Annotated in this window: 89 protein-coding genes, 1 pseudogene and 1 riboswitch (1 of these 91 cut by a window edge); of the genes and pseudogenes, 29 read left to right on the top strand and 61 right to left on the bottom strand. The window is 71.4% G+C overall.

What is annotated here, in order from left to right; genetic code table 11:
• The 3 genes from ACIHCL_RS08625 to ACIHCL_RS08615 all read right to left on the bottom strand — a co-directional run.
• Positions 1 to 701, bottom strand: partial view of a 3-isopropylmalate dehydrogenase gene (locus tag ACIHCL_RS08625; RefSeq protein ID WP_399858568.1) — the 5' portion only. Its footprint begins 343 nt before the window's first position; the window shows 701 of its 1,044 coding nt (coding positions 1-701); the start codon lies at positions 699 to 701; the stop codon falls past the left edge of the window.
• A 156-nt stretch (positions 702 to 857) separates the two neighbouring features.
• Positions 858 to 986 carry a hypothetical protein gene (locus ACIHCL_RS08620; RefSeq protein WP_399858566.1) on the bottom strand — a complete coding sequence of 43 codons (129 nt, stop codon included), beginning with the start codon at positions 984 to 986 and terminating at the stop codon, positions 858 to 860.
• A gap of 283 nt (positions 987 to 1,269) precedes the next feature.
• Positions 1,270 to 1,887 (bottom strand): GNAT family N-acetyltransferase, encoded by a 618-nt coding sequence (locus ACIHCL_RS08615; protein WP_399858564.1) that lies wholly within the window; start codon positions 1,885 to 1,887, stop codon positions 1,270 to 1,272.
• Positions 1,888 to 2,058: 171 nt separating this feature from the next.
• On the opposite strand from ACIHCL_RS08615, the gene ACIHCL_RS08610 reads away from it, so the two are divergent.
• Positions 2,059 to 2,769, top strand: a complete 711-nt coding sequence (locus ACIHCL_RS08610) for a nitroreductase family protein (RefSeq protein ID WP_399858562.1) — start codon at positions 2,059 to 2,061, stop codon at positions 2,767 to 2,769.
• 258 nt (positions 2,770 to 3,027) lie between these two features.
• Here the strand turns inward: ACIHCL_RS08610 and pruA are convergent, their stop codons facing one another.
• A complete protein-coding gene (gene pruA, locus ACIHCL_RS08605) occupies positions 3,028 to 4,659 on the bottom strand; it encodes an L-glutamate gamma-semialdehyde dehydrogenase (RefSeq protein WP_399858560.1) in 1,632 nt (543 codons plus the stop codon).
• A 50-nt stretch (positions 4,660 to 4,709) separates the two neighbouring features.
• Positions 4,710 to 5,636: a proline dehydrogenase family protein gene (locus ACIHCL_RS08600; protein ID WP_399858557.1), complete on the bottom strand. Its 927-nt coding sequence runs from the start codon at positions 5,634 to 5,636 to the stop codon at positions 4,710 to 4,712.
• Between the two features lie 179 nt (positions 5,637 to 5,815).
• Here ACIHCL_RS08600 and ACIHCL_RS08595 point away from each other — a divergent pair, with 179 nt between their 5' ends.
• The gene (locus tag ACIHCL_RS08595; RefSeq protein WP_399858556.1) at positions 5,816 to 6,958 is read left to right on the top strand and encodes a PucR family transcriptional regulator; all 1,143 of its coding nucleotides are present in this window, start codon (positions 5,816 to 5,818) and stop codon (positions 6,956 to 6,958) included.
• A gap of 483 nt (positions 6,959 to 7,441) precedes the next feature.
• On the opposite strand, the gene ACIHCL_RS08590 is transcribed toward ACIHCL_RS08595, so the two are convergent.
• The 9 genes from ACIHCL_RS08590 to ACIHCL_RS08550 all read right to left on the bottom strand — a co-directional run bounded on the left by ACIHCL_RS08590 (position 7,442) and on the right by ACIHCL_RS08550 (position 21,740).
• Complete coding sequence (locus ACIHCL_RS08590; protein WP_399858554.1) at positions 7,442 to 7,963, bottom strand: hypothetical protein; 522 nt, start codon at positions 7,961 to 7,963, stop codon at positions 7,442 to 7,444.
• Complete coding sequence (locus ACIHCL_RS08585; RefSeq protein WP_399858552.1) at positions 7,960 to 8,682, bottom strand: hypothetical protein; 723 nt, start codon at positions 8,680 to 8,682, stop codon at positions 7,960 to 7,962. The genes ACIHCL_RS08590 and ACIHCL_RS08585 overlap by 4 nt, the downstream gene beginning before the upstream one ends.
• Positions 8,683 to 8,765: 83 nt before the next feature.
• Positions 8,766 to 11,192, bottom strand: coding sequence for a Tox-REase-5 domain-containing protein (locus ACIHCL_RS08580; RefSeq protein WP_399858549.1), 2,427 nt, complete (start codon positions 11,190 to 11,192; stop codon positions 8,766 to 8,768).
• A gap of 610 nt (positions 11,193 to 11,802) precedes the next feature.
• Positions 11,803 to 13,395 carry a phosphoglycerate dehydrogenase gene (gene serA / locus ACIHCL_RS08575; protein ID WP_399858547.1) on the bottom strand — a complete coding sequence of 531 codons (1,593 nt, stop codon included), beginning with the start codon at positions 13,393 to 13,395 and terminating at the stop codon, positions 11,803 to 11,805.
• Positions 13,396 to 13,660: 265 nt separating this feature from the next.
• Positions 13,661 to 14,662 (bottom strand): ketol-acid reductoisomerase, encoded by a 1,002-nt coding sequence (ilvC, locus tag ACIHCL_RS08570; RefSeq protein WP_399858544.1) that lies wholly within the window; start codon positions 14,660 to 14,662, stop codon positions 13,661 to 13,663.
• A gap of 162 nt (positions 14,663 to 14,824) precedes the next feature.
• Positions 14,825 to 15,352 carry an acetolactate synthase small subunit gene (ilvN, locus tag ACIHCL_RS08565; protein ID WP_399858542.1) on the bottom strand — a complete coding sequence of 176 codons (528 nt, stop codon included), beginning with the start codon at positions 15,350 to 15,352 and terminating at the stop codon, positions 14,825 to 14,827.
• A 23-nt stretch (positions 15,353 to 15,375) separates the two neighbouring features.
• Complete coding sequence (locus ACIHCL_RS08560) at positions 15,376 to 17,232, bottom strand: acetolactate synthase large subunit (protein WP_399858540.1); 1,857 nt, start codon at positions 17,230 to 17,232, stop codon at positions 15,376 to 15,378.
• Between the two features lie 216 nt (positions 17,233 to 17,448).
• The gene (locus ACIHCL_RS08555) at positions 17,449 to 20,217 is read right to left on the bottom strand and encodes a putative bifunctional diguanylate cyclase/phosphodiesterase (RefSeq protein ID WP_399858971.1); all 2,769 of its coding nucleotides are present in this window, start codon (positions 20,215 to 20,217) and stop codon (positions 17,449 to 17,451) included.
• Between the two features lie 563 nt (positions 20,218 to 20,780).
• A complete protein-coding gene (locus ACIHCL_RS08550; RefSeq protein ID WP_399858538.1) occupies positions 20,781 to 21,740 on the bottom strand; it encodes a 2-hydroxyacid dehydrogenase in 960 nt (319 codons plus the stop codon).
• Between the two features lie 295 nt (positions 21,741 to 22,035).
• Here ACIHCL_RS08550 and ACIHCL_RS08545 point away from each other — a divergent pair, with 295 nt between their 5' ends.
• The 3 genes from ACIHCL_RS08545 to ACIHCL_RS08535 all read left to right on the top strand — a co-directional run bounded on the left by ACIHCL_RS08545 (position 22,036) and on the right by ACIHCL_RS08535 (position 25,008).
• The gene (locus ACIHCL_RS08545; protein ID WP_399858536.1) at positions 22,036 to 23,028 is read left to right on the top strand and encodes an aldo/keto reductase; all 993 of its coding nucleotides are present in this window, start codon (positions 22,036 to 22,038) and stop codon (positions 23,026 to 23,028) included.
• Positions 23,029 to 23,367: 339 nt separating this feature from the next.
• Entirely contained in the window at positions 23,368 to 24,555 is a 1,188-nt protein-coding gene (locus ACIHCL_RS08540) for a PQQ-dependent sugar dehydrogenase (RefSeq protein ID WP_399858533.1), read from the top strand.
• 21 nt (positions 24,556 to 24,576) lie between these two features.
• Entirely contained in the window at positions 24,577 to 25,008 is a 432-nt protein-coding gene (locus ACIHCL_RS08535) for a DUF6191 domain-containing protein (protein ID WP_399858531.1), read from the top strand.
• 242 nt (positions 25,009 to 25,250) lie between these two features.
• Here ACIHCL_RS08535 and ACIHCL_RS08530 read toward each other — a convergent pair whose 3' ends face one another.
• The 3 genes from ACIHCL_RS08530 to ACIHCL_RS08520 form a co-directional block, all read right to left on the bottom strand.
• Positions 25,251 to 28,511, bottom strand: coding sequence for an AAA family ATPase (locus ACIHCL_RS08530; protein ID WP_399858529.1), 3,261 nt, complete (start codon positions 28,509 to 28,511; stop codon positions 25,251 to 25,253).
• A 299-nt stretch (positions 28,512 to 28,810) separates the two neighbouring features.
• Positions 28,811 to 31,066 carry an MMPL family transporter gene (locus ACIHCL_RS08525; protein ID WP_399858526.1) on the bottom strand — a complete coding sequence of 752 codons (2,256 nt, stop codon included), beginning with the start codon at positions 31,064 to 31,066 and terminating at the stop codon, positions 28,811 to 28,813.
• 344 nt (positions 31,067 to 31,410) lie between these two features.
• On the bottom strand, positions 31,411 to 33,531 hold the full coding sequence (locus ACIHCL_RS08520) for a phosphocholine-specific phospholipase C (RefSeq protein ID WP_399858523.1): 2,121 nt from the start codon (positions 33,529 to 33,531) through the stop codon (positions 31,411 to 31,413).
• Between the two features lie 82 nt (positions 33,532 to 33,613).
• On the opposite strand from ACIHCL_RS08520, the gene ACIHCL_RS08515 reads away from it, so the two are divergent.
• Positions 33,614 to 33,814 (top strand): hypothetical protein, encoded by a 201-nt coding sequence (locus ACIHCL_RS08515; RefSeq protein WP_399858521.1) that lies wholly within the window; start codon positions 33,614 to 33,616, stop codon positions 33,812 to 33,814.
• 184 nt (positions 33,815 to 33,998) lie between these two features.
• On the opposite strand, the gene gatB is transcribed toward ACIHCL_RS08515, so the two are convergent.
• The 9 genes from gatB to ACIHCL_RS08470 all read right to left on the bottom strand — a co-directional run bounded on the left by gatB (position 33,999) and on the right by ACIHCL_RS08470 (position 45,041).
• Positions 33,999 to 35,507, bottom strand: a complete 1,509-nt coding sequence (gatB, locus tag ACIHCL_RS08510) for an Asp-tRNA(Asn)/Glu-tRNA(Gln) amidotransferase subunit GatB (protein ID WP_399858518.1) — start codon at positions 35,505 to 35,507, stop codon at positions 33,999 to 34,001.
• 16 nt (positions 35,508 to 35,523) lie between these two features.
• Complete coding sequence (locus ACIHCL_RS08505; RefSeq protein ID WP_399858515.1) at positions 35,524 to 35,763, bottom strand: hypothetical protein; 240 nt, start codon at positions 35,761 to 35,763, stop codon at positions 35,524 to 35,526.
• Positions 35,760 to 37,262 (bottom strand): Asp-tRNA(Asn)/Glu-tRNA(Gln) amidotransferase subunit GatA, encoded by a 1,503-nt coding sequence (gene gatA, locus ACIHCL_RS08500; protein WP_399858513.1) that lies wholly within the window; start codon positions 37,260 to 37,262, stop codon positions 35,760 to 35,762. Before gatA ends, ACIHCL_RS08505 begins: the two co-directional genes overlap by 4 nt.
• A 5-nt stretch (positions 37,263 to 37,267) precedes the next feature.
• Positions 37,268 to 37,564: an Asp-tRNA(Asn)/Glu-tRNA(Gln) amidotransferase subunit GatC gene (gene gatC, locus ACIHCL_RS08495; RefSeq protein ID WP_399858511.1), complete on the bottom strand. Its 297-nt coding sequence runs from the start codon at positions 37,562 to 37,564 to the stop codon at positions 37,268 to 37,270.
• 390 nt (positions 37,565 to 37,954) lie between these two features.
• Positions 37,955 to 40,117 (bottom strand): putative bifunctional diguanylate cyclase/phosphodiesterase, encoded by a 2,163-nt coding sequence (locus ACIHCL_RS08490; RefSeq protein ID WP_399858509.1) that lies wholly within the window; start codon positions 40,115 to 40,117, stop codon positions 37,955 to 37,957.
• 224 nt (positions 40,118 to 40,341) lie between these two features.
• Positions 40,342 to 42,534, bottom strand: a complete 2,193-nt coding sequence (ligA, locus tag ACIHCL_RS08485; protein WP_399858507.1) for an NAD-dependent DNA ligase LigA — start codon at positions 42,532 to 42,534, stop codon at positions 40,342 to 40,344.
• Between the two features lie 31 nt (positions 42,535 to 42,565).
• Positions 42,566 to 43,594: a methionine synthase gene (locus ACIHCL_RS08480; protein WP_399858505.1), complete on the bottom strand. Its 1,029-nt coding sequence runs from the start codon at positions 43,592 to 43,594 to the stop codon at positions 42,566 to 42,568.
• 88 nt (positions 43,595 to 43,682) lie between these two features.
• Complete coding sequence (locus ACIHCL_RS08475; RefSeq protein WP_399858502.1) at positions 43,683 to 44,372, bottom strand: SDR family oxidoreductase; 690 nt, start codon at positions 44,370 to 44,372, stop codon at positions 43,683 to 43,685.
• Positions 44,373 to 44,501: 129 nt separating this feature from the next.
• Entirely contained in the window at positions 44,502 to 45,041 is a 540-nt protein-coding gene (locus tag ACIHCL_RS08470) for a TIGR00730 family Rossman fold protein (protein WP_399858499.1), read from the bottom strand.
• A 192-nt stretch (positions 45,042 to 45,233) separates the two neighbouring features.
• Here ACIHCL_RS08470 and ACIHCL_RS08465 point away from each other — a divergent pair, with 192 nt between their 5' ends.
• A complete protein-coding gene (locus ACIHCL_RS08465; RefSeq protein ID WP_399858497.1) occupies positions 45,234 to 45,650 on the top strand; it encodes a DUF427 domain-containing protein in 417 nt (138 codons plus the stop codon).
• 207 nt (positions 45,651 to 45,857) lie between these two features.
• Complete coding sequence (locus ACIHCL_RS08460) at positions 45,858 to 46,661, top strand: alpha/beta fold hydrolase (protein ID WP_399858495.1); 804 nt, start codon at positions 45,858 to 45,860, stop codon at positions 46,659 to 46,661.
• Positions 46,662 to 46,740: 79 nt separating this feature from the next.
• Here ACIHCL_RS08460 and ACIHCL_RS08455 read toward each other — a convergent pair whose 3' ends face one another.
• The 3 genes from ACIHCL_RS08455 to ACIHCL_RS08445 all read right to left on the bottom strand — a co-directional run bounded on the left by ACIHCL_RS08455 (position 46,741) and on the right by ACIHCL_RS08445 (position 51,715).
• A complete protein-coding gene (locus ACIHCL_RS08455; RefSeq protein ID WP_399858493.1) occupies positions 46,741 to 47,475 on the bottom strand; it encodes a M48 family metallopeptidase in 735 nt (244 codons plus the stop codon).
• A 55-nt stretch (positions 47,476 to 47,530) separates the two neighbouring features.
• Positions 47,531 to 51,088, bottom strand: coding sequence for a type I restriction endonuclease subunit R (locus tag ACIHCL_RS08450; RefSeq protein ID WP_399858490.1), 3,558 nt, complete (start codon positions 51,086 to 51,088; stop codon positions 47,531 to 47,533).
• A 150-nt stretch (positions 51,089 to 51,238) separates the two neighbouring features.
• Positions 51,239 to 51,715, bottom strand: a complete 477-nt coding sequence (locus tag ACIHCL_RS08445) for an ATP-binding protein (RefSeq protein ID WP_399858488.1) — start codon at positions 51,713 to 51,715, stop codon at positions 51,239 to 51,241.
• A gap of 285 nt (positions 51,716 to 52,000) precedes the next feature.
• Here ACIHCL_RS08445 and ACIHCL_RS08440 point away from each other — a divergent pair, with 285 nt between their 5' ends.
• Complete coding sequence (locus tag ACIHCL_RS08440; protein WP_399858486.1) at positions 52,001 to 52,855, top strand: helix-turn-helix domain-containing protein; 855 nt, start codon at positions 52,001 to 52,003, stop codon at positions 52,853 to 52,855.
• A gap of 11 nt (positions 52,856 to 52,866) precedes the next feature.
• A complete protein-coding gene (locus tag ACIHCL_RS08435; RefSeq protein WP_399858484.1) occupies positions 52,867 to 53,070 on the top strand; it encodes a DUF397 domain-containing protein in 204 nt (67 codons plus the stop codon).
• Between the two features lie 3 nt (positions 53,071 to 53,073).
• Here ACIHCL_RS08435 and ACIHCL_RS08430 read toward each other — a convergent pair whose 3' ends face one another.
• The 5 genes and pseudogenes from ACIHCL_RS08430 to mnmA all read right to left on the bottom strand — a co-directional run bounded on the left by ACIHCL_RS08430 (position 53,074) and on the right by mnmA (position 60,339).
• Complete coding sequence (locus tag ACIHCL_RS08430; RefSeq protein ID WP_399858482.1) at positions 53,074 to 54,186, bottom strand: restriction endonuclease subunit S; 1,113 nt, start codon at positions 54,184 to 54,186, stop codon at positions 53,074 to 53,076.
• Positions 54,187 to 54,310: 124 nt separating this feature from the next.
• Positions 54,311 to 56,835, bottom strand: a pseudogene (locus ACIHCL_RS08425) (N-6 DNA methylase).
• Between the two features lie 118 nt (positions 56,836 to 56,953).
• Positions 56,954 to 57,835, bottom strand: coding sequence for an RloB family protein (locus tag ACIHCL_RS08420; RefSeq protein ID WP_399858480.1), 882 nt, complete (start codon positions 57,833 to 57,835; stop codon positions 56,954 to 56,956).
• Complete coding sequence (locus ACIHCL_RS08415; protein WP_399858477.1) at positions 57,832 to 59,100, bottom strand: ATP/GTP-binding protein; 1,269 nt, start codon at positions 59,098 to 59,100, stop codon at positions 57,832 to 57,834. The genes ACIHCL_RS08420 and ACIHCL_RS08415 overlap by 4 nt, the downstream gene beginning before the upstream one ends.
• A 111-nt stretch (positions 59,101 to 59,211) precedes the next feature.
• Positions 59,212 to 60,339, bottom strand: a complete 1,128-nt coding sequence (gene mnmA / locus ACIHCL_RS08410) for a tRNA 2-thiouridine(34) synthase MnmA (protein ID WP_399858475.1) — start codon at positions 60,337 to 60,339, stop codon at positions 59,212 to 59,214.
• A gap of 61 nt (positions 60,340 to 60,400) precedes the next feature.
• Here mnmA and ACIHCL_RS08405 point away from each other — a divergent pair, with 61 nt between their 5' ends.
• A complete protein-coding gene (locus tag ACIHCL_RS08405) occupies positions 60,401 to 61,090 on the top strand; it encodes an N-acetylmuramoyl-L-alanine amidase (protein WP_399858473.1) in 690 nt (229 codons plus the stop codon).
• Positions 61,091 to 61,287: 197 nt separating this feature from the next.
• Here the strand turns inward: ACIHCL_RS08405 and ACIHCL_RS08400 are convergent, their stop codons facing one another.
• The 11 genes from ACIHCL_RS08400 to ACIHCL_RS08350 form a co-directional block, all read right to left on the bottom strand.
• Positions 61,288 to 62,457, bottom strand: a complete 1,170-nt coding sequence (locus ACIHCL_RS08400) for a cysteine desulfurase family protein (protein WP_399858471.1) — start codon at positions 62,455 to 62,457, stop codon at positions 61,288 to 61,290.
• 359 nt (positions 62,458 to 62,816) lie between these two features.
• Positions 62,817 to 63,689, bottom strand: coding sequence for a thioesterase family protein (locus ACIHCL_RS08395; RefSeq protein WP_399858469.1), 873 nt, complete (start codon positions 63,687 to 63,689; stop codon positions 62,817 to 62,819).
• 85 nt (positions 63,690 to 63,774) lie between these two features.
• Complete coding sequence (locus ACIHCL_RS08390; RefSeq protein WP_399858467.1) at positions 63,775 to 64,446, bottom strand: trimeric intracellular cation channel family protein; 672 nt, start codon at positions 64,444 to 64,446, stop codon at positions 63,775 to 63,777.
• An 18-nt stretch (positions 64,447 to 64,464) separates the two neighbouring features.
• Positions 64,465 to 65,793 carry an ABC transporter ATP-binding protein gene (locus ACIHCL_RS08385; protein WP_399858968.1) on the bottom strand — a complete coding sequence of 443 codons (1,329 nt, stop codon included), beginning with the start codon at positions 65,791 to 65,793 and terminating at the stop codon, positions 64,465 to 64,467.
• A 35-nt stretch (positions 65,794 to 65,828) separates the two neighbouring features.
• A complete protein-coding gene (locus tag ACIHCL_RS08380) occupies positions 65,829 to 66,926 on the bottom strand; it encodes an ABC transporter ATP-binding protein (protein WP_399858464.1) in 1,098 nt (365 codons plus the stop codon).
• A complete protein-coding gene (locus tag ACIHCL_RS08375) occupies positions 66,923 to 67,924 on the bottom strand; it encodes an ABC transporter permease (RefSeq protein WP_399858461.1) in 1,002 nt (333 codons plus the stop codon). Before ACIHCL_RS08375 ends, ACIHCL_RS08380 begins: the two co-directional genes overlap by 4 nt.
• A gap of 170 nt (positions 67,925 to 68,094) precedes the next feature.
• A complete protein-coding gene (locus tag ACIHCL_RS08370) occupies positions 68,095 to 69,870 on the bottom strand; it encodes an ABC transporter substrate-binding protein (RefSeq protein WP_399858458.1) in 1,776 nt (591 codons plus the stop codon).
• 95 nt (positions 69,871 to 69,965) lie between these two features.
• Positions 69,966 to 70,970 carry an ABC transporter permease gene (locus ACIHCL_RS08365; protein WP_399858457.1) on the bottom strand — a complete coding sequence of 335 codons (1,005 nt, stop codon included), beginning with the start codon at positions 70,968 to 70,970 and terminating at the stop codon, positions 69,966 to 69,968.
• Between the two features lie 828 nt (positions 70,971 to 71,798).
• Positions 71,799 to 72,572, bottom strand: coding sequence for an enhanced serine sensitivity protein SseB C-terminal domain-containing protein (locus tag ACIHCL_RS08360; protein ID WP_399858455.1), 774 nt, complete (start codon positions 72,570 to 72,572; stop codon positions 71,799 to 71,801).
• A gap of 175 nt (positions 72,573 to 72,747) precedes the next feature.
• On the bottom strand, positions 72,748 to 73,518 hold the full coding sequence (locus ACIHCL_RS08355) for an enhanced serine sensitivity protein SseB (RefSeq protein ID WP_399858453.1): 771 nt from the start codon (positions 73,516 to 73,518) through the stop codon (positions 72,748 to 72,750).
• Positions 73,519 to 73,554: 36 nt separating this feature from the next.
• On the bottom strand, positions 73,555 to 74,262 hold the full coding sequence (locus ACIHCL_RS08350) for an AAA family ATPase (RefSeq protein WP_399858452.1): 708 nt from the start codon (positions 74,260 to 74,262) through the stop codon (positions 73,555 to 73,557).
• Between the two features lie 154 nt (positions 74,263 to 74,416).
• Positions 74,417 to 74,514, top strand: a riboswitch (glycine riboswitch).
• Positions 74,515 to 74,658: 144 nt separating this feature from the next.
• Between ACIHCL_RS08350 and gcvT the strand changes: the two genes are divergently transcribed.
• The 4 genes from gcvT to ACIHCL_RS08330 all read left to right on the top strand — a co-directional run bounded on the left by gcvT (position 74,659) and on the right by ACIHCL_RS08330 (position 79,188).
• Entirely contained in the window at positions 74,659 to 75,774 is a 1,116-nt protein-coding gene (gcvT, locus tag ACIHCL_RS08345; protein ID WP_399858450.1) for a glycine cleavage system aminomethyltransferase GcvT, read from the top strand.
• Positions 75,775 to 75,908: 134 nt separating this feature from the next.
• Entirely contained in the window at positions 75,909 to 76,286 is a 378-nt protein-coding gene (gene gcvH / locus ACIHCL_RS08340) for a glycine cleavage system protein GcvH (RefSeq protein WP_399858449.1), read from the top strand.
• Positions 76,287 to 76,305: 19 nt separating this feature from the next.
• Complete coding sequence (gene glyA / locus ACIHCL_RS08335; protein ID WP_399858447.1) at positions 76,306 to 77,565, top strand: serine hydroxymethyltransferase; 1,260 nt, start codon at positions 76,306 to 76,308, stop codon at positions 77,563 to 77,565.
• A 240-nt stretch (positions 77,566 to 77,805) separates the two neighbouring features.
• A complete protein-coding gene (locus ACIHCL_RS08330; RefSeq protein WP_399858444.1) occupies positions 77,806 to 79,188 on the top strand; it encodes an L-serine ammonia-lyase in 1,383 nt (460 codons plus the stop codon).
• A gap of 1,401 nt (positions 79,189 to 80,589) precedes the next feature.
• Here the strand turns inward: ACIHCL_RS08330 and ACIHCL_RS08325 are convergent.
• From ACIHCL_RS08325 to ACIHCL_RS08300, 6 genes are all read right to left on the bottom strand, one after another.
• Positions 80,590 to 81,981: a DUF6895 family protein gene (locus ACIHCL_RS08325; protein WP_399858442.1), complete on the bottom strand. Its 1,392-nt coding sequence runs from the start codon at positions 81,979 to 81,981 to the stop codon at positions 80,590 to 80,592.
• Entirely contained in the window at positions 81,978 to 82,808 is an 831-nt protein-coding gene (locus ACIHCL_RS08320) for an ABC transporter permease (RefSeq protein ID WP_399858439.1), read from the bottom strand. Before ACIHCL_RS08320 ends, ACIHCL_RS08325 begins: the two co-directional genes overlap by 4 nt.
• A complete protein-coding gene (locus ACIHCL_RS08315) occupies positions 82,805 to 83,887 on the bottom strand; it encodes an ABC transporter ATP-binding protein (RefSeq protein ID WP_399858436.1) in 1,083 nt (360 codons plus the stop codon). Before ACIHCL_RS08315 ends, ACIHCL_RS08320 begins: the two co-directional genes overlap by 4 nt.
• 314 nt (positions 83,888 to 84,201) lie before the next feature.
• Positions 84,202 to 85,536, bottom strand: a complete 1,335-nt coding sequence (locus ACIHCL_RS08310) for a lanthionine synthetase C family protein (RefSeq protein ID WP_399858434.1) — start codon at positions 85,534 to 85,536, stop codon at positions 84,202 to 84,204.
• A 308-nt stretch (positions 85,537 to 85,844) separates the two neighbouring features.
• Positions 85,845 to 89,627 (bottom strand): lantibiotic dehydratase, encoded by a 3,783-nt coding sequence (locus tag ACIHCL_RS08305; RefSeq protein WP_399858432.1) that lies wholly within the window; start codon positions 89,625 to 89,627, stop codon positions 85,845 to 85,847.
• A 92-nt stretch (positions 89,628 to 89,719) separates the two neighbouring features.
• The gene (locus ACIHCL_RS08300) at positions 89,720 to 89,890 is read right to left on the bottom strand and encodes a gallidermin/nisin family lantibiotic (protein ID WP_399858430.1); all 171 of its coding nucleotides are present in this window, start codon (positions 89,888 to 89,890) and stop codon (positions 89,720 to 89,722) included.
• Positions 89,891 to 90,235: 345 nt separating this feature from the next.
• On the opposite strand from ACIHCL_RS08300, the gene ACIHCL_RS08295 reads away from it, so the two are divergent.
• The 7 genes from ACIHCL_RS08295 to ACIHCL_RS08265 all read left to right on the top strand — a co-directional run bounded on the left by ACIHCL_RS08295 (position 90,236) and on the right by ACIHCL_RS08265 (position 95,623).
• Complete coding sequence (locus ACIHCL_RS08295) at positions 90,236 to 90,793, top strand: RNA polymerase sigma factor (RefSeq protein ID WP_399858427.1); 558 nt, start codon at positions 90,236 to 90,238, stop codon at positions 90,791 to 90,793.
• The gene (locus ACIHCL_RS08290) at positions 90,790 to 91,845 is read left to right on the top strand and encodes a hypothetical protein (RefSeq protein WP_399858424.1); all 1,056 of its coding nucleotides are present in this window, start codon (positions 90,790 to 90,792) and stop codon (positions 91,843 to 91,845) included. Before ACIHCL_RS08295 ends, ACIHCL_RS08290 begins: the two co-directional genes overlap by 4 nt.
• Positions 91,846 to 91,973: 128 nt before the next feature.
• Positions 91,974 to 92,612, top strand: a complete 639-nt coding sequence (locus ACIHCL_RS08285; protein ID WP_399858421.1) for a hypothetical protein — start codon at positions 91,974 to 91,976, stop codon at positions 92,610 to 92,612.
• Positions 92,609 to 93,406, top strand: a complete 798-nt coding sequence (locus tag ACIHCL_RS08280; protein ID WP_399858418.1) for a hypothetical protein — start codon at positions 92,609 to 92,611, stop codon at positions 93,404 to 93,406. The genes ACIHCL_RS08285 and ACIHCL_RS08280 overlap by 4 nt, the downstream gene beginning before the upstream one ends.
• The gene (locus ACIHCL_RS08275; RefSeq protein WP_399858416.1) at positions 93,403 to 94,311 is read left to right on the top strand and encodes an ATP-binding cassette domain-containing protein; all 909 of its coding nucleotides are present in this window, start codon (positions 93,403 to 93,405) and stop codon (positions 94,309 to 94,311) included. The genes ACIHCL_RS08280 and ACIHCL_RS08275 overlap by 4 nt, the downstream gene beginning before the upstream one ends.
• A 7-nt stretch (positions 94,312 to 94,318) precedes the next feature.
• Complete coding sequence (locus ACIHCL_RS08270) at positions 94,319 to 94,711, top strand: DUF2511 domain-containing protein (protein ID WP_399858413.1); 393 nt, start codon at positions 94,319 to 94,321, stop codon at positions 94,709 to 94,711.
• 108 nt (positions 94,712 to 94,819) lie between these two features.
• Entirely contained in the window at positions 94,820 to 95,623 is an 804-nt protein-coding gene (locus tag ACIHCL_RS08265) for a DNA-binding response regulator (protein ID WP_399858410.1), read from the top strand.
• A gap of 249 nt (positions 95,624 to 95,872) precedes the next feature.
• On the opposite strand, the gene ACIHCL_RS08260 is transcribed toward ACIHCL_RS08265, so the two are convergent.
• Positions 95,873 to 96,619 (bottom strand): ABC transporter ATP-binding protein, encoded by a 747-nt coding sequence (locus tag ACIHCL_RS08260; protein WP_399858407.1) that lies wholly within the window; start codon positions 96,617 to 96,619, stop codon positions 95,873 to 95,875.
• A 2-nt stretch (positions 96,620 to 96,621) separates the two neighbouring features.
• A complete protein-coding gene (locus tag ACIHCL_RS08255; protein ID WP_399858404.1) occupies positions 96,622 to 97,425 on the bottom strand; it encodes an ABC transporter permease in 804 nt (267 codons plus the stop codon).
• Positions 97,426 to 97,690: 265 nt separating this feature from the next.
• On the opposite strand from ACIHCL_RS08255, the gene ACIHCL_RS08250 reads away from it, so the two are divergent.
• The 3 genes from ACIHCL_RS08250 to ACIHCL_RS08240 all read left to right on the top strand — a co-directional run bounded on the left by ACIHCL_RS08250 (position 97,691) and on the right by ACIHCL_RS08240 (position 100,076).
• Entirely contained in the window at positions 97,691 to 98,002 is a 312-nt protein-coding gene (locus ACIHCL_RS08250) for a hypothetical protein (protein ID WP_399858402.1), read from the top strand.
• A 155-nt stretch (positions 98,003 to 98,157) separates the two neighbouring features.
• Positions 98,158 to 98,388: a hypothetical protein gene (locus tag ACIHCL_RS08245; protein ID WP_399858399.1), complete on the top strand. Its 231-nt coding sequence runs from the start codon at positions 98,158 to 98,160 to the stop codon at positions 98,386 to 98,388.
• Positions 98,389 to 99,098: 710 nt separating this feature from the next.
• The gene (locus ACIHCL_RS08240; RefSeq protein ID WP_399858965.1) at positions 99,099 to 100,076 is read left to right on the top strand and encodes a terpene synthase family protein; all 978 of its coding nucleotides are present in this window, start codon (positions 99,099 to 99,101) and stop codon (positions 100,074 to 100,076) included.
• A 335-nt stretch (positions 100,077 to 100,411) separates the two neighbouring features.
• Here the strand turns inward: ACIHCL_RS08240 and ACIHCL_RS08235 are convergent, their stop codons facing one another.
• Positions 100,412 to 100,612, bottom strand: a complete 201-nt coding sequence (locus ACIHCL_RS08235; RefSeq protein WP_399858397.1) for a hypothetical protein — start codon at positions 100,610 to 100,612, stop codon at positions 100,412 to 100,414.
• A gap of 113 nt (positions 100,613 to 100,725) precedes the next feature.
• Here ACIHCL_RS08235 and ACIHCL_RS08230 point away from each other — a divergent pair, with 113 nt between their 5' ends.
• Together ACIHCL_RS08230 and ACIHCL_RS08225 are read left to right on the top strand one after the other, a co-directional pair.
• Positions 100,726 to 101,097, top strand: coding sequence for a hypothetical protein (locus tag ACIHCL_RS08230; RefSeq protein WP_399858394.1), 372 nt, complete (start codon positions 100,726 to 100,728; stop codon positions 101,095 to 101,097).
• A gap of 6 nt (positions 101,098 to 101,103) precedes the next feature.
• Positions 101,104 to 102,594: a carboxylesterase/lipase family protein gene (locus ACIHCL_RS08225; protein ID WP_399858392.1), complete on the top strand. Its 1,491-nt coding sequence runs from the start codon at positions 101,104 to 101,106 to the stop codon at positions 102,592 to 102,594.
• Between the two features lie 166 nt (positions 102,595 to 102,760).
• Here ACIHCL_RS08225 and ACIHCL_RS08220 read toward each other — a convergent pair whose 3' ends face one another.
• The 7 genes from ACIHCL_RS08220 to ACIHCL_RS08190 form a co-directional block, all read right to left on the bottom strand.
• Positions 102,761 to 103,393, bottom strand: coding sequence for an ADP-ribosyltransferase (locus ACIHCL_RS08220; protein WP_399858962.1), 633 nt, complete (start codon positions 103,391 to 103,393; stop codon positions 102,761 to 102,763).
• Between the two features lie 441 nt (positions 103,394 to 103,834).
• Positions 103,835 to 105,025 carry a hypothetical protein gene (locus ACIHCL_RS08215; RefSeq protein ID WP_399858390.1) on the bottom strand — a complete coding sequence of 397 codons (1,191 nt, stop codon included), beginning with the start codon at positions 105,023 to 105,025 and terminating at the stop codon, positions 103,835 to 103,837.
• Positions 105,025 to 105,831: a polysaccharide deacetylase family protein gene (locus ACIHCL_RS08210; protein WP_399858387.1), complete on the bottom strand. Its 807-nt coding sequence runs from the start codon at positions 105,829 to 105,831 to the stop codon at positions 105,025 to 105,027. Before ACIHCL_RS08210 ends, ACIHCL_RS08215 begins: the two co-directional genes overlap by 1 nt.
• Positions 105,832 to 106,222: 391 nt before the next feature.
• A complete protein-coding gene (locus tag ACIHCL_RS08205) occupies positions 106,223 to 106,738 on the bottom strand; it encodes an ATP-binding protein (RefSeq protein ID WP_399858959.1) in 516 nt (171 codons plus the stop codon).
• Between the two features lie 249 nt (positions 106,739 to 106,987).
• Positions 106,988 to 107,755: an enoyl-CoA hydratase/isomerase family protein gene (locus ACIHCL_RS08200; RefSeq protein WP_399858385.1), complete on the bottom strand. Its 768-nt coding sequence runs from the start codon at positions 107,753 to 107,755 to the stop codon at positions 106,988 to 106,990.
• Positions 107,756 to 107,841: 86 nt separating this feature from the next.
• Complete coding sequence (locus ACIHCL_RS08195; protein ID WP_399858382.1) at positions 107,842 to 109,095, bottom strand: Ig-like domain-containing protein; 1,254 nt, start codon at positions 109,093 to 109,095, stop codon at positions 107,842 to 107,844.
• A 280-nt stretch (positions 109,096 to 109,375) separates the two neighbouring features.
• Positions 109,376 to 110,635: an Ig-like domain-containing protein gene (locus ACIHCL_RS08190; RefSeq protein ID WP_399858381.1), complete on the bottom strand. Its 1,260-nt coding sequence runs from the start codon at positions 110,633 to 110,635 to the stop codon at positions 109,376 to 109,378.
• Between the two features lie 464 nt (positions 110,636 to 111,099).
• Between ACIHCL_RS08190 and ACIHCL_RS08185 the strand changes: the two genes are divergently transcribed.
• Together ACIHCL_RS08185 and ACIHCL_RS08180 are read left to right on the top strand one after the other, a co-directional pair.
• Positions 111,100 to 113,052, top strand: coding sequence for an ABC transporter ATP-binding protein (locus tag ACIHCL_RS08185; RefSeq protein WP_399858379.1), 1,953 nt, complete (start codon positions 111,100 to 111,102; stop codon positions 113,050 to 113,052).
• Entirely contained in the window at positions 113,049 to 114,941 is a 1,893-nt protein-coding gene (locus ACIHCL_RS08180) for an ABC transporter ATP-binding protein (RefSeq protein WP_399858376.1), read from the top strand. The genes ACIHCL_RS08185 and ACIHCL_RS08180 overlap by 4 nt, the downstream gene beginning before the upstream one ends.
• Positions 114,942 to 115,343: the final 402 nt, after the last annotated feature.

Raw genomic sequence — 115,343 nt, 5'->3', positions numbered from 1 at the left:
ACGTCGAAGCGCTCCGGCTGGGTGACGAAGAAGATCGTCGCGGCGTCGACGTGCAGGTAGTCGGTGGTGACCTCGGGGTACTCGGTCGCGACCCGGTCGAAGATGTTCTTCCACATGTGGCCCGCGTACACCAGGACGTTGTTCTTGTGGACCAGCGTCAGCTTCTTGCGCGGGCGGGCGGCGGCCCGCGCGAAGGCGTCACGGACGACCCGCTCGACCCCGTATGCGGTGTTGACGCTGACCTCGGTGGCGACCTCGTGCTCCGTACCGGTGCGCAGCGAGCCGCCGTTGCCGGTGTACGGCCCCTCGGTGCCCTCGCGGACCACGACGAAGTCGATGTCCGGACGGCCCGCCAGCGGGGTCGCGGTGTTCGGGAAGAGCTTCGACGGGCGCAGGTTGACGAAGTGGTCGAAGGCGAACCGCAGCTTGAGCAGGAGTCCGCGCTCCAGGACGCCGGACGGCACGGAGGGGTCTCCGATCGCGCCGAGCAGGATGGCGTCGTGGGCCTTGAGGGCTCCGAGTTCCGCGTCCGGCAGGGTTTCGCCGGTACGGTGCCAGCGCCGGGCACCGAGGTCGTACTCCTTGGTCTCCAGCTTCACATCCTGCGGGAGAACGGCCCTGAGGACCTTGAGGCCCTGGGCCACGACCTCCTGGCCGATGCCGTCACCGGGGATCACTGCGAGATTGATGCTGCGAGACATGTCCGCACCCTACTGCTCGTCCCACCTCATGACACGGCATGTCCATCATGCGGACATCCGATGTCGGTCGACCGGTGCCGCCGACAGGACGGTCTCGACCGTGGGGGCGGCCGCGGGCGCGCCGGCCCGGCGCGTCGCCCCCGGAAGGGGCCGTGGTCAGTGGCCCGTGGAACCGCCGTTGTCCCTGCGGTCGAGGGCGCGCTGGAGTGCGGCGGCGGCGTTGCGCCGCTCCGACTCGGTCGGGCGGTGGGAGTGACGGACGCGGCGGGTGGTCGTCTGGACCATGATGGATCGACTCCTTGAGATCGCGCGGATTTCGAGATCGAAAAACCGTGAACGTGATGTCGAGATCGGGATTTCGAGGTGCCGGAAGGGGCGGGGAGTCGGCGCCACAGGGATTGCCTGCGCGAGGGCGCGCTCACGACCGCCGGTCGCTGGATCGAGCGAGACGTTCGGCTTCTACAAAAGTAGGGCAGCTCGGCCTGTCTGTCTCCACAATTACTCGGACTTCCTACTATCTGAGACGGAGAACACGTCCGCCGTCCTTTCCCGGATCACCGCAGCCGGGTCACAGCACATCGCCGTCCCGCCAGTCGAAGACCAGCGTCCCGGAGTCGGCGGACGCTTCCCCGGGGCCGGAGGGCAGGCCCGTGCCGACGGCGGACAGGTCCCCCGCGGGTGCGGGCAGGTTCCCGCCCGCCACGCCCCGGACATAGGCGCTGCCCTCCTCCTCCGGCAGCCGCTCGATTCCGCGCGGCCCCTGGACGGCGATCCGTCCCGGCCACATCCGCCAGCCGCGCCCGGCGTACAGCGCCACCCCCGCCTCCGAGGCGGACAGGGCCGCGAAGGCGTACGCCCCGTCCACGACCTGCTCCAGGGCGGCCATCACCCGCCCGCCGAGTCCCTCCCGGCGCCGGTCGGCCCGTACCGCCACGGCCTCCACGTAGCCGATCCGGTACGAGCGGCCCGCGAGGACCACCCGGCGCTGGACGACGCTGCCGTGCGCGAGGATCCCGCTGCCGTCCCGCACATAGGCGTGGATGCCGCCGAGGCCGTGGTCCCAGTCCTCGTCGCTGTATTCGCCCTCGAAGGCGGCGTAGAGGAAGGCCCGGATCTCGTCGAGGTCGGCCGGGGCGAGCTGATAGGTGTGCGCGGTGCGCAGGAGCGGGGCGGTCGGCTCGGTCATGCCGCCAGCGTGCCACGCCCGGAGCCTGCCGGGCACCCGGAAAACCACCGCCCAGGCGCCGTCCGGACACCCTCGGACGTCCGGACGGCGCGACCACCGACGAGCGGCACGCGCGCGATCTGTCCGACGACACCCTGGTCCGGACCATCGTCCGCCCGTCACACTGCCCGTATGTCCGACATCACAGCAACGCCCAGGCTCTGGGCACCCGTCCACGGCGAGGCCTACCGCCCCGTCCCCTACCGGCCCGAGCGGATGCCGGCCGACGAAGCCCTCGCCCATGCCGCCGAGTTGAGGCGGCGGATGGGCGAACGCAGGACCGTGCGCAGCTTCTCGCCGGACCCCGTCCCCGAGCAGGTCATCAAGGATGCGATCGCCTGCGCCGCCACCGCCCCGTCCGGCGCCCATCAGCAGCCGTGGACCTTCGTCCTGGTCAAGGACCCCGGGATTCGGCTCCGCATCCGCGAGGCCGCCGAGCACGAGGAACGGATCAGCTACGACGGCAGGCTCGGCGAGCAGTGGCTGGCGGCGCTGCGCCCGCTGGGTACGGACGCCGTCAAGGTCCATATGACGGATGCCCCGGCACTCGTCGTGGTGTTCCAGCAGCGGTACTGGCTGGGCGAGGACGGCACGCGGCGCAAGCACTACTACGTCGACGAGTCGGTCGGGATCGCGGTCGGGATGCTGCTGTCCGCGCTGCACCTGTCGGGCCTGGCCGCGCTGGTGCACACGCCGAGCCCGATGCGGTTCCTGGGAGAGGTGCTGGGCCGGCCGGAGAACGAGAAGGCGTTCGCGGTGATCCCGATCGGCTACCCGGCCGACGACTGCGAGGTGCCCGACCTGGTCCGCAAGTCGCTGGACCAGGTCCTCGTGGAGCTCTGATCCCGCGGTCCGCTGCTGTGGCCGCATCGCGCGGATCCGGCCGCGCGCGGTGACGTTCCCACGGATCCCTTCCCGCGGATCTCACCGCACGGATCCGGCCGCGCGGATCTCACCGCACGGATCCGGCCGCGCCAGGAGTTCCCACGGCTTCCAGCGGGTCCGCACCTCCCGCATGGAAACCGCCTCCCGGCCGGCAGGGGAACCGGTCGGGAGGCGGAGTTCGGGCGGGGTGCCGGTGGGGAGGCACCCGCGCGGGCGTCAGCCCTGGTGGGGGTAGGTGTACTCGGTCGGCGGGACCAGCGTCTCCTTGATGGCCCGGGTCAGGGTCCAGCGCTGGAGGTTCTGCGGGGCGCCCGCCTTGTCGTTGGTGCCCGAGGCACGGCCGCCGCCGAAGGGCTGCTGGCCGACGACGGCACCGGTCGACTTGTCGTTGATGTAGAAGTTGCCCGCGGCGTACCGCAGCTTCTCCATGGTGTACGCGGCCGCGGCGCGGTCGTTCGCGATGACGGAACCGGTCAGCCCGTAGTCGGAGACCGACTCCATCTGCTCCAGCATCGCGTCGTACTGGTCGTCCTCGTAGACGTACACGGCGAGGATCGGGCCGAAGTACTCGGTCGTGAAGACCTCGTTGGCCGGGTCGGTGCACTCGATGACGGTCGGGCGGACGAAGTAGCCCACCGAGTCGTCATAGGCGCCGCCCGCGACGATCGTGCAGGCCGGGTCGGCCACGGCGCGGTCGATGGCCGCCTTGTTCTTGGCGAACGAGCGCTCGTCGATGACGGCGCCGATGAAGTTCGACAGGTCGGTGACGTCTCCCATGGTGATGGAGTCGACCTCGGCGGCGAACTTCTCCTTGAAACCGGAGTTCCAGATGGAGGCCGGGATGTACGCCCGGGAGGAGGCCGAGCACTTCTGGCCCTGGAACTCGAAGGATCCGCGGGTCAGCGCGGTCTTCAGAACGGCGTGGTCGGCCGACGGGTGGGCGACGACGAAGTCCTTGCCGCCGGTCTCGCCGACCAGCCGCGGGTAGGTGCGGTAGTTGGCGATGTTGGTGCCGACCGTCTTCCACAGGTGCTGGAAGGTGGGGGTCGAGCCGGTGAAGTGGATACCGGCCAGGTCGCGGTGGTCGAGGGCCACCTCGGAGACGGCGATGCCGTCGCCCGTCACCAGGTTGATGACGCCCTTGGGCAGGCCCGCCTCCTCCAGGAGCTGCATCAGCAGCACGGCGGCGTGGGTCTGCGTCGGGGACGGCTTCCACACCACGACGTTGCCCATGAGGGCCGGGGCGGTGGGCAGGTTGCCCGCGATGGCCGTGAAGTTGAACGGCGTGATCGCGTAGACGAAGCCCTCCAGCGGGCGGTGGTCCATGCGGTTCCACACGCCCGGCGCGTTGGCCGGGGGCTGCTCGGCGATGATCTGCCGCGCGTAGTGCACGTTGAAGCGCCAGAAGTCGACCAGCTCACAGGGGGTGTCGATCTCGGCCTGCTGGACGGTCTTGGACTGGCCGAGCATCGTGGAGGCGGCCATCGTCGCGCGCCAGGGACCGGCCAGCAGGTCGGCGGCGCGCAGGAAGATCGCGGCCCGGTCGTCGAAGGACAGGGCGCGCCAGGCCGGGGCGGCGGCCAGCGCGGCGTCGACGGCGTCCCGGGCGTCCTGCTGCGTGGCGTTGGCGTACGTCCCGATGACGGCCTTGTGGTTGTGGGGCTGCACGACGTCGAAGCGCTCGCCGCCACCCATCCGCTTCTCGCCGCCGATCGTCATCGGGAGCTCGATCGGGTTCTCGGCGAGCTCCTTGAGCTTCGCCTCCAGGCGGACGCGCTCCGGGGAGCCCGGGGCGTAGGTGAGAACCGGCTCGTTGACCGGCGCGGGGACCTGAGTCACAGCGTCCATGGGTGCCTTGTCTCCTCGTGTCGGGGTGTATCAGGGGTCGGCCGGGCGGGTCAGCCCTTGGTGAGGACGGAGCGGCCGAAGAACAGCAGGTTCGCCGGCTTCTCCGCGAGACGGCGCATGAAGTAGCCGTACCAGTCGGTTCCGTACGCGGTGTAGACGCGCATGCGGTGGCCCTCGGCGGCGAGCCGGAGGTGTTCATCGCTGCGGATGCCGTACAGCATCTGGAACTCGTACTCGTCCAGTTTGCGCCCTGCCTTGCGGCCGAGCTCCTGAGCGATGGCGATCAGTCGCGGGTCGTGCGACCCGATCATCGGGTAACCCTCGCCCGCCATCAGGGTCTTCAGGATGCGGACGAACGCCTTGTCGATCTCGGCCTTGTCCTGGTACGCGACGGAGGCGGGTTCCTTGTACGCGCCCTTCACGAGGCGGACGCGGCTGCCCGCGGCGGCCAGGCGGCGGGCGTCCTCCTCGGTGCGGAACAGGTACGCCTGGATCACGCAGCCGGTCTGCGGGAAGTCCTTCCGCAGCTCCTCGTGGATGGCGAACATCGAGTCCAGGGTGGTGTGGTCCTCGGCGTCCAGGGTGACCGTGGTGCCGATCGCGGCGGCGGCCTCGACGACCGGGCGGACGTTGGCGAGCGCCAGCTCGTGGCCGCCCTGGAGGGACTGCCCGAACATGGACAGCTTGACGGACATCTCGGCGCGGCCGCCCAGCTCCAGCTCCTTGAGCCGGTCGATCAGCTCCAGGTAGGCGTCGCGGGCGGCGGCGGCCTGCTCCGGGGTGGTGATGTCCTCGCCCACCACGTCGAGGGTGACCTCAAGGCCCTTGTCGGCCGCGTCCTGGATGATCGGGACGACCTGGTCGACGGTCTCGCCGGCGATGAACCGGTCGACGACCTGCTTCGTGCCGGGCGCGGCCGAGACGAAACGGCGCATCTTGTCGCTGCGGGACGCAGCGAGGATCACAGGACCCAGCACGGGGCACCTCCACAGAAAGTACGAAGGGGGGTTGTACCGACACCGGGGGAACGCGGCGGTACAACACGGAGAACCACCGTGAAATCTAAGGATCTCCCCGGCCCCGGGCCATCGACAGCTGTCACGCATCCGTTGCCCAGATCTCAGACATATGTCTGAAAGGGTGCGAGAATGGCCGGGTGAAGCGCGATTACCAGGAGCTGGTCGATGAGATCTCCGGGCTGCTCGGTGCCCCCGCCACGCTGGAGAACCGCGACTTCGGCCTGGTCGCCTTCGGGGCCCACGACAGCGACGACGACACGGCGATGGACCCGGTCCGCACCCGCTCGATCCTGACCCGGCGCTCGACTCCCGCCGTCCGCGCCTGGTTCGAGGGCTTCGGCATCACCCGCGCCACCGGCCCGGTCCGCATCCCGCCCGCCCCGGAGGCCGGGGTGTTCCGCGCCCGCATCTGCCTGCCGGTACGCCATCGGGGGGTGGTGCTCGGATACGTGTGGCTGCTGGACGCGGCCCCCGGACCGACCGAGGAGCGGCTGGAGGCGGCGATGGAGGTGGCGGCCCGGATCGGGGTGCTGCTCTCCGAGGAGGCGCGGGCCGGCACGGACCTGTCGCGGGAGTTCGGCGCGGCCCTCACCGCCGGGGCGGACTGGCAGCGCGACATGGCGGTGGCCGCGCTGCGCGAATCCCTGGGCCGGGACGCGGAGGGGCCGCACACGGTGGTGTGCGTCTCCCCCTGGCCGGACGAGCCGCCGTCGGTGCGTACCGTGCCGTCGGCGGCGGCGCTCTCCTCGGTCGCGGCCCCCGGACCCGCCGGTCCCCCCTCGCTGGCCGCGCTGATCCGGCTGCGGTCCGCCGACGCCCTCGCTCCGGCCCGCACCGCCGCCGACCGGTTGTGCTCCACGGCCGGACGGGGCGCCACCGCGGGGATCGCGACGGCCCGCCGGGGGCTGGCGGACCTCGCGGCGGCCTGGCACGAGGCGTCGGCCGCGGCACGCGCGGCGGCGGCCGAGGCGCGGTTCGGCGTGGTCACCGAGTGGTCGGCCATCGGCCCGTACCGGATGCTGACCGCGCTCCCCGCCGAGTCGGCCGCCGACCCTGCGGTCCGCGCCCTGCTCGCCCCCGCCCACACGGACCTGGCCCGCACCGCCGAGGTGTTCCTCGACTGCGCGGGCCAGGCCTCGCGGACGGCCGCCGCGCTCGGCATCCACCGGCAGACGCTCTACTACCGGCTGTCCCGTGTCCACCAGCTCACCGGTCTCGACCTCAACGACGGCGAGGACCGCCTGCTGCTGCACATGGCGCTCAAGGGCGCCCGGCTCTGAGCCCGGCAGCGCCCCCGCTTCCCTTGCACGCCAGCCGCACGCGGCTGCACGGCCGGGGGTGATCGTGCACGCCTCGGACCTCGTGGCGGCACCGGCTGCGGTTCGAGCAGACCCGGCCCCGGCCGGCCTGTCCGAAGGGCGCGGCGGGGACGCCCCGGCGGCGCCGGGCCCGATGCCGCCGAGCGGTCCGGCGGACAGGGCCGCGGCGCGGTGGCCGGGCACGTCGGCGCGCGGGGGCCGACATCGGCTCACGTCCGGCGACGGCTCAATCGGCTGACGGTACGGGCGTGTGCCGCGGTCCGCTTCCGGCCCGGCCGGTACACCCCGGGGCATGGGCCGGATCGCCGCCCCGGAGGGCCGGGGGCAGTGATCCGCCCACACGGTCCGGGTTCGCTGATCCGCCCGCATGGGCCGGGCCGGGCGGCTTCCACCGGAGCCGGGAAGTGCGGGAAGGCCCCGGGTCTCCTCTGCGGGGCCCGGTCCTCAGCGCCCGCCGTCCACGGCGGTGACCGGCCGGTCGCTGACGAACGCGGCCAGCACCAGCGGCGCGTCACCGTCGCTGTGGCCCACGGTCAGCCCGGCCCAGCGGCCCGTACCGTCCACCGGGCCCCACACGGCCAGGTCGCCGTAGAGGTCCTGATCGAGCAGCGCACCGAACAACGGATCCACGGGGGCGCCGTCCTGGCGGCGCATCAGGGCAGCCCCCATGGGGACCCCGCGATGCGGTCCCCAGCGGTGGTCCAACGCCTCGGCGACGGCGGCGAGATGGGCCTCGGCCGCCTCCTCGGCGTCGGTCCACTCACGGCCGTACACCCCGGTCAGCGGTTCGCCCTCCCAGAGCGGGGCGACGCGGAAGCCCGCGCCGCGGGTGCCCGTCCACTCCCCCGTCCCCGGATCGCCCTCGGGCACCACGGGCCCGGACTCCGGCAGCGGCGCCATCAGCAGCGCCTCCATGTCGGCCAGGGCGCGGGCGGTACTGAAGGGCTCCCCGGCGCGGGAGGTCACAGCACCGCCCGGTCCATCGGGCGGCGCAGCGGATCCAGCGCACCGGCATCGCGCAGCCGCTCGTAGGCCGCCACGACCTCGTCGCTCGCACCCGCGCCCGCGATGCGCAACAGCACCCCGCCGGCGAGCGGTTCCTCCCGGTCGGCCACCAGGCCGTCGGGCACGAGGGCGGCGCGGCCCGAGGAGAGGTAGCCGACCCGGCCCACCACGGGATCGCCGACGCAATACCCGGCGTCGTCCTCCAGCGCGTCGAGCACGTCGTCGTCGCTCACATCACCGAAGTCCGGCTCCCACTCCCGGGCGATGGCGGAGAGGAGTTCCGCCTCCGGGACCTCGGCTCCTTCCGGAGTGTGGAGCGTCATCACGAACGACTGGAGCAGAAACTCCGGGGCGCCCCCCGCCAGTGCGCTGACCTCGGTCCGCCAGCCGGGCGCGCCCGTGCGGTGCAGCCGCAGCGCGGTGCCGGTGAGATCGGACCAGTCCTCGGCCGCCTGCGCCACGCGCAGGGCACCGAGCAGCGCTCCCTCGTCCGCCGGGAGTTCGGTCTCCGGTCCGGAGCCCTGGACCTGTCGCCAGGGGCCCGTCCCGGTGGTGTCACCCGGCGGCGCCGCCTCGGGGAGCAGCGCCGTGATCCCGTCCAGCGTCCGCTTCCAGCGTCCGGCGAGTGCCTCGGCCGGCTCGGGCCGGGGCCCCCAGAAGGCCCGCACTACACGTCGCATGCACTTTCCTCCGTCGAGCTTCGTCCGTCGGGCACGGTGGTCCGCCGCCGTCCGGACGCGGCCGGACCCCCGTCGCGTGCAGGCTACTCGTCGAAGGCACCCGGTTTCCTGGTGCTGTCGTTCGGCTTGGGCTTCGTGTGCACGACCTTGATCGGCAGGCCCTCGTCCCGGAACGCCTTGCGGGCCGCCTTCGCCACCTCCGGATCGGAGAAGTGCCACTCCACGGCCCGTCCGCCGGACGCCTCCACCTGAGCCCTCGCCTCGGTGACGAACTTGTCCTTGCCGGACTTGGTGAGCGTGCCCGGTTCGCTCTGGGACAGGTAGCTCTGGTAGCCGTTCTTCGCCTCCAGGAAGGTCTGCCTGCCGGAGTCCCAGCCGTCGTACTCCACGGCCGGCTTGCCCTCCCTGGGGTGCGGCACGACGTACTCCTGGCCCCGGTTGGTGCCGGTGATCTGCTCCTGGTACCGCAGCCAGGACTCGTTCTTCCAGTTGGGCAAGGGGTTGCGGTCGCGGCTGGCCCAGTAGCCGTCGCCCAGGTCCGCGTCACCGAGCTTGTGGCCCTTGAGGTCATCGGCCCAGGACGGCGGGTTGTAGTTGCGCGGGTCGGAGGTGTCGTTGCGGGTGGGCTCCGGGTACCGCTTCTTCTCCAGCTCCGCCTTGCGGGCGCGCTCCGGCTCCTCCAGCCGCTTCCGTTCCAGATGGGCGGCCCGTTCCTGGGCGCGCGCCTCCGCGGCCGCGGCCTTGGCCGCCTCGTCGCAGCCACCGCCCGCGAGGACGACCCGGCCGGTGGAGCCGGAGGCCAGCACCCCGGTGCCGGTCCCCGCGACCCCTATGGTCCCGCCGCCGTAGCGCACCGCGGCCGGTCCGAACGCGATGACGCAGCCCGTGCGGCGTGCCGCGTCCTCCGCCGCGTCGGCGGCGTCGTCGGCCTCCTTGGCCGCCTTGCGCACCCCGTCGAGGTCGCCCAGCTCGGCGGCCTTGCGGGCGCGGCGGGCAGCGTCTCCCGCATCGTCGGCGGCCTTCGCCACCGCCTCGGCCACCTTGCCCAGCGTGCCGAGTTTGCCGACCTTGCCGACGACCTTCGCCACGTCGTAGCCGGGGATGAGGAGGGAGCCGACGTTCCAGATCACGTCGGTGACGGCCCGGGTCTTCTCCCCGTTGTTCCAGCGGTCGCGGACCTCGTCGCCGACGAAGACGTCGTCTCCGACCTTGACGACGGTGTTGACCGAGGCCGAGCCCCAGTCCCAGAGCGCCCCGAGGTAGTCGCCCTTGTCCCACTTGCTGCCGGCGTCCTTGGAGTCCTGCAGCCATTGGTCGCCGAGCTGCTTGCCGTACTCCGCGATGCCGGACCAGGTCTCCGGCTTGAACAGGTCGATGATCCCGGTGATGTCGCCCCAGACGCCGTCGACCGCCAGGCCCTTGACGACCTGGGTCGTACGGTCCCAGGCGCAGCCGAAGAAGCCCCAGCCGCTGCAGTCCTCCTCGTCGGCCGTGTCGCCGCCGTCCTTCTTCCCGTCGTCGTCCTCGTCGGACACGGGCGTGTCGTAGGCGGCCTCGGGTTCGTCGCTGTCCTCGGGGTACGTGTCCACGCCGCTGCCCGGACGGCCGTCGTCGGGGCCGCCGGTGCCGCCGCTGCCGCCCGTGGAGCCGCCGGACGCATCCGAGGAACCGCCGCTCGTCCCGCCGCTCGCGTCGCCGCCGCCGTCGGCCGCGCCGGAGGGGCCCGCGTTCATGCCGCCGGTGACCGTCGCCCCGTCGTCCGCGCCCGCGGTGTCCCCGCCGCCGGCCCCCTCACTCGCACCGCCGTTCCGGCCCGCGCCACCGGCCTCGACACCCGTGCCGTCGCCGGACGCCGGACAGGAATAGCCGCTCAACGAGCAGATGGCGGCCTGGAGCTCCGCGGTGATCCGGCCGCCGAGACCGCTCAGCGTCATGGCCGCGATCAGCGCGACGACGATCAGTACCAGGCCCAGGTACTCCAGGGCGGACTGCCCCCGGTCCCGGCGCCAGGTGATCATGTGGGAGAGGGAGAACCGGCGCTTCGCGCCCCGCTCCCCGGTGGGCCTGCCGCCACGCTCCACCGGCGGCAGCAGGAACCAGGACCGGCTCTGCGCCCGTGTCAGGAGGACCAGGATCAGGGCGGGGAGGAGGAGCTGGACGAAGCCGCGCGCCGAACCGTCCCCGATGTTGGCCACGCCGCCGAGGACCAGCCACACCTGTACGGCGATCAGCCCCCACCAGACCCGCCTGCCCCCGGTGCGAACCCGGCGGGCCAGCAGCAGGCCCAGCACCCCCGGCGCGGCCGCGTACAGCAGGATGCCGAGGACCTGGGCCCCCATCGCGTCCACCGCGAGCGCCGAACCCAGCAGGCCGAGCCCGCCCAGGACCGTCGCGCCGAACAGCACGAACAGCAACAGCCGTGCCGTGTGGAGCGGACGCGGAAGCTCACGGTGCCCCGGGCCCACCGGGGCCGGCCCTCCGGGAATTGGCACGCCACCGACAACAGACATACGTGCCCCCCGACCCCCGCTGTCAGCCAGTCATACGACAGCCATTCACCCTAGGGCCGGGCCCCTGCCCCGTCATGGGTCTCAGGGCCCAACGCGAGGCCCACAGCTCTCGCGTGACCGGCCGTCGTCGAAGAGGGTGCGCATGGTCGGGCCCGGACGGGCAGAGGGGCGCCCGGAAGGTGAGCGCGCGCACCAACCCGGCGCCCCGAGCGGTGCGCGCGTGCCCGGTGCGGCGGAGTGGGGCGCCGCGCGTCATCGCGGCGGGAGAGCTGCGCTGGAGACGTGGGGCCGAAGACCGCGGCGGAAGGAGCACCGCGGGAGGCCGCGCCGGCGGGAGCCGGGGGCAGGTCGCGCGGGAAGACCGGTACTGGTGCTGCGGCCGGAAGGGTCTGCCGACCACAGCACCGGACGCCCGTGCGCGACGAACGTCCAGTGCCCCGCCCGGCGGTGTGTGCCCCGTCGCACCGTCCGGCACTTCTCCGAGCCCTCGGCTTCGTTCGCCCGGGCGGGCCCCCTCCGAGGGCGCCCCTCCACCGTGCCGGCCACCACGGATGACGGGACAGCCCTTGGACACCGGATGCGCCGGGCCGCGAGGGGCGCGGTCGGGTCGTCAGTCGCTGAGGTCGACCGTACGGGCCGATGTGGCGCCGATCTCCGTGGAGATCTCGGCGAGCACCGACGCCGGGACGTCGTCGTCGACGGTGAGGACGACCAGCGCCTCACCGCCCGCACCCGTCCGCGAGACCTGCATGCCCGCGATGTTCAGACCGGCCTCGCCGAGGATCCGGCCGACCGTGCCGACGACGCCGGGACGGTCCTCGTAGCGCAGCACGACCATGTGCTCGGCCAGCGCGAGGTCCACGTCGTACTCACCGACGGCGACGATCTTCTGAAGATGCTTGGGGCCGGCCAGCGTGCCGGAGACGGCGATCTCCTCGCCGTCCGCGAGCGTGCCGCGGACGGTCACCAGGTTGCGGTGGTCGGGCGACTCGGAGCTGGTGGTGAGGCGGACCTCGACACCGCGCTCCTGGGCGAAGAGCGGGGCGTTCACATACGACACGGTCTCGTCGACGACATCCTCGAACACGCCCTTGAGCGCGGAGAGTTCGAGCACCTTGACGTCGTGCTGGGTGATCTCGCCGTACACCTCGACATCGAGCCGGACGGCGACCTCGCCCGCGAGCGCGGTGAAGATCCGGCCGAGCTTCTCCGCGAGCGGCAGGCCCGGGCGCACGTCCTGGGCGATCACACCGCCCTGGACGTTGACCGCGTCCGGCACCAGTTCGCCGGCGAGGGCCAGGCGCACGGACTTGGCGACCGCGATGCCCGCCTTCTCCTGCGCCTCGTCGGTGGAGGCGCCCAGGTGCGGGGTGCAGACGACTTGGTCGAACTCGAACAGCGGGGAGTCCGTGCACGGCTCCGCCGCGTACACGTCGAGCCCGGCACCGGCGACCCGGCCCTCCTTGAGGGCGGAGGCCAGCGCCGCCTCGTCCACGATGCCGCCGCGCGCGGCGTTGACGATACGGACGGTCGGCTTCACCTTGTGCAGTGCCTCGTTGCCGATCAGGCCGCTCGTCTCGGGGGTCTTGGGCAGGTGCACGGTGATGAAGTCGGACGCCTCCAGCAGCTCGTCGAGCGAGAGGAGCTTGACGCCCATCTGGGCGGCGCGGGCGGCCTGCACATAGGGGTCGTACGCGACGATCTTCATGCCGAAGGCCGACATGCGCTGGGCGACCAGCACGCCGATGCGGCCGAGGCCCACGACGCCGAGGGTCTTCTCGCTCAGCTCGACACCGGTGTACTTGGAGCGCTTCCACTCGCCGTTCTTGAGCGCGGTGTTCGCCTGCGGGATGTTGCGCGCGGTGGAGATCAGCAGACCGCAGGCCAGCTCGGCGGCGGTGACGATGTTGGAGGTCGGGGCGTTGACGACCATCACGCCGGCCTTGGTGGCGGCGGAGACGTCGACGTTGTCCAGGCCCACGCCCGCGCGGGCGACGACCTTCAGCCGCTTCGCGGCGGCGATGGCCTCGGCGTCGACCTTGGTGGCGGAGCGCACCAGGATGGCGTCGACGTCGGCGATCGCGGGGAGGAGCTCGGCGCGGTCCGCGCCGTTGCAGCGCCGGATCTCGAAATCCGGGCCCAGGGCGTCAACCGTGGCGGGCGACAGCTCTTCAGCGATGAGTACGACGGGTTTCGAGCTCACGTGAGTCCTCACAAGTCCAGTGCGGACGGCCGTCCCGACGGCCGCAGGCGGTGGAGGGGGCTTGCCGCGTGGAAGACGCACGACACTGTGGGCCTGACGCGTGTTGTGTGGAGAAGTCTAGTCATGTACCGGGACGCGTACTGCGCCCCGTTGGAAGGATCACCCGCACGGAGTGGACGACTTGTACACACGGACGCGCCGCCTCTTCCGGCGGTGAAACGCGGCAGGGGGCGGACCGGGTCTCCGGTCCGCCCCCTGGGGCGTGTTACGCGTCCTCGTCGTTGACCCAGCTCATGAGCTTGCGCAGCTCGCGGCCCGTGGTCTCCAGGAGGTGGTCGCTGTCCGCCTTCTTGTACTCGTTGTACCGCGGCAGGCCGTTGTGGTACTCGTCCATCCAGTTCTTGGCGAAGGAGCCGTCCTGGATCTCCGCGAGGATCTTCTTCATCTCGGCCTTGGTGGCGTCGGTGATGATGCGCGGGCCGGTGACGTAGTCGCCCCACTCGGCGGTCTCCGAGATGGACCAGCGCATCTTCTCCAGGCCGCCCTCGTACATGAGGTCCACGATGAGCTTCAGCTCGTGCAGGCACTCGAAGTACGCGATCTCCGGCTGGTAACCGGCCTCGACCAGGGTCTCGAAACCGGCCTTGACCAGGGCGGCGGTACCACCGCAGAGGACGGCCTGCTCGCCGAACAGGTCGGTCTCGGTCTCCTCGGTGAAGGTCGTCTTGATGACGCCGGCCCGGGTGCCGCCGATGCCCTTGGCATACGACAGCGCCAGCGCGAAGGCGCTGCCCGTGGCGTCCTGCTCGACGGCCACGATGCAGGGAACCCCGCGACCCTCCTCGTACTGGCGGCGGACCAGGTGGCCCGGGCCCTTCGGGGCGACCATGCAGACGTCGACGCCGGCCGGCGGCTTGATGAAGCCGTAGCGCACGTTCAGGCCGTGGCCGAAGAACAGCGCGTCGCCGTCCTTGAGGTTGTCCTTGATGGACTCCTCGTAGACCTTGGCCTGGATCGGGTCCGGGACGAGGATCATGATCACGTCGGCCTCGGCGGCGGCCTCGGCCGGGGTCACCACGCGCAGGCCCTGCTCCTCGGCCTTGGTCCTGGACTTGGAGCCCTCGTGCAGGCCGACACGGACGTCGACACCCGAGTCACGCAGCGACAGCGCGTGGGCGTGGCCCTGGCTGCCGTAACCGATGACCGCGACCTTGCGGCCCTGGATGATGGACAGGTCTGCGTCGTCGTCGTAGAACAGCTCGGCCACTGGTGTCTCTCCTTGATGTGCAGGTGTTGCTTCCCACCGTACGGCGGGGTGCGTCGGAAACGTTGAAGGATCTCGCCATGCGGGCGGCGAGTGGGCGGCGCCCGGTGCTTCCGGGCCGGGCCGTACGGCACTCTCGGACGAGGCCGTACGGCGCCGGACGGATCAGGCCGTGCGGTCGAGGGCGCGCAGGGACCGGTCGGTGATCGAGCGCGCGCCGCGCCCTATGGCGATGGTGCCGGACTGGACCAGCTCCTTGATGCCGTACTGCTCCAGCATCCTGAGCATGGCCTCCAGCTTGTCGGCGCCGCCGGTGGCCTCGATCGTGACCGCCTCCGGGGAGACGTCCACGGTCTTGGCGCGGAACAGCTGGACGATCTCGACGATCTGGGAGCGGGTCTCGTTGTCTGCGCGGACCTTCACCAGGACGAGCTCCCGCTGGATCGCAGCGGACGGCTCCAGTTCGACGATCTTGAGGACGTTCACCAGCTTGTTGAGCTGCTTGGTCACCTGCTCAAGAGGCAGGCCCTCGACATCGACGACGATCGTGATGCGCGAGATGTCGGGGTGTTCGGTGGTTCCGACCGCGAGCGAGTCGATGTTGAAGCCGCGGCGGGAGAACAGGGCGGTGATCCGGGCGAGGACACCGGGCTTGTTCTCGACCAGGACGGAGAGCGTGTGCTTGGTGGACATGGCGTCGTTCTCTCTGCTGTCTCTCAGTCGTCTTCGTTGTCGCCGAAGTCGGGGCGGACCCCGCGGGCGGCCATGACCTCGTCGTTGGAGGTGCCGGCGGCGACCATCGGCCAGACCATGGCGTCCTCGTGGACGATGAAGTCGATCACGACCGGGCGGTCGTTGATGGCGTTGGCCTCTTCGATGACCTTGTCCAGATCGGCCGGGTCCTCGCAGCGGATGGCGTGGCAGCCCATGGCCTCGGACAGCTTGACGAAGTCCGGGACGCGGGTGCCCTTCGCCGGGACGCCCTCGGTGTCGGCACCGGAGTGCAGCACCGTGTTGGAGTACCGCTGGTTGTAGAACAGGGTCTGCCACTGGCGGACCATGCCGAGCGCGCCGTTGTTGATGACCGCGACCTTGATCGGGATGTTGTTGAGCGCGCAGGTGGTGAGTTCCTGGTTGGTCATCTGGAAGCAGCCGTCGCCGTCGATGGCCCAGACCGTGCGGTCCGGCGCCCCGGCCTTGGCACCCATCGCGGCCGGGACCGCGTACCCCATCGTTCCGGCGCCGCCGGAGTTCAGCCAGGTGGCGGGCCGCTCGTAGTCGATGAAGTGGGCGGCCCACATCTGGTGCTGGCCGACGCCCGCGGCGAAGATCGTGCCCTCGGGGGCGAGCTTGCCGATGCGCTGGATGACCTGCTGCGGGGACAGGCTGCCGTCCTCGGGAACGTCGTAGCCGAGCGGGTACGTCTCGCGCCAGCGGTTGAGGTCCTTCCACCAGGACGCGTAGTCGCCGACGTGTCCCGCGTTGTGCTCGGCCTGGACGGCCTGGACGAGGTCGGCGAGGACCTCGCGGGCGTCGCCCACGATCGGGACGTCGGCGGCGCGGTTCTTGCCGATCTCGGCGGGGTCGATGTCGGCGTGGACGACCTTGGCGTACGGGGCGAAGCTGTCCAGCTTGCCGGTGACGCGGTCGTCGAAGCGGGCTCCGAGGGCGACGATCAGGTCGGCCTTCTGCAGCGCGGTGACGGCGGTGACCGAACCGTGCATGCCCGGCATTCCGACGTGCAGCGGGTGGCTGTCGGGGAATGAGCCGAGCGCCATCAGGGTGGTGGTGACGGGCGCTCCGGTGAGTTCGGCGAGGACCTTCAGCTCGGCGGTGGCTCCGGCCTTGATGACGCCGCCGCCGACGTACAGCACCGGGCGCCGGGCCTGGGTGATCAGCTTGGCGGCCTCGCGGATCTGCTTGGCGTGCGGCTTGGTGACCGGACGGTAGCCGGGCAGGTCCTGGGTGGGCGGCCAGCTGAACGTGGTCTGCGCCTGGAGGGCGTCCTTGGCGATGTCAACGAGGACGGGGCCCGGACGTCCGGTGGAGGCGATGTGGAACGCCTCGGCGATGGTGTGCGGGATGTCCTCCGCCCTGGTGACGAGGAAGTTGTGCTTGGTGATCGGCATCGTGATGCCGCAGATGTCCGCCTCCTGGAAGGCGTCCGTGCCGATCGCCTTGGAGGAGACCTGGCCCGTGATCGCGACCAGCGGGACAGAGTCCATGTGGGCGTCCGCGATCGGCGTGACCAGGTTGGTGGCGCCGGGGCCGGAGGTGGCCATGCAGACGCCGACCTTGCCGGTGGCCTGCGCGTAGCCGGTGGCGGCGTGTCCGGCGCCCTGCTCGTGGCGGACGAGCACGTGACGGACCCGGCTGGAGTCCATCATCGGGTCGTAGGCCGGAAGGATGGCGCCGCCGGGAATGCCGAATACCGTGTCGGCCCCCACCTCCTCGAGGGAGCGGATGAGGGACTGCGCGCCCGTGACGTGCTCAACGGTGGCGGAGGGCGATCCGCCGTTACGGGCCCGCGGCTGGGGATGGTGGGCCCCTGTGGCCTGCTCGGTCATCGGCATTCTCTTCTCGAAGCTGAGGGTTTGTGCGGGTGTTCTGCGACGTTTGCGTGGTTCCGGTGCAACAAAAAACCCCTCGTGCCATGAGGCAAGCGAGGGGAGCGCGTCGGTGCGGTCTGCAGAGTGCCATCGAGGGACTCTGCTTCAGCCGACGCGCTGTCCAAGTACGAGAATTCGGGTGCGCATGGCATCGACCCTCTCTCCGACGCGCACGACGTGTCAAGTGGGTGGGACGGGCGTCTCACTATGTGAGCCACTGAGGAGCGGCACCGAGCCGCCTGCCAGGACGGGCTGGGCGGTGGCCGTGCCGGGCATCGGGAACGTGCCCCGGTCGAGGGCACGGCGCAGCCGGTACTCGTCGAGCGGGCCGGAGAACGCCATTCCCTGGCCGTGCGTACAGCCCATGGCGCGCAGGGCCAGGACCTGCTCCGGTACATCGACACCGTCGGCCACGGACTGCATGCCCAGATCGCAGGCGATCCGCAGCAGCCCGCTGGTGATCTTGTGGAGGCGGGCGGACTCCACGACCCCCTCGACAAGACCGCGGTCCAGTTTGAGCACGTCGATGGGGAGCCGTCGCAGGGCGTTTATGGCCGCGTATCCACTGCCGAATCCGTCGAGCGCGATGCGGACGCCGAGGCGGCGCAACGCGACGAGGCGCTGTTCGAGTTCGTCGAAGGGGATCCGGGGGTCGCTCTCGGCGACCTCGATCATGAGGGCGCCCGCAGGCAGGCCGTGCCGGGTGAGCAGGGCCTCGACGGAGCTGGAGGGTGTTCCCTTGTCGAGCAGTCTACGGGCTGGGAGCCGTACCGAGACGGAGACCTTGCGCCCCGCCCTGGCCCGGTCGGCTGCCTGTTCGATGGCCTCTTCGAGGAGCCAGCGGCCGAGTTCGGCGGTGCGGTCGCCGTCCTCGGCCACCCGGAGGAATTCGGCGGGGGTGAACAGGATGCCCTGGGCGGAGCGCCAGCGGGCCTGGGCGGCGACGGCCGCGACGGTGCCGGTGGCGAGGTGCACCACTGGCTGGTGCAGCAGGGCGAACTCGCCGTCGCGCAGGGCGTCGCGGAGCCGGGCGGCCAGTTCGGTGCGGCGGACCACCTCGGCCTGCATCTGCGGGGCATACAGCTCGACGCGGTTCTTGCCGCCCGCCTTGGCCCGGTACATGGCGAGGTCGGCGTTGCGCATGAGGTCGCTGGGGGTGATGCCGGGCTCCGCGAAGGCCACTCCGATGGACGCGGCCACCCGGACGTCGCCGACTCCGATGCGGTAGGGCTCGGAGAGGGTGAGACGGAGCCGGTCGGCGATCTCATGGACCTGGCACTCGCGGGCGGGCTGGTCGCCGGTGCCGTCGCCGAGGATGATCGCCGCGAATTCGTCGCCGCCGAGGCGAGCCGCGGTGTCGCCGGCCCGGACGGACTCCTGGAGGCGGTGGGCGGCCTGGACAAGGAGTTCGTCGCCCGCCTGGTGCCCCAGGCGGTCGTTGACCGCCTTGAAGCCGTCGAGGTCGATGAAGAGCACGGCGGTGCCCGCGTCACCGGTGCGACGGCCGCCGAGGGCCTGCCGGACCCGCCCGGTGAACAAGGCGCGGTTGGGCAGGCCGGTGAGCGGGTCGTGCTCGGCGTTGTGCTGCAGCTGGGCCTGCAGCCGCACCCGCTCGGTCACGTCTCGGCTGTTCAGGATCAGCCCGCCCTGGTGGCGGTTGACCGTGGACTCGACGTTGAGCCAGTCGCCCGTACCCGATCTGAAGCGGCACTCGATACGGGTGGTCGGCTCCTCGCTCGGTGGAGCGGCGAGGAACCGGCGCAGTTCATGGACCACGCCTCCCAGGTCGTCGCGGTGGATGATCGCGGCGAGCTGGGTGCCGACCAGGTCCTCGGCGTCACGCCCGTACACCCCCGAGGCGGCGGGGCTGACGTAGCGCAGGACACCGCTGGGGGCGGCGATCATGATGACGTCGCTGGAGCCCTGCACCAGCGAGCGGAAGTGGTTCTCCTTCTGGGCCAACTCGTGGGTGAGGGCGATGTTGTCGACGAGCATGATGGCCTGCCGCACGACGAGGGCGAGCGCCACCGTGCAGCCGGTGAAGAGCACGACCCGGTCGACCCTGCGGCCCTCGACGACGTTGTAGAGGATGCCGAGGGTGCAGACGGCGGCGGCGAGGTACGGCGTGAGCGCGGCCAGCGAACCGGCGATGGGGCGACTGGCCTGGCTCGGCTCCTCGCGCGGCGCCAGGGCGTCGCCCGCGGCGCTCCGCGCGCCCCAGGGGGCGTAGGCGAGGAGCAGCGACCCGGCGAACCATCCGGCGTCCAGCAACTGGCCGGAGTGGTACGCCTGCCGCAGCAGCGGCGAGGTGAACAGGGCGTCGGACAGGACCGTCACGGCCAGGGCGGCGATGGCCGTGTTCACCGCGGAGCGGTTGACGTTGGCGCGGCGGAAGTGCAGGGCCAGCACCATGGAGACCAGCACGATGTCGAGCAGCGGGTAGGCCAGCGAGAGCGCCGCGCGGGCGACACTCGCCCCCTCGGTGTCCGCGAGGTGCGCGGTGTGGGCGAGGGCGAGGCTCCAGGAGATGGTGAGGAGCGATCCGCCGATCAGCCAGGAGTCCAGGACGAGGCAGAGCCAGCCCGCCCGGGTGACGGGGCGTTTGGCGAGGACGAGCAGTCCGATGACGGCGGGGGGCGCGAAGCACAGGAAGAAGACGTCGGCCAGGGAGGGGCTGGGAACCGGGACCCCGCGCACGACCTCGTACCAGCCCCAGACGGCGTTGCCCCCGGCGGCCATCAGCGAGGAGACCGAGAACAGCAGCCAGGCCGGCCGGCACCGGTCGCCGCCGGCACGTGCGTAGAGGAAGCAGGAGACGGCGGCGATCAGCGCGGCGGCGCTGAGACCGAAATCCCCCATGAAAAGGGCCAGTTCCGGTGAGCCCCAGCCGAGGGCCGCCCCGACCGCGTAACCGGCGCAGGCGAGGCCGAGCAGGATCTGCGAGACCATCGCGGCGGTGCCGCCGACGGCCGTCCGCCGGGCCAGGAAGGCCCCGAGGGCATCGGACGGCGCGCTCACCGGGGCACACCCGACACCATCGGCCGTGCACGCATCCGGCGTCCCGCGAGAACCCGTTCGAGGCGGGTCGTGTGCCACACCGGATCCCGTCCGCGGTCGGCCGGACGCCGCGTGACGCCGTGCGACCCGGCCCGGCGCCCCGCCGGACCCGCCGGTGCGTGGCCGGCACGGGCGCGGCCCGTCGCCCCGGCCCCGCGCACGGGGACCGCCCCGCACGCGGACGCCCGATACCCGGCGCCGGGGCGCGGCGGCCGACGGCCGCCGCGCCGTGTCGGATCGTTCGCCCCTGGGCCGTACATCACCCGTTGCCCCCTCGTGTGTTGCGTCCTCCCCGGCACCGTCCCGCCTCGGCGCAGCGCCCCTTTCGGGACGATACACCAGACCGGTCACTCAGGGACATAGTCCATCTACCCAGCGTGACGATCAAGGGCTCGGTCGAGACGGAGCGCAGTCATACGGGCCCGTAGCGTGGTCGGTTCATGGTCATCTTGTGATCAACCGGCGGTACGCACGACGTTGTGCAGCGGCTCCCCCGTGGCGAAGCGATTCAGCTGCGCGGCCAGCAGACGCTTGGCGCGCGGCAGGAACGCGGAGGTGCTGCCGCCGACGTGCGGGGAGACGAGGGCATGGGGAGCGCGCCAGAGGGGGTGGCCGGCCGGCAGGGGCTCCGGGTCGGTGACGTCGAGGGCCGCGCGCAGTCGGCCCGACTCCAGTTCGGCCAGGAGCGCTCCGGTGTCGACGACGCCGCCCCGTGCGACGTTCACAAGCAGGGCGCCGTCCCGCATCGCGGCGAGGAACTCCGCGTCCACCAGCCCTCGCGTGGACGGGTTCAGCGGGGTGGACAGCACGACGACGTCGGCCTCGGGCAGGAGCGCGGGCAGGTCGCCGAGCGTGTGCACCGGGCCGCGCGCCGTCGCGCGTGCGGAGCGTGCGACGCGCGCCACCCGTGCGCATTCGAAGGGAGCCAGCCGGTCCTCGATGGCGGCGCCGATCGACCCGTACCCCACGATCAGCACCGACTTGTCGGCGAGCGCGGGATAGAAGCCGGAGCGCCACTCCTCCTTGTCCTGGCCGCGGACGAACTCGGGGACACCGCGCAGGGAGGCGAGGATCAGGGTGAGGGCCAGCTCTGCGGTCGACGCCTCGTGAACGCCTCGGGCGTTGCACAGCCTCGCCCCGGCGGGCAGCTCGCCGAGGCTCGCTTCCACGTCGTCGGTGCCCGCGGTGAGCGTCTGCACGACCTGGACGCGGGTCATGGCCGCGAACGGGCGGACCGCCGCCTCGGCGCCCGCCAGATACGGCACCACGTAGAAGGCACACTCGGCCGGGTCCGTGGGGTAGTCCCCCGCGCCGTCCCAGAAGTGGTAGGAGAGGCCGTCCGGAAGCCCGTCGATCTCGTCGGCGGGATACGGCAGCCATACGCCGCGGGTCTGCGTCGAAGTCGTCGAAGTCATGGTGCGAAGGGTAAGGGCTGTCCCTTGTTCCTCCGGCGGGCACCGGATGACGGCCGCGGCCTCGCCGCACCGCGGGACGCTGCGGACTGCGGACTGCGGACTACGGACTACGGACCGCGGTTCGAGAACACGGCACGGGCCTGGTCCGGCATCCGCGCGACGGGCCCCGGCCGCCAACAGTCGTAGGGGGCGCGGCGGCTGCCGGGAGGCTGCGCGAGGGACGGCGGTCGACAGAGGTTAGTTTGGGGTGCGTTCGTGGTCCCGTGACGGCGGGGCCGAGGGAGGGTTCGGGGAGTTGGAACGCAGGAGTCTCGGTGCGGCGGCGCTCGCCGTGGGTGCGGTCGGACTTGGCTGTATGCCGATGAGCTGGGCGTACAGCGCGTCGCAGCGGCGTGGTGACCGAGCGTTGCGCGCGGTGCACGCAGCGCTCGACGCGGGGGTCCAACTGCTCGACACCGCGGACATGTACGGCCCGTTCACCAATGAACTGCTGGTGGGCCGGGCGCTGAAGGGCCGCAGATCCGATGCCTTCGTCTCCACCAAGTGCGGGCTGTTGGTGGGCGATCAGCACATCGTCGCCAACGGCCGTCCCGGTTATGTGCGTCGGGCCTGCGACGCCTCGTTGCGGCGGCTGCAGACCGATGTGATCGACCTGTACCAGCTCCACCGTGCCGATCCCGAGGTGCCGGTGGAGGAGACCTGGGGTGCGATGGCGGAGTTGGTGACGGCCGGAAAGGTGCGGGCGCTCGGACTGTGCGCGGTCGGGGCGCGGGCGTCCCGGCGGCCGAGGGCCGGCATGTATGACGAAACGATCCGTCAGCTGGATCGGGTGCAGCAGGTCTTCCCGGTGAGCGCGGTGGAGGCCGAACTCTCGGTCTGGTCACCGGAAGCGCTGAAGTCGCTGCTCCCGTGGTGCTCGGCGCGGGGCGTGGGGCTGCTGGCGGCGATGCCGTTGGGGAACGGCTTCCTGACGGGCACGCTCACCCCGGGGCAGGGGTTCGAACCGGACGACCTGCGGGCCAGGCACCCCCGGTTCACCGCCGAGATGATGGCCGCGAACCAGCCGGTGGTGGCCGGGCTGCGCCGGATCGGCGAACGGCACGGGGCGACCGTGGCGCAGGTGGCGCTGGCCTGGGTGTTGGGGCAGGGGCCGCACGTGGTGCCGATCCCGGGGACCAAGCGGGAGCGCTGGGCGGTGGAGAACGCGGGAGCGGCCGAGCTGAGGCTGACCGAGCGCGACCTGCTGGAGATCGCCCGGCTGCCCCCGGCGCGGGGTTCCTGGGACTGACGGCGGGGCCGGCCTCCGGCTCCGGGGTGCCCGGAAGGCCCGGGTCCGGGGTGCCCGGGTCCGGGGTGCCCGGGTCCGGCCCGACCGCGGCCCGACCGTGCGGACCAGCCGCACGGACCGGCCGCGGTGCCCGGTGCCGGGCCGTGACCGTCGCCGCCCCGTGATCGTGGCCGCCGTTCGGCCGAGGAAATCGGCCGGGCCGGGCGTCCCGGGGCGGGGTCTCGGTGTAAGAACGGTATCCGGGTCGTCGAAGGCGTCGAAGGGACCGGTGCTGTGAGCGGTGTTCTGTTGGGAGCGGTACGGGGCCGGGGCCCCTCGGGCCGTCGGGGGCGGTCCGGCGTGGCTGGCCGGGGGGCGGTGGCCGCGCTGGCCGCGGGGGTGCTCGTGCTGGCCGCCGGTTGTTCCTCGCGGATCGATGGCATCGGTGAGGCGGGCGTGACGCCGTCCCGGCACCCCGCCCCCTCCGTCTCCGGGTCCGGCCCGTCGGCCGCGCCGCCCGCTTCGGTCACCCCGCCGCCCGCGAAGGGCTCGGTGCGGGTGGTCTCCACGCTCACCGAGGGCCTCGAATCGCCGTGGGGGCTGGCGGAGTTGCCCGACGGGGATCTGCTGGTGTCCTCGCGCGACCGGGGCACGATCACCCGGATCGACGCGAAGAGCGGCAAGAAGACCCTGATCGGTACCGTGCCGGGGGTGGCGTCCGGTGGGGAGGGCGGGCTGCTGGGCATCGCGGTCTCCCCCGCGTACGGTTCGGACCACCTGGTGTACGCGTACTTCACGACCGCGTCCGACAACCGCATCGCGCGCATGCAGTACGACGAGAAAGGCACGACGCCGGGCCGCCTGCTGGGCGCGCCGGACACGATTCTGCGGGGCATCCCGAAGGGCACGGTCCACAACGGCGGGCGGATCGCCTTCGGCCCGGACCGCATGCTGTACGCGGGCACCGGGGACACGGGCGACGGCGGGCTCGCGCAGGACAAGAAGTCGTTGGCCGGGAAGATCCTGCGGATGACTCCGGACGGGCAGCCGCTGCACGGCAACCCGGAGGCCGACTCCGTGGTGTATTCGTACGGACACCGCAATGTGCAGGGGCTGGCCTGGGACGAGCACAAGCAACTGTGGGCGTCCGAGTTCGGGCAGGACACCTGGGACGAGCTGAACCGGATCGTGCCGGGAGGCAACTACGGCTGGCCGGAGGCCGAGGGCAAGTCCGGGAAGAAGGGGTTCATCGATCCCGTGGCACAGTGGAAGCCGTCCGAGGCGTCACCGAGCGGGATCGCCTTCGCCAAGGGCTCGATCTGGATGGCGGGCCTGCGCGGTGAGCGGCTCTGGCGGATTCCACTGTCCGGCAAGGAGGACGCGGAACTTCTGGCGGCGCCGCAGGCGTTCCTGAAGGGGAAGTACGGCCGTCTTCGCACCGTGCTCGCCGCGGGCGGCGACAAACTCTGGCTCGTCACGAACAATACGGACAAGCGCGGCACCCCGAAGCCGGGAGACGACAGGATCCTGGTGCTGGAGGTGCGGTAGCGACGACAGCGGCGAAAGGGCGTGCGACCGGTGTTCAACTTCTTCGAGGAACTCTTCGCACCGGGCCGCAGGCACGTGGCCGAGGAACGGAAGCGGCTGGAGCTGACCCGAGTCGATCTGGGCGTCGGCGACCCGGGGCGCGGGCCGATAGATCTGACCTCCGGAAAGGTGGTCGTCCGGGCGCCCGGGGCCAGCGGAACACCGCGGATACCGGGGGACGAAGGGACACCGGAGGACGAAGGGACGTCCGGTGACGACGGGACGCCAAAGGAAAACGGGGCGTCCGGTGGCGACGGAGCTCCCCGTGACGGCGATCCGTCGGCGGGCCGGGTCCCGGGCGCGCAACGGGCTCGGGGCACGGCGGCGGAAGCGGTTCGGGGCCGGGAGTCCGAGTCCGCGGCGCACGTCCCTTCGGAGGGCATGTCGGAGACCGGGCCCGCGCCGCAGCCGTAGGACCGGATCGCCCGGGTCCGTTCGGCGGGGAGACGGCGGGAAGCGGTTCCGCGCCGGAGGCCCGGCATCGTCGCAGGCCGGCCACCGCGAGCGGTCCGGCACCGCCGGGGCCCGCCCGGCAGCGTCGGAGATCCGGCCTCACCACAAGCCCGTCCTCCTCGGAAGTCCCGGATTCATCGGAGGCCCCGGATTCATCGGAGGCCCGGTGTTGCCGGAACTGCGGTGAGGCGGCCGGGCAGGCGTCAGGGGGCGGAGTCCGGGGCGGGGTACAGGTGGAGCCGGTGGGCGAGGGCGGCGGCCTCACCGCGGCTGGAGACGCCGAGCTTGGCGAGAATGCGGGAGACGTGCACGCTGGCGGTCTTGGGCGAGATGTAGAGCTCCTCGGCGATGCTGCGGTTCGTGTGCCCGGCGGCGACCAGCCGGTGCACTTCCTGCTCGCGCTTGGTCAGCCCGAAGCGCTCCACCGCCCGCGCGGCGGCCTCCCCCGGCTCTTCCCCGTCGCGTGCGCCGAAGTCCGGGCCGGACACGGTACCGAGGTCGAAGGCCGGTGACACGGGCCCCTCACGTCCGGCGACGACGGAGCCGCCGCCGGGAGCCGCACCGGGGTCGGTGAGGGGGACACGGGCACGTCCGGCCAGTTGCTCGATGGTCTCGGTCAGCGGGTGCGCGCCGAGCCGGCGGGCGGTGCGGTGGGCCTCGCGCAGCAGAAGGGCGGCGGCGGACCGGTCTCCGGAGGCGGTGAGAAGTGCCGCGGCCCAGCGTCGGCGGACTCGTGCCAGTTCGTACGGGCGGCCCAGGGGCGCGAAGGCGGCGGCGGCGCGGGCCCAGTGGTCGGGGGTGTCGACGCCCTCGGCACGGGCCAGTTCGGCTTCCACCAGCAGCACGTACGCGGCCCAGGCCGGGACGAGTGCCGGCAACCGCTTCAGGCGGGCCCGGACGGCGGCGAGGACCGCGGACCGGTCGGCATCCGGGCCGGGACGGCCCCGGACGTCCGCCTCGGCCTCCGCGACGACATGGAGCAGCGGCAGCGCGTACCGCTGGACTCCGGGCCGGAAGTCCTCGTCCGCCAGGGCCTCGAAGAAGGCCGCCCGCGCTTCGGTGAGCCCGCCCTGCCGGACCGCGAGGCCGATGGTGTGCCGTACGAAGGTGATGAGGTGCCCGGAGCGGGGGCCGTCCGAGACGGAGCGGTGCCGGGACGCCGCGAGTTGGAGGCCGGCCTCGGCCAGGTCTCCCCGGGCGAGGGCCAGTTCGGTACGGCAGGAGGCGACGAGCGCCCGGGTCCGGTCGGACCGGGCGGCGTGTGCCGCCGCGTCGGCGATGCCGAGGGCGTGGGCGGTCTCGACTCCGTGGTCCGCCGCCGCCACGGCTTCCAACGAGCGCCCCATGGATTCGAGGGTGGTGGGGAGGTCGGTGGCGGCCCGGCTCATGACATCGGCCAGACGCAGTTCGCCGGCTCTCTCACGGGCGGCGTACATCTCGGCGATGCCCTCCTCCACACCGCCCGCGTCGGCGGTGAGCCGACCTCGGACGAGTCGGGCGTGCAGTTCGACGCGCGCGTCCCCGATGAGCCGGGCGTACTCCACCGCCCGGTCGGCGGTCTGCAGGACATCGGGCCCCGGCCGGTGCCGGGCTCCCCATCCCGCCACGTTCAGCAGGACTTCGGCGTGCACGGCGGACGGCGGCAGTCCGCGCACGAGTTCCCGGGCGCGGGCGAGTTCCCGTCGGCCGTCGCCGCGGGCGAGGTCCCGTGTCAGGCGGGCGCGCTGGACCCAGAACCAGGCGGAGCGCAGCGGATCGCCGCCCGCGTGCTCCAGGGTGCGGGTGGCCTTCTCGGCGATGGCCAGGGCACGATCGCGTTCACCGCCGAACCGGGCGGCGACAGTCGCCTCGGCCATCAGGCCGACGCGGTCGACATGATCGGGTCGACGGAGCGGGGTGGTGCCGGGCTCCGGGGCGCGGTCGCGGAAGGACGCGCCTTCGGTCCGGTCGCGTACCGTCGAACCTTCGGCGCGGCCGGGGAGCGGGGGGCTCTCGGCGTGGCCCAGGGGGCGCAGGGTATGGCGCACCTCCTCGGGGGCGTCGTCCCAGAGTTCCATCGCCCGTTCCAGCAGGCGGAGTTGCTCGGCGAACGCATGACGTGCGCGAGCCTCGGCCGAGGCGTTCAGCACGGCCGGGAGCGCCTTGGCGGCGTCGCGTGCGCCGTACCAGTGGCCGGCGAGCCGGGTGGCGCGTTCGTCCCGGCGCACGAGGGTGGGGTCGGCCTCCAGCGCCTGCGCGTAGCACTGGTGGAGACGGGAACGCTCACCGGGCAGCAGATCGTCGCCGACGGCCTCGCGCACCAGTGCGTGGCGGAAGCGGTAGCCGTCGCCCTCCGGGGTGGTGAGCAGCAGACCGGCGCCGACGGCGGCTCGCAGCGCGTCGATGAGGTCGGCCTCGTCGAGCGCGTCCCCGGTGAGCCCGGCGACGGCGGCCAGCAGTCCGTACTCGACGGCGGAACCGCCCTCGGCGACGATGCGGACGATCCTGCGGGAGCGTCCGGGCAGGGCGTCGACGCGGATGAGCAGGAGGTCGCGCAGTGAGCCGGGGAGCCGCGAACCGTCGCCGTTCTCCAGTCCGCGGGCGAGTTCCTCCACGAAGAAGGCGTTGCCGTCGGAGCGCCGGTGGATCTCGTCCACGAGGCCGGGTTCGGGGGCGGCGGCGAGGATGCCGGTGAGCTGTCGGCGGACCTCGGCGCGGTCGAAACGGGCGAGTTCGATCCGACGGACGGTCCGCAGCCGGTCCAGTTCGGCGAGGAGGGGACGCAGAGGGTGGCGGCGGTGGAGGTCGTCGGAGCGGTAGGTGCCGATGACCACGAGACGGCCGGTGCGCATGGTGTGGAGGAGGTGGGCGAGGAGACGGCGTGTGGAGGCGTCGGCCCAGTGCAGATCCTCCAGGACCAGAACGACCGCGTGCCGCAGGGAGACGCGTTCCAGGAGACCGGCGGTGAGTTCGAAGAGGCGGGCGGTGCCGTGCTCGTCGGTCGCCTCGTACTCGGCTCTGCCGAGTTCGGGGAGCAGCCGGGCCAGTTCTCCCTCCTGCCCGGCACAGGCCGCGGCCATCTCGTCGGGCAGGGCACGGCGCAGGGCGCGCAGGGCGGTGGAGAACGGGGCGTACGGGAGGGCGTCGGCGCCGGTGCCGGCGCAGCCGCCGACGGCGACGACGGCCTCGCGGCGCACCGCCTGGCCGAGGAACTCCTCGACCAGCCTGGTCTTGCCGACGCCCGCCTCGCCGCCGATCAGCAGCGCCCGGGGTCCGTCGGCGGTGCCGTCGGCCGAGACGTCGGCCGGAGCGGTGGCACGGGTGAGCGCGTCGACGAGCGCGGCGGACTCGGCCACACGGCCCACGAAGACGGGGCTGACGAACGCGGAACCGGTCGGCAGGGATCCGGGCCGAGCGGAGCCGACCGGCTCGGGACCGGTCGGCTCAGGGGCGACGGGCACGGGGGTGACGGACCGGGGCTCCACACGCCTGAGCATCGCACAGGACCGCGAGCGCGCGGGCCACCGGATGGCGGGTGCGGCGGACGACGCCTCCGTACGCCACCCGCCGCCCCGTACGCCACCCGCCGCACCACTGCCCGCCTTACCTCCTGCGGCGGCTCAGTCCGCTGCGGCGAACGAGTCCCGGAGCCGGGCCGTGGAATCGGCCGGCGTGGGTACGCCACCGCCCCGGCACTCGCGCGAAGCACGCCGTCGGACCGCCACGCACGCGCGGTGCGGCGGGCGCAGTTCCGCTCCGCCGTCCCCCAGGGGGACCGTGAACATCACGCTCCGTCTCGAAACGTCTCCACCGTGTGCGCGGCCCCGACCGGTTCCGGCGTTCCGTCCGCCGACGCCCCGCGCGCTTCTCGCGCGATCTGCACATGTTCCGCACCGCGCTCCGGGGCCTCGATGCTGATCCTGGGCAGCCATCGGTCCAGTCGGCGCGGCAGCCACCAGTTCGCGCCGCCCAGCAGATGCATCAGGGCCGGGACGAGCAGCGTACGCAGGACGAAGGCATCGAGGGCCACGGCCGCGGCCAGCCCGATCCCGAACATGGCGATGACCCGGTCACCGCTGAGGACGAACGCGAGAAAGACCGAAATCATGATCACGGCAGCGGAGTTGATCACCCGCCCGGTCTCGGCGAGACCGACCCGTACCGCGCGCCGGTTGTCACCGGTCTCCAGCCACTCCTCGTACATGCGCCCCACCAGGAACACCTGGTAGTCCATGGAGAGCCCGAAGAGCACGGACACCATGATCACCGGCAGGAACGGCTCGATCGGTCCCGGGCCGCCCAGTCCGAGCAGTTCGCTCCCCCATCCCCACTGGAAGACCGCCACGACGATCCCGAACGAGGAGGCGACGGCGGCGATGTTCATCAGGGCGGCCTTCGCGGGAATGCCGATCGACCGGAAGGCCAGCAGCAGGAGCAGACAGCCGAGTCCGATGACCGCGGCGACGAAGAGCGGGAGCTTGCCCATGATGGTCCGGGCGAAGTCGTCGTACCCGGCCGTCATCCCGCCCACATGGGCCCGGAGCGAGGTGTTCGCCTCGGCCTTCGGGAGGACGTCCGCGCGCAGCCGGTCGACGAGGTCACTGGTGTCCCGCGACTGCGGTGACGAGGTCGGTACGACGCTGACGAAGGCGGTACCGCCGCTGCCGTTGTACGTGACCGGGCCGACCGAGGCCACGCCCTCGGTGGCCCGCAGCACGGTCGGCAGGCCGTCCATCGCGAGCCGGTCCCCGGCGCCGTCGAGCTGCGCCACGATCGTCAACGGGCCGTTGACGCCGGGCCCGAAGCCCTCGGCCATCAGGTCGTACGCCCGCCTGGTGGTCGACGAGGCCGGGTTGTTGCCCTGGTCGGAGGTGCCCGGATGCAGGGAGAACGCGGGCAGGGCCAGCACCAGCATCACCACGGCGGCGACCGCGCCCAGCAGTCTGGGGCGGCGCTCGACCAACGCCGACCAGCGGGCGGCGAACCCGGTGGGGTGTTCGGGGCGCGGCCCGTGTTCCGCCAGAGCGACGCGTTCACGGCGGCTGAGCGCCCGCATGCCGATGAAGGACAGCAGGGCGGGCAGCAGGGTCACGGACGCGGCCACGGTCAGCACGACGGTGAGCGAGGCCGCGATCGCCACACCGTTGAGGAAGTCGAGCCGCAGCACGAGCATGCCGAGCAGCGCGACGCAGACGGTGGCCCCGGCGAAGACGACGGCCCGGCCGGTGGTCACGACGGCCTTCCGCGCGGCCTCGGCGACCGGCATGCCCTGGCGCAGACCGGTGCGGTGCCGGGTGACGATGAAGAGCGCGTAGTCGATGCCGACGCCGAGCCCGATCAGCATGCCCAGCATCGGGGCGAAGTCGGCGACGGTCATCACATGGCCCAGCAGCACGATGCCGGCGTACGCCGTGCCGACGGAGACGAGGGCGGTGGCGATGGGCAGCATGCTGGCGGCGAGGGAGCCGAAGGCGAGGAACAGGACGACGGCCGCGACGACGATCCCGACGGCCTCGCCGAAGTGGACGCCGGGCGCTTCGGTGAGGGCGACGGCCGGTCCGCCCAGTTCCACCTGGAGATGGGCGGACTCGGCCGCCTTCGCCGTGTCCACGAGGGCCTGCGCCTGGTGCGTGGAGATCTCGTCGGAGGGCCGGTCGAAGGTGACGGTGGCGTAGGCGGTGTGCCCGTCCCCGCTGATCTGTCCGGCTCCGGCCGCCCCGTACGGCCCGGTGACGGCGCCGACACCGGGAAGCTCCTCGACCGCGTGCAGGGTGCGGGTCATGGTCTGCCGGACATCGGTGGCCCGGACGGTGGAGTCGGTGGTGTGCCAGACGATGGTGTCGCTGTCCCCGCCGAGATCCGTGAAGCCGTCCTTCAGGAGTTCGGCGGCCCGGCCCGCCTCCGTGCCGGGCACGTCGTACTGGTCGGAGTACGCGGAACCGGCGAGGCCCGCCGCGGTGGCGGCGCCGCCGAGGGAGAGAAGCCAGAAGAGAACGACGACGAGGCGGTGCCTGATGCACCAACGGGCAATGGCGGCCACCTGACGGGCTCCCTGACGGTTTCGCGGACGGTTCGCAGCTTTCTCCCGGCCCATGGCTCATCGCCCCGCGCCACCGCGACGGGGTGACGCACGGTGGAACGAGGCATGGAGAACCCGCGAAGAACGCGTGACCTGGATACCGCCACTCTCGCAGCCGAAAGTGATCCTTTGTCCCATTCGTGGCCATGCTCACAATGTCCTGGCTCACACGGTCCCGCTGGCCACGGCGTCGGGTCATCAGGGCCGTCGCGATCGCAGAACGCGCGGTCCGGACCGTCTGCGCCACCACGCCCAGGACCTGTGCGAACCAGGAGCCACGCTCGCCGCCCGACGGGTCCCGGCCGTCAGCCGGAGACGCTCGCCCGGCCGTTCTCGATGTGCCCCATGAGCCGGCGGCGGAAGCCGCCCTCCCCGTCGACCGTGACCTCCAGGTCGTACCAGCCGTGCGCGTCCGCCGCCGAGTGCACCACCGCGCGGCTGCGCCCCGGCTTGACCTTGACCGTCCTGGTCCAGTCGCGCAGGTCCGCCTCGTCGACGTATCCCAGCGGCCGCACGGTGAAGGTGAGCGCCGTCCGCCCGTCGTTGCGCAGGGTGAGATGCAGATCCCGCTCGTGCGCGTCGATCCGCGAGGCCACCTCGGCCCCGGCGGTGGCCCCGCCCTCCGCGGGCCCGGCGAACTCGCGTCGGAAGCCGTTCGGCCCCGTCACCGTGAACCGGTACACCGAGCCGTTGACGGGCACCGCCCACTGCGCTGTGCCCTTCACGTCGCGGTGCTGCGGTACGGGGAACTCGCCCGCGTACGGGTAGAGCACGAAGTGCGCGGAGGAGCGGCCCGTGTTGCCGAGGGTCACCCGCACCTCGCCACCCGCCAGCCCGGCCTGGGCGTCCGGCTGGTACGGCAGCGCACGGGCCGGGCGCACCCCCGGCTCCTGCTCCGGCATGTGCTGGACGAGCGGTGGCCTCGGCGCCCAGCGTCCGCTGAACGGCGGGATGTCGCCCGGCTGCTCCACGTCGGGTCGCCGCCGCGCGCGGTTGAAGTCGAAGGCCGAGGTCAGGTCGCCGGTGACGGTGCGCCGCCAGGCGCCGATGTTCGGCTCCTCCACCCCGGTCCAGCGCTCCAGGAAGCGGATCACGGAGGTGTGGTCGAAGACCTCCGAGCAGACGTAGCCGCCCACGGTCCACGGCGAGACGACGAGCAGCGGCACCCGCATCCCGAGGCCGGTCGGCTTGCCCTCCCACCGCTCCTCCGCCACCTCGGGCGGCGCGACCGGCGGCGGCACATGGTCGAAGAAGCCGTCGTTCTCGTCGTAGTTGATGAGGACGGCGGTGTGGCGCCACACCTCGGGGTGCCTGCCCAGCGCGTCCAGGACCTTGTAGACGATCGTCGCGCTGTGCACCGGCGAGGAGACGCTCGGGTGTTCCGAGTCGACGGCCGAGGGGACCAGGTAGGAGACCTCGGGCAGAGTGCCCGCCGCCACGTCCTCGGCGAATGCGTCGGCCAGCTTTCCGGTCTCCACCCGGCGCAGCCCGCGGTCGAAGAGGCTGCGCTCGTTCCTGTCCAGGGTGGCGACGCCTTCATCGAGCTGGCCCAGCAGCCGCTCCCGCTCGGCCGCGTCCGCCTCCCGGACCGCCGAGTAGAACGACTCCATGTACATGTGGCCGCCGGTCCGCGCCAGCGCCTTGCGGGCGATGGCCTTGAAGGTGGCGAAGAACTCGATCTGGTTGTCGGTGAAGTTCTCCCACTCGGTGTACGTGCGCCAGGTGCGGCCCGCCTTCTCCAGCCGCTCCGCGTACGTGCCCCAGTCGTATCCGGGGTGCGTGCCCTCGTCGTACGCGTCGTTGCCGACGGCCCGCTTGCCGTTCGGCTCGTAGCCCGTCTTCCCGCTCCAGAGGTGGTTGCGGTTGGGGCTGGTCGAGGAGTGGATCGAGGAGTGGTACGCGTCGCAGACCGTGAAGGTGTCGGCCAGTTCGTAGTGCAGCGGGATGTCGCGGCGGTCGTAGTACGCCATGGTGGCGGCCGTCTTGGCGCTCACCCAGCCGTCCATCCAGCCGCCGGCCCACGCCGTGGCGCCACCGCTCCAGGAGTGGTCGAGCGCGCCGATGTACTGGAGGTCCTTCTTCTGGGTCTCGGCGGCGCCCCGCACCGGGAACGGCAGCACGGACGCCCCGAGCGGGGCGGGCTGCTCGAAGACCGGCCTGCCGGAGGGCAGCTCGATGGCGTTGCGGTCGCCGAAGCCGCGCACGCCCCGGAGCGTTCCGAAGTAATGGTCGAAGGAACGGTTCTCCTGCATCAGGATCACCACGTGCTTGATGTCTCCGAGCCCGCCGCGCGACCCGGCCGGGCGCTCCGGCTGCGCGGCCATCGCGGCCTGCAGCGACGGCGGCAGCAGCGACCCCGCCGCCGCGGCGCCGAGCGCACCGCCGCTGAGTGCGAAGAGCCGTCGCCGTGAGATGTCCGTGGTCAAGTGAGCCTCCCGAGTCCCGTCCGTACGGCCGGGAACGTAATCACGCGAGGTGGCCTCGGGAAGGACTCCGCACGGCTCGGTGGTGAACGTCCAACACGTCGGCCGGAAAGTCCAAGCCGGGCCGTGCACGGAGTTCGGCCTCGGGCGGGCCTGGATCGCCTTCGAGCTGATCGCGGGCATCGACGACGACTCGAACCACGAGCCCGGGCGGCCGACCATCCACTCACGACGGTGGGACGGGTCGCTCCTGGGTGCGGCGCCAGAGCACTGCGGACTTCCCTGACGGGTGAGGCGGGCGGGTGAGACGGCTGAATGAGCGGGTCGCACGGTCGAGGCGGGTCACACGGTCGAAGGGACGGTTGAGACGGCTGAAGGGGCGGTGCACCCGGCTCACGAGTGCACCGCCCCTTCGGGAACGTACGGGGACCACCCCGCGCGGGGACGGAAAACGCCCCCGCGGCGGCGGGTCAGCCCTGGACGCCGAGCTTCTCCAGGATCAGCTCGCGCACCCGGGCCGCGTCCGCCTGGCCGCGGGTGGCCTTCATGACCGCGCCGACGAGCGCGCCCGCCGCCGCGATCTTGCCGCCGCGGATCTTGTCCGCGATGGCGCCGTTGGCGGCGATGGCCTCGTCCACGGCCGCGCCCAGCGCGCCCTCGTCGGAGACGACCTTCAGGCCGCGCTTCTCGACGACGGTGTCCGGGTCGCCCTCACCGGCGAGGACGCCGTCGATCACCTGGCGGGCCAGCTTGTCGTTGAGGTCGCCGGAGGCCACGAGCTCGGCCACCCGGGCGACCTGCGCCGGGGTGATCGGCAGCTCGTCGAGGCCGCGGCCGGTCTCGTTGGCGTTGCGGGCCAGCTCGCCCATCCACCACTTGCGGGCCTGGTCCGAGGGGGCGCCCGCCTCGGTCGTGGCGACGATCAGGTCGACCGCGCCCGCGTTGAGGATGGACTGCATGTCGTGCTCGGAGACACCCCACTCCTCCTTGAGCCGGTTGCGGCGCACCCGAGGCAGCTCGGGGAGGCCGCCCCGGAGCTCCTCGACCCACGCGCGGGCGGGGGCGACCGGCACCAGGTCGGGCTCGGGGAAGTAGCGGTAGTCCTCGGCGTTGTCCTTGATGCGGCCGGACGTGGTCGAGCCGTCCTCCTCGTGGAAGTGCCGGGTCTCCTGCACGACGGTGCCGCCCGCGCCCAGCACCGCGGCGTGACGCTGGATCTCGAAGCGGACGGAGCGCTCGACGGAACGCAGCGAGTTCACGTTCTTCGTCTCGGAACGCGTGCCGAACGTCTCGGTGCCCTGCGGGCGCAGCGACAGGTTGACGTCGCAGCGCATCTGGCCCATCTCCATCCGGGCCTCCGAGACGCCGAGCGCCTTGATGAGCTCGCGGAGCTCGGCGACGTACGCCTTGGCGACCTCGGGGGCACGTGCGCCCGCGCCCTCGATCGGCTTGGTGACGATCTCGATGAGCGGGATGCCGGCCCGGTTGTAGTCCAGCAGGGAGTGGGACGCGCCGTGGATACGGCCGGTGGCGCCGCCGACGTGGGTCGACTTGCCGGTGTCCTCCTCCATGTGGGCGCGCTCGATGTGCACCCGGAAGACCTCGCCGTCCTCCAGTTGGACGTCCAGATAGCCGTTGTAGGCGATCGGCTCGTCGTACTGGGAGGTCTGGAAGTTCTTCGGCATGTCCGGATAGAAGTAGTTCTTCCGGGCGAAGCGGCACCACTCGGCGATCTCGCAGTTGAGCGCGAGACCGATCTTGATGGCGGACTCCACGCCGATCTCGTTGACGACCGGCAGCGCGCCGGGCAGTCCGAGGCAGACCGGGCAGGTCTGGGAGTTGGCGTCCTGCTTCAGCTCGGTCGAGCAGCCGCAGAACATCTTGGTCTTGGTGCCGAGCTCGACATGGACTTCCAGGCCCATGACGGGGTCGTAGGACGCGAGGGCGTCCTCGTACGACACCAGGTCGGTGACAGTCACGGTGAAACTTTCCCTCTCAGCCCAGCAGTACGTCGTCGTCGCCGATGCGCTTGAGTTCGCGCAGCAGCAGGGCGATACCGGTGGCGATGGCGGCGGCGGAGACGACGGCGTCGACCAGCCGGAGCGTGTCGTGCTCGGAGCGGGCCTGCTTGGCCTGCCGGATGACACCGAGCGCCCCGAAGGCGGTGGTGCCGATGGACAGGTACGTACCGGTCTTGGACTTCTTGAAGCCCTTGGCCTTGCTCAGTGCGCTCACAGTGACGGAGCCTCCTCCAGCAGCGGGTGCCCCCACTTTTCCACGAAGGCCGCCTCGACGGCGGCACCGACCTTGTACAGACGGTCGTCCTTCATGGCGGGGGCGATGATCTGCAGACCGACGGGCAGGCCGTCCTCCGGCGCCAGGCCGCAGGGGAGCGACATGGCGGCGTTGCCGGCGAGGTTGGTCGGGATGGTGCAGAGATCCGCGAGGTACATCGCCATCGGGTCGTCGGCACGCTCGCCGATCGGGAAGGCGGTGGTGGGCGTCGTCGGGGAGACGATGACGTCGACCTGCTCGAACGCCCGCTCGAAGTCCCGGGTGATCAGGGTGCGGACCTTCTGCGCGGAGCCGTAGTACGCGTCGTAGTAGCCGGAGCTGAGCGCGTACGTGCCGAGGATGACGCGGCGCTTGACCTCGTCACCGAAGCCGGCCTCGCGGGTGAGCGCGGTGACCTCCTCGGCCGACTTCGTGCCGTCGTCGCCGACCCGCAGGCCGTAGCGCATGGCGTCGAAGCGGGCCAGGTTGGAGGAGCACTCGGACGGCGCGATCAGGTAGTACGCCGAGAGGGCGAGGTCGAACGACGGGCAGTCCAGCTCGACGATCGTGGCGCCCAGCGACTTCAGCAGCTCGACCGACTCGTTGAAGCGCTGGACGACCCCGGCCTGGTAGCCCTCACCGGAGAACTGCTTGACGACGCCGACGCGCATGCCCTCGACGCTGCCGTTGCGCGCGGCCTCGACGACCGGCGGGACGGGGGCGTCGATGGACGTCGAGTCCATCGGGTCGTGGCCGCCGATCACCTCGTGCAGCAGCGCCGCGTCCAGGACCGTACGGGCGCAGGGACCGCCCTGGTCGAGGGAGCTGGAGAAGGCCACCATGCCGTAGCGGGAGACGCCGCCGTAGGTGGGCTTGACCCCGACGGTACCGGTGACGGACGCGGGCTGGCGGATCGAGCCGCCGGTGTCCGTGCCGATGGCGAGCGGGGCCTCGTACGCGGCGAGCGCCGCCGAGGAGCCACCGCCGGAGCCGCCCGGGATGCGGGTGAGGTCCCAGGGGTTGCCCGTCGGGCCGTAGGCGCTGTTCTCGGTGGAGGACCCCATGGCGAACTCGTCCATGTTGGTCTTGCCGAGGATGACGACGTCTGCGTCCTTCAGCTTCTTGGTGAGGGTCGCGTCGTACGGCGGGATCCAGCCTTCGAGGATCTTGGAGCCGACGGTGGTCGGGATGCCCTCGGTGGTGAAGATGTCCTTGAGCGCGAGCGGGACGCCGGCCAGCGGGCCCAGCTTCTCGCCCGCCGCCCGCTTCGCGTCGACGGCACGGGCCTGCGCGAGCGCACCCTCGCGGTCGACGTGCAGGAAGGCGTGGACCTTCTCGTCGACCGCTTCGATCCGGGCCAGGTGCGCCTCGGTGACCTCGACGGCGGTGAGTTCGCCGGAGGCGATCTTCTCGGCGATCTCGGCGGCGGTGAGCTTGATGATGGTGCTGTTGTCCGTCATGGCTTTCAGTCCTCCCCCAGGATCTGCGGCACCTTGAAACGCTGCTGCTCCTGGGCCGGGGCGCCAAAGAGCGCCTGCTCGGGGGTGAGCGACGGACGGACCTCGTCCGCGCGCATGACGTTGGTCAGCGGCAGCGGGTGGGAGGTCGGCGGTACGTCTTGGTCGGCGACCTCGGAGACGCGGGCGACCGCGCCGATGATGTCGTCGAGCTGACCGGCGAAGTGAGCGAGCTCTTCGCCCTTCAGCTCCAGACGCGCCAGCCGGGCGAGGTGGGCGACCTCCTCGCGCGTGATGCCAGGCATGCAGCGATCCTCAGGGGTTGGTGTGCGGTTTTGGCCCAATCCTATGGTGTCGGCCGCGACCGGTCCCGCCACCCGGGTGAACGCCCTGGTCGGGCGGCTGATGGGGAAAGGGCACGGCCGACGCGGACGGGGATGCGGCCGGTGGGGCGGGGACGCGGGGACGGGGCCGGTGGCGGGGGATCCGGCCTGCCGCACCGCGCCGCGGCCGGTGTCCCTCGTAGGTGGTGGGGATGCGGGACGTGCGCACCGGGCCGCTTCGCCAGGCACCGCGCCCCGGTGCGTACCGGTGTGTCCGTACCGGTCGCCGCGCACCGCCACGCCGCGCATCCCCGCCCGCGTCGCGGTCCGCGAGGTGCGTCACGGCGCCGTCGCGGGCCGCGCGGCGCGCGGTCAGGTCGTCGCGGGCCGGGAGTCGACCGGCCTTCCCGGAGGCCGCTGCTCCAGCTCCGGGGTCTTGGCAGCGGCGGCGGCAGCGGCCGCCGCTGCCGCCGCCGCGAGCTCGGCCGGCCGCCGCCATCCGTGCTCGCCCCGCGCCCGGAGCCACGCCGTCATCTCCTGCGGCGGCATCGCTGCGGCGACCAGCCAGCCCTGCACGGCATCGCAGCGCAGGTCGCGCAGTCGCTCCCAGGTCCGGTCGTCCTCGACGCCCTCCGCGACCACCAGCAGACCCAACGAATGCGCCAGGTCGATGGTGCAGCGGACGATCTCCGCGTCCTCGTTGTCGACGGCCAGCCGGGCCACGAACGACCGGTCGATCTTCAGCTCGCTGACCGGCAGCCGCCGCAGATGGACCAGCGAGGAGTAGCCCGTGCCGAAGTCGTCGAGGGACATCTTCACACCGTGCCCCGTGAGTCCGGCCATGGTGTCGGCGGCGCGCTGCGGGTCCTCCAGCAGCACGTGCTCCGTGATCTCCAGCTGGAGCGCACCGGCCGGGACACCGTGCCGGGCGAGCCGGGCCGCGACACTGCCCGCGAATCCGGGGGTGTGGACGTCGCGCGGCGAGACGTTGACCGCGACCGGGACGAACAGTCCCTGCGCCCGCCACCGGGCCACCTGCGCCAGCGCCGTCTCCAGGACGTACTCCGTGAGGTGCGGCATGAGGCCGGACGACTCCGCGATGGCGATGAACTCGTCCGGCGGAACCCGCCCGCGCTCCGGGTGCACCCAGCGCACCAGCGCCTCCAGACCGGCCACCTGGCCGTCGAACCGGACCTTCGGCTGGTAGTGGAGCTCCACCTCACCGGCGTCCAGCGCCCGCCGCAGGTCACCGAGGAGCCCGAGCCGGTCCGGGGTGTTGCTGTCCCGCTTCGACTCGTACACCTCGACGCCCGTGCGGTCGCGCTTGGCCTGGTACATCGCCACGTCCGCCCGCCGGAGCAGCCCTTCGGCGTCCGGTGCGTGGTCCGGATGGACGGCGACCCCGGCGCTGGCCTCCAGCACCAGGGTCAGACCGTCCAGGTCCAGCGGGGAGGAGAGCGCCGCGACCAGGTGGCGGGCGACGCGCTGGGCGCTCGTGGTGGAGTCCGTGGTCGGCAGGAGCACGGCGAACTCGTCGCCCCCGAGCCGCGCGGCCTCCGCCCCGCGCGGGAGCGCGAGCGTGAGCCGTTCGGCTATCTGGAGCAGCAGGCGGTCCCCCGCCAGATGGCCGAGGGTGTCATTGACCGCGCGGAAGCGGTCGAGGTCGATCAGGACGAGAGCGGACCGGGCCCCGACGGCCTCGGCGTCCTCCAGGGCCGTCCAGATGCGTTCGAGCAGCCACTGCCGGTTGGGCAGACCGGTCAGCGGGTCGCGCAGTTGCTCCTCGGCCCGGGCGTGGGCGATCCAGAGGGTGGAGTCCAGGGCGATGAGCGGGACCGCGAACAGGGGCAGGAGGACGGGCATGGTCATCGCGACGACGCAGATCAGCGGCGCGATACCGAGCAGCGCCACCACGACCAGACCCTGCCGGAGCAGGGCGGTGCGGTCGACGTCCGGCAGCCCACCGCCCTGCGGGGCACCCACGTACCACAGCAGGAACCGGGTGACCAGCAGATAGGCGGAGGCTGCCAGCAGCACCTCGGGGACGGCGGCGATGCCCCAGTCGAGTGGCTGCCAGGGCGTTTCGACGGTCTGGGCGCCACCGAACGCGGCCAGGACCAGGCCCGCCGCACCCACTCCGAGAATGTCCGCGGCTCCGTGCAGCAGCCCCTGCCAGCGGCGCTGTCTGCGGGCCACTCCGACGAGCACGACGACGACCAGGCTCACCAGCCCGGCGGGAACCCAGCCGTAGAGCAGCAGCACGGCGAGCGTGAGGGCAGCCCCCGAACCGGAGCTGCCCGGCCACCGGTCGCGTCCGAGCGCCACCAGATGGCCGACGACGACACCGACGAGCACGGCGAGGGACCAGCCGACCTCGCCGCCGGGAAAGAGTGCGCGCCCTTCGCTCAGAGCCCGGTAGAAACCGGTCGCGATCAGCACGAAGGCGATCGCCACGACAACGGCGCCCGCTTTGGGCGTGAGGCCGACGAAACCCTGCAGCCGCGACACCGGCGCGGTGCTCTCGGTCGGTTTCATTCCGTCCCTCTCACAGCCGGCGGTGCCCATGTCACCCGATGGTTCAGCTCCATGCCTCGCATGCCCCGGATTCCCCTCCGTGGCCGGGCACGGCAGACGCACATCTCAACAGTAGGCCGCGACAGGCCGATAAGGGCAGCGCTCTACCGCTCTTGCCCGAATGCGAACCGACACTTCGTCAGCAGCTGATAGGCGCCGTTCGAGTGAACCGGCCCGCCGGTTTCTCATTCCGTCGCTTCCCCGACGGGCGCGGCCGCCTCGCGCGCGGCGTCCGGACCCTGTTCGAGCAGTACGGCGAAACCGTCCTCGTCCAGCACCGGCACCTTCAGCTGCACCGCCTTGTCGTACTTCGAACCGGGGTTGTCACCGACGACCACGAAGGAGGTCTTCTTCGACACGGAGCCCGTCACCTTCGCCCCACGGCTCTGCAGCGCCTCCTTCGCGCCGTCCCTGGTGTGCGCGGAGAGGGTGCCGGTGACGACGACGGTGAGCCCTTCGAGCGGGCGCGGCCCCGTCTCCTCCCCCGCCGCCTCGTCCTCCATCCGGACCCCGGACTCCCGCCACTTGCGCAGGATCTCGCGGTGCCAGTCCTCGGCGAGCCACTGCTTCACCGAGGCGGCGATGATCCCCCCGACCCCGTCGGCCTCGACCAGCTCCTGCTCGGTCGCGGCGTCGATCCGGTCGATGGAGCGGAACTGGCGGGCCAGCTCCGCCGCCGCGACCGGGCCCACATGGCGGATGGAGAGCCCGGTGAGGATCCGGTCGAGCGGGGCGTTCTTGGCCGCGGCGATGGCGTCGAGCATGGCGAGGGTGTTCTTCTTCGGTTCGCCCTGCTGGTTGGCGAAGACCCAGGCGGTCTTCTCCTCGCCGGTCTTCGGATCGCGTTTGGGCAGTCCACTGTCCTGGTCGAGGACGTAGGCACGGATCGGCAGGAGCTGTTCGACCGTCAGCCCGAAGAGGTCGCCCTCGTCCCGCAGCGGCGGCTCGGCGGGTTCCAGGGGCTGCGTCAGCGCCGCTGCCGCGACATAGCCGAAGTGGTCGATGTCGAGGCTCTTGCGGCCCGCGAGGTAGTAGATCCGTTCCCGCAACTGGGCGGGGCAGGACCGCGCGTTGGGGCAGCGGAGATCGACGTCCGCCTCCTTCATCGGCTTCAGCTCCGTACCGCACTCCGGGCAGTGCGTCGGCATCACGAACTCCCGCTCGGCGCCGTCGCGCAGATCGACGACCGGGCCGAGGATCTCCGGGATCACGTCGCCCGCCTTGCGGAGCACGACCGTGTCCCCGATGAGGACGCCCTTCGCCTTCACCACGTTCTGGTTGTGCAGGGTGGCGAACTCGACCTCGGAGCCCGCCACCTCGACCGGCTCGACCTGCGCGTACGGCGTGACCCGGCCGGTGCGGCCGACACCGACCCGGATGTTCACCAGCTTGGTGTTGACCTCCTCCGGCGGGTACTTCCAGGCGATCGCCCAACGCGGGGCGCGCGAGGTGGTGCCCAGCCGGCCCTGGAGCGGGATCTCGTCGAGCTTGACGACGACGCCGTCGATCTCGTGCTCCACGGAGTGCCGGTTCTCGCCGTAGTACGCGATGAACTCCCGCACCCCGTCGAGCGAGTCCACCACCTTGTTGTGCCGGGCGGTGGGCAGTCCCCAGGCGCGCAGCAGCTCGTAGGCGTGCGAGAGGCAGTCGATGTCGAAGCCGTCGCGGGCGCCGATGCCGTGCACCACCATGTGCAGCGGGCGGGTGGAGGTGACCTTCGGATCCTTCTGGCGCAGTGAACCGGCCGCCGCGTTGCGCGGATTGGCGAACGGCTTGTCACCGGCCGCCACCAGCCGGGCGTTGAGTTCCTCGAAGGCGTGCATCGGGAAGAAGACCTCGCCGCGGATCTCGACCACCGCCGGGATCCGGTCGCCCTTCAGCCGGTGCGGGATCTCGGCGATCGTGCGGATGTTGGGGGTGATGTCCTCGCCGGTACGGCCGTCGCCCCGGGTCGCGGCACGGGTCAGCCGCCCGTGCTCGTACGTGAGGTTGACCGCCAGGCCGTCGACCTTCAGCTCGCACAGGAAGTGGTGGCTCGCGGTGCCGACCTCCTTGTCGATCCGCTCGCCCCAGGCCGCCAGCTCCTCCTCGTCGAAGGCATTGTCCAGCGAGAGCATCCGTTCCCGGTGCTCGACGGAGGTGAACTCCGTCTGGTAGGGGCCCGCCACCTTCTGCGTCGGCGAATCCGGCGTGCGCAGCTGCGGGTGCGTCTCCTCCAGGCCCTCCAGTTCACGCATCAGCCGGTCGAACTCGGCGTCGCTCACGATCGGCTGGTCGTTCACGTAGTAACGGAAGCGGTGCTCCTCGATCTGCTCGGCCAGAAGCGCGTGCCGCTCCCGCGCCTGTGCGGGCACCGTCGTCCGCTGTTCGCCGGCCATGGTCTCGTCCTCCCGTTGCCCCAACACCCCGTCACTCAGGGTTGTCTGCGAGTGATCTCGCGGCCCGGGCGCAGTGGGCGAGCGCGGCGCGCGCGTACGCGGGCGAGGCGCCCGCCAGCCCGCACGCCGGGGTGATCACCACGGAGCGCGTCAACGTCCCCGGAGCGAGCCCCAGCCTGCGCCACAGCGTCCTGACACCCATGACGCTACCGCCCGGATCCGGCAATACGCCCGAAGCGGGGTCGGTGCCGGGCACCACGCCGAGGAAGAGCTGTGTCCCGCCCTCGACCGCCTCCCCGATCACTTCCTCCTCACGCTCGGTGAGCAAGGAGAAGTCGAACGAGATGCCGTCGGCCCCTGCCCTGCGCAGCAGCGCGAACGGCACGTCGGGGGCGCAGCTGTGCACGACGGTCGCCCCGTCGTCCCCGGCCGCCGCCAGGACGTCACGCAGGGTGCCTTCCACCACCTGCCGGTCCACGGCCCGGTGGGTGCGGTAGCCGCTCGCCGTCCTAATCGACCCGCGCAGTACGCCGGTCAGCGACGGTTCGTCGAGTTGGAGGATCACCTCGGCGCCGGGAATCCTGCGCCGCACCTGAGCGAGGTGGTCGCGAAGCCCCTCCGCCAGGGAGGCCGCCAGGTCGCGGCAGGCGCCGGGGTCGCCGAGCACCGCCTCGCCGCCCCGCCGCTCCAGTGCGGCGGCCAGCGTCCACGGGCCGACGGCCTGGACCTTGAGCGGTCCCTCGTACCCCTGGGTGAACTCCTCCAGGGCGTCGAGGTCCTCGCCGAGCCAGGAGCGGGCCCGCCGGGTGTCCCGGCCCGGCCGGTCGCCGATCCGCCAGCCACTGGGCTCCACATGGGCGTACAGGTCGACGAGCAGCCCGGTGGTCCGCCCGATCATGTCCGCGCCGGGCCCGCGTGCGGGCAGTTCCGCCAGATGGGGCAGCCCCGAGCCGTCCCCGAAGGACCCGGTGACGGTCTTCGCCGCCTCCCGTGCGTCTCCCCCGGGCATGGAACCGATCCCGGTGGCCGGGCAACCCTCGAACTTGTTCTTCTCGCTCACGTGGGAAGCCTAAGGGCCGTCCGGGTGATGGGGTCGTCCGGTGGGACGGCCGCCCGGTCCGGGCGGGCGCCCGGGCGGCGCCGGGCGGTCAGCGGCCGGGCCGGACCGTGAGGTCGTTGACCTCGGCGTCGCGCGGCAGGTCGAGGGCCATCAGGATCGTGGTGGCCACCGATTCCGGGTCGATCCAACGGGAGGGGTCGTACTCCTTGCCCTCCTGCTGATGGACCTTGGCCTGCATGGGGGTGGTGGTGCGCCCCGGGTAGACGGAGGTGACCCGGACGCCGTTCGCGTGCTCCTCGTGGCGCAGCGAGTCGGCGAGCGCCTTCAGGCCGTGCTTGCTGGCGGCGTAGGCGCCCCACTCGGCGTGCGCGGCGAGTCCGGCGCCCGAGTTCACGAACAGGACGTGGCCCCGGACGACCCGCAGCTGCGGCAGGAAGAGCCGGGTCAGCTCGGCGGGCGCGACCAGGTTGGCGTTGAGCTGGAAGTGCCACGCCTTGGGCGTGAGGTCGGCGATCGCGCCGAGTTCGACGACGCCCGCGATGTGCAGCAGCGAGTCGACGCGCTCCGGCATCGTCTGGTGGGAGAACGCCCAGGAGAGCCGGTCCGGGTTGCCGAGGTCGGCGACGAGCGTACGGGCACCGGGGTGCAGCTCGGCGAGCTCCTTGGCGCGGGCCGCGTCGCGGGCCAGCAGCACGGCCTCGTCACCGCGCTCCAGGAGACGACGGGCGACGGCGGCGCCGATGCCTGACCCGGCGCCGGTGATGACATGAGTGGGCATGACGACCATGATCTCATCACGTCGCCGGGCGGCCCGGCGGCGCCCAGTCGCCGAACGCCCCACGTCACCTCGCGGCCCCGTCGGCTAGTACCCCGCCGGGTCGGCCCGTCACCACGGGCGGAGGGACGGTCACCGCCGGGCGACCGCCTCCTCCAGGTGGGCCAGGGCGCTCGCGCCGTCCTTGGCGAAGTACACCAGGTCGGTGAGCGGGAGGGGCAGGAAGCCCTCGTCCTCCATCCGCTGGAACTGCTGGCGCAGCCCGTCGTAGAAGCCTGCGGTGTTCAGCAGGACGATCGGCTTGTCGTGCTTGCCGTGCTTCTTCAGCTCCAGGATCTCGGTCGCCTCGTCGAGCGTCCCGGTGCCGCCCACCATGATCACGACGGCGTCCGCCTTCTCCAGGAGCAGCGCCTTGCGCTCGGCGAGGTCGCGGGCGATCACCATCGCGTCTGCGTCGGTACGGGCCTTGTCGGCGAGGAAGTCGACCGACACTCCGACCAGCCGTCCGCCCGACTCCTGCACGCCGTCGGCGACGACCTTCATCAGCCCGCTCTCCGACCCGCCCCAGACGAGGGTGTGCCCGCCCTTGCCGATCAGTTCGGCGAATTCACGGGCGGGGCGGGTGTAGCGGTCGGCGAGGTCGGCGGCGGAGAGGAAGACGCAGATGTTCATGCCTGACACCGTAGAGGCCGCCGGGGGCGGTCCCGTCCGCCGGGCCCGGTTTCGGCCGCGCCACGAGGACCGCGCGCTGTCGGCCGCGGTCGGCGGTGAGCGGTGAGCGGTGAGCGGTGAGCGGTCGGAGACGCGCGAGGGATGTGCCGGGAGGACGGGAAGAAACCGGCCGACGACTCGGCTGAACAAGGCATGACCTCCACACAGGGACACGCGAACACCGAGGAACACCCGGGCACGCCGGGACACCCGGGGGCACAGGGACACCCGGGGACGCGGTCGCATCCGGGACACCGCATCACCGTCGAGCCCGGCACCGAGCATGTGCGGGTGGTCCACGGCGGGCAGGTCCTCGCCGAGAGCCGCCGCCCGCTCGTCCTGCGAGAGACGGGCTGCCCGGTCCGCTACTACCTGCCGCCCGAGGACGTCCGCACGGAACTCCTGACCGCTTCGGACACCCGGACGCACTGTCCGTTCAAGGGCGATGCCTCCTACTGGTCGCTTCCGGACGCGGCCGATCTCGTCTGGGCCTATCCGGATCCGAAACCGGACGTCGCCCCGATCAAGGATCACTTCTGCTTCTACGACACCGAGACCGTCCCCGATTGAACGGCCGCGGAGGAGGGGCGTCATGGGCGGCCGTGCGCTCACGCGCCTGCGCGCCGGACCGCCAGATCGCCAGATCGCCAGATCGCCAGATCGCCAAACAGTCTCCGACTGACCGTCAACAACGTTCCCGAGAAGCGGAATTGAGAAATCTCAAAGAATCTTCGACGGGAGCGATGAGTTTTCGCGGGGGCGCTGGTCTGCCCTTCCATGGACAAGACCCTCTCCTGCGACGGCACTCCGATCGCGTATCGGCGCCGGGGTGATGGACCGCCGGTGATCCTGGTCGGCGGGGCACTGAGCACGGCGGAGACCGAGGCGCCCCTGGCACATCTCCTCGCGCCGCGCTTCGGCGTGGTCACGTACGACAGGCGCGGGCGCGGCTCCAGCGGCGACCACGGACCGTACGCGGTGGAACGCGAGATCGAGGACCTGGCCGCACTCGTCACGGCGGTGGGCGGCCGGGCCTCGGTGTTCGGTGTGGGGGCGGGCGGGGCACTGGCCGCGGAGGCCGCCGCCGCCGGAGTGCCCATCGATCTGCTCGCGGCGTACGAGCCCACGTACACGCCCGGAGCCGCCGGGGCGCGGTTCAAGGCGTCCTGCACCGCCCGCCTGCACCGCCTGCTGTCCACCGAGGACCGCGCCGGGGCCGTGGAGCTGTTCCTGTCCGTGACGGGCGTGCCGGCCGACACCATCGCCCGCACGCGGCGCGCACCGCTGTGGCCCGGCCTGGTGGCGCTGGCCCACACCCTGGCGTACGACGACGCACTGCTGGGCGACGGATCGATCCCGGCGGAGCGGTTCGCCTCCGTCACCGCCCGGACCCTGGTGGTGTGCGGCGGTTCCAGCTCCGCCCGGGCCCGGCAGTCGACCCACGCCCTCGCAAAGGCCGTTCCGCGCGCCCGTCACCGCACCCTGACGGGCCAGACCCGCGACCTGGCGCCCCAGGCGGTGGCCCCGGTGCTGACGGAATTCTTCGCCGCGGACGCGTCCCCGCTGCGCCGGGCGTCCTGATCCCCGGGCCCCGCACGTCCGCGCCCGCACGGGGGTGGGGCGTGGCCGTGCGGGTGACCGGCCCGGCTGGCCGGACACGTCAGCCGACCGCGCCTCGCCACAGCTCCGGCTCCACATCGGCGAACGCCTGCTCCCGGACATCCGCGTCCGGCAGCACAAGACGCACCTGACGTCGGAACACCGCCCCGTGCCCAGCTGTTCGCAGGTGGCACAGTTCATGGACGAGGACCAGGTCCACCAGCGCGGTCGGCAGTTGCAGCACCGCCCAGTGCACCTTGACGGAACCATCCACGCCGAGAGCGCCCCAGCGAGTGCCGAGATCGCAGGCCTCGATCAGAGGCACCGGCGTCCCCATCCGGGAGACGTAGAGCGGGAGCCTCGCGGTCAACCAACGGCTGCCACACGCCTGGTACCACTCGGCGATTCGGCGCGCCCCTTGATCCGCCGATTCCGGTCGCGGCAGTTCCAGCCAGCCCCGGTGAAGTCGTACGCGCCGCGCCTGCTGCGCCGGCACGACCTTCAGTCGGTGGCGGCGGCCCAGGTAGGAGAAACTGGTACCACCGATGAGTTCCTTGACCGGTTCCGCCGGTCTGTGCTGCCTGCGCCGTACTTCGAGCGCGAGCCGCGGCAGCCTCGACCTGACGGCGTCCGCGACGGCCACCGGATCGGCGTCCGTCGGCACGGCGAACAGCACCCCGCCATCGTCGGCGACCTCGATGCCCAGGGTGCGACGCCGGGGCCGCACGACGACCTGCCACGTCCACTCCCCCGGCACGGGGAGCGCCGCGATCGCTTGGTGGACGGGAGTGCTCACGGAGCCATTCCTACCACCCGGCGGCACGGATTCCCGGGGTCGCCCCACCCACCGATCAGCGCTCGGGCCCCGCCAAGTGTCGCAGGAAGTCGTCACGGCGCTCGACCGCCAGCTCCACCAGGAGTCCTGCCAGCGGGCCGGTGTCCTCCCAGTCCAGGGCGACGTGCTCCTCCAGTTGATAGCGCAGTTCCTTGCGGACCCGGTCCCTGGTGTCCGTCAGATGCACGATGTCCGGAGAGCGCACAAGACCGGCGATGTCGACGGTGAGGGCCCGTGCAGCCTTCTGCAGGTCCACACCCGGCGGAATCAGCGTGCCGTCACCCAACTCCTGTACGAGCAGCCCATGCACCGGCCGCTCGGTCAGCGGGTCGAGCCGGGTGCCGGTGGCACCGTCCTCCGCTTCGTCCGTCGTCATGTCGCCGATCAGCTGGGCGAGGTCGGCGGCGGCCTTCTCGAAGTCGTCCCGCATCTGCTGCACGATCTCGTCGAGCCGTCGACTGAACCGCGTGTAACGGGCCCGGTCGGAGCCGATCTCGGCCGTGATGCGGACCCGGATGGAACTCGACATGTACGAGACTCGGGCACGTGCGTCGCTGTTGGCGTTGACCCGTTCCATGAAGTCCGCGGCCGTGAGCTCGACGGGCGGAACCCGCTGCTCGATCTGCGTCACCTTCAGGTGTCGCGCCATCAGCTGCCGGATCTTCGCCCCGTATCGACGCGGGCTGAAGTCGTCGCGTCCGTCCAGGTAGCGGCGGCGGGCCAGATACTGGACCTCGCCGAGCAGACCGGCGAACGCCTCGTACCCCAATGCCTCCGGCCTCGGAAGCACGGCGTTCAGGGCGGTCAGGAACTCACGTGTGAGCTCGTCGAAATCGCCCCGCAACAGCGGGTCCTCAAGGGCGGCCAGCAGGTTCTCGCGCTGCTCCTCCACCGTGAGGGAGGTGACGCCCAGACCGTCCAGGAACTCGGCGATACGGGTGCGCAGGTCCGCCAGTAGCGCATCGGCCGCCGCGTCGGTCTGGAGCAGCAGCCGGTCCCGGACGGGCTGTTCGCCCGTGAAAGTCGCCTTGTCAAGATGGTCGACGGATGCGTCGTAGCCGTAGAGCTCGCGAAGATGTGCCCTTTCGTACTCCCCCAGCGACCGGGCGAGCTCCGGACCGATTCCCACGAAGTCGACCACCTGTCCCCATCGTTTCCCCGGGTACGGGCGATTGGTGCGGGCGACCGCCTGGAGCAGTCCCGCACCGGACAGTGCGCGGTCGAGGTAGAGGACCTGCTCGACGGGGGCGTCGAAGCCGGTGAGCAGCATCGACTGCACGACCAGGAAGGCGATGGGCGGCTCGCCGGGCTCTTCCTGTTCGCCGGCCGGGATGTCTGTCGTCGGGCCGTCCGGGTGCCAGACTTCTCCCGTCCCGCCGGGGGTACCCAGTCCGGATGCCGGCGAGCCATGGGTGGCCGCCTCCCACGAGGGATCGTCAGCGGCGGCGAGCGGGTCTCCGATGCCCTTCTGGAAGCGCTCGACGTAGGCGTCCTGCTGGGACTTCGAGGTCCAGCGCTTCCACTCCTTCGGGTCCTTGCGCCCGGTGCTCGAATCCACCTCGGAGATCACCACGGCGGCGTCGATGGACCTGAGCAGGTCCCGGTGCGCAACGAGGTCCAGCAGCTCCCGTTCCTCTCCTTCTGCCTCCGTGGCTGCGAACGGATCGTGCACCAGCTCCGGGTCGAGGGCGTCGATCCGTTCAACCAGGCGGTCGCGCGCCCTCAGAAGGGCGTCCCGGTAGCGGACGGCGGCGAGCCGTGACACGGCGGCGAGCTGGGCACCGAAACGGTCCGGCAGCGCATGCCGTGCCCAGTGCCTCAGCATGTGGTCGGCCTTCTCCTCGATCACCGAAGGCGCTTCGAGGACTTCCTTGCGGCGGGCGAACTTCACCAGCACCCGCTCGCGCTGCTCGGGGTCGGCGGGCACCTTCTCGTCGAACTTGGCGTCCAGCGCCGCCTTTTCGATCACTTCCAGCGGGACGCTGTACGCCTCGTACCGCACCGGAACCACGGCCCCGTCCCGCTCGGCGTCACGCAGGGTGTAGAGGTCTGCGAAGGGTCCGAAGATGTCCTCGGTGGTCTTGTGGAATTTGCTGAGGATCGGAGTTCCGGTGAAGCCGACCACCATCGCGTTCGGCAGCATGGCGCGCAGCCGCGCGTGCTGCCACCGGGCCTGTCCCCGGTGGGCCTCGTCGACCAGGAGGACGATCTCCGAGCTCGAGTTCTCGACGTGGTTGTGCAGATGCGCGTCGCCGTCGGGCTCGTCGGAAAGCTTCTCCTCCCGGCCGTCGTACGCCGTGTCGTCCCTGCGCGCCTTCTGCAAGGTGACGAGGACGAGGTCGGGCACGTCGACCGCGAGGTAGCTGCGTGCCTGCGCCACGCTGGACGCCCGGTGGATCTTCTGGTCGCTCGCGCCGAGGCTTCCCCGGATCTGCTTCTCCAGGTCGAGCCGGTCGGTCACCACGACGACCTTGTGGCCGTCGAGACCGGGTGTGCTGCGGAGATGACGCACAAGGAACGCCATGGTGAGGCTCTTCCCGGACCCCTGCGTGTGCCAGACGACCCCGCCCCGCTGGTCGACCGGCTCCCCCGCCTCGATCTTCCTGCGCCGTTCCAGCAGCCGCTGGGACAGCTTGTGAACCGCCTTGAACTGCGGATAGCGACCGACGATCTTGACGGTACGGGTACCACTACCGGCCTGGGTAGTGAAGTCCCGGACCAGGGACAACAGATGCGCCGGACGCAGCACCCCGGCGACCAGAACGTCCTGGTCGCTCAGAGGGGTGTCACCGGCCTTCCCGGTCTCCACACGCACCTGCTGCTCGGTGGCGGGCAGCGTGGTGCGCCAGGGCGCGAAGCGCAGCGAATCGGCGGTCACGGTGCCGAGTTCGGCGTGGTCCCGGTCGGTTCCGATCAGCACCTGGGCGAACCGGACGAACTCCGCGACGGGAGCCGGGGCGTCCACGCCCGCGTAGCCGATGACCTGTTCGACGGCCGCGTCCAGCGCCGCCCGCTGCTCGCGCCGGGCGTTGACCAGGGGCGCCTTGCACTCGATGACGGCCCATGGGAGGCCGTTGACGAACAGCACGACGTCCGGGGTGACGGGTTCGGCGTTCTTGCGCTCCACGCGGAACTGCGAGACGGCGAGGAAGTCGTTGCCGTGCTCGAACTCGCCGTCCCAGTCGACGAGCCTGATGTGCTCGGGATCGCCCTTGGTCCACCCGGGGACGGTACGGGAGTTGATGCCCTTGCGCAGGGTCCGCGTCACGTCCAGATTGCCCGCGACACCGCGCCCGGCGGGCCCGAACCCGGGCGCCGTGCCCTGCACGCGGGCGAGGAGATGGTCGAGCTGGGCGCCGGAGAGCCAGGGCTTGCCGTCGGGCCCCGGATTGATCCGGGCCACGGCATCCCGGAACCGTTGCGCGTAGACGACCTGCTCGAAGCCGCGCCGCTCAGAGGTGCCCGGGTCGGTGGCCGGCCCGTGCGGCGGGCCACCCTGGAGGTGCGTCCACCCCATGGCGGCCAACTGCGTGATCAGCGGCTTCTCGGTCTTCTCGTACTCCGGCTGACCCATCCCTGGTCTCCCCGCGCGCCCGTCATCGTACGACCCACCCGCACCCGTATGGGTGTACGCGGAACTCTACCGGTGGACAGGGATACGGGAGGGGCGGGAACCGGCGGGGGCCGGGGCAGAACGGCGTGACGGTCCGGCACGGAGGAGCGGTCAGATGGCGAGCGCCAGCTCGAACCAGATGGTCTTGCCGCCTGTGCCCAGTTCCCCTTCTCCTATGGCACAACCGCCCCACCGGTCGGCGACGAGTTCGAGGATCGCCATCCCCCGCCCGGCTTCGGCGTCCTGCCCGACGGCCGACACATATGGCTTGGGCAGGTCCGGGCTGTGGTCCCAGACGCTGATCCTGAGCACCGGATGCCGCCACTGGAGCCGTACGCCGGCGGGGCCTTGGGTGTGCCGCACGGAGTTGGCGGCCAGCTCGGACGCCAACAGCTCGGCCCGATAGCTGAGTTCGGTCAATTCGTGCGCACCGAGGATGGCCCGGAGGGTGGTACGGGCGATACGGGGTCCGCGCGGGTCGCGCGGGAAAGCGAGTTCGTAGCTCCAGGGGTCGGCGAACGGGATGGGAGCGGGATGGAGGTCATACGGGCTGCCGGGGGCGTGCGGGGTGGGGCGGTCGGTCCTCACGGGCACCTCCTGGGGTGCGTGCGAGCGGGTGGAAGTGGGCTTGCGCCATGGGTGGCTGTGACTGCCTCGCTGCGAGTGACGGTGGCAATGCCGGTCCGGGGCCTGCCTCCCGGGTGGGCAGGGTAGAGCGGTGCGCTTCCGCCCTCGCAGGTGTGGCACAGCTCATAAGCTAGAGCACTGCGACTCACATGTGACTAGAGATTCACGAATGAGTGAGTGTCAGGTTCGCGTTGGACCGCAGAACCTGAGCCCTGCAAGACTGGGCAGGCTTACGAGAGAGGATCCATGGCCCCACGGAGCACACTCACCAACCGTCAGCGCCGCTTGGCCGTCGAAGTCCGACGGATGCGTGAGCGGGCGGGCATATCGATCCAGGAAGCGGCTGCGCTGCTCGGATCGGACCGCACCATGATCTCCAACATCGAAGCAGGGCGCACAGGCCTCAGCGAGGACCGTATGCGGCAGATCGCCTGCTACTACGGGTGCGCGGACTCCGCGTTGGTCGATGCGCTCGCCGAGATGACAGGCGGCCGTCGCGTCCGACACTGGTGGGACGAGTACCGGGGCAAGCTCCCGGACGGACACCTGGACGTCTCCGAGATCGAGCACTTCGCCACCCGCATCCGCACAGCCCAGACAGTGCATCTGCCCGGTCTATTCCAGACCGAGGAGCACGCCCGAGCGATCTTCGATCTCTCCGTACCTCCGCTGCCGAGGCTGGAAGTCGAGCTGCGCGTGGCACACCGCATGAGCCGCCAGACCGTTGTCACCGGCGAGAGCCCGACTCCCTACCTCGGCATCATTCACGAGGCCGCGCTACGGCTGGAGTTCGGTGGACGCGAAGTCGCCCGTCGGCAACTCGCCTACCTGGCAGATGCATCCGAACTGCCGCATGTGACCTTGCGGGTCATCCCGTTCCGCGCAGGTGCCTTCCACGGTGCCGGTCAGTCGATCCTGTATACCGAAGGCCCGGTCGAACAGCTCGACACGGTCCAACTGGACACCTCGTTCGGCGGTCACTTCATTGATGCGCCGACGCCCCTGGGGAATTACCGTTCTCTACTCGATCTGATGGAAGGATCAGCCCTCCCACCCGATGAATCACGCGATCTCATCCGGTCAATCGCCCGCGAATTGTGAGAGGTTCCACCATGTCCGAACATGACTGGCAGCGCTCGTCTTTCTGCTCAGGCGGCGGCAACAACTGTGTCGAGGTTGCATCGTTGGCTGACGAAAGTGGTGTTGCGCTGCGCGAGAGCGAAAGCCCGGACATCGTTCTGACTGCCAGCCGAGACGCCGTTAGGGCGCTTCTACTCAGCGTCAAGGCTTGCGATGCCGGACAGGGCCGCCTGTGAGTGTCATGGCCTCGGTGCAGTCACCCTACCGGTGAGCAGATCCTCACAGGCTCCTCGCTGAATCGTACGCAATTTCGCGATCTGGTTCTCCACCGCCTGAGCACGGCGACGTGTCGCACGAATCGGCTCCAGAAGTCGTTCCTGCTCCGCGACCGGTGGAACAGGCACTGGCATCTGTTTCACCTGAGTCGAGTTGATCGAGGCGAGATTAGTTGTCTGCTTGCCCACGCGCTGGAAATACGCCCGACCTTGCGCTGACGACGTGTACAGGGCCAAGAAGTCCGACAGCACCCGATCGCCGCACCGCACCCGAAAAACATGGTTCTGGTGTAGGCACTCACCGATCCGACCGTCCCAGACAGCCCCTCGCCCCAACTTGTCGAGATCCCCACCCTCGGTAAGCAGCAGGTCGCCTTTCCTGAGAGCGTAACGCTCATACTGCGAGCAAAGAATGCGGACTGACTTAACATCAGCAGTGTCGATACGCCCATCAAGGACATTGGCCACGCGCAAGTAGGGAAACTCCACGGTTCCATCACCGGCGGGCTCGGACCCGAGAGTGACCCCGGCTGCCACAGTGGCTACCTCACTCAAGGCTGAAGCACGCCAGCCCGCTTCCTGACCTTGATTCAGCACGTCAGCACACAGCGCCTTCTCTGCGACTTCCAGCTTGCCAAGGATCTTCTCCAGGGTCCCGATGCGGCGCTCGAAGGTGGCGTGCACGGCGACGATGTGGCGCTGCTCATCCAGCGGGACGTCAGGTACCAGGAGGGCCCGGACGTCTGCCTGCGAAATGTTGTTCTGCCCAGTTCCACCATTCAGGAGACCGCCAATCTGGCGTCGAACACCCTGGGATGAAAGCAACAGCGCCAAGAAAGCAGGCGCCATTGACGCCTTGGGCACTACTCGTAGAGTCTTGTCCGAGAGCATGAGTTGGGTGCGCGTGGTCGATACGTAGCAGGCAACACCAACCAAAGATCGGACCCCGTTCGCGCGTGTCAGCAGAACGTCGCCGGGACGAACTTCCAGATCAGGACGCGACCCCATCCCTTCTGGAAGCCGCTTCGCTTCACCCTCGACGAATCGCCCCGAGGAAACAGAGCTGACCTTCAGCACGCCCCACTCATCAGCCGCAGGCGGGACGGCGTCGCACGAGGGACTCCACCCCGACTCAATTCTGTTCAGCAGCGAACCGAGGGGCACTGAAGGATAGGAACGCTCCAGGCCGGAAAGCCTAGCTTTACCGCGCATAACCCAGCTCCTCCAGCCACTTCCCCAGCTCCCCTGCCGCCGCGTCGCTCTCCGCCTCCAGGTCCTCCAGCGACACCGCGTACTTCTCCATCCAGTTCCGGAACACCGCCACCAGCTCGCGCCGCCGCGCCGCCATCGCCGAGTCCAGGCGGCCGGACAGGTCGCCGTCCAGCACCTCCAGCACCACCCGCTCCGGGCCGTCCTCCTTCGCCAGTTCCACATCCCGCGCAGCACGCAGCTGCGGCAGGAAGGTGTCGTCCAGCGCCTTCCGCTTCTTCCTGGCCGCCGCCAGGTCCTTCTTACGGGCCGTAGCAGCGCGGGACAGCGCGGCGATCTCCTCCGGCGAGGCCGCGGAGGTGCCCTCTTCCGATTCCGCGCCCTCCTCCGCCTCCGCGCCCTCCGCGTCCTCGTCCCCGTCCTCCGGCTCCGGACCCCGCGCCTCGGCCAGGGCCTCCAGCGCGGCCTTGTACGCGGCGTCGGCGTTGCCGACCGCCGCGTCCGCCGTCGCCACCGCGTCCAGGAACTCCGGGATCAACACGCGCACGACCGGCTGGTCCATCGCGCGGCGGCGGTCGTCCGCCGTGACCTTCGTCTTTCGGCCGGTCGTCTCGCCGTCGGGCACCACCGGCTCGACGATTGCCTCGACCGAGTCGACCCAGCCGGTCAGTACCCGCTCGAACCCGCCCGCCGCCAGCGCCTTCATGTCGTAGCGGTTGGTCGACCACCAGTCGGCGATGATGCCGGCCGTGGTGAACTCGTCGATCACCCCGACCTCGCCGACATCCTTCTTGAACGAGTCCAGGAGCCCGCTCCGCAGCTTCATCAGCGCGCCGTCCGCCGCCAGCCCGGCGAAGAGCGGGGCGTGTGCCGTCCACCACGTGGCGTACACCTCACACAGCTCCGACTCCTTCTCCATCGCCAGCCGCGGGATGCGCGCCGCCGTCGCGTCGGGCCCCTCCGGCAGGAAGTCGTAGTAGTCCGGGTCGTCGTCCCGTACGGCGAACAGCTCCTTCGCATCCACGCCGAACGCCCCGAACAGCTCGGCCCGGTCCGTGACCTCGGTCACCGGTACGCCGCCGTACAGGTGTGCCCGTACGTCCTGGGGCTCGGCGGGCGGTGAGTTGTCCACCCAGCGGCGGATGTTGAGGTTGGCCTCGGCGGCCAGCAGGTCCTCGACCTCGACCTCCCGGGAGTACCGGGGGATCTCGCGCCACTGCTCGTACGTGGTGACGATCTTCTCGACATGCTCCGGGCGGAGCTCGTTCTGATTGCGGCCCGCAGTGAAGTCCCGGTCGGCGTTGATGAACAGGACCTTGTTCGCCCGCTTCGGGCGCTTGCGGTGGGGACGGCGGAGCACCAGCACGCAGGCCGGGATGCCCGTGCCATAGAACAGGTTCGGGCCGAGGCCGATCACCGCCTCGATGCAGTCGTCGTTGAGCAACTGCTCGCGGATGTCACGCTCCTTGCCGCCCCGGAACAGCACGCCGTGCGGCATGACGATGGCCGCGACACCCCGCTCCTCCAGCACGGCCACCATGTGCTGGACGAACATGAGGTCGGCCTTCTTGCCACCCTCCGGCGCCCAGTGCTTCATCCGCGCCCCGTGGTCCTTGTCCGCCTTGGCGACCAGTGCGGCGTCGTAGTTCAGGGAGAACGGCGGATTCGAGAGGACCTTGGTGAACTGGCGCAGGCGCTTGGTACCAGGCTGGAAGTGCAGCGGCTCGGTGAGGGTGTCACCGTGCTGGAGATCGAACTCCCGGATGCCGTGCAGCACCATGTTCATGCTGGCCATGGACCAGGAGGGGCCGTTCTTGTCCTGGCCGTTGACCGAGAGTTCCGTCGGATCGCCGCCGTGCTCCTCCACGGCTCACGGGCCGCGATCAGCATGCCGCCGGAGCCGGCGCACGGGTCGTAGACCGACTCCATGGGCTGCGGATCGACAAGCTGGACCATCATCCGTACGACGGCGCGCGGGGTGTAGAACTCCCCGCCCTTCTGGCCTGCCGAGTCGGCGAACTTACCGAGCAGGTACTCGTAGGCCGCCCCCAGCATGTCGGGGAACTCGAAGTCCTCGTTGCGCAGCCGGTAGAGCGTGAAGTGACGGATGAGCTGGGCGAGTTCGGCATCGGTGAAGCGCGGCTTGGTGCCGATCGTCTCGTTGAACGTGATGTGCGTGGTGACACCGGCGAGACGGTCGTTCCCCTCGCCGAGCGCCACCATCGCCTGGTCGAGCCGCTCGCCGACCCTGCTGGTCAGGGTCTGGATGCCGGGTGCGGGGTTCTCCGGGTTCTCCGGATCGTGGTGGGGGCCCTTCCACCAGCGCGCCCGGGGCGGCACATAGAAGACCTGGGTGTACGAGTCCTTGTCGTTGGCCCGCTTCAGCGCCTTGGTCTCGTCCCGCGTGCGCTCCTCGGCCTCCCGGTACACCCGCTCCCATTCCGGCTGGAACTCGTCCGAGGCGCGCTTCAGGAACAGCATCCCGAAGATGTAGTCGCGGTACTCGGAGGCGTCCATCCGCCCACGCAGGATGTCGGCGGCCGAATACAGGTGCCGTTCGAGCTCGGGCAGGGTGATTCTGGCCACGCGCCATTCCTTCGTACGTACGGTGTGGGGATCGGGATACTACGAAATTTTAGGTGCCCCAGGAGTTCCAGGAAGCCTGTCGGTAGCTCTCGGCTGGATCGTCCACGATGCCGAGGCGCATGAGCAGCCTCCAGACGTCGGTGGAGGGGTCGCGGTCGAGGACCGGGCAGTCGGTGGCATGGCCCGAGCGGGCGGCCCAGGCCTCGGTGGACGCGGGCGCATCACCGGGGTCGACGCGCTTGTGCTTGGAGCGGTTCGCCTTGCAGGAACCGTGCTCGCATTGTCCGACAAGGCTTCTGGCGTGGTCGACGGCCTTCTGTTCCTGGTCTTCCAACGCCTTGCGGCGGCCGTCCTTGACGCTCTTGTCGTTCCTCCTGTCGAAGTTCCGGAAGGCCGGGTCCGCCTGCCGCAAAGCCCTCACGACATCTTCGCTGCTGCCGCTCCGCCGACCGCCGAAAGCCTGGAAGTGCAGCAGCAGCCACAGGTCGAACGAGGGGTGCGAGAAGCAGACCTCGGTCTTCTTCTCCGCCGCCAGATCCAGCGCTTCAGGAATGTCGTGGTGCTGGTCACGGTCGAAGAGGGCCCATGCCTCGTCCTCCTGCGCCCTTTTCTGGACAGTGGCAACGACTCTGGACGGCGTCAGTCCGTTCTTTTCGTACACCGGCTGGATACGGAACGGCTGCTTGCCCGTACGGCTGCCGTCCCCGAAACGCTCGTTGAGGTAGTTGAGGTAGTCCGGCTCCGTCGACTCGCCCTCACAGCCGACATAGACAACCCGTTGCGCCCGGCTGTCGGCGAGCGGCGGCGGTGTGGGCGCCACCAAGGGCTTCTCGTCGCCCTTCCGGCTCTTGCGCTTCCGCCGCGGCTGCTCGTCCGCCCGCCCCCGGCCGCCGTGCTGCTGTCCCTGCTGCTGCCCACCCCACGTGCTCACGCTGTCGCCTTCTCCTCCTGCCAGGACAGTTCGCGGGCGATCTCCCCCGCGCTGACTCGGGGCACGCCGCCGTAACGGCCACGCAGGTAGCCGCGCTCCAGGTTCTCGCCGTCCTTCGGATGGGCGGCAGTCACGGGATAGAGCTCGGTCGCACCCGATCTTCCCTTGGTCGTGATCCACACCTGGTCACGGCCGAGCGGGCGGTCCAGCACCTCGCTGCCGAGCAGGGTCGCGTCGTGCGTCGTGAAGATCAGCTGGGCGTTGCGCGGGTTGGCCTTCGGATCCTGGAAGATCCGTACGACTTCCGCCGCCAGCGTCGGGTGCAGGCTGGAGTCCAGCTCGTCCACGAGGAGCACCGCGCCCTTGTCGAGCACCATGAGCATCGGTCCGAGGAAGGCGAACCAGGCGTGCGTGCCGAATGACTCCTCGGTGAGGAAGTCCAGCGGGGCATCGTTCCCGTCCGCCATGCGGTGGCGCAGTCTCACCTCACCGGTTTCCGGGTCGACGTCCATGCCGGTGACGCCGAGATCGGCGGCTGCCAGCAAGTGCATGACACGCTCGCGGTAACCGCTCTCCGAGTTCGGTTCGATGAGGTCCTGGGTCCATCTGGTCCGGTGCTCGACGTCAGCGCCGGGCGTCACCAGCCACAGGTTGTCCAGGAACCAGCGATGCAACGCGGCCAGTTGGGGGTCATTGAGTGTGGCGCCGGTGGAGAGGAACAGGGCATTCGGGCGGGTGAGCGCCACCAGGTCGTCGCGGCGGCCCTTGAACCCTCCGTCCTCGAAGATGAACTCCCCGCCCTCCGCCTCGGAGCGCCCCGCTTCCCGGTCGAACCAGATCTCGCGCTTCCCCTGGGGGTAGGCGTGCAGCCATTCCGCCTCGACACGCTCGTCCGAGAGCTCGAAGCCGTACGTGAACCGGGTCCGGCTGCGTCCGAGGGTGAGATCCACCTCGTAGAGGCTGGTCTCCTTCGCGCAGGACGGGTCGAGCTTGAACGGTTTCCTGGGCACGCCCGGCGTCTTCGCCCAGTCGGCGAACGAGGTACGCACGGCTGCGCGCATGTCGCGCAGCGCGCTGAGCAGGTTGCTCTTGCCCGCCGCGTTGGCCCCGAAGACCCCCAGTACCGGCAGCGCCGACACCTCGCGTCCTTCGTGGCTCAGCCCGGTCGCACGGGCGCGGCTCTCACCGGATTCCGAGCCGATCAGCGACAGCTCGCACTCATCACGGATGGAGCGATGGTTGGCCACCCGGAAACGCAGCAGCACCCTCGGCCTCCCGACAGGACGGGGAGGCTGGCCCCGTCGTACGTACACCACCTGCGGACGATCCGCAGGTGCAGCCTATGACGTCGGCCCCGGCCGTGCCAGTGCCGAACCTCAGCTCGCGGCGGCCCTCTCGCGCCGGACCGTCGTCGCGATGGTCGCGGAGCCGACGACGCGGGTGCCGTCGTAGAGGACGACGGCCTGGCCGGGGGCCACGCCGCGGACCGGTTCGGTGAAGGTGACGTGCAGGGTGCCGTCGACGAGCTCCGCCGTGACCTCGGTCTCGCCGCCGTGGGCGCGGAGCTGGGCGGTGTAGGTGCCGGGGCCGGACGGCGCGGTGCCGCACCAGCGGGGCCTGATGGCGGTGAGGGCCATGACGTCGAGGGCCTGGGCCGGGCCGACCGTGACCGTGTTGTTCACCGGGGAGATGTCCAGTACGTAGCGCGGCTTGCCGTCGGGGGCGGGGTGGCCGATGCGCAGGCCCTTGCGCTGGCCGATGGTGAAGCCGTACGCGCCCTCGTGGGTGCCGACCTTCGTGCCCGACTCGTCCACGATGTCGCCCTCGGCCGTGCCGAGCCGGCTGGCCAGGAAGCCCTGGGTGTCGCCGTCCGCGATGAAGCAGATGTCGTGGCTGTCGGGCTTCTTGGCGACGGCCAGGCCCCGGCGCTCGGCCTCGGCGCGGATCTCGTCCTTGGTGGTGAGGGTGTCGCCGAGCGGGAACATCGCGTGGGCGAGCTGCTTCTCGTCGAGGACCCCGAGGACGTACGACTGGTCCTTGGCCATGTCGGAGGCGCGGTGGAGTTCGCGGCTGCCGTCCTCGTTCAGGACGACGGTGGCGTAGTGGCCCGTGCACACGGCGTCGAAGCCGAGGGCCAGAGCCTTGTCGAGCAGCGCGGCGAATTTGATCTTCTCGTTGCAGCGCAGGCAGGGGTTGGGGGTACGCCCGGCCTCGTACTCGGCGATGAAGTCGTCCACGACGTCCTCGCGGAAGCGTTCCGCCAGGTCCCAGACGTAGAACGGGATGCCGATGACGTCCGCGGCACGGCGGGCGTCTCGGGAGTCCTCGATCGTGCAGCAGCCGCGCGCCCCGGTGCGGAAGGACTGCGGGTTCGCGGAGAGCGCGAGGTGCACGCCGGTCACGTCGTGGCCCGCCTCGACGGCGCGCGCGGCGGCGACGGCGGAGTCGACACCGCCCGACATGGCGGCGAGCACGCGAAGGGGACGCTGGGAAATCTGAGTCATAGCCCCACCAGGGTACGGCGCCCCGGGAACGGAACGCTCGCGGATACGCGTTGGGGATCACATGGGTACGTCGAAGAGCGCGGCGGGGTCCGGGCGCGGGATCAGCCGGCGCGGACTGCTGATCGGCGCCGCCACGGCCACGGCGGCGGGCACGGCCGTGCTGGCGCGGGACAAGCTGGAACGGGCCTGGTGGCGGCTGCCCGGGGTGGACAAGCCGCGGACACCGGGCGAGGTGGACTACGCGCGGGCCCGGTGGATATCGGCGTCCGAGGCGAACTGGCGCCGGGCCGACCGCCCCGCGGACTACGCGGTCGACCGGATCGTCATCCATGTCACCGAGGGCAGTTACCGGAGCGCGGTGCAGGTCTTCCAGGACCCCGGCCACGGCGCGGCGGCCCACTACGTGGTGCGCCGGGACGGACATGTGACGCAGATGATCCGTGAGCTGGACGTGGCGTTCCACGCGGGGAACCGGTCGTACAACGAGCGGAGCGTCGGCATCGAGCACGAGGGGTTCGTGGACCGGCCGCGGGATTTCACCGCCGCGATGTACGGAGGTTCCGCCCGGCTGGCAGCGGAGATCTGCGAGCGGTACGGGATACCGGTCGACCGTGAGCACATCGTCGGACATGTGGAGGTGCCGGGCGCGAACCACACCGATCCCGGGCCGCACTGGGACTGGGACCGGTATCTGGAGCTGGTCCGGGCGGCCCGGAAGGCGGGTGGGCGAGCAGACGCCTCGCGGGGCTGAACGCCCGCGCCCGCGTGCGCGGTTGTCCGCGCGGCGCACCCCGCCGTGCGCGCGCTCCATGGGACCGGACCCCGCCGCGCGCAGGCGGGTGTTCGCCCGGCCGAAGCCGCCGAAGCCGCCGAAGCCGCCGTACCCGCGCGTTCGCCGGGTCCGTGCATCCGCGGTGTGCGCCGGTACGGGGTGTGCGCCGGGCCCGCTCAGCTGAGTCCCGCCGTGCGCGCCCGCGCGACCGCCGGTCCGATGGCGCGGGCCACCTCGTCCACGTCCTGCTTGGTGGACGTGTGGCCGAACGAGAAGCGCAGCGTGCCCCGGGCCAGGTCCGGATCGGTCCCGGTGGCCAGCAGGACGTGACTGGGCTGGGCGATGCCCGCGGTGCACGCGGAGCCGGTGGAGCATTCGATGCCCTGGGCGTCCAGCAGCAGGAGCAGGGAGTCGCCCTCGCAGCCGGGGAAGGTGAAGTGGGCGTTGGCCGGGAGCCGGCCGCCCGGCACCGGGTCGCCGCCGAGTACGGCGTCGGGCACGGCCGCCCGCACCGCCGCGACGAGGTCGTCACGGAGCCCGCCGATCTCGCGGGCGAACTCCTCGCGGCCGTCGGCGGCCAGGCGTCCGGCGAGCGCGAAGGCGGCGATGGCGGAGGTGTCGAGGGTGCCCGAGCGAACGTGCCGTTCCTGGCCGCCTCCGTGCAGCACGGGTACGGGGGTGTACTCGCGGCCGAGCAGCAGGGCGCCGATGCCGAACGGACCGCCGATCTTGTGCGCGCTGACCGTCATGGCGGCCAGCCCGGACCGGGCGAAGTCGACGTCCAGCTGCCCGAACGCCTGCACCGCGTCGGCATGCATCGGTACGGCGAACTCGCGGGCCACCTCGGCTAGTTCGCGTACCGGCATGATCGTGCCGATCTCGTTGTTGGCCCACATCACGGTGATCAGGGCGACGTCGTCGGGGTCGCGGAGGATCGCCTCCCGCAGCGCGTCGGCGTGGACCCGGCCGTGGTGGTCGACGGGCAGGTACTCGACGTTCGCGCCCTCGTGCTCGGCGAGCCAGTCGACGGCGTCCAGCACCGCGTGGTGCTCGACCGGGCTGGCCAGCACCCTGGTGCGCCGGGGATCGGCGTCGCGGCGGGCCCAGTACAGGCCCTTCACCGCGAGGTTGTCGGACTCGGTGCCGCCGGAGGTGAAGACCACTTCGCTGGGGCGTGCGCCGAGGGCGTCGGCGAGGGTCTCCCTCGACTCCTCGACGGTACGGCGGGCCCGGCGCCCCGCGGCGTGCAGCGAGGACGCGTTACCGGTGACGGCGAGCTGGGCGGTCATCGCGGCGATTGCTTCGGGGAACATCGGCGTGGTCGCGGCGTGGTCGAGGTAAGCCATGGTGGGGACGATTCTACGAGCCCGCCCGCCCCCGCGCGGCGGGGCGTACGCACGGCGCACCGCTGCCCGGGCTCCGCGCACCGGTCGGGCCGCCGGCCGCTCGCCCTGGTCACGGGCCGCCCCGGCCGTGCCACCGGACGCGCGCCCTTCGGCCCGGTACGGCACGGGGGCCCATCGGGTCGCACCCGCACGGCCCGCGTGCACCGGCTGCGGGTGTCGCGCGGGCGTCGGCGGACCAGGCCTGCCCCGGAGGTCCGAGGGTCAGCCCGAGAAGTTCCAGGATCGGCAGACTGCACTGGCTGGACGACGCGGCCGGCGGGCGACGCGGGCCTCCCGACGCGCCCAGGCGCCCCGGGGCGTCAGCCGCGCGGCGCCCGGGCCAGCTGACGGGACTGGGCGACCAGGCGGTCCGCGCTGTCCCAGACGTCCGCGTCCTCCTCCAGGAAGCCGCCCGCGAGGTTGCGCGTGGTGATGGAGACCCGGAGCGGGCCGGGGGCCGGGCGGCAGCGGACGTGTGCGGTGAGTTCCACGGTCGGCGTCCAGCCCTTGAGGCCGAGCTCGAACGCGGTGGGCGGCAGCGCGTCGACGGTGAGCAGGAGGGAGAGCGGGTCGGGGTCGCGACCGTCCGCGAGGCCGAACCAGCCGCGCATCTCGCCCTTCCCGGAGGGGGCTCCGATCGCCCAGCCGACCGTCGCCGGGTCGAGCTTGATGTCGATCCGTTCGGCGATGGCGGAGCTGCCGGGAATCGGGGCCGGGCCGTCGCCGGGACCGAGGCAGTGCTCCCGCGGCGGGATGGCCGGGGGCTTCGCCGAGGTGCGCACCTCGGCGCTCAGTGCGTCCAGGTCGCCGTAGGTGGCGAGGACGCGGATGCGTTCGACCTCGGTGCCGTCCTCCGCGTACTGGAAGAGGGACGCCTGCCCGGTCGAGAGGGTGCGGCCGGTGCGGACCGTCTGCGTCCGGATCACCGCGGGGCCCGGCACGGACGCGGTCAGATAATGCGCGGAGATCGAGAAGGGGTCCGAGTGGGGCAGGGCGTCGCCGAGCGCACGGCCGAGCATGGCCAGCAGATAGCCTCCGTTGACCGCGTGGATGATCGTCCATCCGGCGGAGAGCTCGGCGTCATAGACGCCTTCCTCGCGAAGGGTGACGGCGGTGTCCCGGTCGAACTCGCTGTTTCCGACGGTCGCGGTCGCCTGGGCGGTTCGTACCGCTTGTTCTGCTGCCTGTGCCATGCGATGCACCGTACACCGATAACATTACTGAGCGGTAGCTTTTTGGCTTGGGAAGATGCGGGCCCGGGAACGGCCGGGAGCCCCGTCACATGACCGCGGAGCCTTCCTCGGCCGTCGACGACTTCCGGTTGAACGCGCGCGGGGCCCGCCAGTGGTAGCGCATCGCGAGCAGCCGCAGCGCGAACGCGGTGATCACCGCGGCACCACTGGTGAGCGCGTTGAGCGCCCCGAAGCGGATGCACAGCACGATCATCGCGGCACCGACGATCGCGGGCACCGCGTACAGGTCGCGGTCCCAGCGCAGCAGCGAGGGCACCTCGTTGGCCAGGACGTCGCGCAGTACGCCGCCGCCGACCGCGGTGGCCAGCCCGAGCGCCGCCGACGCGGTCAGGCCGAGGCCGTACCCGTACGCCTTGACCGTGCCGGTGACACAGAACAGCCCGAGCCCCGCCGCGTCGAAGACGTTGACCGCCACCTGGATCCGCTCCACGTGCGGATGCAGGAAGAACACCAGCACGGCGGCGAGCAGCGGGGTGGTGAAGTAGCCGAGATCCGTGAACGCTGCGGGGGGTACGGCGCCGATGACGATGTCACGGAACAGCCCTCCGCCCAGCGCGGTCACCTCGGCGAGCACCGCGATGCCGAAGACATCGAAGTTCTTGCGTACGGCGAGCAGAGCGCCGGAGATCGCGAAGACGAAGATCCCGGCGATGTCGAGCGCGTGCTGGACGGAGGGCGTGAACAGTTCGTTGAGCACCGGGCAATTGTGCCGGTACTACTTCTTCGGGGTGTCCTCCGGCGTATCGGACGTTTCCTCGGAACCGGTATCCGACGACGACCCCCCAGCCGGAGAGGCAGCGGACGACGCCTCCGCGGAGTCCGCCGCCGAGCCCTGGGCCGACGGCTCCGCGCGGTCCTCGGCCGGCGACTGCGCCGAGGGCTCCTCCGCCTCGCCGTCCTCGGTCTCCGCCTTCCGGACCGAGACGATCTCGACCGCCTCGCGCGCCTCCTGGGTCACCGTCTCCCCCGGCACCTGGTCCGGCGCGTTCTCCGGGTGGTGGCAGGCCACCTGGTGGCCGGTCCTCAGCGCGACCAGCGGCGGCTCCTGGGTCCGGCAGGTCTCCGTCGCCTTCCAGCACCGGGTGTGGAAGCGGCAGCCGCTGGGCGGCGAGATCGGCGAGGGTACGTCGCCCTTCAGCAGGATGCGCTCGCTCTTGGCCGACCGGCGCTTCGGGTCCGGGATCGGGACCGCCGACAGCAGCGCCTTGGTGTACGGGTGCATCGGCGCCTTGTAGAGCGAGTCGCGGTCGGCCAGCTCCACGATCTTGCCGAGGTACATCACCGCGATCCGGTCGGAGACATGCCGGACGACCGAGAGGTCGTGGGCGATGATCACGTACGTCAGGCCCAGTTCGGCCTGGAGGTCGTCGAGCAGGTTCACCACCTGCGCCTGGATGGAGACGTCCAGCGCCGACACCGGCTCGTCCGCCACCACGAGCTTGGGCTTGAGGGCGAGCGCACGGGCGATCCCGATGCGCTGGCGCTGGCCGCCGGAGAACTCGTGCGGGTAGCGGTTGTAGTGCTCGGGGTTGAGGCCCACGACCTCCAGCAGCCGCTGCACCTCCTTCTTCACGCCGCCCTCGGGCGTGACGCCCTGCAGCTTGAAGGGGGCGCCCACGATCGTGCCGATCGTGTGCCGGGGGTTCAGCGACGAGTACGGGTCCTGGAAGATCATCTGCATGTCCCGGCGCATCGGGCGCATGGCGCCGACACCGAGGTGCGTGATGTCCCGGCCCTCGAACTCGATCTTCCCCGCGGTGGGTTCGAGCAGCCGGGTGATCAGCCGCCCCATCGTCGACTTGCCGCAGCCGGACTCACCGACGACGCCCAGGGTCTCGCCCGCGTGCACCTCGAAGTCGAGCCCGTCGACCGCCTTCACGGCGCCGACAGTGCGCTGCAGCATCCCCTTCTTGATCGGGAAGTGCTTCTGCAGACCGGTCGTCCTCAGCAGCACCTCGCGGGAGGCGGAGCCCTTCTGGGCCGGTGCCCCGTTCCCGGCGGTCCGCTGCCCGGGAACCTCCGTGTCCCTGCCCGCGTTCGCCATGCCCTTGTCCTCGCTCGCCACGGCCTTGTCCTCGCTCACAGCTTGGGCGCAATCTCTTCGGTCCAGATCCGCTCCCGCTGCTCCTGCGACATGTGGCAGGCCGCCCAGTGCCGGCTGCCGACCTCCCGCAGCTCGGGCCGTACGGTGCGGGTCACGTCACCCTCGGGCACGTCCGCGTACGGGCAGCGCGGGTTGAAGGCGCAGCCCGACGGGATGTTGATGAGCGACGGCGGGGAGCCCTTGACCGGGGTGAGCCGGTCGGTCTGATCGCGGTCCAGGCGCGGCATCGAGCCCAACAGCCCCCAGGTGTAGGGGTGCCGGGGTTCGTAGAACACCTTCTCGGCCGGTCCGCGCTCGACGCAGCGCCCGCCATACATCACGAGGAGGTCGTCGGCGAGCTCGGCCACCACGCCCAGGTCGTGGGTGATGACGATGACCGCGGAGCCGAACTCGTTCTGCAGATCACGGATCAGGTCGAGGATCTGCGCCTGGACGGTGACGTCCAGCGCGGTCGTCGGCTCGTCGGCGATCAGCAGTTCGGGGTTGTTGACCAGCGACATCGCGATCATCGCGCGCTGGCGCATCCCACCGGAGAACTCGTGCGGGTAGCTGTCGACGCGCTTGTCGGGCTGTGGGATGCCGACCCGGTCGAGCATCTCGATCGCGCGCCTGCGGGCGGTCTTCCTGTCCACGTCGTGGTGGACCCGGTACGCCTCCACGATCTGCTTGCCGATCGTGTAGTACGGGTGCAGCGCGGACAGCGGATCCTGGAAGATCATGGCCATGTTGCGACCGCGCAGCCTGCGGACCTCGTCGGGGTCGGCGGTCAGCAGTTCCTTGCCGTCCAGCCAGATCTCGCCCGAGAGGCGAGCCTTGCGCTTGCCGTACTGACCGGCGGTGTGCAGGCCCATGATCCCCAGTGAGGTGACGGACTTGCCGGAGCCGGACTCGCCCACGATGCCGAGGGTCTTGCCCTTCTCCAGCGTGAAACTGAGCCCGTCCACGGACTTGACGAGACCGTCGTCCGTCGGGAAGTGCACCTTCAGGTCGCGTACGTCCAGGAAGGCGGTGGGTGCGGGCGAGTCCGCGACGGGTTCGCCCGCCACGGCACCGCTCTTGTGCAGTTCGGTCATCCCAGCCTCACTCGCGGGTCGATGACGGCGTACAGAATGTCGACGACGAGGTTGGCGACGGCGATGGCGAGCGCCGCGAACAGGGTGACGCCGAGGATCACGGGCAGGTCCTTGTCGCTGATGGCCTGGACGGCCGCGAGCCCGAGACCGGGGAGGTTGAACGTGGACTCGGTCAGGACCGCGCCACCGAGGAGCACGCCGATGTCGAGGCCGAAGACGGTGAGGATCGGCGTCATCGCGGAACGCAGGGCGTGCCGGGTGATGACGGTGCCCTCCCCCAGGCCCTTGGCGCGGGCGGTGCGGATGTAGTCCTCGCCCAGCACGTCGAGCATGGTGGCCCGGGTGAGCCGGGCGTACATCGCGGCGTTCAGGAACGCCAGCACGATCCACGGCAGGATCAGGCTCTGGAACCAGACGCCGATGCCGTCGTCCGTGGAGAGGTTGTCGGCGATGCGCACCCATCCGAGGGTGTGCACGAACAGGCCCATCGCGACCATGCCGGTGAAGAAGATCGGCAGGGAGACACCGCCGAGGGCGGTGGTCATCGCGGCCCGGTCCCAGATGGTGCCGCGCTTCAGCGCGGACACGACACCGGTGGCGACGCCTCCGAGGAGCCACAGGACGCAGGCGCCCGCGGCGAGCGCGCCGGTGACGGGCAGGGCGTCCTTGAGGGTGGTCCAGACCGGCACCTCGGTGCGGAAGGAGTACCCGAAGCAGGGGGCGGCGCAGTGGGTGACGTCGTCACCGTTGGCGTAGTCGCGCCCCAGCGGGATGCCCTTGATGAAGTCCCAGAACTGGACGAGGAGGGGCTCGTCGAGCCCCAGTTTGATCCGGATGCCCGCGAGCTGCTCGGCACCGGTGGCCTTGCCGGCGAAGAGGACTGCGACGTCCTGACCCGCCCACTTGGGCAGCATGAAGAAGATGGTGAAGGTCGCGAGCAGTACGACGAGCACCATGATGACGACGGCGAACAGGCGCCGGATGAGATAAGCAAGCACTGTGCGCGGCCCGGCGGTGGCCGGGATCCCTCGTGGGGTTCCCGGCCATCGCCCCGGCCATCACCTGCCCTTCGGACTGGCGGGTTTCGGCGGCGGTGGAGCGGTGGGCGGCCGACGGATCGGCCGCCGCTGCTGTCGCCGGCGGCTGCTGATGCCGCCGGCGACGGCGACTACTTGACGACGCCGAGCGAGACGTAGTCGTAACGGCCGTTGTAGGCGTCGGACATGTAGACGTTCGTCAGCCGCTTGCCACGCCAGGTGATGTTCTTCTCGTAGATGAAGGGCATCCAGTCGGCCTGGTCGAGGATCCGCTTGTCGATCTGCCCGTAGATCTCACCGGCCTTGTCGGCGTCGGTCTCCGCGATCGCCTGGTCGAAGAGCTTGTCGATCTGCGGGTCCTCGAGCTGCGACTCGTTGTAGTTGCCGGTCTCCGAGAGGAAGCGGCTGTCCCACAGCGGCTGGCCGAAGCCCTGGCCGGACGGGAAGTCCGGGCCCCAGCCGCTCATCGTCATGCCGTAGCCGCGCTGCTTCACCACCGACGGCGAACCGCTGATGCTGGCCGCCTCGGCACCGTTGATCGGATCGACCGCGACCTTGATGCCGACCTTGGCGAGCTGCGCCTGGAGCGCCTCGGCGGTGTCGACCTCGCCCGGGTTGTTGTTGCGGGCGGTGAGCTTGGTGGCGAAGCCGTCCGGCTTTCCGCACTGCTTCAGCTCGTCCTTGGCCTTGGCCAGGTCCGGCTTGCCCTTGCGGGCGAGGACGCCGTACGGGTCGTAGTCGCTGTGGCCCTTGATGGAAGCCGGGAGGGCGCTGTTGGCGATCGCGCCACCGGCGACATCACCGCCGCGGACCTGCTGGAGGGCGGCGAAGTCCGTGGCGTAGAAGACGGCCTTGCGGCAGTGGACGTCGTCGAACGGCTTCGCGGCGTGGACCAGCGCGACGTAGCGGACGAACGACGTCTGCATGTTGTCGACGCTGTCCTTGTGCTTCTGGATGGCGGTGACGCGGCCGGACTGGGTCATGCCGGTGCCGTTGAGGTCGACGTCGTAGTCGCCGTCCATCAGCTTCTTGTCGTTCTCCTCCAGGTTGGCGGAGATCGTCACGGTGATCTTGTCCGGGAGCGCGGCGCGCACCGGGTCCGAGGACTTCTGCCACTTGTCGTTGCGGACGAGCACGATGCTCTTGTTCGGCTTGTACGACTCGAACTTGTACGGGCCGGAGGAGAACGGCCGCTGGGTGTACTTGGCCTTGGTGTCCTCGGACGCCTTCACCGGCGACCCGGACGGCATGGCCAGGAACTGCTCGAAGTCACCGTTGGGCTTGGGCAGTTTGAAGACGATGGTGTTGTCGTCGGGTGTCTCGATCGCCTTCAGGCCGAGCTTGTCCGGGGACGAGTCCTTGTACGGGCCCTTGTACTCGCCCTTCGGGTCCAGCGTCTGCATCAGGTACTGCGGGCCACCGGTGATGGTGTCCGTCGCCCAGATGCGCTCGATGCCGTACTTGACGTCCTTGGAGGTCAGCTTGGAGCCGTCCTCCCAGGTCAGGCCGTCACGCAGCTTGTAGGTGTAGGTCTTGCCGTCGTCCGAGATCTCGGCGGGGCCGGTGGCCAGGTCGCCGACCAGCTTGGTCGAGGCGACACCCGGCTTGGTGTCGTACGTGACCAGCTGGCGGGTGTAGAAGCGCATGAAGTCCCAGGCCATGCCGTAGTAGGCACGCTGCGGGTCGGCCGAGTCCAGGTCCTGCTTGCCGACCATCTTCAGCGTTCCGCCCGTTTTGGTGGACGGATTGGCGACCTTGTTGAACGCCGCGTTGAAGCCCGCGCCCTTCGCGCTGCCGCCGTCGCCGTCGCTGTCACCGCCGCCGCCGCAGGCCGTAGTGGTCATCAGCGCCGCGACCACGAGGGCGGCACCAGCGGTGAGCCGTCGTTTCGTAGAAACCGTGGACATATTCTCGCAACCTCCGAGATCGCGGTTCCAGGCTGTTGCTTGCCGGAGAACCATGGGAGAAGCCACCTGACGATGCGGCAGGGGCAAGTCGTGGGTCATCGGGTCCCCTTGGGGTCCAGGGCGTCACGCAGCCCGTCCCCGAAGAGGTTGAAGGCCAGTACGGTGATGAAGATCGTCACGCCGGGGAAGACCATGAACATCGGGTCGTGCTCGTAGGTCTCCAGGGCGTCGCGCAGCATTCCTCCCCAGGAGGCCGTGGGCGGCCGGACACCGGCGCCGAGGAAGCTGAGGGCCGCTTCGGTGAGGATGTTGGTGGGGATCATGAGCGTCGCGTAGACCGTGATCGGCGCCACCAGGTTCGGCAGCAGTTCGCGGAAGAGGATGTGGCCTCGCCCGCCGCCCAGGCTCCTCGCGGCCTCCACGTACTCGCGTTCGCGCAGCGAGAGGGTCTGCCCTCGGACGATGCGTCCCACGTACGGCCAGCCGAAGAAGCCGATGACGGCGACGAGTACCGCGATGCGCACCCCACTGCCGGTGAGGCCGAGCAGGTCGTCGGGGAGGACCGAGACGAGGGAGATGATGAAGAGCAGCTGCGGGAAGGAGAGCAGCACGTCCATGACCCGGCTGATCAGCGCGTCGATCCAGCCGCCGAAGTAACCGGCGACGATCCCGAAGAGGGTGCCGAGCGCCACGGCGACCAGGGCCGCCAGGAAGGCCACGAGCAGCGAGATCCGGGCACCGTAGACGATCCGGCTGAAGACGTCGCGTCCCTTGTTGGGCTCGACTCCGAAGAGGAAGTCGCTGCTGATACCGCCGAGGGGGCCGGCGGGCAGGTTGGTCAGCGGGTCGAGCTTGTCCTGGTGGAAGTCGTTCGGCGGGTGCCCCAGCAGGGAGACGATCAACGGTGCGAAGATCGCCACCGCGATCAGGAAGAGGACGACGATGCCACCCGTCAGAGCGACCTTGTCCCGCTTGAGGCGGTTCCAGGCGATCTGCTTGAGGGACCGGCCCTCGACCTTCCTCGCCCCGGAGTCGGCCGCGGGCCCGCCGGTCGCGTTCGGATCCGTTTCCGTGGTCGGCTCATGCAATGGTGCCGTCATCGTGGCAAGGACCCCTCTCAACCGGCGGTGGCCGGGCCGAACTGGCCGCTGTGGCGGCACGGATCAGTCAAGTCGTACGCGGAGCGGCAAGACGCCCTTGCTGCGGGAGTCTTCATCGCCGCCGCGCGGGCTAGCCATACCGACAGGCGAATGGATGCCTAACCGTGATGCGGGCCGGGGTGATCCGTTATCCGGACGGGCATGAACGCCCGTCGAACACCGGTCAGTTGCGGTTCAACGGGATGACTGCCCCCATAGCCCCCACTTTCACCATCAGACGGCCCCTGAACGAACATGTCCGATATCCGCAGTGCGCATCACACGTTCCGGTCATCCTGGCCGGACGGCTGTGTTACGGATGTGGCGGGTGTGGTCAACTCGCGGCCGATCACGGGTACTTGAGACTGCCGAAGCCACCCTGGCGCCGACGGAACGGGGCCGGTCCAGGAGCCGGGGACCGGGCGAGGAGCCGGGGACCGGGCGAGGAGCCGGGGACCGGGCGAGGAGCCGGGGACCGGGCGAGGAGCCGGGTCTGGGCGAGGAGCCGGGTCTGGGCGAGGAGCCGGGTCTGGGCGAGGAGCCGGGTCTGGGCGAGGAGTCGGGGTCGGCGGCCGTACGCCTCCGCGGCGACGGTCCGCGTCGGCCGCGCGGGGCCCGGCTTCGAGGACCAGGGCGTGGACGCGCGGGTGCGTGTACGCGAGCGGAGGCCCGGCGTTCCGAAGGTCGAAGGGCCGTGGGTGTGCGCACGCGCGCGAAGGCTCGGTGAGCGCCCGCTCGAAGGCCGCCGCGCGGTTCGCGGTACGCCGTACGTCCCGCGGAGGACCGGTGTCAGTACGCGCCCCGCGGCGGCGGATAGCCGTAGCCGGCCGCCGGAGCGTGGGCCTCGCGGTCGTAGAAGGGACGGGAGTTGGCGCGCAGCCACATCGCGACCGGGTCGTACTCGTCGGACATCGCGACGGTGGAGACGGGCAGCCCCTCCGGGACCGCGGCGACCGACTGCCGCATCATCGCGCGCACCACCTCGACGGACGGCGGGCTGATGTCGTACAGATCGAGGCCGATGGCGAGGTACGGCGTGCCGAGCGCGGGCTGCACCCAGGCGCGGCGCAGCGAGCGGACCGCGGGGGTGTGATGGGCGTTCTGCGCGAGCAGGGCGTAGAACTGCGGGATCTCGATCGCCGGTTCGGTGAGCCGGAGCGGGCCGGCGGGCATCCGGTCGAGGCCGGTCGCGATCCGGCGCAGATCCAGCCAGGGGACGCCGACGCCGCCGCCCGGGGCGTGCGGGTTGAGCCAGATGCCCCAGCGGTCGGGAAACAGGGCGCGGGCGATGTCGAGGCCGGTGACCACCTCATGCGCCCGGGCCCAGCCGCTGGCCGAAAGCTCCTGGGCGGAGGTCACGCAGGGGGCGTACCCGAGGCCGTCGATCTCCATGTTCCCGTACTGGGCGTCGGGCGAACCGGCCTGCCCGTTCCAGAGAAGCATCCAGATCCGGCCGCTCGCGAGCGCCTGGAGCAGCGCCTCGTACGCGTCGTAGCGCCCGGGCATCACTTGGCGCAGCATGTGCTCGACCTGCCCGGCCGCCGCGGTGCCTGACGCACTCACCTGGTCCCGCCCCTCTTCGATCCACTGTGCCGACCCGTCGCTCCCGGGGTACACGGGTGCGGCACGATGACCCGGCACCCGCCATGAAACCAGCTTATGTCCCGCTCCTGACACCGACTTGACGCCGTGGGCCGGCACGGTGGTCCACGCCGCGCACACCCCGCACAGGCGTTCGCTACCGCTGCACGCGCTGGTAGAAGGGGCGGATCCGCTCCCGCATCCAGTCCCCGACCGGATCCTGCGCCACGTCGAGCAGGACCAGGTTGACCGGCCAGGGCACCGCCACCCGGCCGAGCGCACGGCCCAGCGCGTTCATCGGAACGTCGCGCGCGGCCTCGTCCCAGGTGATGAACTCGACGCCGACGAAGAGAACGGGCTCCCCGCCCTCGACGCTGGCCAGCGCGCGGCGGGCGGTGAGCACGACACCGCTCTCCTCGAACTCCCCGGCGGCGGCGGCGAGGAAGTCGACGGGCTCCTCCTGCCAGTCCGGCTCGTACAGGCGGACCCGGCCACCGGTGGCCGGTCCGTCCAGCTGGGTGCGTCCGGCCCGGCAGAGCTCGGCCACGGCGGGCGGCGGCAGCGGCATCCCGACCGCGCCCCCGGGGTTCACGGCTATGCCGAGCTGCGGGGGCAGGCCGCGGGCGAATTCGACGGCGGGGGCGACCGTGTAGGGCATCCGGTCACCGACACAGGCGAGGAACTGCTGTTCGGAGCTGAAGACGGGGACGAACGCGGCCCCGTCGATCTCCAGCGCCGGCAGGTCCAGGTCCGTGGATTCGGTGCTGCCACCGTTGGGCAGCGGCACCCAGACATGGCTGCGCCCGAGCACCTCGACGAGGCGCCCGCCGGCCTCCGTCGCACCCACCGAGGCCGCCAGCACCTCTTCGAGCTCATTGGCCGGCCATCCGTTTTCCGGATGGGACTGGACCTGCGCCGGAACGTCCACTGCTTCCCCTTCTCGCCCGAGCCTTCCGGCAGAAGGTTAACGTCCGCCCCGGGACATGCCCGGGCCCGAGCGGGCTCCGGTGAATGTGATGCGGTCCAGCAGCCCGGCCGCCTCCCGGTCCAGGAGCACCGCCGAGGCGCAGCCGGACGGCAGCAGCCCCTTCTCGGCGTCCCGGAGCAGCCGGCCCACGGCCCTGCGGTGCCGGGCGAACGCGTACCCGGACACGCCCCGGCCGCGTTCCCGCTGCCCCTCCCTCGCGGTCTGCGGTGTGACGTCGAGCAGGAGCAGATGGAGGTCCCGGCCCCGGCGCCGCGCGTCCCGGGCCAGCCAGCGGCGTACCCACGCCTGCGTTCCGCAGTCGTGCACGACGACTGACTCGCCCGAGCACAGGGCCCGCCGCAGCCCCACGTAGTGGGCGAGGCGGACGAGGGGGCGGTAGAGGACGTACGGGAGCAGGCGGGGCACCGACCGCGCCCAGCGGTCCCGGGTGTCCTGGGAATCGACGGTGCGGACCGTGGCCACCCGCCGTATGAGCGTGGACTTGCCGCTGCCGGGCAGCCCGGAGACCACCACCACGTCGCCCACCGCGAAGTCCAGGCTCCGCGGCGCACGCCCGCCGCGTCGCCGCAGGTCGCGTACCACCGGCGCGGGTCCGGCGAGCATGTGCCCTGCCGGGGCCCCGGCACGCGCGGGCAGCGCGCCGTGCCCGGCCCCCGCGATCGTCGCGTACCGCCGTAACGTCATCGCCCTCCCCCTGCTGGATGTCCGCTCATGGCCGAAGTGTAAAGAAGAGGTAATGCGGCACAACCGTCCACGCCGTTGGACTGCCCCGGGGACCGGGGCCCCACTCCGGCCCGATGCGTGCGATGATGGCCCGGCCAACTGCATAAAGGCCGTTTGAATCCGCACGGGAGAGTTCCGGTCGCCGTGTGGGCCGGGCGCCGAAGGAGCAAGATCCTCCCTTGAATCTCTCAGGCCCCGTACCGTGTGGATGAGGCAGATCTGAAAAGCGGGCCGCTTCGCGGCTCCACCCAAGGTGCAAGCCGAACCCGACCCTTCGGGGGCTTTCGGCGAACCTCTCAGGTTCCGATGACAGATGGGGAGGGTTCGTCCTCGCCGTCATGCCCCGGGAGCCACACCATGACCACCGCCCCCCGCCGCACCGCCCTCGACGCCCTGCACCGTTCGCTGGGCGCGACCATGACCGACTTCGCGGGCTGGGACATGCCGCTGCGGTACGCCAGCGAACGCGACGAGCACAACGCGGTCCGTACCAAGGCCGGCCTCTTCGACCTCTCGCACATGGGTGAGATCACCGTCACCGGCCCCGAGGCCGTCGCCTTCCTGAACCACGCCCTGGTGGGCAACCTCGGCACCGTCGCCATCGGCCGCGCCCGCTACACGATGATCTGCGCCGAGGACGGCGGCATCCTCGACGACCTGATCGTCTACCGGCTGGGCGAGCACGAGTACCTGGTCGTGGCCAACGCGGGCAACGCCCAGATCGTGCTGGACGCGCTGACCGCGCGGGCCGAGGGCTTCGACACCGAGGTGCGCGACGACCGCGACGCGTACGCGCTGCTCGCCGTGCAGGGCCCCGCGTCCCCCGCCGTCCTGGCCTCCGTCACCGATGCCGATCTGGACGGCCTGAAGTACTACGCCGGGCTGCCGGGCACGGTCGCCGGCGTCCCCGCGCTGATCGCCCGCACCGGCTACACCGGGGAGGACGGCTTCGAACTGTTCGTCGCCCCCGAGCACGCCGAGGGGCTGTGGAAGGCCCTGACCGAGGCGGGCGCCCCGCACGGCCTGGTCCCGTGCGGACTCTCCTGCCGCGACACGCTCCGCCTGGAGGCGGGCATGCCGCTCTACGGCCACGAGCTGACCACCGGCCTGACCCCGTTCGACGCCGGTCTCGGCCGGATCGTGAAGTTCGAGAAGGAGGGCGACTTCGTCGGCCGCGAGGCTCTGGAGGCCGCCGCCGAACGCGCCGAGGCCGTCCCGCCCCGCAAGCTCGTCGGGCTGGTCGCCGAGGGCCGCCGGGTGCCGCGCGCCGGTTACTCCGTGGTCGTCGGCGGCGAGGTCGTCGGCGAGGTGACCTCGGGCACCCCGTCGCCCACCCTCGGCAAGCCGATCGCCATCGCGTACGTCGACGCCGAGTACGCCGCGCCCGGCACCGAGGGCGTCGGGGTGGACATCCGGGGCAACCACGAGCCGTACCAGGTCGTGGCGCTGCCGTTCTACAAGCGCCGGAAGTGACGATCGTCCGCGGCGCCCCGAGCGGTTCCGGCGCCGCGGACGGCGTCCGCCCGCTCCGAACGTGACGTAATCGCGTCTCACACCGTAAGACCACTGTTCATCAGCACTCCCCCTCGTACAGGAGAATTCAGGTCATGAGCAACCCCCAGCAGCTGCGTTACAGCAAGGAGCACGAGTGGCTGTCGGCCCTCGAGGACGGTGTGGCCACGGTCGGCATCACCGAGTTCGCCGCCAACGCGCTCGGTGACGTCGTCTACGCACAGCTCCCCGAGGTCGGTGACACGGTGACCGCGGGCGAGACCTGCGGCGAGCTGGAGTCGACCAAGTCGGTGAGCGACCTGTACTCGCCGGTGACCGGCGAGGTCACCGCCGCGAACCAGGACGTCGTGGACGACCCGTCGCTGGTGAACTCCGCTCCCTTCGAAGGCGGCTGGCTGTTCAAGGTACGTATCGCGGAGGAGCCGAAGGACCTGCTCTCCGCCGACGAGTACACCGAGTTCTCCGGCAACTGAGACCCCAAGGGACCCCCTGATGTCGCTTCTCAACTCCTCACTCCACGAGCTGGACCCGGACGTCGCCGCCGCCGTCGACGCCGAGCTCCACCGACAGCAGTCCACCCTCGAAATGATCGCGTCGGAGAACTTCGCTCCGGTCGCGGTGATGGAGGCCCAGGGCTCCGTCCTCACCAACAAGTACGCCGAGGGCTACCCCGGCCGCCGCTACTACGGCGGCTGCGAGCACGTCGACGTCGTCGAGCAGATCGCCATCGACCGGATCAAGGCACTGTTCGGCGCCGAGGCCGCGAACGTCCAGCCGCACTCCGGTGCGCAGGCCAACGCCGCCGCGATGTTCGCGCTGCTGCAGCCGGGCGACACGATCATGGGCCTCAATCTGGCCCATGGCGGTCACCTGACCCACGGCATGAAGATCAACTTCTCCGGCAAGCTCTACAACGTGGTCCCGTACCACGTCGACGAGAGCGGCATCGTGGACATGGCCGAGGTCGAGCGCCTGGCCAAGGAGGCCAAGCCGAAGCTGATCGTCGCCGGCTGGTCCGCGTACCCCCGCCAGCTCGACTTCGCCGCCTTCCGGCGGATCGCGGACGAGGTCGGCGCCTACCTGATGGTCGACATGGCGCACTTCGCCGGGCTGGTGGCCGCCGGCCTGCACCCCAACCCGGTGCCGCACGCCCACGTCGTCACGACCACCACGCACAAGACGCTCGGCGGTCCGCGCGGCGGTGTCATCCTGTCGACGCAGGAACTGGCCAAGAAGATCAACTCGGCGGTCTTCCCGGGCCAGCAGGGCGGCCCGCTGGAGCACGTGATCGCGGCCAAGGCGGTCTCGTTCAAGGTCGCGGCGAGCGAGGAGTTCAAGGAGCGCCAGCAGCGCACGCTGGACGGTGCCCGCATCCTCGCCGAGCGCCTGGTCCAGCCGGACGTCACCGAGGCCGGTGTCTCCGTGCTGTCCGGCGGTACCGACGTCCACCTGGTCCTGGTCGACCTGCGCGACTCCGAGCTGGACGGCCAGCAGGCGGAGGACCGGCTGCACGAGATCGGCATCACGGTCAACCGGAACGCCGTCCCGAACGACCCTCGGCCGCCGATGGTCACCTCGGGTCTGCGGATCGGCACCCCGGCGCTGGCCACCCGCGGTTTCGGCACGGAGGACTTCACCGAGGTGGCGGAGATCATCGCCGCCGCGCTGAAGCCGTCCTACGACGCCGAGGCCCTGAAGGCCCGTGTCGTCGCGCTGGCCGAGAAGTTCCCGCTGTACCCCGGCCTGTCTTAGGCCGGGCACGGGCCGTCCCGGAGTGGTCCGGGTCGCGGTCCGCGATCTCTCGGGCGGGGCACCGCGCACACTGGGCAGTGCGCGCGGTGCCCCATCCCCCACCCCCGTCCCCGCCCTCCCACGCCCCCTGACCCCTGCCCCCTGCTCTTCGGCCCCGGCCGCCCCGCACCCCTGGGGCCGACCGGCCCATACCCCGCACCACCGGCAGACAACGACGTCTACCAACCCTGAGGAGTCCCCGTGGCCATCTCGGTCTTCGACCTGTTCTCGATCGGCATCGGCCCGTCCAGCTCCCATACGGTCGGCCCGATGCGCGCCGCCCGGATGTTCGCGCGCCGCCTGAAGAACGAGGGCCTGATCGCCCACACCGCCTCGGTACGGGCGGAGCTGTACGGCTCGCTCGGCGCGACCGGCCACGGCCACGGCACCCCCAAGGCCGTCCTGCTCGGCCTGGAGGGCGAGTCGCCCCGTACCGTCGACGTGGAGACCGCCGACGAGCGGGTCGAGCACATCCGCGCCACCGGCCGGATCAACCTCCTCGGAATGCACGAGATCGACTTCGACGCCGACGAGCAGCTGGTCCTGCACCGCCGCGAGGCCCTCCCCTACCACGCCAACGGCATGACGATCCTCGCCTTCGACCGCGACGGTGCCACGCTGCTGGAGAAGACGTACTACTCGGTCGGCGGCGGCTTCGTCGTGGACGAGGACGCGGTCGGCGCGGACCGGATCGTCCTCGACGACACCGTGCTGAAGCATCCGTTCCGTACCGGGGACGAACTGCTGCGGCTCTCCCGTGAGACCGGGCTGTCCATCTCCTCGCTGATGCTGGAGAACGAGAAGGCCTGGCGCACCGAGGACGAGATCCGCTCGGGCCTGCTGGACATCTGGCGCGTCATGCAGGCGTGTGTCGCGCGGGGCATGTCCCGCGAGGGCATCCTGCCCGGCGGCCTCAGGGTCCGCCGCCGCGCCGCGACCACCGCCCGCCAACTGCGCGCCGAGGGCGACCCGCAGACCCACGCGATGGAGTGGATCACCCTTTACGCGATGGCGGTCAACGAGGAGAACGCGGCGGGCGGCCGGGTCGTCACCGCGCCCACCAACGGCGCCGCCGGGATCATTCCGGCCGTGCTGCACTACTACATGAACTTCGCGGCCGGCGGCGCCACCGAGGCGGAGAAGGAGGACGGCGTCGTCCGCTTCCTGCTGGCCGCCGGGGCCATCGGCATGCTCTTCAAGGAGAACGCCTCCATCTCCGGCGCCGAGGTCGGCTGCCAGGGCGAGGTCGGCTCCGCCTGCTCCATGGCCGCGGGCGCCCTCGCCGAGGCCCTCGGCGGCACGCCCGAGCAGGTCGAGAACGCCGCCGAGATCGGCATGGAGCACAACCTCGGCCTGACCTGCGACCCGGTCGGTGGTCTCGTCCAGATCCCGTGCATCGAGCGCAACGGCATGGCCGCGGTCAAGGCCGTCACGGCGGCGAAGATGGCGCTGCGCGGCGACGGCAGCCACAAGGTCTCCCTGGACAAGGTCATCAAGACCATGAAGGAGACGGGCGCGGACATGAGCGTGAAGTACAAGGAGACCGCGCGCGGCGGTCTCGCGGTGAACATCATCGAGTGCTGAGCGGGGCAGCTCTTGGGGACCGAGCGCTCGGCGAAGACGGGGTGACCGGTGTCGGTCACCCCGGCGCGGTTGTCGTTGCGGCCCTTGGGGGCCGCGGGCGCGTCGGTGGCCAGGGCGCCGAGCCCCGGTCCGCCGAGGAGGAGTGTGTCCGCTGCCGAGATCAACGGGGCCTTCCCAGGACCGGGAACGGGCCTCCCCAGGGGCGAGGAGGAAGGGCGGGCGGCTCTCTGACCCGTGCCACGGGCGGTCGGCTCATGCACCGTGCAGGCGGTGCGCCGTGTGCCGGGCCCACCAGAGCCCGGCGGCACCGGCCGCCAGTTGTCCGAGGGCCTGGAGCAGGCAGTACGTGCCGGTCGGATCACGCTCACCAGCACGGGCGTCATGACGAGCAGCGCGGCCAGCGGTCCGCGCAGGTACCACACGAGGATCTGGACAGGGCCGGTGTTGCCCATCGGTGTCTGGGCGCCGATCAGGATGTGCGCGGGCACCATGCCCCGATACGAACTGATGAGGGCTGCGGCGACGAACGCGGGTACCGCCCCGGCGAGCACGACCGGACCGGCCCAGGCGCCGCCCGTAAGGGCGCACACCGCCAGGCCGGCGCCGATCCCCGCGTACAGCAGGGCGCCGGGTACCAGGGCGGATTGCCCTGGCCGGGCCGGGACGTGGCGAACGGGCGTCTTCAGCAGCCAGGTGACCGTCGGCCGGTCCACCAGCACCGGCCCGCGCCACACCGCGCCCCGGGCCGTCGCACACACGAAGACGAGCAGGAGCACGGGAATCGTCACCGGAAGGCTCGCCAGGACCTGGGCCGTCGCAGCGAGTCGACTTGCCCGAACCGTTCTCGCCCGTGATCACGACCAGTTCGCCGGCACCGACCTCCAGGGTGACCGAGCACGGGATGAGCCATCCCTGTACGTACGGCCCACGGCGGTCAGTCGCAGCAGGGGGGCGTGGACTTCGGCCAAGGCGTCGTGGCTGAGCTGCGACTGCACATCATCTCCCGCATCGGCGACAGTGCGACGGAGCTGGACCGGGCCGCTCGCCAGCCCATCCGATCGCTCGGGACGGAGATCCCGACAGAAACGAGGGGCGCCCTTCGCGGCCACCTGGCCATAATCGCGGCCCGAAGCGGAATGCTCACCAGAACAACCGTTTGAGCACGCGCTGCAGTCCGGTCACGACGGCGCATCGGGGAATGGGCTCATCATCCGCACGGCGAGCGGGGCCTAAGAGTCCCGGATCCGGACACGTTGTGACGGCATCCGCTGTCCGACGTCCCGGCCCTCGCATGCGGACACAGGTCGTTCCGTCCGCGGCCCGGCCCGTGCGGGGGTCACCTCGCGGGCGTTCCGGCCTCGGAATGGCCGCCTCTGGCAAAGGGGCCGCGTCTCGTTCCCCTCACTCCTCCCCACCGCCCGGCATCGGCACCGGCCCCGACCCCCAGGCCGCGAGGAGGGTCGCCGCCGAACGGACCAGGGGCCCGCCCCCGTGGCCGAGGCGTTCGGCGGCGCGTACGACGTCCGTGAGGACGGCGAGGTCGCGGGCCTGGACGGCGAGGGCGAGCAGGGGGTCGAGGCACGCGGCCAGTTCCGCACGCACGGCGGGCGAGGCGGTCCGGGCCGCTACGGTCTCCGTCCGTACCCATCGCCGGATCTCCTCGGGGTGCGCACGGGGCAGCGGGGGCCCGGTGGAGCCCGACGGACGCAGGGGAGCCGCGGTGACCGGCGCACTGCCCGGCTTCCGCGACGCGGCGGCGAGGGCCGAGGCGAGCGTAGTGTGGTAGCAGGTGCCGAAGAGGTACGCGGCGGACTTGTCCCCCACCAGTCCGGCCAGGATCTCGGGGCGGTGCACCGGACCGGGTACGGCGCCGTCCGCGCGCTGGGCGGCGGCCAGCGCGTTCCAGCCGGCCCGTCGCCATCGGCCCGGAGCCCGGACCTGACCGCGCCGGGGATCGGGCCCGGCTTCCCGGCCCGCGTCCAGAACCGTGTCGCACAGCAGCAGTTCGGCCAAGAGGTCCAGGCTGCCGCGCGCGAGATGGACGCCGAGCAGCACCCGCACCGTCTCGCGCAACCGTGCAACCGTCCCGCCCCGGTGGGGCGGGAGGTGCTGGTGGCCGAAGTCCGTCGCGTAGAAGAGGACATGGGTGAGCGCGTAGGTCTCGTCGCCCGTCAACTGGAGAACGTCCGCGCCCCTGGCGGCGATGCTCTCGCGGTGGAGCGCCCGAAGGCCGGGCAGCCCGTCGGGGGCCGTGAAACCACCACGGTCGGCGAAGTAGCGCAGTTCGATCCGGGAGAGGACGGGCTTGTACGGCCGGCAGTGGCCGCCCACGTCTGCCGCGAGCAGCGCCTGGCAGGCCGCGCGCAGCGCGGGGTGCGGGCGGCCCAGGAGCTCCAGGAGCGCGGTCAGATTGAGGTGGTACGGGAAGAACGCGTCGCCGCGGCGCAGACCTCGCGCGAACTCCGGCTCGCGGACGGTCTCCTCGGCGAGGTCGAGGGCGCGGGACGGCAGGGGCGCGGTGACGGGCATGATGCCCGAGCGGTCCAGGCTCCTTACCAGCCCGAGGAGTTCGAGGAGCGGGCCGGGCCGGAAGGGGCGGCGGGGCAGGTATTCCTCCCAGCGTCGCGGAGCGAACCAGTCCAGTTGTGCCTCGATCCACTCCAGCGCCCCCGCCAGCACCCGTCGGGCCGCCTCCTCCTCGGTCAGGAACGCCTCGCCCGTACGCCCGGCGTGCGCGGGGAGTACCGGCCAATCGGCCCCGCCGCCCTCGGCCTCGGCCATCGCGCCGTTCACCGCCCGCTCCGCAGCCGCAGCAATGTCATGGCGACGGCGAGGATCGCGGCGAGCGCGCCGAGATCGGCCCAGCGCGGCAGCAGCCCGCTGCCGTCCAGCAGGGTCTGGCGGGCCAGGTCGACGGCGTACGTCATGGGGTTGACGTGCATGATCCACCCGAGCCAGGCCGGGACGTCGCGCGGGCTGAAGACTGAACCAGAGAGGAACAGCATGGGGAACATGGCGAGTTGGACGGTGGCCTGGAGCGTCTGCACCCGGGTGATCAGGGTGGCCAGGCAGAGGCCGATGACGCTGAAGACGGTGGCGGCCAGGGCGTAGCAGCCGACCGCGGCCATGAACCGGCCGACCGTCAGGTCCACGCCCATCAGCGGGGAGAAGGCGAGCATCACCGTGCTCTGCGCGGTCACCGTCCCGGCCCCCGCGACGACCTTTCCGAGGGGCAGGCAGACCGGGGGGACCGGTGCGACGAGGAGTTCGCGCAGGACCCCGTACTCGCGGTCCCAGGCGTAAGTCTGACCGGAGGCGACGCCGATCGACACGACCTGGATGGCGATGATGCCGGGAAAGACATAGGCGCTGAACGGTACGCCGCCGACCGAGCCGATCATTCCGTCGAAGCCGACCGCGTAGACCAGGACGAAGAAGAGGATCTGCACGCCCTGGCTGATGAGCACGCCGGGCTGCTTGGCCTGCCGCAGCAGGTCGCGGTGGGCGATGACGCCGATGGCGCGCAGTGCCACCCGCAACGGGCCGTCGGCGCCCTCTGCCCCGGTTCCCGTGCTTGCCTCGGCGTCGAGGGACGGGACGCGGGTGCTCGCCGTGGTCATGGCGTGATCGCCTCCTCCGGCCGCTGACGCACCTCGTCCTCCCCGGCCACTGCCCCCTCCGACGCCACCGCGCTCTCCCCGGCCACCGCCCCCTCCGACGCCACCGCGCTCTCCCCGGCCACCGCCCCCTCCGACGCCGACACGCTCTCCCCGGCCACCGCCCGGTAGACGTCGTTCATGGACGGGTGGTGCACGGACACCGTCAGTACGGAGACGTCCAGCGCCCGCACCACTTCCGCGATCCGGGCCTCGGGGTCGGGGCAGTGCACGGCGACCCCGCCCGGTTCGATCAGCGGCTCGAAGCCGGCCGCGCGCAACTGCCGCGCGGCGGCCTCGTCGTCCGCGCTGCCGACCACGCAACGGGATGACTCCAGGCCGCCCTTGAGCCGGTCGACACTGCCGTGCCGCACGACCTTGCCCTGCCGCAGGATGACGATCTCGTCGGCGTACTCCGCCTCGTCCATGTAGTGCGTCGCGAACAGGACGGTGACGCCCAACTCGTCGCGCAGGCGCAGCAGATCGGCCCAGACGGCGGCGCGGGCGGTGGGATCGAGGCCGTTGGTGGGCTCGTCCAGGATGAGCAGCCCCGGCCGGTGCACGAGCGCGCGGGCGATCTCGACCCTTCTGGCGAGTCCGCCGGAGAGTTCCTCGACCGGTCGGCGTCGGCGGTCGGCGAGGCCGAACAGATCCAGCAGCAGGCTGATCCGGGCGTGTGCGTCGGACCGTTGCATGCCGTACAACCGGGCATGGAACCACAGGTTCCGTTCGACCGAGAGTTCCTTGTCCAGGGTGCGTTCCTGGAAGACGATCCCGAGACGGCGGCGCGCGGCCGTCGGCGAGTCACGAACGTCGTGGCCGAAGACGCGGACGACGCCCGCGTCGGGCCTCGCGGCCGTCGACACCACGCCCAACAGGCTCGATTTCCCTGCCCCATTGGGGCCGAGCAGGGCGGTGATGCGGCCCGGCGGCGAGCTGACCGACACACCGCGCACGGCGGTCACCCTGCCGTGGCGGACGACGAGATCGGTGATCTCGAAGGCCGGCGTCGACGCCGTCGCGTCGTGATCCGGCGTCGCCACGTCGTGCTGAGCTGCCGTCCCTGCGCGGACCGGTGCCGCGTCGGGCCGAGGCGCTGCCCCGCCGTGAACCGGTGCCGCCTCGTCGGGCTGCGCCGGCGTCCCGTCGCGGTCCGTCGTCACCCCGTCCTGCCGCACCGCCCTGCCATCGTGCTCCGGCTTGCTCCTCGCTCGCCGCGGCCCCCTGCCGTCGCGCTCCGGCTCCCTTCCCCCGCCCCTCGCCCCCTGGTCGCCGTGCTCCGGGTCTTTTCCCTCTCGCTGAGGGGCCCAGCCGTGATGGGCCTGCGTCGTCCCGTCCCGCTTCGGCGGCCGGGCGGTCATGCCAGCCCCAGCGTGCGGTCCCACGGAAGCGGTCCGTCGGAGACCGGCAGCAGCGCGAGGGCGACGCCCGCCGCGCCCTCCAGCATGCCCGCGGTGTCGACGGCGCGGTGGGGCACGGGTGAGCGGGCAACAGCCGGGAAGCGCATGAGGTGACGGAACGCGAAGGGGGCGCTCTCGTCGACGAGGGCCAGTACCTCGGCGGTCAGGCGGCGGCGTCCGGCCCGCAGTTCGGGGTCTCCGGTCGCATCGGCGATCCGGGCCACGACGCGCAGCAGGCCCGCGTATCCGTGGCAGATGGTGGGCCCCTCGATCGCCCACTCCGACTCGTCGCGGCGCAGCGCGGTCCGCAGCGCGTCGACGGCGGCGGAGCACCAGTCGGGCCGTTCCAGGGCGGTCCCGGCCCGGAACAGAGCAGCGGCCACACCGGGGGTGCCGTAGCACCACGCGGTGCGGGTGAACAGCCGTCGCGGGCGGTGCGGCGCGAGCTCCTCGTCCCAGCCCGCGCGGGCGGGCCAGTACGGCCCGGCGTCGTCGTTCAGCGTCCAGCTCAGCAGCCAGTCGGCGACACGGTGGATGGCGTCGCGCAGGTCCGGTGTGCCGTGTCCGGTCGCGTACGCGGTGCTGAGCACGGCGAGCGGCCCGGCGATGCCGTGTGCCATGCCGAGGTTGAAGTCGCCGCGCGGGTACGTCTCGCGGTCCCGGACGCTGATCTGGAGCCCGGCGGGCACCCACCATCCGGGGACCTGATGGCCGTCGGCCCGGACCGGTGCGGTGACATCGACGAGGTGGCGGAGGGACTCGGCGAGCGCCGCTTCGACGGCGGGACCGGTCTCGGCCGGGTCGGCGGCCGAGTCCAGGAGCAGTCGGGTCGTCCCCGACACCCCGTTGATCAGGTCGTACGCGGCCCAGTCGACCCCGGGCCCATTCTCCCGGGCATGGGCGCGGAAGATCCGCAGCCGTTCGCTCTGGTCCTCGGCCACCCAGGCGGCGAGCCGCTTTCGCAGCGATCGGTAGTGCCCTTCGGGCCCCGCGCAGGTCTGCGCGGCGGCGAGCAGCGCGGCGGGTCCCGAGAACAGGCCCCGGCTCGGGACGGTCGCCACGGCACGCCCGGCGGACGCCAGGTGGCGGTGGACGACCCGCCGCCGGGCTTCGTCGGTACGGGCCAGTTCGCCGTGGAGGAGGGCGGTACCCGGCAGGCCGTTGGCGAGCGTCAGCGGGCCCCACATGACCGCGTCGTAGACGGGGTCGCGATTGTCGTCGCGCGAGGCGACGGCGGCGATGCGCTCCGGGTCGGCGAGCCGCTCGGCGACGAGATCGACGACTCCCTTCACGGCGGGACCCGGGTCCGGTGCCCGGTCCGCCGCTCGGTCCGGTGCCGGGGACTGGGGCGCGGGCCGGCCCGGGGCCGAAGTCCGGGGCCGGTCCATAGGCCGGGCCTGATCCGGGAACCGGGCCAGCTCCGTGGACGGGGTCTGATCCGTGGACGGGGTCCGGCTCCGGTCCGCGGCCCCGGGCCGGCTCTCGGCCCTGGGCCGGGTCCGGGCCGGTGTCCCACCCGTGATGACGGCGGCCGGGTCCGGGGCAGGGTCGGCGGGAGATGTGTCGGCGGGAGGTGTGTCCGAGCGGATGCTGGTGCGGCTCACTGCTGGTGCCTCCGGCGGTTGGCTTGGTCCTGCACGGCGCCGCGGGCGATGCCGAGCACGGTCAGTTCGCGGGCACTGGAACCGCCGAAGAGGCGGTTGCACACCATGTGCAGCAGACTTCCGACGACCCGGCCCTCGGGCGTCTCCCCCGCCGCCCGCACGCACGCGGCGAGTCGGCCCACTGCCCGGTCGCGCGGGCGCAGCGCGTCGAGGACACGGATGCCGACCGGATCCTGCGCGAGAGCGGGCCAGCCGCCGTAGGGGTCGACCAGTTCGCGCCAGCGCGCGCTCCGGGCACGAAACGCCGCGGGGAGGTCGCGGCGCGACCCGGTCATGGACAGCCAGGTCGCGGCGGCGTCGTCACCGTACCCGCCGACCGCCTTCGGGCCGCCCGGTACCGGCGTGCCGAACGCATGGGCCAGCGCGGCGCAGGAGAGGACGGCGAGGTCGTCGACGTCGTAGCCGTTCGCGGGGTCCTTGGCCACCCGCAGCAGGGCGACGGCGGCCTCGCTGTCGCAACGGAAGACGTCCTCGGCCGGGCGCCGGGCGGCCGGGCCGCCGTAGCGTTCGGTCTCCGGGTCGTACTGGTCGAGACTGTGGCCGCGCACGAGCCCGTCCCGCTGCCACCTCCTCAGTAGCGCGCCGAGCGCCGGGACGGCCGTTCCCCACAGGGCCTCGGGGCGGGCGGCATGCAGCCGCAGCCGCAGGTGGTGCCCGCGCTCATCGGTGTAGCGCACGAAGAACCAACGGTCCGTGCCGTGCCGCCCGGCCAGCTCGACCAGGTCGGGGACGTGATCGCGCAGCAGGTCGTCCTGGGCGCGTGCCGAGCCGTGCAGTTTGAGATAGAGCCACTCACCGCCGAGACCGTGGACCGTGCGCGGGGTACGGGGAACGTACGGGGCGGAGAGCGCGTACGAAGCGAGGGCCGCGCCCGGCGTGCCCGGGCAGCCCGGCTCGTTCGGCTCCTGCGGGTCGTACGGCTCGTACGGCTCGTACGGCTCGTACGGCGAAACCGAGGTAGGGGCCGGGTCCGGAGTGCGAGCCGGGTCCGGAGTGCGCGGGGCGCTCACGGCGTACGAGCGGCCCGTGCCCGGCGCACGGTCCTCGGAAGGGCCGCCGCCCACAGCGCCACCCCTGTTCCCCGCGCCGCGGCTGCGCACGAGGTCAAGGCCCCCCACGAGACCGTCACTTCTCACGGGACTGTCACTCCTCACAGGACTGTCACTCCTCACAGGACTGTCGCCTCTCACGGGGCTGCGGCTTCCGGCGTACGGGCGGCGCAGGGGCCCACCCGTCTCCCGGCGGGTCATCGGGACGACCAACTCGAAGGTGTGCCCAGCGAGCGGGCTGTCCAGCCAGTCCTCGTACTCGCCCGGAACCTCCTGGGCGATCAGGTCCGCATGGCGTACCAACTGGTCCAGCAGCAGCTCCCGGTGCCAGACGTCGTCGAGGTCCAGCAGCAGCCGCTGGTCGGCGGTGACCGCGAGGATCCGACGCGGTACGTTCCAGGCGGCCCGCCAGTCGGCCACGGTGTGCTCCCAGTCGGCGGTGCGGTGCTCGTCGCCCCTCGTCCGCAGGGCCCTGGCCCGCGCGCGGATCCCGTCCGGCCGCCAGATCGCGGAAGCCAGCACGAACCGTCCGTGGCGCACCCGCGGGACGAAAGGCGCGTCGACGAACGGGCCCCAGTTCCAGGGTTCCCAGAGCCGCTGCCCCTCCAGCCCGATCTCCCACAGCAGGCGGACGGCGTTCGGGGCCTGGGCGGGAGCGCTGACCATGTTGCCGAGGACGGGCACGATCTCGCGGCCGGTGGGCATGTGCACGGCGGTCAGCCGGTCCAGGGTGGCGCCGACGCCGATGTCGGCCAGGCGCAGTTCCTCCGTTCCGGGCGCATCGGGGAGCCCCACGCCGATGCGGCGACCGGTGGACGGGACGGTGTGGGCGAGGTTGGCGGCCCGGCCCGAGCGCGGTCGGAAGGCGAGGTCGACGGCGACGGCGCCCTGGACGTGCACCGGGTTGTCGCGGTGCAGCGCCGCGAACTCGGCTGCCCAGGAAGGGTCTTGATCGGCGAACCGGGCAAAGGTGGAACCGGCGCGGTGCGATCCCGGCGACGGTGAGAGAAAGACCCGGAACTCCCCCTCGTCCAGCGCCGCCACCGAGGGGGCGGCGACCTGCACCGTCACCTCGCAGGAGTTCGGCACGTCCGCGGGGTCGGCCGTGTCGTGGCACAGCTCGCCGAGATCCGCGTCGCCGAGGACGACTTCGCGCCGCCCGTCGCGCTGCGCGATCGCCACCAGCCGGGCCAGGGCTCGGTTTCTGCGGGCGCTGCGGGGGCCCTCGTACGGCTCCAGCGGGATCGGCGCCGCCTCGCTGTTCGGCCAGCCGTACCCCGCGGGGGCACCGAGTCCGGTCGACGGGTCGAGCAGTTCCAGGACGGGCACCACCCGGTCGGCCCCGTAGGCGTCGAGGAAGCGGCGGTGGTGGTCACGGAGCGCCAGGAGCCCGAGCTTGGGACGGGAGAGCCGCCACATCACCCCGGCCGCCGCCTCGATCTCGTCACGCACCATGTACGGCAGGCGCACGTCAACGTCGATCCGGATGTCGACGTGCAGGGGCGTGGCATCGGGTTCCGCCGCCCGCGCCGTGCTCAGCAGCTGGCCCAGTGCCTCACGGCCGGCGCCGACGGGCAGGGCGTCGTACGCCTTCCTGCGCTCCTCCACGGCCAACAGCGCCTCGTGCGCCCGCAGAGTCGCCTCGGACGGTCCGGCGACGCCGGCGAGCAGGCCGAGGACGTGGTGCAGCGGGTCACCGCCGTCCAGAGGCGGGCGCAGTCCGGTCAGGAGGATCTCCTGACGCACCAGTTCGGCGAGCAGACGGTGCACGCGCTCCACGGACGTGCCGGGAAACGCCTCGGCGGTGCGCCGGAGCAGTTCCCCGTACGGCAGGGGGGCCGCGGCCTCGACCACCACCCGTTCGACGACCGGAGTCCTGCGCACGGACAGGGTGGAGCGGCCCTCGCCGTCCTCGCCCGGCGGTGCTCCCCGGGTGGACGGGGCGGTCAGGACGAGCCGGTCCCCGCGCGCGGCCAGGGCCTGGTGTGCCTGGACGGTGAGGGTGGACAGCACGGCCGGGTCGCGTTCCAGCCGGTGGCCGATCCTGGTGAGCCACTGCATGTCGACATGGGTGCGGGTACGGTGCGCCGTGCCGCGCTCGGCCTTCGCCGCAGAGTCGAACCGGCCGCGGGCGACGCCCGCGAACAGGCCGAACGGTGTGGGCCGGGTCCGCATCCTGATGTCGTAGCGGAGCACGGCGAGCGCGCCCCTGCGCAACTGTCCGGGCCTGACCCCGTCGGGGCCGTCGTCGCGGACACGGCGGACCAGGGCGCCCAGACTGGGCGAAGCGAGAGCGAGGGCCTCACCGAGAACGGCGTTCGTGGCGACCGAGGCGAGCAGTTCGGCGCAGGCAGCGAGGGACCGGGGCCCGCCCTCGGCGGGTACGCGCAGACCATTCCCGGCCTCGCTCCGCTCCCCCGACGGGGGCGTCGACGGCGCCAGCGGCGCGCGGTACAGGAAGACGTCCTTCGCCTCGAACGGTGTCGCGAACGATGCCTCGGCCGTTGTCCGGGGCTTTGTGGGCGGCGGTGTGCCGACCGAGGCCCGGGGCGATGTCCGCGCCGGTGTCGCGCCCGGTCCCCCGGGCAGTGTGCGCAGCGGTGTTCCGGGCGATTCCCCGGACGGCGTTGTGAACGGCGTCCCGGGCGGTGTCTGGGGCCGTTCCCTCACCGTCGTCCCCCTTCTCGTGCTCGTCCGGGCCGCCCCGGAGCCAGACCGTGGGGCCGTTCCGTCGCCCGTCCCGGCCCCACGGATACGCGCCGTCAACAGCAGTGGCTGCAGCCGGAGCCGCCGCCTTCACTGGTACATCCCGGCGTGCAGTAGGAGATGCTCGTGACCGCCGGGCCGGCGACGGACCGCTCCACGCCGATCTCCAGGTCGAGGTCGAACAGGTCGGTGTCGGCGTCCGACAGCGGGATGGCCTTGGTTCCCATGCTGAACTCCTTGTTTCTCGGGGCTCCTTCGGGCTCCTCGGCGAAACCCGAGCGGATAGTCACGGAACGTGACCTCTACATCACGATCCATGGTCGTCCGCGAGCGTTCAATAGGCCGTCTGCCGGTTGGCAGTCCTGGCAGTCCGGGCAGTCCCCGTAGGCAGCCCGCGCCGGTCGGGGCGTCGCCGTGCGGCCCCGCGCGTGCGTGGCCCCCGTCGGGCGGAATCCCGCCTATTACCACGGGGCCCGCGGCGCGAGAACCGGCCACCACTCGCCCGGCTGAAAAATCCCTGACCGCCCCGACGGACGGTGAACCGTTCGGCACTTTCTTGATACGTACGTGATGTGTGCTCGGACGAAGTTCTGCTATCCGCCGTCGCCCACGGCGACCAAACCGCCCTGCGAACGCTCTACGACAGGCATGCCGGCGCGATGCTCCGACTCATCCGCAGACTCACCTCGGACCAGGGTGTGTCCGAGGAGATCCTGCAGGAGACATGGCTGGCGGTCTGGCGCTCGGCAGCCGGTTTCCGGGGCGATTCCACCGTACGGGGCTGGCTGATGGGCGTGGCCAAACGACAGGCGCACAACCACCTCCGCAGGCCACGGCCTCGGTTGACGGATCTTTCGGAAGCACGGGACGTGGCCGACACCGCCCCGAGCGTCGAGGACCAGGTGGTGGTGCAATCCGAGCACACCGCGCTGCGGGCAGCGGTGCGTTCCCTGCCCGAGCATCTGCGCGAGGTCCTCGCGCTGGTGCTGTTCGAAGAGATGGCCTACCCGGAGGTCGCCACCGCGCTCGCCATCCCGGTCGGCACCGTCAAGAGCCGGATGTCCCACGCACGCAGGCGGCTGGGCAGCATGCTCGCCGCCACGCGGCTGGAAGGATCGGGACAGCTATGAGTGAACATCTCACGGACGACGTCCTGGCATGCGCGGCGCGTGCCTCGACCGTCGACGCGCACCACGACCGGCACCTGAGCGAATGCTCCGACTGCCGTGAGAACTTGGCAGTTTGGCAGAACATCACCGCCGCGGTCCGAGCCGAGGCGGAGGCCGGGAAGGCCACGCCGGTGCCTTCCTTCGACGACCTGCTGGGGGTCCTTCCGGCCGCTGCCCCGCCGGCCGGCGCGGACGTCCCTTTCTCTGCCGTCCCCACCGTCCCCCGCGCCGGACGGGCGCCCTCCGCTCTACGGAAACGCTTCGCCGGACGGAGAACCGGTACCGAGCCGGAGCCTGCCGCCTACAGTGCCGCGCCCGCCGACACCCCTGCGGCGATCGACGCCTCCGTGCCCGCGACCGGAGGGAGCGGCGGTCGCGCCTCCGGTTTCGCCCGGCCCTGGCGGACGGCCTGGCAACTGGCCCTCCACCAAATGGTCCTGATGCCCAGACTGTGGGCGCCGCTGAGCGCGATCGGCCTGGTCGCCGCGGCCCTGATCTCCTCGACGCAGGTGCAGGAACGCCTCGGAACGCGGCTGTTCGGGGCCGTGGTCGTGCTGTCCGTACTCCTCGGAGCGCTGATCGTGGCCTCGCCCCGACGGGACCCCAGACGCGAGCTGTTGTTCACGCTGCCGGTGTCGCCCACGGCGGTGTTCCTGGCGCGGCTCGCGACGGTCCTCTGCGTGGATCTGGCACTCGCCATGGTCTGCTCCGCACTGGTGCGGGGGCCCGGCTGGTGGGCGGTGGTGGCGAGCTGGCTCGGTGAGTCGCTGCTGGCGGCGTCCCTCGCCCTCGCGCTCTCCGTCCGCTTCTCACCACCGGTGGGCGCGGCGGCGGGAGGCACCCTGTGGTTCCTGGGCGTGGTCGGCGGGCCGCAGGGGCTGCTCCGCACCCCCCTCGACGCGGTGCTGGACGCGCTGCTGTCGACGACGCCGTGGACGCTCGTGTCGGCGGCGGCCCTGCTGGTGTGGGCCGCTCGGGCCATGCGGTCGTTCGGCGAGCGGGCGTCGTCGTAGCGCCGTCGTGCGGGCGCACGCCCGCACCCCGCGGCGCCGATTCCGGTTCCCGGCGTGAACCGTTCCATGCCGGACCGCTACGTACGGGGTGTATCGGGAGGCAAGGGAGCAACGGAAGGAACGGGACCATGACCGCTGCACCATGGCGGGCCCACGAAGCGCGTCGCTGCGGGCGGCAGGCGTTCGTGCTGCCCGCTCTGGCGGCGCTTGCCGCCTTCGTGACCGTAGCCACGGGCTCCGGCATCGGTGTGGTTCTCGGCCGGGCGCTGCTGAGCTGCGCGCTCCCCACCGCCACCGCCCTGGCGTGCGCGGCCGTGGTGGCCCGGGAGCCGATGCTGGAGCTCCATCTTTCCCTGCCCATCCCCTATCCGCGCACCGTCGCCCGCAGATTGGCCTGGCCCGCGTCCGTGACGGCGGCCGCCACCCTCGTCCTGGTAGGGCTGGTGGCCACCACCGGTCACCGCCCGGATCCTCTGACCACCCTGCTGGAGCTGTCCGGCCTGACCGTGTTCCTGAGCGGTGCAGCCGTCTGGGCGACGGTGCGGACGGGATCGGCGGCGCCGGCGAGCGGGCTGGTCATCGCCGCGGTCCTGGCCAAGTTGCTGCTGGTCGACCGAGTGCTGCCCGAAGGAGCGGCGCAAGGTGTGCCCGCCCTGGTGATCGGGGGCTATCTGTTCTCGCTGGCGCTGCGCGCGCTGCGCCCAGGCGCTCGCGCCGGGGCCCGGCTCGGTTACGGCGATGCCCACCTCGGCCCCCGGGAGGCATGATGACCGCTCTGCTGTGGACCCTCCGCTACGAGGCCCTGATGACGGCCCGCCGAAGAGTTGTCTGGGGCGCGGTACTGCCCCTGGCCCTGCTGAGCCTGCTGCTGGTGATCACCTCACCCGTCGTTGCCGGGCAGGGCGAACCCGCCGCCAGGGCCGGAGCGGCGGCGGTGGTCGTCAACACCTTCTGCACGCTCGGCGTGGGCATCGCGCTCGCCGACCGGTTGCGACGCGGGCTCGAAGCCCGCGGCATGGCCGAGTTGCTGAGCGCCACCCCCACCGGGTCGCTACCGCTCACCGCGGGGGTCCTGGGCGGGCCGCTGCTGACCGCCCTGGCGCCGGTCGCCGGCCTCTATCTGGTGTACGCCGCGGTGTTCTCGGGGGCCTCCGGCGCCCTCGCCCCGGTCACCTCCGCGTTGATCGCGCTGCTCACGGCGGTCGTACCGGCGGCGCTACTGGTCACCGCCTTCGCCGGTCTTCTGGGCGTTCTGCTGCCGGTGGCGGCAGCACGCGCCGCCACGGTCGTGGTGTGGCTGTGGGCCTGTCACTTCCCGCCCTCCTTCTCGCCGCTGCCCACACCGACGGGTACGGTCCTCTCCCCGCTCGGCGGCTATCCCCTGGCCGTCTGGGCGCACGCCCCCGAGGTGTGGGCCACCCGGCAGGGCACCGGGGCGCTGCGCCCTGCGGCCGACGACGCGGCGGCGCTGCTGAACGTCGGCCTCGTCCTCGCGCTGGCCGCGGCCTGCTATGTGCTGGGACTTCTCGCCGTCCGTACCAGACGACACGGAGCATCATGAACATCACCACGGAACGACTGACGAAGATCCACCCCGGTGGTCTGTGCGCGCTTGACTCCGTCGACCTCCATATCGAAAGCGGCACGGTCGGGCTGCTGGGCGCCAACGGAGCGGGGAAGACAACGCTGTTGCGCATCCTGACCGGTGTACTGCGCCCCACCTCCGGGCGCGTCCACGTCGCCGGCCACGATCTGTCGACCAGCGCCGGGCTCACCTCCATGAAGCGCACCCTGGGCTATCTGCCGCAGGAACTCTCTCTGTACCCGGATCTGACAGCTCGTGAGTTCCTCGACTACATCGGCGTGCTCAAGGGCGTCCACGACAGACGCCAACGGCGCCGCCAGGTCGACGAGCGGATCGCCGAGGTGGGCCTGGAAGATCGGGCCGACGAGCGGCTGGCCGGTTTCTCCGGCGGGATGAAGCGACGGGTCGGCATCGCGCAGGCGCTCATGGGTGCCCCTTCGGTACTGATCGTCGACGAGCCCACCACGGGACTCGACCCGCACGAGCGGATGCGATTCCGCACCCTGCTCGCGAGCCTCGGTCGCGGCCGCACGGTTCTGCTGTCCACCCACATCCTCGACGACGTCGCCCAGACCTGCCCGGAGGTGGCCGTGCTCGCCTCCGGCCGTCTCGTCTTCCACGACTCCACCGCCGCCCTGGTCAGTCAGGCCGCTGGCTGTACCTATGCGTGCAGTCCCGCCGGCCCCGCCGAGGGGCCACCGCCCAACGCCGAAGTGGTGAGCGCGGTGACCACCTCCACAGGAACCGAATACCGCGTCGTCACGACCACTCCGCCCGCCGGGGCCCGCCCCGTGGAACCGTCGTTGGAGGACGGATACGCCGCCCTTCTCGCCGCCGACGTCCGGACCCGCACCACCACCCGCATTCCAACCGTGAGGTAGCAGACACATGACCACGCATCGCCGTTGCACCGCCGTCTCGGCCCTGACCGGTGTCGCGCTCCTGGCTCTCACCGCCTGCGGCGGCAGCGGCCTCAGCGAACCGGCCACCACGGACCCGGTGCCGCTCCCCAGCCCCACCGCCACCAAGCAGGAGGTCAGCGAGAAGAACCTCGGCTACACCTGGCCATTGACCGTTGATCACGGAACCGCCGAGTGCCGCAAGGGCGATCAGGCTGTGATCACCGTCCCCGATGGCACGACGTACGCCCTCAACGACCGCGCACGAGACGCGGAATACGCCGACATCGCACCGGTGCGCCTGTCCGGGGACGGCGGCGACAAGGTGAGTCTCGGCCCGCTGCTCAGTAGGACACTGAAGCTCTGCAAGGTCGGCCGATGACCGAAGACAGGTGTTCGCGCACACGTCACGAGCGTGATCCGACACCGAGTGTCGCCCAGTGACCGCGAGACAACCATCACCGGGATCGACGCTACGGGGAACAGCGCCTTGCACCAAAGCAACCAACAGCACGAATCGACCGCCACCGAACTCCATGTCCTGGCCCATTCGGGACTCAAACCGTACTTCGATCCGCCGCACGCGCTGCTGGGCATACTCCGTTCCGGTCTGGGCCGGGTCGAGTTCATCAGCGCCACCGAGTTGAACGCGCCCTGCGGTGCGCTCGCTCTTCCGGTGCTGATGCCGGTCACCAGCGAGTTCCAGGCCGAGGAACTGCGCGCCGTCAGGGTGCGGCATCCGTTGTCCCTGCTCGTCGCCGTCACCAACGACCTCTCGGGGTATCGGACGTACTACGCGATCCGCTCCGGGGCGAATTTCGTACTCAATCTCGCCATCCCCGGTGAAAGCCAACGCGATCTGCTGTACGCGCAGCTCAGGGCCCATCGCCTGGCCGGTCCCGGCGGCCTCTACCCCTGTGTCGGTACCACCGGCACCGCTGACACCACAGCCACCGGTCCGGAGAACGTCCTGGCGGGCCGGGGTGGCCGTCGCCACTGCCGGCTCTATGACGCGGAGCCACCGGCAGGGGCGGAAGTCGACCGCAGGGGCGATATACCCGAGCAGCGTTCGCTTCCCGTCACGCCGCCCTATGACGCGGAGCTTTTGCGGCTGCTCTGTACGACCATCACGGTGGCCGAGATCGCGCGCCGTCATTACTACTGCTCCGAGCGATCCATGTATCGCCGTATCCGCAGGCTCTATGACGATCTCGGCGTTGGTAACCGCGCGGAGCTGATGTCGTTGGCCGCCGTGCTCAGCCCTCGTCGTCCGTTAGCGGCCCGGGCCTGCTGACGTCTTGCACCTGACAGATGCCATGGGCCTGTTGGCCGTGGGTGAACCTGTTGGTGGTGCGGCCCGTCCGACACGGCGGGCCTGCCCGGCAGCGGAAATCCGTCCCCCGACGGGCCGAGCTGTCTGGTGGCGGGGGCCCGGCCAGCCGTGGTGCCGGTGTGCCGACGGCCGGGGCGATGGGGGCGGCGCGCGAGCGGGCGGTGTGCACGGGCTGGGGCGGCCCCCAGGCGGACAGGGGCCGCTTCCGGGTCAGCGGATGGCTGCATCGGCCGATTCGAGGAGTTGGAGGAACCCGGCCTCCACGTCCCCGTCGACTGCGAGCCCTGCCAGGGGGCCTTCGTACTGGGTGCGGCCGGATGCCAGTACATGCACTCTGTCGCAGACCTGGGCCACTTCCGCGAGTTGGTGGCTGGCGATGAGTACCGCCACTCCTTCGTCGGCCAGTGAGCGGATGATTCCGCGCATTTCGCGGATGCCGACGGGGTCGAGGCCGTTGGTGGGTTCGTCGAGAACGATCAGCCTCGGCCTGGCGAGCAGGGCGACGGCGATGCCCAACCGCCAGCGCATGCCGAGGGAGTACGCGCCGACCTTTCGACGCCGTGCGTCGGTCATCTTGACCAGGTGCAGCGCGGGATCGATCCACTCGGGTGGTACTCCGCGCAGCTTGGCGTGCAGTCTCAACGTCTCGTCGGCTGTGAGGTTCGGCCACAGGCCGGGGACCTCGATGAGGGCCCCGACTTCGGCCAGCGCATCCCGGCCGACCGGCCTGCCGAAGATCTCGATGCTGCCCGATGTGGGGCGTTGCAGGCCGAGCAGCGCCTTCATGAGAGTGGTCTTGCCGGCGCCGTTCGGCCCCAGCAGGCCGTAGACCTCGCCGGCCTCGACCGTGAGGTCCACGCCGTCCAACGCGCGGTGGGGGCCATAGTGCTTGTGCAGGTTTCGGATCGTGAGTGCCGGTGTCGTCGGTGCTTGCGGCCTGGCGGGGGTCGCGGTCATGGTCAGATCTCCTTGCGGCGCATGTGCATACTGCCGACGACCAGCAGGACCGCGGTCAGCGCGGCGGCGAGGCCCACGGCGAGCGGGATGGCAGACATTTCCGTCACTGGGCTGTCTTTGGGGAGCGGGACCCCGTTGGGACCGATCCCGGCGAGCGGCAGGACCACTCTCATCGGCCAGGCGAACGGGACGGCGTACCAGAAGACCTTGTCCGAGACGAGGGCCCCGCACAGCAGGCCCGCGACTCCCACCCCGATGCTGGGTCCCATGCCCCACACCACCGCGACCACCACCGCCAGCGCCGTCATGGACAGGCCCACCAGCCAGGGGAGGTAGACCGCGGCGGCCACCGTCCCCATCGCTCCGGGGAAGCGGCCACTGACCACCGCCCCGAGGGAGAGCATCACCAGAAGCACGGTTGAGGAGATGAACCCCAGAACGCCCAGGGCGGCGACCTTGCCGATGAAGTAGCGCCCTCGCGGCACGCCGTACGAGAGCAGCAACCGCCAGGCGTCCTGGTCGGCCCGGACCGTGAGCGCCGCGGCCAGCCCCGCGGTCATCGGCACCAGCACGCCCCAGAACTCCAGGGTCACGTTCCGGAACACCTCGAAGGTCTGGCCCGCCTTCGCCTCGGAGGAGCCGAGGGCTCCGAGAAAGAGCGGGACCGTGATGATGACGGGGGCGAGGAGGTGGTACCAGGGAACGAACCCTCTTTTGTTGCGGGCGAGTTCCGTGCTCACCACCGTCGCCAGTGAGGGGTTGTCGCGGCGCCCCGCGAGGGGTGGGGCCGCCATGTCGTACGCCATGTGTGCTCCTACCTGGCCACTGTCGGTTGCCTCAGGTACGTAGCGCCGGCCCGCGTCGAGGTTCACGGCCGGGGTCGCGTCGACCCATTCGGCAGACTGCCGGACAGGTGGCGGACGGCTGCCGAACGACTGCCGATCGGGTGACCGACGACGGCATTCCCCCGCGCCCGAATGGGAGTGTCGTGAACGCCGCCGGGCCGTGCGAGCACCGGCCGAGGAGCCCGTTCGCCCGGCGCGGTCACACCACCGTCAGGGAGGAGCACTCATGAAGACAGTCCGCCGCGCGCTCGCCGTCGGAGCCATCGCCCTCACGTTCGCCGGGCTCGCGATCTCCGCCGCCTCCGCCGTCCCGGGCACCGCCCGGACCGCGGTCGCGCGCGACGTCTCCGTCATGAAGACCTGGCACGCCACGGTGCAGTGCCAGATCGTCCGTATCAGTGACAACAACGCCGTCCGCTACGACAGGGCCGACGGCACGGGCAACACGGAGCAGGCGGCCGTCAACGACGCGGCGCGCAACATCCGCGTCCCGGCGGGGCACTACAAGCGCCACTGCGACGCCAAGCGCACCTGGTAGCCTCGGGCGAGGGGGCGGAGGACTTCGCCCCCTTTGCCGTTGTTTTCACCTATTTTTCACCCCCGCTTTCTTTCATTCCCCGACACCTTTCCCCTCGCCTCCCCATCCTTTCTCTTCTCCCCTGCCCCCATCTCCGCCGATCCGGGACGTGAGCGATGTCAGAGAACCCGAGTGTCTGGGAAGTGCGGCTGGGTGTCTATGCCACTCCGCGGCAAGCCGAAGAGATCAAGGAGCGCATCGCCGGGATGCTCTGCCCCGATCCCGACCACGCCCCGCCGTGCCCGATTCCGTGGTCGGTGTCCCTTCACCACGGGGAGGGGCTGGAGGACGGCTCGTACGCGGAACTGATCGAGCAGGCCGAGGCGGAGAAGCACCTCCGCCCGTAACCTGCTCGCGCCCCGCGCCATCCGTGCCCGACACCACCTCAGCCGGCGCCGACCCACCGGGGCCTGACCGCCCGCCGTACCCGACGCCGACCGGCTCCGGCAGCCGTCCGCACCTCGGGCCCGGTCTGCATCTCGGGCCCCGTCCGCACCTCGGGATCGGTCTGCGTCCAGCGTCCCGTCCACACCTCGGGATCGGTCTACAACTCGGCCCCGTCCGCACCTCGGGGCACTCTCGCCCCCGGAGAAGGCGGGCCGGGACGGCGTGAACTCGTCACTTCCGCAGGGTTCCGCGACTTCGGTGGGACTGCGGCGTTCTGCGCCTCAAGGCATCGCGAACCGCATCACCGGCATTCAGTCGCCGTCACTCAGCACATACTTTCGGTCACACACGGCTTCCATCTCTCTTCCTCAAGAGGTTGACTGGTGGATCACGTGTGGTGATGTCGCCGCCCTGTTCACGGGGCGTTTGCCATCGTGGGCCTGCGGGCCCGGTCCCCATGCCCCGAAACCGGCTGAGGAGAGTGAGCAGGCATGACTGTCTTATCGCGCACGGTGATCCTCTGGCCGAAACCAGGTGTCAAAGGGCGGCCCGCGCCTTCCTGCGTACCCGCGCCGACGTATGAATTCGATCAGCTCCCCATTCGTATCGTTCATCCGCATCGTCTCGACGAGGGGCACCAATGAGCCAGATCGCGCTGCCAGCGTTTCACATGCCGTTCGAGAGCACCGGTTGCAATCCCGGTATCGAGGAGACCAAGAAGGCCGCCTGGGAATGGGCCGAATCGCAAGGTCTCGTGCTCTCCCCGACCGCCCGGAACAAGATGATCCGGACCAGGCCGGAACTCTGGATCTCTCTCATATTCCCCGCCGCTTCACAACCGCATCTCGATCTCTTCTGCCAGTGGCTCTTCTGGGCCTTCCTCGTCGACGACGAATTCGACGACGGCCCCGCCGGCCGGGATCCCCGCATGTGCGAGGCGGCGATCGACCGGCTGGTGAGCGTGCTCGACGGCGCGCCGCCGCGCGGCGCCATGGAGCACGCGCTCCTCGGGTTGCGGGAGCGCACGTACCCCGGCCGCCCGGCGCACTGGATCCGGCAGTTCCGACGGGACACGGTCGCCTGGTTGTGGACCTATTACGCCGAGGCCGTGGAACGGACCGCCGGACAGGTGCCGACCAGGCAGGATTTCGTGAGGCACCGCCGGGATTCCGTAGCCATGCAGCCGTTCCTGGACCTCCATGAGATCACCGCGGGGATCGACCTTCCGGAATCGGCCCGCGCCCTGCCCGCGTACGCCGCACTCCGCCATGCCGTGACCGATCACTCCGGGCTCTGCAACGACATCTGCTCCTTCGAGAAGGAAGCCCGGCTCGGCTACGAGCACAATGCCGTGCGCCTCATTCAGCGCGAACGCGGATGCACCCTCCAGGAAGCCGTGGACGAGGCCGGGACGCAGCTCGCGGGGGTCGCCGAACAAGTCCTGCGCGCCGAGCGGGAACTGGTCGAGCAGATCACGGCGGCCGGGATCGAGGGTTCGGTCCGGGTGGCCTTGGAGCGGTGCGTGCGTGACTACCGCGGACTGGTCCGGGGTGACTTCGACTACCACGCCCGCGCGGAGCGCTACACCCGCCCGGACCTGGTGGAGGTCGACGACCGGAAGACCCTCTCCGGTTTCTTCGCCGCCTGACCGGTCGGGCGCGGGTCGGGTCGGGTCGGGTCGGGTCGGACCATAGTGGCCCGACCCGGCTACCGCATCGGCCGGTACGGGTCACTCCGGTCGGCCGATCACCGTGATCAGCCCGGTCGCGTCGGCCGGTCGCGGCAGCCGAGCCCGGTCACGTCGGTACGGCCGGTGCGGCGAGCCGGTCCGGTCGGGCACAGCGCCAGAGCCGTTCCCGCTCCCCTACCGGGCCCTGCCCCGGTGCCCGGGTCGACCGTACCCGCCGTCCCGGCCATCCCCCGCGTCCCGACCGGCGCGACCGGTCCGGGACGCCCGCAGCTGTTCGGCCGTCACCTGCCACATCACCCGGCCCCGCGCCGGTACGCCCGGAGCACGGTGTCCAGCGGCACGTTCTGTTCCGCGCGCTGCCGCCCCCTCTCCCGGGCCGCCTGTTCGAAATCGCCCCCGCTGGGCGGCAGTCCGCCGAAGCCCTCCAGCGCCCGCAGCAGGTTGTCGCGGCAGATCTCCCACAGGTCGTCGTGGTTGACGGGGGCCGGAGGCATAGGTGTCACTGTGCGCGTGGATGTCCGCGACCACGCGCCGGGTCAGCTCGTCGCTCTCCGGAACGCTCGCGACCACCGGCGCTGCTGGGCGCGGTCGATGCGATCGAACGGCTGTGCAGGGACTGGACGGTGTTGCCAAGCACCGGCGGCTCCCCGCGTTCCGGGAGTGCTGGGGCGGTGGTTCCCACTGCCACGGATGGTCGGCCACGCCCAGTCGTGATCTGCTGGTGTACACACTCGGCGTCAGCCCGGCCGAACCCGGGTACGCCCGGGTGCGGGTGGCTCTCCGGCTCGGCACGCTGTCCGGCGTGCGGGGCGAGGTGCCGCTCCCGCACGGCCCGGTGCGGGTCGGCGCGACCCCGGACCGGGTGCGCGTCACCTCACCGGTCCCGGCCGAGGTGCTGCACCCGGACGGCTCCCTCGCCCATCACCCGTCCGGTTCACCGGCCGTCGCGCTCGCCGGACCCGCGCCCCGGAAGGACTGAGGCCCCATGGCTTCCGTACCCCCGCCCCTGTCCGAGACGTCCCCCCTGGTCGGCACCGTCCAGGGGACGGTGCGCGGCTCGCGGGAACGGGGCGTCGCCGTCTTCCGGGGCATCCCGTACGCGGCGGCGCCGGTCGGTGCCCGGCGCTTCGGGGCGCCCGAACCGCCGGAGCCCTGGGAGGGGGTGCGCGACGCGGTGGCCTTCGGGCCGACCGCGCCCAAGCGGCCGTACGCCCCGCCGCTGGACCGGTTGCTGCCCGATCCGGACGTGCCCGGGGACGACTGTCTGAACCTCAACGTGTGGACGCCGTCGCCGGAGGCGGCCGGGCTGCCCGTGCTCGTCTGGATCCACGGTGGTTCGCTGCTGCGCGGCTCCTCGGCCCTGCCGCTGTACGACGGGGCGGCGTTCGCCCGTGACGGGGTGGTGTTCGTCTCCGTCAACTACCGGCTGGGTATCGAGGGGTTCGGGGTGTTCCCGGACGCACCCGCCAACCGGGGGCTGCTCGACCAGATCGCGGCGCTGACCTGGGTAAGGGACAACATCGCGGCGTTCGGCGGCGACCCGGGCCTGGTCACGGTGTGCGGGGAGTCGGCGGGGGCCATCGCCATCGCCGCCCTGCTGGCCGCGCCGCGCGCGAAGGGGCTGTTCCGGCGTGCGGTGCTGCAGAGCGGGGCGCCGAACGCGCTGCCGCTGGACGCCGCCGCCCAGCGCACCACGGAGCTGATCGCCCGGCGGCTGGGCGTGGCGGCGACGGCCGGGGCGCTGGCCGCGGTGGACCGGGAACGGCTGTTGGACGCGCAGACCGAGGTGACCTCCGGCAGTTCGCCGCTGACCGGCGGGAACTCCTTCCAGATCGTGGTGGACGGCGATCTGCTGCCCCGCGGCCCGTTGGAGGCTCTGCTGGACGGCGCCTCCGCCGATGTCGATCTGCTGATGGGCGCGAACACCGAGGAGTACCGGCTCTGGTTCGTGCCGAGCGGGCTCACGGAGAAGCTGTCGAGCACCGGGCTCCGGCTGGCCCTGCTGAAGTTCCGGGTGCCGAGGGGCACGGAGCGCGCGTACCGCGCCAACCGTCCCGACGCCGCCCCGGGAGAACTGCTCGGGGCACTCGCCACCGATCTGCTGCTGCGCGTCCCGTTGAACCGGGTGGCGGATGCCCGTGTCGGTGCCCCGGGCGGCACCCGTCTCTACGAGTTCGGCTGGCCGTCCCCCGTGCTGGGGCTCGGTGCCTGCCACGCGCTGGAGATCGGTTTCGTCTTCGACAACCTGGACACGCCGGACGCGGTGGCCCTGGCCGGTCCGGACGCCCCGCAGGGACTGGCCGACGCGATGCACACGGCGTGGGTGCGGTTCGCCGCCACCGGCGATCCGGGCTGGCCGGCCTGGGACGCGTCCCGTCCGGTGATGAGCTTCGGCCCGGGGGCCCCGGCCTTGGTGCGCGCCCCGCGCGACGACGAACTGCGCGGCTGGGCCCCGTACCGGCGTGGGAGAAGGTGAGCGTCCGCCCCGCTCGCACTCCGGGGCGGACGCTTCTTCGCCGGGCGGACGCGATTGTCATGGAGCACTCGCGCCCCTCGCGGGTCGGCGTGGAAGGGCCCCCGGCCCGTGACTCGGTGTCACGGGCCGGGGGCCCTTCCGCCCGCCGTCATGGGGCGTCAGAGGCTCAGCTGCGCCACGGCCGGTAGTGCGGGTTGTCGACGCACCCGCTCATGATCTCGGTCTTGGTCGCCTGGTCGATCGGGCAGGCCCCGACGATGAACGTGCGGTCCACTCCGCCGGGGAAGGCGACCTCGACCTGGTCGGCGTACTTGTGGGTGTCACCGATCGTCTTGTTCACGTCGACGCCGCCGGGAGCGTCGACGTAGTAGTTGAACGCGGCCTTCCACCGCTTGTACAGGTCGTGGTCGTACGTGGTGGAGACGTACGGCGAGGGCTGGTTGACCAGGACGTACTCCTGCAGGTCGTACTGACCGTAGGTGATGTCCCGGGCCTGGAAGCCCTCTTCGAAGATGGTCTGCGGACCCCGGCCGTCCGCACGATAGAGCTGGCGGCAGTCGTTCCGCCAGGCGGGCCGCGGGGTGATCCGGCCGATGTCGACGGGGTCGGCGGCGGCGAAGAGGCGGTCATTGACGACCGGGCAGTCGCCGGGCTTGAGCACGGCCGCCGCGGGGGCCGCCGGAGCGGCGCGGACGGCGGGCGCGGCGGGAGCGGCCTCGGTGGCGGCGGCCGGGACGAGCGCCGCGGCGAGGGAGAGGAAGACAACCGCGGCCCGGCGCCGCAGAAGAGAAGTGATCATCATGCGGATCACTGTCCTGGCCGAGTGGTTCCCGTCCGTGCACCGTCATTCGATAGTGAGCGGGTCCGGACGTGGGTTGACGCTCGTTCACCCGGATGCCCGGCTGCCCGGCTGATCCCTGACATGCGGTCTGCCGCGGCCGTCCTGGTCCCCTGGTGAGGAGGCGTCGTCTCGACCGTGCGCCGTTCGGCGGTCATGCGAGCCCGTCCGTGGGCCCCCGTCGGCGGTGTCGGTGGAGTGGTGGGCGCATGGGGCGAACGCCCGGGGCTCGTCATGTCACGGGCGGCGACGGTCGGCAGGCCGTGTTCATGGGGTGCCACCGCCGTCACCGTGCGCGGTGTCGCATCCGATGCGGATCGGCGCGTTCGCCCGCGGCGCCACAGGGCCGGGGTCGCCCATGCCGCCCCGGCCGTCCGGCCGTCCGGACCGCCTCACGACCCGTCAGCGGAAGACGCCGGTGTGGCCGAGCGAGTAGCGCCCCGGTTGTGGGTAGACGGCGAGACCGTGCGGGCCGCTGCCCACCGGGATCCGGGCGAGCTGCTTGCCGCTCTCGGTGTCGATGGCGTAGACCTCGGAGTTGTAACGGCCGCTCAGCCACAGGACCTTGCCGTCGGCCGAGACCCCACCCATGTCCGGGCTGCCGCCGTTGGGCAACCGCCACTTCTTCGTCACCTTGCGCTGCCCGAAGCCGAAGACGGAGATGGTGCCCTCTCCCCGGTTGGAGATGTACATCTCCTTGGAGTCGCGGCTGATGTAGAGGCCGTGGGCGCCCTTGCCGGTGGGCAGCAGTTTCGGGGTGGTGAAGTTCTTTCCGTCCAGCATCCACACCCCGTTCGCGACCATGTCCGCGACGTAGAACGTGCCGCCGTCGGGCGAGAGCTTCACGTCCTGCGGCATCGCCCCGTGCAGCGGGAGCTTCTGCTGCCCGACGATCTTCATCCCGGCCGTGTCGACCTTGAGGAGTTCACCGGAGAACTCGCAGGAGACGATGAAGTACCGCCCGTCGGCGGAGTAGTCGGCGTGGTTGACCCCGGCGCAGCCGACCGGGACGGTCTTGACGATCTTCATGGTGTGGGCGTCGCGGAAGACCAGTTCGCGGTCCATCGAGGCCATGACCACGGCGTACTTGCCGTCGGGGGTGAAGTAGAGGTTGTACGGGTCGGAGACGGGCACCGTGGGGCCGACCTTGCCGGTGGCGGGGTCGATGGCCGTCAGGCTGTCGCCGAGGTCGTTGTTGACCCAGAGGGTCTTCATGTCCCAGGACGGGACGACGTGCTGCGGCTGACGGCCGACCTTGATGGTCCGGATGACCTTGTACGTCGCGGGGTCGATCACGGACACCGTGTTGGAGTTGGTGTTGGGGACGTACACCCGCGACGGGAAGTCCTTGACGACCGGGGAGAGCTTCCCCGGCCGGTCGGCGGCGTAGATGTCCTCGGGGTCGAGGACGGGCGGCATGCCCGGCAGCCCAGGCTCGGGCGGCGCCACGCGTCCGGCGGCGGTGGGCGGGGCGGCGGCCTCGCTGCCGACGGCCTCGGTGTTCCCTTTTTCTGCGGAGGAGCCGCAGCCGGTGAGGACGGCGAGGAGGACGCCCCCGAGCAGGGCGGCGGTGTGCTGGGTGAAGGGACGCATCAGGTCAGCAGCTCCGTGGTCGTCACCGCGCGCAGTCCGCGGCGGTCGATTTCGGTGAGGAGGAGGGGCAGGGCGGCGACCGTGTCCGCGTAGCCCAGATGCAGGCTCACCACCGATCCGTTACGGATCTCCCCGGCCACCTTGCGGGTGACGGCCGCGGCACCGGGGGAGGTGAAGTCGAGGGAGTCCACGTCGTAGGAGAGGACGTGCGGGTAGCCCGCCCGAGCGGCGAGCCGCTGGACGAGCGGGGTGGCGTACCGGGAGCGCGAGGGCCGGAACCAGGAACCGATGGAGCCGGTGAGCCGCCGCAGCAGTTGTGCGCAGCCGGTGATCTCCGCGTACGCCTCGGCCTCGCCGAGGGAGCAGATGTCGACGTGGCGCCGGGTGTGGTTGCCGAGGTCGTGGCCGCCGTCGAGGATGCGGCGGGCCAGGTCGGGGTGTGCGTCGAGCCAGCTGCCGACGGCGAGGACGGTGATCCGGGCGTGGGCCCGTTCGACCTCGGCGAGGACGGTCCGGGCGAGGGCGGGGTCGCCCTGGCCGTGGAAGGTGAGGGCGACGCGGGGGTGGTCGCGCGGACCGTGGTCGATCTGGGCCGGCTGCCCGGGGAAGCGGCGCGGTGCGGGCGCCGGGCGCGGAGCCGGAGGACGGGTGGTCGCGGTGGCGCGGACCCCGGCGGTGGTGGTCGCGGGCGACGCACCGGGAGCGTCGCGGTGCTCCGCGCAGCCGGTGACGAGGCCGACGAGTGCGGCCCCCGCTCCCGCGCGCAGGGCGCCGCGGCGGTGCACCGGTCGGTCGGAGGCGTTCATGCGCAGACACGATAGGGGCGGAGGAAGCAGACGGTAACGAAGCGGTCACATGGGCGGCGCGAATGAATCACTCAACGAATCTCATAAATATTCATGCTTTTCCAGGCAAGTGACCCATCACACCTGCGAACCTTTGAAGAAATGGCGGAATATACAGGGATAAGCCCTATTTGCATCTTTGGCGGTGAGGTCGCCCGTCTGCCATAGTCGGTGACACGACCCGCACCGACCCGAGCTCGGTCGTCACGAGCGGCCGTGAAGACACCCCCCATTTCACGGCCCCCACACAGCGGCCCCCGCAGCGCCCCACGACGGCAGCCGGGGGCCGCTGTGCGTTTACGGGGCGGCGCCCGGAGTCCAGGACACCGGCACGCCGGGCGCGCGGCGACGGTCAGCGGTCGGAGGTCCGCATCTCGAACCAGGTGGTCTTGCCCCGGGGCAGCAGATCCACCCCCCACCGGTCGGAGAGCTTGTCGACGAGGAAGAGCCCCCGCCCGCTGACGTCCATCTCGCGGACGGGCATCAGGCACGGCAGCCCGCGGGAGGGGTCGCGCACCTCGATCCTGATCCAGCCGCGACGGCGCAGCATCCGCAGCCCGAAGACCCGGGCACCGGTGTGCCGCACGGCGTTGCCGACGAGCTCCGAGACGAGGAGCACCGCATACTCGCCGATCTGCGGCGAGAGCCCCCACTGCCGGAGCACCACGCACGAGGTGAGCCGCCGCGCCTGGGCCGCGGACTCCGGACGGGAGGGCAGCCGCACCTCCTCCTCCGCCGGGTCACCGAACAACTCAAGCACCTTGTACGCCTGTTCATCCTCGCCGGTCATCGTCCGGCGCGCCGCCGTCGCGCCTGCGCGCGGTCGCGGCTGTTCCACACCTTCCAGGCCCGCCATGCACACCATCATGGCCGCACCGCGGGCGTCCGGGGGCCGTTCCGGAGGAATCACCACCCTGGAACACAACAATTCACGGTATTCGCATGACATATGCCCATGGCAAGGCACCGTTCGGAACCACCGCTCTGACCTGCGAGTACCACACTTCCGAGAGGTATCCCTGACATGCCGATGGCCGGACCCCGAGGGTTTCCCGGGTTCCGGCCCATCCGCCCGCACGGATGAACCGGAGTCCAGCCGCAGTGAACTGACAGCCCGTCAGAGGAAGGTGGCCTTGCCCGGTCCGTCCTCCACGAAGCTGCGCATACCCCGCTCCCGGTCCTCGGTGGCGAAGAGCCCGGCGAACCAGTTGCGCTCGATGGTGAGCCCGGTGTCGATGTCCGTCTCCAGACCCGCGTCGACGGACTCCTTGGCCGCGCGCAGCGCGAGCGCCGGGCCCTTGGCGAGCGCGGCGGCCCAGGCGTGGGCCTGTTCGTACACCTCGGCGGCGGGCACCACACGGTCGACCAGACCGATCGACAGCGCCTCCTCCGCCCTGACGTGACGCCCGGTGAAGATCAGGTCCTTGGCCCGGGAGGGGCCGATCAGCCGGGCGAGCCGCTGAGTGCCCCCGGCACCGGGGATCAGCCCGAGCAGGATCTCGGGCTGGCCGAGCTTCGCGTTGTCGGCGGCGATCCGGAAGTCGGCGCAGAGCGCCAGTTCGCAGCCGCCGCCCAGCGCGTAGCCGGTGAGGGCGGCGACGACCGGCTTGGGGATGCGGGCCACCGCCGTGAAGGCGTCCTGGAGCGCCTTGGAGCGGAGAACCATCGCCGCGTGGTCCATCGCCCGCATCTCCTTGATGTCCGCGCCCGCCGCGAACACCTTCTCGCCGCCGTAGAGGACCACGGCCCGCACGTCGTCGCGCCGGGTCGCCTCCTCGGCGAGTTCGCGCAGCCGGTCCTGGGTGGCCATGTCCAGGGCGTTCATGGGCGGTCGGTCCAGCCGGATGGTGCCGACGCCGTCGCTTGCTTCGAGGGTTACGGTCATGGGAGGAGGTTAACCGTCGCTAACGGCGGCGGGCCCGGTGCTCTCGGTCACAGCTCCGGGCCCGCCCGTCCTCCGCGCTCGGGGAACTACTTCGTCCACTCGGACCAGGGCATGTTCCAGACGTTGAGGCCGTTGTCCGGCTGGATCGTCTTGTCCTGGGAGTTCTTCACGATCACCAGGTCGCCGATGAGCGAGTTGTCGAAGAACCAGGCCGCGGGGGTCTCCTTGTTCCAGCCGCCGCGCACGTCCTGCAGGCCGACGCAGCCGTGGCTGGTGTTGGTGGTGCCGAAGATGCCGGGGCCACCCCAGTAGTTGCCGTGGATGAAGGTGCCGGAGGTGGAGAGGCGCATGGCGTGCGGCACGTCCTTGATGTCGTACTCGCCACCGAAACCGACGGTGTCGCCGTTCATCCGGGTCACCTTGAGCTTCTCGCTGATGACCATCTGACCGTTGTACGTGGTGGTCGCCGGGGCGCCCGCCGAGATCGGGATCTCCTTGATCTGCCGGCCGTCGCGGACGACCGTCATCCGGTGCGTGCTCGCGTCGACGGTGCTGACCTGGCTCCGTCCGATGGTGAAGGAGATCGTCTTGGCCTGCTTGCCGTAGACGCCCGGGCGGCCCTCGACGCCGTCGAGGTCGAGTTTCACGGTCACCTTGGTGCCGGCCGCCCAGTACTTCTCGGGGCGGAAGTCGAGGCGGTCGTTGCCGAACCAGTGGCCCTCGATCGGCACGGACGGCTCGGCCGTCACCTCGATGGCCTTCTCGACCGCCTCCGGGGCGGTGATGCCCCGGGTGAAGTGGATCGAGACCGGCATCCCGACGCCGACCGTGGAGCCGTCCTCCGGGGTGTACTGCCCGATGAAGGTGTTCTGCGGGACCAGCGTGGTGAAGCTGGTGTCCTTCGCCGATTCACGGCCCTTGGCGTCCTCGGCCACGGCGTGGACCCGGTACTTGGTCGCGGCGGCCAGGTGCCGGTCGGGCGTCCAGCTCGTGCCGTCGGCGGCGATCTTCCCCTGGACCTCGGCACCCTTGGGGTCGGAGACCTTGACCGTGGTCAGCTTCCCCCGCGCGGCGGAGATCTTCAGCGCCCCGCTCGTGGCGACGGCCTCCGCCCCGTCCTTCGGCGCGACGTTCACCACGGCCTGCGACGCGGTGGTGTCCTCGACCTTCGTGCCGCCCTTGTCGTCCCGGCCCGCGTCCCCGGCCTCGCCTCCGCCTCCGCAGGCCGTCACCAGCATCAGCAGCGCGCCCACGGCCAGCGCCAGCGGCCCCGTGGCTCCGCGCCCTCGCCGCCTACCGCCCGCCCCGGCGGATCCCCCCGATATCGGCTGCCCGTTCAATGTGCTCGTCTCCCCTCGCACGGCCCGGCCCCGCCAGAGCCCCGGGGGTCCGGGCCCCCGCCCCCCACGCGCTGCACACGCGCTCAGCGAAAGATAATCACACCGGTCGTGGCGGATAGACCCCTCGGATGTCACCGTTCAGTCCCAAATCGTCCACGCGAACGTGTCCTGAAGGTCAGGCGTGCGCCGGGGTCGGCCGGAGCATGCCAGGGGCGGTGGATGCGAGCCCGGGGGACGTCGGAAGGCGCACGCCGGGCGGGCGGTCGGCGCACGCCGGGGCTCAGCGGAGAGCGGAACCGGCCTTCCACTTCGTCCAGCCCAGGTTCCAGCCGCCGAGCCCGTCGTGGGGAGCGACCCGACCGCCCCGGGAGTTGACGACCTCGATCACGTCTCCGACGAGGGTCCGGTCGAAGAACCAGCCGGCCGGGGTGTCGCTCCCGCCGCCCCGCGCGTCGCGGAGTCCGACGCAGCGCCGGCCGACGTTCGCCGCGCCGAAGACCCCCTCGCCCGACCAGTGGTCGCCGTGCAGGAGGACGCCGGAGCCGGTGAGACGCAGGGCGTGCGGGATCCCCCCGCCGTCGCGCTCGCGCCCGCAGTCGACCGCACGGCCGTCCGCGCGGATCGCCTCGTGCATCTCGCCGACCACCATCCGGCCGTTGTACGTGTCCGAGCCCGGACGACCCGCCGTGATCGGGACGGTGGCCACGAGTTGGCCGTCGCGGTGGACCTTCATCGTGTGCGCGGCCACGTCGACCAGGGAGGTCTGGGAGCGGCCCACCCTGAAGGCGACCGTCCCGTCCTGGCTCCCGTACACGCCGGGTGCCCCCTCGATGTCCCGCATCCGCGTCCTGACGGTGACCTCGGTGCCCGGTGCCCAGTACGCGGCGGGGCGGAAGTCGAGTCGGCCGGCTCCGAACCAGTGCCCCACCACCTCGACGGCCGGCACCGAGGTCACTTCGACGGCCCGTTCCACGGCGGCCCTGTTGACGACCGGTCGGCTGAACGTGACGGAGACGATCATTCCGGTGCCCACCGTGGACCGGTTCTCGGGTGTGACGCGGCCGGTGAAGCGGTGTTCGGGGACGGCCGTGGTGAAGGTGGTGCGCCGGACGACCCTGTGTCCTTCGCCGTCCACGGCGACCGCGTCGACGCGGTACCTGGCCGCGAGCCCGAGCCGCCCCGTCGCCCCCGCCCCCGACGACGTCCAGGAACGCCCGTCGCGGGCGATCCGGCCCGGAACCCGCCGCTCCTGCGCGTCCTCGATCCGGGTGACCCCGACGCTCTCCAGCCGCCCCTCCGGAACCCTCACCTCCACCCGGTCGTCCGGACCGACGCCCCGTGCCCCGTCGCGGGGGGTGACCAGGATCGCCTCCCGCGGGGAGCGGCCCTTGTCCCCGAAGGCCGACGAGGCTCCGGTGCACGCGCTCAGCACGGCGGCCAGTGCGCCCAGTACGGCCAGCACCCCCAGTACGGCGAGCGGACTCGTCCCTGACGGCGCGATGGCCACGCGGACCACCGCCCTCTTCGCTCCGTGGTTCACGTCCCCCCAACGACGGAGGTCGGCCGGGGGCAACGTGGGACGGGGCCGCGGGAGCGAGAACCCCGCAGGCCGCCCCCTCGTCGACGGTGAAGCTCACCCGTTCACCGCGGGCCGCCCGCCGTACGCCTTGCACAGGCCGCCGACTTCGATGACGACCGTGCTCACGAGCATCGGGACGGACGGGGCGCCGCACCATCCGTTCCTCGCGCTCGAAGGCGGCATCGTCCGATCGGTCGACCAGGACGTACGACCCTGGCCGCGCGTCCGGGCCGGGGGCCGGGAGGCGAGCCGGGTGCCGGGAGGCCAGCCGGGTGCCGGGGGCCGGGAGGCCAGCCGGGGGCCGGTGCCGACGGCGTTCGGCACCCGGGGCGGAGCGCGTTCCGGCCGGGCCCGATGCCGCGTCACCGCGCTTCGACGGAAAACCATATGAGCAAGGACGGCGGGGAACCGTAGGCTCGCTTCTGATGCCCGAAAAACACACAGAGCCCGAGGTCCGGTCCACCGTGCGCTCCCTTCTGCGGCTGTGGCCCTATGTGAAGCCGGTACGCAAGCGCCTGTTCAGCGCCGCTGCGGTCGCCATCGCCGCGTCCTGCGTGGGCCTGGTGATCCCGCTCGTACTGAAGTGGATGGTCGACGGACCGGTTGCGGACCGGGACCCCGGCGGCGTCTGGCTCGGTGCGCTGTACCTGCTGTTGCTGGGCCTCGCCGAGGCGGGTCTCTTCGGTTTGCGGCGCTGGCTGGTGGCCCGGCCGATGGCCGGGGTCGAGGCGTCGATGCGGGCCGACCTGTACCGGCACCTCCAACGGCTGCCGGTGGCGTTCCACGACCGCTGGCCTTCCGGGCAGCTGCTCTCGCGCGCGACGACGGACCTGATGCTGCTGCGGATGTTCCTGGTCTTCCCGCTGATCTTCCTGGTGGTCAACGGCACGACGATCCTGGTCGGTTTCGTCATCCTGCTGATGCAGCAGTGGACGCTGGGGCTGGTGCTGCTCGCTCCGGTGGTGCCGCTGATGATCGTCTGCTTGGTCTTCGAGACGAAGTACTCGACCGTGGCGCGCAGGGCCCAGGACCAGGTCGGCGACCTGACCACGGTGGTCGAGGAGAGCGTCCTGGGCATCCGCATCATCAAGGGCTTCGGCCGGCACCGCAGCCAGGCCCGCGCGTTCCGCGCGCTCTCCGAGCGGCTGCGGGGCACGGAACTGCGCAAGGCGCGGCTGCTCGCGGGCATCTGGGGCGTCATCACCACCGTGCCCGAGCTGGCCATCGGGGCGGCACTGGTCCTCGGCACGATCCAGGTCGCCGACGGCGGGCTCTCGGCGGGCACCCTCGTGGCCTTCCTCTCCACGGCCCTCGCGCTGCGGTGGCCCATCGAGTCCATCGGCTTCCTGCTCGCGATGAGCCAGGAGTCGGCGACGGCGACCGAGCGCTACTTCGAGGTGATGGACGTGGCGGAGGAGACCGACGAGCCGGTCGGGACGGCCGAGCCGGTGAGCACGTCCGAGCCCCGGCATGCGGCCGGGTCGGCCGGTGCCTCTTCCGCCCCGCAAGACACTCCCGCTCCCCCGGACGCTCCCGCTCCCGATCCGGCCCACGACACCCACGGTGGAATGGTGTTCGACGGGGTGGAGTTCCGCTATCCCGACGTCGATCCCGGTTCCGTGCCCGTGCTGTCCCGGATCGATCTCCGCATCCGTCCGGGCGAGACGATGGCCCTGGTCGGCGCCACCGGCTCCGGAAAGACCACGCTCACCGCCCTCGTGCCCCGTCTGTACGAGGCCACCGCCGGGCGGATCACGCTCGACGGCAGGGACATCGGCGCCATGACCCGGCAGGAGCTGCGCGGGCTGGTGTCGGTGGCCTTCGAGGAGCCGACGCTGTTCTCCGCGACCGTCGGGGAGAACGTGCTGATGGGCGCCGAGGGCGCCGGGCTGGACGAGCTGCGGCGGGCCCTGGCGGTCGCGCAGGCCGACTTCGTGTACGACCTGCCCGACGGCCTCGACACCCAGGTGGGCGAGCAGGGGCTCAGCCTCTCCGGGGGTCAGCGGCAGCGGCTGGCGTTGGCCCGTGCCGTGGTCGGCCGGCCCCGCTTCCTGGTGCTCGACGATCCGCTCTCCGCCCTGGACGTGCACACGGAGGCGCTGGTGGAGGCCGCGCTGCGGCGGGTGCTGGAGGAGACGACGGCGATCGTGGTCGCGCACCGGCCGTCCACCGTGATGCTCGCGGACCGGGTGGCGCTGCTCACCGAGGGCCGGATCGCCGCGGTCGGCACCCACCAGGAGCTGCTGCGCACCAGCGCGGAGTACGCCCGGCTGATGTCGGGCGGCTCCGACGGGGCGGAGCAGGACGCCTTCCCCGCCCCGCCCACCGACGGCCGCCTCGTGCCGGACGTCCCCGCCGAGAAGGGCCGCACCCGATGACCAGTACGACGACCGGCCCCGCCGACCGGCCCGACGCGCGGAGCGCGCCCGAGGCCCCGCCCTCGTCCGAGGACGGCAAGGTCCCTGCGCGGGAGGCCGGGGACCGGTTCGACCGGGACGACCTGCCCACTCCCCCCGGGGCGACCCGCACACTGCTGCTGTCACTGCTCCAGCCGCACCGGATCCGGGTGCTGGTGTCGGCGCTGCTTCTGCTGGTCCAGCAGGTGGCGGTGCAGGCGGGCCCGCTGCTCGTCGCGTACGCCATCGACAGCGGCGTGCCCGCCTTCCGCGACGCGGACTACGGACCGCTGATCGCGGTGGCCGTCGGGTACGCGCTGTGCTCGGCGGTCGCGGGAGGCATGCAGTACGCCTTCATCGTGGTGTCCGCCCGGATCAACCAGGACGTGCTGCTCGATCTGCGCGGGCGGATCTTCCGGCACGCGCAGGCGCTGAGCGTGGACTTCCACGAGCGCTACACCTCGGGTCGGCTGATCTCCCGTGCCACCACGGACGTGGAATCGCTGCGGGAGCTGCTCAGCGAGGGGCTCCAGGAACTGATCATGGTGATCCTGTCGTTCGTCTCCATCTCGCTGATGCTGCTCTGGCTGGACTTCGGTCTCGGCGCGACGGCGGTGCTCTCCTTCGTACCCCTGTATCTGCTGGTGCGCCTCTACCAGCGGCGGGCCGGGGTGCTCTACACGGCGCGGTCCACGGCGATCGCCTCGGTCATCGTGAAGTTCGCCGAGTCGATGAACGGCATCCGCCCCGTCCAGGCATTCCGCCGGGAAAGCCTCAACGACGCGCACTTCCACAAGCTCAACGCCACGCACCAGTGGGCGAACGGCAGCGCCACACTGGAGATGGCCCGCTATGTCATCGGCTCCCGGCTGGTCGCCAACACGGCGGTCGCGGGCATCGTGCTGTGGGGCGCGTACCGGGTCGCGTCGGGCACCCTGGCGCTCGGCGTGCTGGCCGCGGCCGTGCTGTACCTGCGTCGGCTGTACGACCCGATCGACCGGCTGGGCATGTTCCTCAACTCCTACCAGTCGGCGGCGGCTTCGCTGGCGAAGATCGCGGGTCTGCTGGCCCAGACCCCGTCCGTTCCCGAGCCGCCGCACCCGAAGGAGCTGCCCGCCCTCACGGGTGAGCACCCGGGCCGCGAGGTCGTCTTCGACTCGGTGCGCTTCGCGTATCGCACGGGCGGCGAGGTGCTGCCCCGCTTCGATCTGACGATCCCGGCCGGGCAGACCGTGGCCGTGGTCGGTTCGACGGGCGCCGGCAAGTCGACGCTGGCCAAGCTGCTGGCCCGCTTCTACGACCCCTCCGGCGGCCGGGTGCTGCTGGACGGCATCGACCTGCGGGATCTGGCGGTGCCCGAGTTGCGGCGCGGCGTGGTGATGGTGACGCAGGAGGCGTTCCTGTTCTCCGGGACGGTCGCCGAGAACATCGCGATCGGCAGCCCGGACGCGACCCGCGAGGACATCGAGCGGGCGGCGCGGGCGATCGGCGCGCACGAGTTCATCGCCGGTCTGCCCGAGGGATACGACACGGACGTACGCAAGCGGGGCGGCCGGATCTCGGCCGGTCAGCGCCAACTCGTCGCGTTCGCCCGCGCGTTGCTGGCGAACCCGTCGGTGCTGATCCTGGACGAGGCGACGAGTTCGCTGGACATCCCCGGGGAACGGGCGGTGCAGCGCGCCATGGACACGGTCCTGCACGGGCGTACGGCGGTGGTGATCGCCCACCGCCTGTCGACGGTGGAGATCGCGGACCGAGTGCTGGTGATGGAGCACGGCCGCGTCGTCGAGGACGGCTCGCCCAGCGAACTCATCGGCGGCACGGGCAGGTTCGCGGGTCTGCACCGCGCGTGGCGGGAGAGCCTGGCCTGACGTCCCCGGTCGCGGGATCCCGCCGGCTCCGACAACGCGACACAGGCGCGCTGGTGCCGCACCCGTCACCGCATGGACACTGTTGGCGCATCCAGGGCTGAGCGTGACGTCGGTCTTCATGACCCGTTGTGGTCGTGAAGACCGACGTTGTCGGAGAGGGTGTCGGTATCGCTGCGCGCGCCTCAACGCCTGGTGGACCGAGACTCCACGAGCCCTCACACGAATGTCACGCCTGGCAGCCCTACGGCCACCACCTAATGCCGGGAGCGGCAGTGTTCGCCCGACGTGGCAAGCGTTGCCGGGAGCGGCGCCAGTCCTGCGGTACTAGATCCTCAGTCCTCGGTCCTCAGTCCAGGCCGGACCAAGACCGTCCGCAAGCCCGATGCCACCTTCTGGAGGCGG

Source organism: Streptomyces sp. NPDC052042, assembly GCF_044548345.1.
Lineage (GTDB): Bacteria > Actinomycetota > Actinomycetes > Streptomycetales > Streptomycetaceae > Streptomyces.
This window is presented reverse-complemented; position numbering and strand designations above follow the sequence as displayed.

Excerpts from the sequence above, each read along its gene's own strand:
- ACIHCL_RS08620 (WP_399858566.1), bottom strand. The coding sequence starts at position 986 with ATGGTCCAGACGACCACCCGCCGCGTCCGTCACTCCCACCGCCCGACC.
- ACIHCL_RS08615 (WP_399858564.1), bottom strand. The coding sequence starts at position 1,887 with ATGACCGAGCCGACCGCCCCGCTCCTGCGCACCGCGCACACCTATCAG.
- ACIHCL_RS08610 (WP_399858562.1), top strand. The coding sequence starts at position 2,059 with ATGTCCGACATCACAGCAACGCCCAGGCTCTGGGCACCCGTCCACGGC.
- pruA (WP_399858560.1), bottom strand. The coding sequence starts at position 4,659 with ATGGACGCTGTGACTCAGGTCCCCGCGCCGGTCAACGAGCCGGTTCTC.
- ACIHCL_RS08585 (WP_399858552.1), bottom strand. The coding sequence starts at position 8,682 with ATGCGACGTGTAGTGCGGGCCTTCTGGGGGCCCCGGCCCGAGCCGGCC.
- ACIHCL_RS08580 (WP_399858549.1), bottom strand. The coding sequence starts at position 11,192 with ATGTCTGTTGTCGGTGGCGTGCCAATTCCCGGAGGGCCGGCCCCGGTG.
- ilvN (WP_399858542.1), bottom strand. The coding sequence starts at position 15,352 with ATGTCCACCAAGCACACGCTCTCCGTCCTGGTCGAGAACAAGCCCGGT.
- ACIHCL_RS08560 (WP_399858540.1), bottom strand. The coding sequence starts at position 17,232 with ATGCCGATGACCGAGCAGGCCACAGGGGCCCACCATCCCCAGCCGCGG.
- ACIHCL_RS08555 (WP_399858971.1), bottom strand. The coding sequence starts at position 20,217 with ATGGTCTCGCAGATCCTGCTCGGCCTCGCCTGCGCCGGTTACGCGGTC.
- ACIHCL_RS08550 (WP_399858538.1), bottom strand. The coding sequence starts at position 21,740 with ATGACTTCGACGACTTCGACGCAGACCCGCGGCGTATGGCTGCCGTAT.
- gatA (WP_399858513.1), bottom strand. The coding sequence starts at position 37,262 with ATGACGGACAACAGCACCATCATCAAGCTCACCGCCGCCGAGATCGCC.
- gatC (WP_399858511.1), bottom strand. The coding sequence starts at position 37,564 with ATGCCTGGCATCACGCGCGAGGAGGTCGCCCACCTCGCCCGGCTGGCG.
- ACIHCL_RS08490 (WP_399858509.1), bottom strand. The coding sequence starts at position 40,117 with ATGAAACCGACCGAGAGCACCGCGCCGGTGTCGCGGCTGCAGGGTTTC.
- ligA (WP_399858507.1), bottom strand. The coding sequence starts at position 42,534 with ATGGCCGGCGAACAGCGGACGACGGTGCCCGCACAGGCGCGGGAGCGG.
- ACIHCL_RS08475 (WP_399858502.1), bottom strand. The coding sequence starts at position 44,372 with ATGCCCACTCATGTCATCACCGGCGCCGGGTCAGGCATCGGCGCCGCC.
- ACIHCL_RS08470 (WP_399858499.1), bottom strand. The coding sequence starts at position 45,041 with ATGAACATCTGCGTCTTCCTCTCCGCCGCCGACCTCGCCGACCGCTAC.
- ACIHCL_RS08465 (WP_399858497.1), top strand. The coding sequence starts at position 45,234 with ATGACCTCCACACAGGGACACGCGAACACCGAGGAACACCCGGGCACG.
- ACIHCL_RS08460 (WP_399858495.1), top strand. The coding sequence starts at position 45,858 with ATGGACAAGACCCTCTCCTGCGACGGCACTCCGATCGCGTATCGGCGC.
- ACIHCL_RS08450 (WP_399858490.1), bottom strand. The coding sequence starts at position 51,088 with ATGGGTCAGCCGGAGTACGAGAAGACCGAGAAGCCGCTGATCACGCAG.
- ACIHCL_RS08440 (WP_399858486.1), top strand. The coding sequence starts at position 52,001 with ATGGCCCCACGGAGCACACTCACCAACCGTCAGCGCCGCTTGGCCGTC.
- ACIHCL_RS08435 (WP_399858484.1), top strand. The coding sequence starts at position 52,867 with ATGTCCGAACATGACTGGCAGCGCTCGTCTTTCTGCTCAGGCGGCGGC.
- mnmA (WP_399858475.1), bottom strand. The coding sequence starts at position 60,339 with ATGACTCAGATTTCCCAGCGTCCCCTTCGCGTGCTCGCCGCCATGTCG.
- ACIHCL_RS08405 (WP_399858473.1), top strand. The coding sequence starts at position 60,401 with ATGGGTACGTCGAAGAGCGCGGCGGGGTCCGGGCGCGGGATCAGCCGG.
- ACIHCL_RS08400 (WP_399858471.1), bottom strand. The coding sequence starts at position 62,457 with ATGGCTTACCTCGACCACGCCGCGACCACGCCGATGTTCCCCGAAGCA.
- ACIHCL_RS08395 (WP_399858469.1), bottom strand. The coding sequence starts at position 63,689 with ATGGCACAGGCAGCAGAACAAGCGGTACGAACCGCCCAGGCGACCGCG.
- ACIHCL_RS08385 (WP_399858968.1), bottom strand. The coding sequence starts at position 65,793 with ATGGCGAACGCGGGCAGGGACACGGAGGTTCCCGGGCAGCGGACCGCC.
- ACIHCL_RS08380 (WP_399858464.1), bottom strand. The coding sequence starts at position 66,926 with ATGACCGAACTGCACAAGAGCGGTGCCGTGGCGGGCGAACCCGTCGCG.
- ACIHCL_RS08370 (WP_399858458.1), bottom strand. The coding sequence starts at position 69,870 with ATGTCCACGGTTTCTACGAAACGACGGCTCACCGCTGGTGCCGCCCTC.
- ACIHCL_RS08365 (WP_399858457.1), bottom strand. The coding sequence starts at position 70,970 with ATGACGGCACCATTGCATGAGCCGACCACGGAAACGGATCCGAACGCG.
- ACIHCL_RS08350 (WP_399858452.1), bottom strand. The coding sequence starts at position 74,262 with ATGACGTTACGGCGGTACGCGACGATCGCGGGGGCCGGGCACGGCGCG.
- gcvT (WP_399858450.1), top strand. The coding sequence starts at position 74,659 with ATGACCACCGCCCCCCGCCGCACCGCCCTCGACGCCCTGCACCGTTCG.
- gcvH (WP_399858449.1), top strand. The coding sequence starts at position 75,909 with ATGAGCAACCCCCAGCAGCTGCGTTACAGCAAGGAGCACGAGTGGCTG.
- glyA (WP_399858447.1), top strand. The coding sequence starts at position 76,306 with ATGTCGCTTCTCAACTCCTCACTCCACGAGCTGGACCCGGACGTCGCC.
- ACIHCL_RS08320 (WP_399858439.1), bottom strand. The coding sequence starts at position 82,808 with ATGACCACGGCGAGCACCCGCGTCCCGTCCCTCGACGCCGAGGCAAGC.
- ACIHCL_RS08300 (WP_399858430.1), bottom strand. The coding sequence starts at position 89,890 with ATGGGAACCAAGGCCATCCCGCTGTCGGACGCCGACACCGACCTGTTC.
- ACIHCL_RS08290 (WP_399858424.1), top strand. The coding sequence starts at position 90,790 with ATGAGTGAACATCTCACGGACGACGTCCTGGCATGCGCGGCGCGTGCC.
- ACIHCL_RS08285 (WP_399858421.1), top strand. The coding sequence starts at position 91,974 with ATGACCGCTGCACCATGGCGGGCCCACGAAGCGCGTCGCTGCGGGCGG.
- ACIHCL_RS08280 (WP_399858418.1), top strand. The coding sequence starts at position 92,609 with ATGATGACCGCTCTGCTGTGGACCCTCCGCTACGAGGCCCTGATGACG.
- ACIHCL_RS08275 (WP_399858416.1), top strand. The coding sequence starts at position 93,403 with ATGAACATCACCACGGAACGACTGACGAAGATCCACCCCGGTGGTCTG.
- ACIHCL_RS08270 (WP_399858413.1), top strand. The coding sequence starts at position 94,319 with ATGACCACGCATCGCCGTTGCACCGCCGTCTCGGCCCTGACCGGTGTC.
- ACIHCL_RS08260 (WP_399858407.1), bottom strand. The coding sequence starts at position 96,619 with ATGACCGCGACCCCCGCCAGGCCGCAAGCACCGACGACACCGGCACTC.
- ACIHCL_RS08255 (WP_399858404.1), bottom strand. The coding sequence starts at position 97,425 with ATGGCGTACGACATGGCGGCCCCACCCCTCGCGGGGCGCCGCGACAAC.
- ACIHCL_RS08250 (WP_399858402.1), top strand. The coding sequence starts at position 97,691 with ATGAAGACAGTCCGCCGCGCGCTCGCCGTCGGAGCCATCGCCCTCACG.
- ACIHCL_RS08245 (WP_399858399.1), top strand. The coding sequence starts at position 98,158 with ATGTCAGAGAACCCGAGTGTCTGGGAAGTGCGGCTGGGTGTCTATGCC.
- ACIHCL_RS08240 (WP_399858965.1), top strand. The coding sequence starts at position 99,099 with ATGCCGTTCGAGAGCACCGGTTGCAATCCCGGTATCGAGGAGACCAAG.
- ACIHCL_RS08235 (WP_399858397.1), bottom strand. The coding sequence starts at position 100,612 with ATGCCTCCGGCCCCCGTCAACCACGACGACCTGTGGGAGATCTGCCGC.
- ACIHCL_RS08225 (WP_399858392.1), top strand. The coding sequence starts at position 101,104 with ATGGCTTCCGTACCCCCGCCCCTGTCCGAGACGTCCCCCCTGGTCGGC.
- ACIHCL_RS08220 (WP_399858962.1), bottom strand. The coding sequence starts at position 103,393 with ATGATCACTTCTCTTCTGCGGCGCCGGGCCGCGGTTGTCTTCCTCTCC.
- ACIHCL_RS08215 (WP_399858390.1), bottom strand. The coding sequence starts at position 105,025 with ATGCGTCCCTTCACCCAGCACACCGCCGCCCTGCTCGGGGGCGTCCTC.
- ACIHCL_RS08210 (WP_399858387.1), bottom strand. The coding sequence starts at position 105,831 with ATGAACGCCTCCGACCGACCGGTGCACCGCCGCGGCGCCCTGCGCGCG.
- ACIHCL_RS08205 (WP_399858959.1), bottom strand. The coding sequence starts at position 106,738 with ATGATGGTGTGCATGGCGGGCCTGGAAGGTGTGGAACAGCCGCGACCG.
- ACIHCL_RS08200 (WP_399858385.1), bottom strand. The coding sequence starts at position 107,755 with ATGACCGTAACCCTCGAAGCAAGCGACGGCGTCGGCACCATCCGGCTG.
- ACIHCL_RS08185 (WP_399858379.1), top strand. The coding sequence starts at position 111,100 with ATGCCCGAAAAACACACAGAGCCCGAGGTCCGGTCCACCGTGCGCTCC.
- ACIHCL_RS08180 (WP_399858376.1), top strand. The coding sequence starts at position 113,049 with ATGACCAGTACGACGACCGGCCCCGCCGACCGGCCCGACGCGCGGAGC.